Origin of the sequence: Chromobacterium vaccinii, assembly GCF_000971335.1 — a bacterium.
Taxonomy (GTDB): domain Bacteria; phylum Pseudomonadota; class Gammaproteobacteria; order Burkholderiales; family Chromobacteriaceae; genus Chromobacterium; species Chromobacterium vaccinii.
The window spans coordinates 1-95,601 of sequence record NZ_JZJL01000015.1 but is presented as its reverse complement, the minus strand read 5'-3'; the positions used below and the strand labels follow the sequence as shown (position 1 = coordinate 95,601).

58 protein-coding genes and 1 riboswitch are annotated in these 95,601 nt (G+C 64.9%); of the genes, 25 read left to right on the top strand and 33 right to left on the bottom strand.

What is annotated here, in order from left to right; all coding sequences use genetic code 11:
* The 10 genes from VL52_RS25335 to VL52_RS23255 form a co-directional block, all read right to left on the bottom strand.
* Positions 1-3,847: polyketide synthase (locus tag VL52_RS25335; protein WP_235429262.1), on the bottom strand; the 3,847-nt coding region annotated here is incomplete at its 3' end.
* The gene (locus VL52_RS09800) at positions 3,807-8,420 is read right to left on the bottom strand and encodes an SDR family NAD(P)-dependent oxidoreductase (RefSeq protein ID WP_052729239.1); all 4,614 of its coding nucleotides are present in this window, start codon (positions 8,418-8,420) and stop codon (positions 3,807-3,809) included. The genes VL52_RS09800 and VL52_RS25335, both read right to left, overlap by 41 nt.
* On the bottom strand, positions 8,417-23,905 hold the full coding sequence (locus VL52_RS24495; RefSeq protein ID WP_046156858.1) for an SDR family NAD(P)-dependent oxidoreductase: 15,489 nt from the start codon (positions 23,903-23,905) through the stop codon (positions 8,417-8,419). Before VL52_RS24495 ends, VL52_RS09800 begins: the two co-directional genes overlap by 4 nt.
* 45 nt (positions 23,906-23,950) lie before the next feature.
* On the bottom strand, positions 23,951-24,217 hold the full coding sequence (locus tag VL52_RS09790; RefSeq protein WP_070978679.1) for a hypothetical protein: 267 nt from the start codon (positions 24,215-24,217) through the stop codon (positions 23,951-23,953).
* A gap of 14 nt (positions 24,218-24,231) precedes the next feature.
* Positions 24,232-24,969, bottom strand: coding sequence for an SDR family NAD(P)-dependent oxidoreductase (locus VL52_RS09785; RefSeq protein ID WP_046156856.1), 738 nt, complete (start codon positions 24,967-24,969; stop codon positions 24,232-24,234).
* 80 nt (positions 24,970-25,049) lie between these two features.
* Positions 25,050-25,829, bottom strand: a complete 780-nt coding sequence (locus tag VL52_RS09780) for an START domain-containing protein (RefSeq protein ID WP_046156855.1) — start codon at positions 25,827-25,829, stop codon at positions 25,050-25,052.
* Between the two features lie 8 nt (positions 25,830-25,837).
* A complete protein-coding gene (locus tag VL52_RS09775; RefSeq protein ID WP_144410211.1) occupies positions 25,838-26,581 on the bottom strand; it encodes an SRPBCC family protein in 744 nt (247 codons plus the stop codon).
* 36 nt (positions 26,582-26,617) lie between these two features.
* Entirely contained in the window at positions 26,618-27,889 is a 1,272-nt protein-coding gene (locus VL52_RS09770) for an FAD-dependent oxidoreductase (protein WP_046156853.1), read from the bottom strand.
* A gap of 10 nt (positions 27,890-27,899) precedes the next feature.
* Positions 27,900-31,319 carry a beta-ketoacyl synthase N-terminal-like domain-containing protein gene (locus VL52_RS09765; protein WP_082113694.1) on the bottom strand — a complete coding sequence of 1,140 codons (3,420 nt, stop codon included), beginning with the start codon at positions 31,317-31,319 and terminating at the stop codon, positions 27,900-27,902.
* Between the two features lies 1 nt (position 31,320).
* Positions 31,321-41,952: an SDR family NAD(P)-dependent oxidoreductase gene (locus VL52_RS23255; RefSeq protein WP_144410210.1), complete on the bottom strand. Its 10,632-nt coding sequence runs from the start codon at positions 41,950-41,952 to the stop codon at positions 31,321-31,323.
* Between the two features lie 590 nt (positions 41,953-42,542).
* On the opposite strand from VL52_RS23255, the gene VL52_RS09755 reads away from it, so the two are divergent.
* The 3 genes from VL52_RS09755 to VL52_RS09745 are packed head-to-tail and all read left to right on the top strand — an operon-like array spanning position 42,543 to position 48,320.
* A complete protein-coding gene (locus VL52_RS09755) occupies positions 42,543-44,081 on the top strand; it encodes an efflux transporter outer membrane subunit (RefSeq protein ID WP_052729237.1) in 1,539 nt (512 codons plus the stop codon).
* Entirely contained in the window at positions 44,078-45,244 is a 1,167-nt protein-coding gene (locus tag VL52_RS09750) for an efflux RND transporter periplasmic adaptor subunit (protein WP_235429258.1), read from the top strand. The genes VL52_RS09755 and VL52_RS09750 overlap by 4 nt, the downstream gene beginning before the upstream one ends.
* Before the next feature lie 10 nt (positions 45,245-45,254).
* Positions 45,255-48,320: an efflux RND transporter permease subunit gene (locus tag VL52_RS09745; RefSeq protein ID WP_046156851.1), complete on the top strand. Its 3,066-nt coding sequence runs from the start codon at positions 45,255-45,257 to the stop codon at positions 48,318-48,320.
* A 100-nt stretch (positions 48,321-48,420) separates the two neighbouring features.
* Here the strand turns inward: VL52_RS09745 and VL52_RS09740 are convergent, their stop codons facing one another.
* Positions 48,421-50,103, bottom strand: a complete 1,683-nt coding sequence (locus tag VL52_RS09740; RefSeq protein ID WP_046156850.1) for a HilA/EilA family virulence transcriptional regulator — start codon at positions 50,101-50,103, stop codon at positions 48,421-48,423.
* Between VL52_RS09740 and VL52_RS25160 the strand changes: the two genes are divergently transcribed.
* Positions 50,020-50,331, top strand: coding sequence for a hypothetical protein (locus VL52_RS25160; protein ID WP_162486083.1), 312 nt, complete (start codon positions 50,020-50,022; stop codon positions 50,329-50,331). The genes VL52_RS09740 and VL52_RS25160 overlap by 84 nt on opposite strands.
* Here the strand turns inward: VL52_RS25160 and VL52_RS24490 are convergent.
* Positions 50,246-50,464 (bottom strand): hypothetical protein, encoded by a 219-nt coding sequence (locus tag VL52_RS24490; RefSeq protein ID WP_144410209.1) that lies wholly within the window; start codon positions 50,462-50,464, stop codon positions 50,246-50,248. The genes VL52_RS25160 and VL52_RS24490 overlap by 86 nt on opposite strands.
* 147 nt (positions 50,465-50,611) lie before the next feature.
* Entirely contained in the window at positions 50,612-52,066 is a 1,455-nt protein-coding gene (locus tag VL52_RS09735) for a helix-turn-helix transcriptional regulator (protein ID WP_046156849.1), read from the bottom strand.
* 694 nt (positions 52,067-52,760) lie between these two features.
* A riboswitch (yybP-ykoY riboswitch) is annotated at positions 52,761-52,926 on the top strand.
* Between VL52_RS09735 and VL52_RS09730 the strand changes: the two genes are divergently transcribed.
* Together VL52_RS09730 and VL52_RS23250 are read left to right on the top strand one after the other, a co-directional pair.
* Entirely contained in the window at positions 52,903-53,970 is a 1,068-nt protein-coding gene (locus tag VL52_RS09730; protein WP_268753695.1) for a sodium:calcium antiporter, read from the top strand. Its footprint overlaps the riboswitch before it by 24 nt.
* A 203-nt stretch (positions 53,971-54,173) precedes the next feature.
* Positions 54,174-54,791, top strand: a complete 618-nt coding sequence (locus VL52_RS23250; protein ID WP_144410208.1) for a T3SS effector IpaJ family cysteine protease — start codon at positions 54,174-54,176, stop codon at positions 54,789-54,791.
* A 68-nt stretch (positions 54,792-54,859) separates the two neighbouring features.
* Here VL52_RS23250 and ddlA read toward each other — a convergent pair whose 3' ends face one another.
* From ddlA to VL52_RS09700, 5 genes are all read right to left on the bottom strand, one after another.
* Positions 54,860-55,957, bottom strand: coding sequence for a D-alanine--D-alanine ligase (gene ddlA, locus VL52_RS09720; RefSeq protein WP_046156848.1), 1,098 nt, complete (start codon positions 55,955-55,957; stop codon positions 54,860-54,862).
* A 71-nt stretch (positions 55,958-56,028) separates the two neighbouring features.
* On the bottom strand, positions 56,029-57,600 hold the full coding sequence (locus VL52_RS09715) for a DNA recombination protein RmuC (protein WP_046156847.1): 1,572 nt from the start codon (positions 57,598-57,600) through the stop codon (positions 56,029-56,031).
* A gap of 27 nt (positions 57,601-57,627) precedes the next feature.
* On the bottom strand, positions 57,628-58,074 hold the full coding sequence (locus VL52_RS09710; RefSeq protein ID WP_144410207.1) for an AAA family ATPase: 447 nt from the start codon (positions 58,072-58,074) through the stop codon (positions 57,628-57,630).
* A 107-nt stretch (positions 58,075-58,181) separates the two neighbouring features.
* The gene (recJ, locus tag VL52_RS09705) at positions 58,182-59,870 is read right to left on the bottom strand and encodes a single-stranded-DNA-specific exonuclease RecJ (protein ID WP_046156846.1); all 1,689 of its coding nucleotides are present in this window, start codon (positions 59,868-59,870) and stop codon (positions 58,182-58,184) included.
* An 8-nt stretch (positions 59,871-59,878) separates the two neighbouring features.
* A complete protein-coding gene (locus tag VL52_RS09700) occupies positions 59,879-60,877 on the bottom strand; it encodes a hypothetical protein (protein WP_046156845.1) in 999 nt (332 codons plus the stop codon).
* Positions 60,878-61,072: 195 nt separating this feature from the next.
* Here VL52_RS09700 and VL52_RS09695 point away from each other — a divergent pair, with 195 nt between their 5' ends.
* From VL52_RS09695 to VL52_RS09665, 7 genes are all read left to right on the top strand, one after another.
* Positions 61,073-62,407: a M23 family metallopeptidase gene (locus VL52_RS09695; RefSeq protein WP_046156844.1), complete on the top strand. Its 1,335-nt coding sequence runs from the start codon at positions 61,073-61,075 to the stop codon at positions 62,405-62,407.
* A complete protein-coding gene (locus tag VL52_RS09690; RefSeq protein ID WP_046156843.1) occupies positions 62,407-63,510 on the top strand; it encodes an anhydro-N-acetylmuramic acid kinase in 1,104 nt (367 codons plus the stop codon). The genes VL52_RS09695 and VL52_RS09690 overlap by 1 nt, the downstream gene beginning before the upstream one ends.
* A gap of 58 nt (positions 63,511-63,568) precedes the next feature.
* Positions 63,569-65,869 (top strand): DNA translocase FtsK, encoded by a 2,301-nt coding sequence (locus VL52_RS09685; RefSeq protein WP_046156842.1) that lies wholly within the window; start codon positions 63,569-63,571, stop codon positions 65,867-65,869.
* A 55-nt stretch (positions 65,870-65,924) separates the two neighbouring features.
* Positions 65,925-67,013, top strand: coding sequence for a ferrochelatase (hemH, locus tag VL52_RS09680; RefSeq protein ID WP_046156864.1), 1,089 nt, complete (start codon positions 65,925-65,927; stop codon positions 67,011-67,013).
* A gap of 289 nt (positions 67,014-67,302) precedes the next feature.
* On the top strand, positions 67,303-68,505 hold the full coding sequence (locus VL52_RS09675; protein ID WP_046156841.1) for a branched-chain amino acid ABC transporter substrate-binding protein: 1,203 nt from the start codon (positions 67,303-67,305) through the stop codon (positions 68,503-68,505).
* A 332-nt stretch (positions 68,506-68,837) separates the two neighbouring features.
* Positions 68,838-69,434: a TetR/AcrR family transcriptional regulator gene (locus VL52_RS09670; protein WP_046156840.1), complete on the top strand. Its 597-nt coding sequence runs from the start codon at positions 68,838-68,840 to the stop codon at positions 69,432-69,434.
* Positions 69,431-70,486: a DUF418 domain-containing protein gene (locus tag VL52_RS09665; protein WP_046156839.1), complete on the top strand. Its 1,056-nt coding sequence runs from the start codon at positions 69,431-69,433 to the stop codon at positions 70,484-70,486. Before VL52_RS09670 ends, VL52_RS09665 begins: the two co-directional genes overlap by 4 nt.
* Before the next feature lie 59 nt (positions 70,487-70,545).
* On the opposite strand, the gene VL52_RS09660 is transcribed toward VL52_RS09665, so the two are convergent.
* The 3 genes from VL52_RS09660 to VL52_RS09650 all read right to left on the bottom strand — a co-directional run bounded on the left by VL52_RS09660 (position 70,546) and on the right by VL52_RS09650 (position 72,514).
* Positions 70,546-71,361: a crotonase/enoyl-CoA hydratase family protein gene (locus VL52_RS09660; protein WP_200895982.1), complete on the bottom strand. Its 816-nt coding sequence runs from the start codon at positions 71,359-71,361 to the stop codon at positions 70,546-70,548.
* The gene (locus VL52_RS09655) at positions 71,358-71,849 is read right to left on the bottom strand and encodes a DUF4442 domain-containing protein (RefSeq protein WP_234004395.1); all 492 of its coding nucleotides are present in this window, start codon (positions 71,847-71,849) and stop codon (positions 71,358-71,360) included. Before VL52_RS09655 ends, VL52_RS09660 begins: the two co-directional genes overlap by 4 nt.
* A gap of 74 nt (positions 71,850-71,923) precedes the next feature.
* Positions 71,924-72,514 carry a TetR/AcrR family transcriptional regulator gene (locus VL52_RS09650; protein WP_046156838.1) on the bottom strand — a complete coding sequence of 197 codons (591 nt, stop codon included), beginning with the start codon at positions 72,512-72,514 and terminating at the stop codon, positions 71,924-71,926.
* Positions 72,515-72,655: 141 nt separating this feature from the next.
* On the opposite strand from VL52_RS09650, the gene VL52_RS09645 reads away from it, so the two are divergent.
* On the top strand, positions 72,656-74,695 hold the full coding sequence (locus VL52_RS09645) for a site-specific recombinase (RefSeq protein WP_235429255.1): 2,040 nt from the start codon (positions 72,656-72,658) through the stop codon (positions 74,693-74,695).
* A gap of 37 nt (positions 74,696-74,732) precedes the next feature.
* Here VL52_RS09645 and VL52_RS09640 read toward each other — a convergent pair whose 3' ends face one another.
* From VL52_RS09640 to VL52_RS09630, 3 genes are read right to left on the bottom strand one after another with little or no spacing between them, the layout of a single operon-like run.
* Positions 74,733-76,340: a GMC family oxidoreductase gene (locus tag VL52_RS09640; protein ID WP_046156837.1), complete on the bottom strand. Its 1,608-nt coding sequence runs from the start codon at positions 76,338-76,340 to the stop codon at positions 74,733-74,735.
* Positions 76,337-76,852, bottom strand: coding sequence for a twin-arginine translocation signal domain-containing protein (locus tag VL52_RS09635; RefSeq protein ID WP_046156836.1), 516 nt, complete (start codon positions 76,850-76,852; stop codon positions 76,337-76,339). Before VL52_RS09635 ends, VL52_RS09640 begins: the two co-directional genes overlap by 4 nt.
* Positions 76,852-78,309: a coniferyl aldehyde dehydrogenase gene (locus tag VL52_RS09630; protein ID WP_046156835.1), complete on the bottom strand. Its 1,458-nt coding sequence runs from the start codon at positions 78,307-78,309 to the stop codon at positions 76,852-76,854. The genes VL52_RS09635 and VL52_RS09630 overlap by 1 nt, the downstream gene beginning before the upstream one ends.
* Before the next feature lie 852 nt (positions 78,310-79,161).
* Between VL52_RS09630 and VL52_RS09625 the strand changes: the two genes are divergently transcribed.
* The 4 genes from VL52_RS09625 (at position 79,162) to VL52_RS09615 (ending at position 82,900) form a co-directional block, all read left to right on the top strand.
* Positions 79,162-80,127, top strand: a complete 966-nt coding sequence (locus VL52_RS09625; protein WP_144410205.1) for a BON domain-containing protein — start codon at positions 79,162-79,164, stop codon at positions 80,125-80,127.
* Between the two features lie 370 nt (positions 80,128-80,497).
* Complete coding sequence (locus VL52_RS23870) at positions 80,498-80,668, top strand: CsbD family protein (protein ID WP_082107046.1); 171 nt, start codon at positions 80,498-80,500, stop codon at positions 80,666-80,668.
* A gap of 96 nt (positions 80,669-80,764) precedes the next feature.
* Positions 80,765-81,586, top strand: coding sequence for a universal stress protein (locus VL52_RS09620; protein WP_046156834.1), 822 nt, complete (start codon positions 80,765-80,767; stop codon positions 81,584-81,586).
* 33 nt (positions 81,587-81,619) lie between these two features.
* A complete protein-coding gene (locus VL52_RS09615) occupies positions 81,620-82,900 on the top strand; it encodes an NRAMP family divalent metal transporter (RefSeq protein WP_200895981.1) in 1,281 nt (426 codons plus the stop codon).
* 206 nt (positions 82,901-83,106) lie between these two features.
* Here the strand turns inward: VL52_RS09615 and VL52_RS09610 are convergent, their stop codons facing one another.
* The 7 genes from VL52_RS09610 to VL52_RS09585 all read right to left on the bottom strand — a co-directional run bounded on the left by VL52_RS09610 (position 83,107) and on the right by VL52_RS09585 (position 89,008).
* Positions 83,107-83,424: a chaperone modulator CbpM gene (locus tag VL52_RS09610; RefSeq protein WP_046156832.1), complete on the bottom strand. Its 318-nt coding sequence runs from the start codon at positions 83,422-83,424 to the stop codon at positions 83,107-83,109.
* The gene (locus VL52_RS09605; protein ID WP_046156831.1) at positions 83,421-84,368 is read right to left on the bottom strand and encodes a DnaJ C-terminal domain-containing protein; all 948 of its coding nucleotides are present in this window, start codon (positions 84,366-84,368) and stop codon (positions 83,421-83,423) included. The genes VL52_RS09610 and VL52_RS09605 overlap by 4 nt, the downstream gene beginning before the upstream one ends.
* A 109-nt stretch (positions 84,369-84,477) precedes the next feature.
* The gene (locus VL52_RS09600) at positions 84,478-84,702 is read right to left on the bottom strand and encodes a lmo0937 family membrane protein (protein WP_046156830.1); all 225 of its coding nucleotides are present in this window, start codon (positions 84,700-84,702) and stop codon (positions 84,478-84,480) included.
* A 40-nt stretch (positions 84,703-84,742) separates the two neighbouring features.
* Positions 84,743-85,576 (bottom strand): BON domain-containing protein, encoded by an 834-nt coding sequence (locus VL52_RS09595; protein ID WP_046156829.1) that lies wholly within the window; start codon positions 85,574-85,576, stop codon positions 84,743-84,745.
* Between the two features lie 156 nt (positions 85,577-85,732).
* Complete coding sequence (locus VL52_RS24485; RefSeq protein ID WP_144410204.1) at positions 85,733-85,948, bottom strand: hypothetical protein; 216 nt, start codon at positions 85,946-85,948, stop codon at positions 85,733-85,735.
* Between the two features lie 264 nt (positions 85,949-86,212).
* On the bottom strand, positions 86,213-88,303 hold the full coding sequence (locus tag VL52_RS09590) for a catalase (protein WP_046156828.1): 2,091 nt from the start codon (positions 88,301-88,303) through the stop codon (positions 86,213-86,215).
* A 306-nt stretch (positions 88,304-88,609) separates the two neighbouring features.
* The gene (locus tag VL52_RS09585) at positions 88,610-89,008 is read right to left on the bottom strand and encodes a PRC-barrel domain-containing protein (RefSeq protein ID WP_046156827.1); all 399 of its coding nucleotides are present in this window, start codon (positions 89,006-89,008) and stop codon (positions 88,610-88,612) included.
* A 257-nt stretch (positions 89,009-89,265) separates the two neighbouring features.
* Between VL52_RS09585 and VL52_RS09580 the strand changes: the two genes are divergently transcribed.
* Positions 89,266-90,117, top strand: coding sequence for an alpha/beta fold hydrolase (locus VL52_RS09580; protein WP_046156826.1), 852 nt, complete (start codon positions 89,266-89,268; stop codon positions 90,115-90,117).
* 644 nt (positions 90,118-90,761) lie between these two features.
* A complete protein-coding gene (locus VL52_RS09565; RefSeq protein WP_144410203.1) occupies positions 90,762-91,388 on the top strand; it encodes a hypothetical protein in 627 nt (208 codons plus the stop codon).
* A gap of 507 nt (positions 91,389-91,895) precedes the next feature.
* Here VL52_RS09565 and VL52_RS25195 read toward each other — a convergent pair.
* Complete coding sequence (locus tag VL52_RS25195) at positions 91,896-92,468, bottom strand: hypothetical protein (RefSeq protein WP_200895980.1); 573 nt, start codon at positions 92,466-92,468, stop codon at positions 91,896-91,898.
* Here VL52_RS25195 and VL52_RS09555 point away from each other — a divergent pair.
* The 5 genes from VL52_RS09555 (at position 92,454) to VL52_RS24475 (ending at position 94,891) form a co-directional block, all read left to right on the top strand.
* Positions 92,454-93,149: a VIT1/CCC1 transporter family protein gene (locus tag VL52_RS09555; protein WP_046156822.1), complete on the top strand. Its 696-nt coding sequence runs from the start codon at positions 92,454-92,456 to the stop codon at positions 93,147-93,149. The genes VL52_RS25195 and VL52_RS09555 overlap by 15 nt on opposite strands.
* A 180-nt stretch (positions 93,150-93,329) precedes the next feature.
* Positions 93,330-93,821 carry an SRPBCC family protein gene (locus VL52_RS09550; protein WP_046156821.1) on the top strand — a complete coding sequence of 164 codons (492 nt, stop codon included), beginning with the start codon at positions 93,330-93,332 and terminating at the stop codon, positions 93,819-93,821.
* Positions 93,822-94,051: 230 nt separating this feature from the next.
* Positions 94,052-94,243 carry a CsbD family protein gene (locus VL52_RS09545; RefSeq protein WP_200895979.1) on the top strand — a complete coding sequence of 64 codons (192 nt, stop codon included), beginning with the start codon at positions 94,052-94,054 and terminating at the stop codon, positions 94,241-94,243.
* A gap of 70 nt (positions 94,244-94,313) precedes the next feature.
* Entirely contained in the window at positions 94,314-94,631 is a 318-nt protein-coding gene (locus tag VL52_RS09540; RefSeq protein WP_046156820.1) for a BON domain-containing protein, read from the top strand.
* A 92-nt stretch (positions 94,632-94,723) separates the two neighbouring features.
* On the top strand, positions 94,724-94,891 hold the full coding sequence (locus VL52_RS24475; RefSeq protein WP_115618076.1) for a DUF3309 domain-containing protein: 168 nt from the start codon (positions 94,724-94,726) through the stop codon (positions 94,889-94,891).
* Positions 94,892-95,346: 455 nt separating this feature from the next.
* Here VL52_RS24475 and VL52_RS23860 read toward each other — a convergent pair.
* On the bottom strand, positions 95,347-95,601 hold a 255-nt coding region (locus VL52_RS23860; protein WP_144410202.1), incomplete at its 5' end, for an integrase core domain-containing protein.

Genomic DNA, 95,601 nt, shown 5'->3' with positions numbered 1-95,601 from the left:
CCAGCCTCGCCCGCCCATCCTCGCCGCGCCACGGGCGCAGGCTGTCGTTGATGTAGAACGGACTGCCGTCCAGTTGGATGTGCTCATTGCGCTGGCGATAGTGGATGGTGGGCGGCAGTTGGCGGTGGCGCAGCGCCTGCACCAGCTTGATCATGCCGGCCGCGCCGGCGGCGGTCAGGCAATGGCCGATATTGCTCTTCACCGAGCCGATCGCGCAGTAGCCGGCGCGATCGGTGAACGGCCGGAACGCCGCCTTCAGCCCGGCCACCTCGATGGGATCGCCCAGCTTGGTGCCGGTGCCGTGCGCCTCGATCAGGCCGATTTCAGCCGGGTCGATGCCGAAACGCCGGTAAACCGACTGCAGCAGCTCGCTTTGCGCGTCTTCGTTGGGCGCGGTGATCCCGTTGGATTTGCCATCCTGATTCACACCCCAGCCGCGCACCACGGCCAGGATGCGGTCGCCGTCGCGTTCGGCGTCGGACAGGCGCTTGAGCAGCAAAGCGCCAACGCCCTCGCCCGGCACGAAGCCGTTGGCCCGCTGGTCGAAAGCGTGGCAGCGTCCGTCCGGAGACAGCATGCCGGCCTGGGCAGTCATCACGTGCATGGACGGACCGCCCATCACATAGACGCCGCCGGCCAGCGCCAGATCGCAATTGCCGGCGTTCAAGCTATCGCAGGCGGTGGCGAAAGCCACCAGCGACGACGAGCAGGCGGTGTCTATCGCCAGGCTGGGGCCGCGCAGGTTCAGCATGTAGGCGATGCGGGCCGCCAGGATGGAGCTGGCCGTGCCCAGGAAGCCCTGGGCGCTCAGCCGCGCCTCGTCCGACGGCATCAGGTAGTCGCTGGCGCCGCAACCGACAAACACCCCGCAGCGGCTGCCCGACAATGCGCTCGCGCTGTAGCCGGCGTTTTCCACGCAATGCCAGCCGGCCTGCAGGAACAGGCGTTGCTGCGGGTCCATCGCCTCGGCTTCGGTCGGAGAGATGCTGAAGAACAGCGGATCGAAGCAGTCGTATCCGTCCAAGGCGCCCAGCCAGCGGCTATTGGTCTTGCCGGGCGTCGGCGCGCCTTCCCGGTAGTGTTCGGCCAGGCTCCAGCGTTCCGCCGGCACCGCGGCGACGCAGTCGCGGCCTTCCGCGATATTGCGCCAGAAAGCGTCCACGTCCGCGGCCTTGGGAAATTGGCCGGCCATGCCGATCACGGCGATGGCTTCCGGCGCTTGCCGGCCTTTGGCGGCGGCCTTCGCGCGGCCGGGCTTGCGCCAGGAAGCCAGCGTCGGCGCGGCCTCCTGCGTTGGCGCCGCCGGCTTTTTCCCGGTCGTCGAAACCGGCACGTCCCGGACCGGCCCCGGCATGGCTTCGGCCACCAGCCTGGCCATCTCGGCCAGCGTCGGGTGGCTGTAAACGCGGGTAGCCTCGATATCCACGCCGTAGCGCTCGTTGATCCTGCGCACCCAAGTGACGCCGGTGATGGAGTCCAGCCCCAGCTCGATGAACGGGGTCTCGTCGTCTATCTCGTCCGGGCCCAGATGCAGCTCCCGCGCCAGCAGCTCGCGCAGCGTCGCCGCCACATCGCCTGAACCGCCGGAACCGACGGCCACAGCCGTTGCCGCGCCACTCGACTCGCGGCCGGCGAGCAGCTCCGCAAGGTGGCCGGCCAGGGCGGCCAGGGTCGGGTGGCTGTAAACGCGGGTGGCTTCGATATCGGTGCCGAACCGGGCATTGATCTTCCGTATCCAGGTGACGCCGGTGATGGAGTCCAGCCCCAGCTCGATGAACGGCGCGTCGTCGTCGATTTCGGTTTCCCGCAGCAACAGCTCCTGCGCCAGCAGCCCCCGCATGGCGTCGACGATGTCCGCCGCGCCGACTGCCGGCAAACCGGCCACGCGAACCTCCTGTGGCGGCTCTCCCGCAAAGCGGCTTTCTATGCGCCGCAAGGTGTCGTCGTTGCGCACGAAAGTGGCCTCATGCATGGCCACCTCAAGGCGATAGGCCTCATCGCGGCCTGCCAGCAGCGGCTGCGCCAGCAAGCGCTTGAGACGAACCAGGCGCTCGCGCGGCTGGCTGGCGATGCGGGCGGCCCGCTCCAGCGCGGCGTCCAGCAAGGCGCGGCGCGGCAGCGCCGGCATGCCGCGGCTGGCCAGATCGGCGCCTGACTGTTCGCGCGCCGTCAGCAACGTTTCCCGCGCCAGATCCAGGCCCAGCCGTTCCGGGAATATCAGGGTGGAACCGGCTCCCGGCGTGAAGCCGTAGGACATATAGGGGTTGAAATAGCGGGCCTCTTCCGCCGCCCAGGCCAGGTCGGCGAACATGCCGAAAGCCCAGCCGCCGCCTATCGCGTGGCCCTGCATCGCCGACAGCACCGGCAGCGGACACGCCAGGGCCAGCTGGAAGGCCATTTCGTCAGTGAACTGCGCTTGGCCTTTCTGGATAGCCTGCAGGGTTTCACGGGTGCCGCCGGTGGCGAAATAGCCGTCATGGCCGGTCAGCACCACGGCCCGGCAAGCGGGCGCGGCGGCGGCATGAGCGAAAGCCCGTTTCAATCCGTCCACCAGCGCCGGGGTGAACATGTTTTTCGCCTCGCGCTCGCACATCGCCACCAGGGCCACGCCATCGGGGCAGATTTCCAGACTCACCGGACCGAAATCCAAATCGAAAGATTCGGCTTGCGCCGGAGCGGCGCCTGCCGGCTCAACCGGCGGCAAGGCGCTCAATTCCGCATTGCGGCGGGCCTTCCAGTCCCGCGCCAAGCCGCGCGGCCAGCCCCGCCATTGCGAGGCGAGCGCCAACGCGCGCGGCAAGGCGCCGGCGGCATCGGCGATCTCGGCCGCGCCGCACAGCTGCCCCAGCGACAAACCGCTTCGGCTGTCCGCATCCAGGCTCAATTCGCGCGCCGCCTTGCCGCCCAGCCGCAGAGCGGCCAGGCGCGCGGCTTCGTCTTCCAATGCCGGCGCGGAAGCCAGGCCCGCGAAGCCGTAGCGCCCTTCGTCGACAAACACCGCCGCGTCGCACCACAGGCACAGCCACCAAGCCAGTCCAGTCGCATCACCATCGCAGGCGACGATCAGCGGCAAGGGGCTGGCGCGCAAGGCGTCGCGCAAAACTTCCGCCTCGGCCGCCGGCCATTGCCCGGCATCGCCGGACAGCCCGGCCGGCATGCCGGACAGCACGATGGAACGGCAAGCCGGCAGCATGTCCGCCCGGGCATAGGCGGCGCGCAGTTCCGCCGCCATCGCGGCTGGACTCCACTTTTTGCCTGAAGCGGCAGGCACCACCAGCAACGCGCCCTGCCGCAGGCTCTCATCCTCAGCCGGGCTGGCCGCCGCTTCCGGCAGGCCGGCCGGCGCCAGCTCGGCGGTCAGGGCCGCCACCTTGCGCCCCAGATGGGCTTTCAGCAGGCGCAAGGCCTCGGTCGGCTTGTCCGCCAGATCGCGGGCCAGCGCCAGCGCGCGCTCCGCCGCTTCGCCACGGGCCGCGACCGGACACCCCAGCCCCATGCGCGCCAGCTGCGCGCCGCTCGCAAGAGGCCGGCGGTACAGCGTGGCTTCGGCCAGCGCCTCCCCCAGCCGCGCGCGCAGCAGACGATCTTCCGCTCCGCTCGGGAACAGGTCTGCGGCCGGATCGGCATAGCCGTACTCGGCATCCTCGGCCAACACCATGAAATCGCACAGCAAGGACAGCAGCCAGCCCGCGCCCACGGCGCCGGCAGCAGGCGAGGCTATCAGCGGAAACGGGAAGCGGGCGACGGCCTGAGGCAGACCGGATGCGATGGCCGCGTCGCAGGTTTCGCGCCCGCCGCGCCAGCTTTCATCGCCTCCGGTCAGCAGCAAGGCCTTCAGCGACGACATCCGGCCGGCCTGCTCCAGCGCGCGGAGCAGCGAGGCCAAGCCGGCTGCCAGGTCGCCGCCCGGCACATCGAGACGGAATATGCCGTCGCCCAAGTCGCGCAACCGGTCGCTTTCCCCTGCTGCGCCAGCAGCGGAAACATCGGGCAGACTCAGCCTCGCTTTGGCAGCCAGCGGCGCGGCGATAGGCTCCGCCGCCTCGGAGAGCGCGACGAGGACGGGCTTGCCGCGGCTCGCCGGCAGGGCCGAAACCATAGGAGCGGGGGGGGCGCGGCGGCTCGTCCGCGCGCGGCGCCTCTGCCTGCGTGGCCAGCTCGGGCGCGGCGGCGCGGCGGCGTAAGCCCGCCAGCCGGGCGAGAACCTGTCCGCCCGCGTCGCAAAAATCGATATCGAAAACGTCGGCCTCTGCCTGGCGCAGATATAACCAAGCCGCTTTGCCAGGCTCTCCGGACAGCCGCAACTCGGCAAGAGAGAGCGGTTCGGCGCGCAGACCGGCCATCTCGTCCAGCAACGATGCCGCCATCCGCAGGCCGCGGGGACTCAGCGTCCACTCGCCGCCCTCGTCGCCGGACTGCAGCGCCGCCAGCCGACGTCCCTCTGCGGACCACAAGCCGGACGCAGCGGCCCGCATTCCTGCCCGCAGGCGGCTCAGGTCATGCCGCTCGGCCAGCGGCTCGTCGGCCCGCTCGGCATGCAGCTGGCAATGCACGGCCTCGCCGGTATGGATCTCGACGTCGACATGCTCGTCGTCGCGCGCCAGCAAGGCGGCGCGCAAGGCATGCTCGCGTCCCGTCCGCGCCGGCTCGCCCCAGCGGATATCGCTCAGCGCCCAGCCGCCCCGGGATTCCGAGGCGGCGTCCAACGCGAATCTCGCCATCTCCAGCATCAGCAGCGCCGGCAGCCGCGTGAAGCCGCCAACGGTCTCGAGGAAAGTCTCGTCGCCGGAAAGGCGGGTTTCATAGGCTTGTTCGGCCAAGCTGGAGACGTTGGCGTGCGCCAGCGGGTGCAGGACGGAGCGGGCGGGTTGAATGGCCGCCGGAGCCTGCCAGTAACGCTCGCGGGCGAAAGGGTAGCCGGGAAGGCTGACCAGCCCCGCCCCGTCCGCGCGCAAGCGCTCCCAACCCCAATCCAGGCCTTGAGCCCACAGTTTCGCCAGCTTGTTCAGGTCTGCGGCGGCGATCGCATGCTCCGCTTCGGCTCGCGACTGGGTGTCGGCCTCGTCCAGCGTCAGCATGTCCCTCGACTTGACGCTGCCCCGGAACGTGGCGCGGCCGTCGCGGATAAAAACTTCCAGCTGCGCTTGCAGCTCCTTGCTCGAGGCCGCGACGAAGGCCGCGCGCTCGATCATCGGCTCGCGGCCGCTCTGCAGCGTCCGGACCAGGTCCCGGATATCGATGCCGCCAGCGCGCAATCGCTCCAGCAGGTCGAGCGCGCGCTGGCGGAGATGCTCCGGCGTGCGCGCCGACAAGGGGGCGATGAAGACCGACTCTGCCGCGGTTTGCGGACCGCGGGCCGGATGATATTCCTCGATGATCAGGTGTGCGTTGGAGCCCCCGGCGCCGAAGGAAGACACGCCGGCGACGCGCGGCAGTTCCCGTCCATCGCGCGTCGGGCGCGCCCAGGGGCTCAGCGTCTGATTGACGACGAAAGGCGTGGACGCGAAATCGATATGCGGATTCAGCCGGCTGGAATGCAAAGACGGCGCAATCGCGCCGTGCTTCATCTGCAGCAGAACCTTGGTGACGCCGGCGATGCCTGCCGCCGATTCGCAATGGCCGATGTTGGACTTGGCCGAACCGATGCGGCAGAAGCCGGTCTGCCTTTCGTCAGGCTCCAGCCCCTCGTGAAAGGCGCGGGTCAACGCGGCGATCTCGATCGGATCGCCCAGCTTGGTGCCCGTACCGTGTGCCTCGATGTAGCCTACATCGCGCGCGGCCACGCCGGCCTCCGTCAACGCCATGCGGATCACTTCCGCCTGGGCCTGCGGACTCGGCACCGTGTAGCCGTTGGTCTTGCCGCCGTGGTTGAGCGCGCTGCCGCGGATCAGACCGTAGATGTGGTTGCCGTCGCGCTCGGCGTCGGACAGGCGTTTGAGCACCGCCACGCCCACGCCCTCGCCCGGGATGTAGCCGTCGCCGCCCTCGCCGAAGCTCTGGCAATGGCCGTCGCCGGAAATGAACTGGCCGGCGCTCAGCATCAGGTATTTGTTGGGATGCACCGTGACATTGACGCCGCCTGCGAGCGCCAGCGCGATGCGTCCCTGCCGCAAATCCTGGCAAGCCAGATGGATGGCGGTCAGCGACGACGAGCACATGGTGTCCAGCGTCAGGCTGGGGCCATGCAGATCAAGAAAATACGAGGTCCGGTTGGCGATGCTCGCCAGGCTGCCGGACAGATTGTATTCGCCGTACATCACGCCGGCGTAGACGCCGGCCTGCCCCGCCCGTCCGTTCGCGGTCGCGGCTTGCAAGGCCGCGCGGTTCAGGCCGGCGTCCTCGATGGCCTGCCAGGCGTGCTGCAGGAATAGCCGCTCCTGCGGGTCCATGCCGGCGGCTTCTTTGGGCGAAATATTGAAAAAGCGCGGATCGAACTCGTCCACGCCTTCAATGAAACCGCCCCATTTGCTGTAATGGCGGCCGGTTTCGCCCCGGTCTTCGCTGTAGTGCTCGCGCCAGTCCCAGCGAGAGGCCGGCACTTCGACGATGCAATCGCGGCCTTCGCTCAGATTGCGCCAATACGCGGCCAGGTCCCATGCTTCGGGATAACGGCCGCTGAGGCCGACGATCGCGATGGGTTCGTTCACCGACGACGCGGGCATGGATGGCGCCGCCGACCGCTGAGGCCGGCCGCGGCGCGCCATCGCGGGCGCGGCGGACGGCATGATCGGCGCGGATGCCTCGGGCGCTTGCGCCTCAGGCGCGAACAAAGCCAGCAAGGCCGGTTTTTGCGCCTGCAGGAAATAATCGGCCAGTTCATCCAGGGTCCGGTACTCGAAGAACAGCGTCTTGGCGAGGGTCCCGAAGGTTTTTTCCAACTCGCCGGTCACATTCATCGCCAGGATGGAATCGATGCCGTACTTTTCCAGCGCCGCCCGGCCCTCGATCCGCTCAGGCGGCAGCTTGAGCGCGCCGGCAAACACGCGGCGCAGGAAATCGCGCGTGCGCGCCGCCAGATCGGCTGGCTCGGCCGTCGCGGCCAAGGTCTTCGCCATCGGCTGCGCGGCATGTCCGCGCGGCTCCAGCGCCTTGCGCATCGCAGCGGGATCGCCGTGCATCGCCATCAGCGCGCCCTGCGGCTGCGACAAACAGCGGCGCCAAGCCTGGATGCCTGCCTCCGCGCTCAATGAGCCCATGCCGGTGCGCCTGCGCAGCGCGTCCATGTCCGCTGCGTCCACATGCATGCCGCCGTCCAGCCAGTGCGGCCAGGCGATGGCCGCCGTTCGGCCGGAGCGCTCTCCAACAGCCGCCAGACGGTTGCGGTAGACCGCGAACTGCTCGAGAAAGCCATTGGCCACGGCGTAGTCGGCCTGCCCGAGATTGCCCGCCCAGGAGGCGATGGATGAGAACAAAACGAAAAAGTCCAGCGGCAGCGCGCGGGTGGCGCGGTCCAGGTTGCGGCAGCCCGCCACCTTGGGCGCCAGCACGGCGCGGAAGGAATCCGCTGTCTTCTTCAGGATGAATTCGTCCCGCAACAGGCCGGAGCTGTGGATCACGCCATCCAGCCTGCCGTGGCGGGCCAGGATGTCCGCCACCAGCGCGTCCGTTTCGGCGGGATTGGAAATGTCGGCTCGCGCGTATTCCACGCGGCCGAGAGCTTGCAGCTCGGCCAGCAGGGCCTGCTCCGGCTCGGAACGGCCGGCCAGCACGACCGCGACGTCCGCGCCTCGGCTCAGCATCTCGCGGGCGAACAGCCGCCCCAGCCCGCCCAGGCCGCCTGCTATCAAATAGACCCCGCCTTGCCGGAGCGCGTCCGGCGCAGTCGGCGCCTCGTCGATGACGCGCCAACGACGCGCCAGCCTGCCGGAACCATCCAGCCGGACTGCGACGTCCGACGATCCGCCCCATTCGGCGCGCAGCCCGCGGGCCAGAGCCGCCCCGTCGACGCCGGCGGAAACCAGAACCAGCTGGGCGGCGACCGCCGGGTTCTCCAGCCTGGCCGTTTCGAACATTCCGGCCAGGCCGATCAGCCATTCGGCCTCGTCGCCGGTCGCAACCAGCTGCAGGCGGGCGGGAGACTGGGGGCGGGCCCGCATCAGGCCCCGCAGTGCCTCGAAAACGCCCAGAGCCAGCGCTTCGTAGCCCTCGCCCTCCAGCACCCGGCAAGTCGCCGGCGCCAGTCGCGAAGACAGCGCCTCGGCGTCTTTGGGACCGAAGCCGCGCAGCAGCACCAGCCGCTCGCACGCGTCCTCCCCGACCCCGTCCGGCGCGACGACCGCTTCCCACTGCGGCGAAGCCAGCAGCGTGGCGAGCGCCTCGCCGCCCTTCCGTCGAAGCGTGGCGATCCGGAGCATGGCATCCTGTTGCGAGAGTTCGCCGCTCGCCAGCGCGCGATAGATACGTTCCAGCTCTTGCTTCATAAGTCCAACCCAGTCAGTTCAACCGCCTGGTCGGCGGAGAGTTCGTTGTTGAGGACGCGCGCGATGATGGCCGCGACGCGGGTCTGTTCGTCGCCGCCCAACGGCCTGGCGGAGAAGCCGCGCATCTCCACGCATACGACGCCATCCCTGTCGCACATATCGATATCACACTTGAATAGCCGTCCTTCCGCGCCGACCGAAACGCGGCGCAGCCAGGCGAACATCACGCGTTCGCAGCCTTTGATCACTCGCATAGCCTCCAGCGCGTACGGCAGCCATGCGCCGTTCTCTCCCGCCCTGTCCGCGATCAGCTCGATGGCGCCTTGCAACGCGCTGTCCAGCATGCCAGGCGGCAGCGGGCAGTCCGGGCCGCCGGCCGGCAGCCGCAGCTCGGCCAACGCCTCGCCGTCTCCCAGATGCAGCGCGGCGATGCCCTGAAAGCTCGCTCCGTAGGCCAAGCCCATCGCGGCGAAGCGCGGATACAGCTCGTCCGGCCCCAGTTCGCCGCGCCGCATGCCGGCGCGGAGGCTTTCCATGTCCAGCCTCCGCGGCTGGGTCTGCGCCTCCGTCACGGCCATCCCCCGGCAGTGCAGCGTTTCCAGGCCATCGGCACCCTCGCTGCGGATCTCGAACGCGATCGCGCCGTCATCGGCGGACGTGAGATCGACAATTGCCTCGACCGCGGCGTCCGCCGCCAGCGGCTGCGACCACACCGCGTGCGCCAAGCTCAGCCGCAGATGGCTTTCCTCCGGCGGCAGGGCGTCGGCCACTGCGGCGCGCGCCATTTCCAGATAGGCGGCAGCCGGCAACACCGGCTTGCCGTTGACGCGGTGGTCTGCCAGGAAGGATTCATCGCCCAGAAAGCGGCTGCGGTAACGCTGCTGATTCAAGTTGGACGCGTTGCGGTGCAGCAGCGGATGCAGCGCGCCGCCTTTTGCCTCCGTTTTGGCCGCCGGGCGGACCCAGTGGCTTTCACGGGCGAAGGGATAGGTCGGCAGCGCCAGTTTCCGAGGCGCGCCTCCTTGATGCAGCGCGCGCCAATCCAGATCCACGCCGCGCACCCAAAGGCTCAGCAACTTGGGCAGGTTGCGCCGCGCCAGCCACTCGCCGGTCAATCGGCGCATGTCCTCGTCGGCGGCGAACAGGCTCAGCGTGTCCTCGTCCAGCCCGGTCGGACTGTAGTGGACGCCGTCCATGCGCCGCCCTGCCAGATAGGCAGCCAGCTGTTCGCGCAACTGCGCGGCCGAAGCGGCGACGAAACCTGCCCGGCGCGGCATCGCGTCGCGGCCGGTCTGCAAGGTATGCGCCACGCGGGCCAGATCGGCCTCGCCATCCGCGAGCCAGGCCAGCAGCGCCTCGGCCTGCTGCCTCAGCTGCTCATCGCCGCGCGCCGACAGCACCACCGCGTGGCTGCCGCTCGCATCGGACATGGCCGGTTTCTCCTGCGGATATTCCGAAATCACCACGTGGGCGTTGGTGCCGCTGAAACCGAACGAGCTGACCGCCGCGACGCGCGGAACATCGCTGTCCCAGTCACGGCAAGCCGTGTTGACGTAGAACGGCGAAGCTGCGAAATCAATGTGCGGGTTCGGCTGCCGGTAATGCAGCGACGGCACCAGCTTGCCGTGGCGCAGGCACAGCAGCGCCTTCACCATGCCCGCCACGCCGGCAGAGAAACCGGCATGGCCGATATTGCTTTTCACCGAGCCCAGCGCGCAGGCTTGCGCCCCCGCGCCGGCGGCGCGGAACACCGCGCTCAGCGCGTCCACTTCGATGGGGTCGCCCAGCGGGGTCGCCGTGCCGTGCGCCTCCACGTAGCCGATGCGGCGCGGATCGATGCCGAAACGGCCGTACACCTGGCGCAGCAGCCTCTCCTGCGCATTGGCGCTCGGCGCGGTGATGCCGTTGGTCTTGCCGTCCTGATTGACGCCGGAGCCTTCGATCACGCCGAGGATCTCGTCGTTGTCGGCCAGCGCCCGGGACAGCGATTTGAGCAGCAGCACGCCGCAGCCCTCTGAGAACACGATGCCGCCGGCCTCGGCGTCGAAGGCAGCGCAGCGGCCGTCCTTTGACGGCATGCCCACCTGTGAGGTCAGCACGTGGCCTATCGGCGTGGTCAGCAGATTGATGCCGCCGGCGAGCGCCATCTCATTTTCGCCGTTGCGTATGCTTTCGCAGGCGAGGTGCACCGCCACCAGCGATGACGAGCAAGCGGTGTCCACCGCGATGGCCGCGCCTTTGAGGTTCAGATAGTAGGAAATCCGGGCCGCCAGTATCGCGCTGGACGTGCCCATGAAGGCCGCGCCCGCGCCGTCCCGTCCCGCATCGCGCAGCACGCGCCCATAATCGCCGGACGCGCAGCCCACATAGACGCCGCAGTCCGCGCCCGACATCGCGCCCGGCGCATAGCCGGCGCTTTCAATCGTCTTCCAGCATTCCTCCAGGAAGATGCGCTGCTGCGGGTCCATCAGCTCTGCCTCCGCCGGCGAGATGCCGAAAAACAGCGGATCGAACAGGTCGATGCCATCCAGCAGGCCGGCCCATTTGGAGTAAGAGGTGCCCGGGTGGCGCGGATCGGGGTGGAACCAGGCCGCGCGCTCGCCCCAGCGCGCTTCCGGAATCTCGCCGATGCTGTCCACGCCCTGGCTCAGATTGCGCCAGAACGCGTCGGCGTCGGGGCTGCCCGGATAACGGCAGGACATGCCGATCACGGCGATTTTCTCCGTGTATCCGGTCTGCGCCGGAACGGCCGGCAGCGCTGGAGATTCGCGGCCGCGCAAGGCCTGGGCCGATACCCGCCGCAGGCTGATCGCCTCCATCGAAGCCACAGCCTCGCCCGCCGCATCGAGCAGGACGAAATCGAACTCGAAAGCGTCGAACGCGCGCGCGCGCAGCCGCGCCAGGCAGCGGTATTCGCGGTCGTTCAGCGCCCCGGTCACGCTCACCGCGCCTATCCGGTGCGGCAGGAACTGGTCGTCGCTGGCGCCGTAGTGCCGCGCCGCCAGATGGCCCGCGTGGTTGATCACCGTGCACAAGCCGCCGTACAGCGCGAAGGGACTGGCCAAGAAACGGTAGCCATGGTCGGCGACGCGGATCTCGCCGCGCGCGGCCTCCTCCCCGAATGTCAGCGAGCGCAGCGGCGCGTAGCAGGCGCCGACGTTGGTCGGAATTTCGTCCGCGTCGAGCGTCGCCAATTCGGCGAAACCGTTGTCCTCCACCCGCATCGGCGCGGTCTCGGCCGGCGCGATGAAGCCCTGCATGTGCAGGCGGTCTCCGGCGGTTTCCAGCGAGTCGCCTGAGCGCACGAAGAACTGCAGGCCATCGCCGCTGCGGCGGAAAACAATGCGCGCGTGGCGCTCGCAGCCGGGTTTTCCCAGCAGCGGATTCGCGATGGCGATCCGCTCCAACCTGACGGCGGGCGCGTCGAAGTGGCTGCGCAGGGCGCTGAGCACCAGTTCGATATACGCGTCGGTGGGCAGCAGATGTTCGCCGAACACCACGTGCTCGCTCAGGCAGACATTGCTTTCTGGGCTGACGCGCCAGGACACTGCGCACTCGCCCGTGGCGGCGAAGTCCCCCTCGCAGTCCGCGCTGTGGAAATACAGGTCCCGCAAACTATCGTCGCGGCGCTGGCGGAAAGGAAACCCCGCCTCGGCTGGCGCATTTCCGACCGGGGCCGCCGCGCCTAACTGTCCAGCCAGATAGGCGGCCAGAGCCTTCAAGTCGGGATAGTCGTAGATGCGCGTCGCCGACAGCGATACGCCGTAGCGGCTGTTGAGCGCCTTCACCCACTCGACGCCGATGATGGAGTCCAATCCCAGCTCCATGAACGAGCGACCGGCATCGATGTCGCCCGGCTGCATCAGCAGCGCCTCAGCCAAGCTGGCTTTCAACTCCTGTTGCAATCCAGCCGTGTCGACGCGCTCCGGCGCGGAGGCGACTGCGGCTGCCACGGCATGCGCAGCAGCCGGAACGGCTTCGGGAACGCTGTCGCCAGCCAATTGCGGATGCAGGAAGGCGGCCAGCGCCTTCAGGTTCGGGTAATCGTAAATGCGCGTCGCCGACAATGCGACGCCGTGCTCGCGGCTTATCGCCTTCATCCATTCCACGCCCAGAATGGAGTCCAGGCCCAGCTCGGTGAAGGAGCGGCTGTCGTCCAACTCGTCCGGCCGCATCATCAGCACCTCGGCCAGGCTGGCCCGCAACTGGCGGCGCAACAGGTCCGGCGCGGATGCCGCAGGCGCGGCCGCAGCCTTGGCCGGAATCGGCGCAGGCATGCGGGCCGGCTCGATAGCCGCCGGAACAGGAGGCTGTTCTGTTTCCAGCCAATAGCGTTCGCGGGCGAACGGATATGGCGGCAAACCCAGTTTGCGCGGCGCGCCGTTCGGATACAGCCGCGACCAGTCCAGCGCCACGCCCTTGACCCACAATTCCGCCAGCCGGCCCAGTTCGCGCCGCGCCATCCACTTGGCGGCCATCGCCTGGAAGTCGGCGTCGCCGCCCATGCCCGACAGCGCGCCCTTGCCGCCCGCCTTGCCCCGCAAAGCGCGGCCGCCGGCCGTGTCGTCGCCATTCAGGAAGGCGCGCAGCCCCGCCGCCAGTTCGTCGGCGGAGCCGGCCAACAGCGCCAGCCGTTCGCCGAACTCGGTCCGGCCCAGCTGCAGCGTGGCGGCAAGGCAAGCCAGATCAGCGGTGTTTTCGCCCAGCCAGGCCAGCAGCCGGCACGCCTGTTCCCGCAACTGCTCCGGGGTGCGGGCCGACAGCGGCAGCAGCGCGTCGCCGCTCCAGCCGGAGTCGTTTTCCGCCTGCGCATGCTCGGCCAGCACGATGTGAGCGTTGGTGCCGCTGAAGCCGAAGGCGTTGATCGCGGCGCGGCGCGGCTGGCCGTCCCGCGCCGCCCAGTCGCGCAGCTTGTCGTTGACGTAGAAAGGCGACCCCTGCAGGGAAATATGCGGATTCAGCCTGGAGAAGTTGGCTGCCGGCGGCAACTGGCGATGCGTCAGCGCCATCAACAGCTTGAGAAAACCGGAAATGCCGGCGGCGGACAGGCAGTGCCCGATATTGCTCTTCACCGAACCCAGCGCGCAGAAGCCTTGCGCCCTGGCATCCGGCGCGAACGCGTCTTTCAGCGCCGCCACTTCGATCGGATCGCCCAGGGGCGTGCCGGTGCCGTGCGCCTCGATCAGGCCGATGCTGGACGGGTCGATGCCGAAACGCTGGTAAACGTCCCGCTGCAGCCGCGTCTGCGCCTCGGCGCTGGGCGCGGTGATGCCGTTGGTCTTGCCGTCCTGGTTGACGCCCCAGCCCTGCACCACGCCGTAGATGCGGTCGCCGTCGCGTTCCGCGTCGGCCAGACGCTTCAGCACCACCACGCCCACGCCTTCGCCGATGGCGATGCCGTCGGCGGCCTCGTCGAAAGTGCGGCAACGGCCGTTGGGCGACAGCATGCCCATCTGCGAGGTCATAATATGCATGGCCGGACCGGCCAGCACGTTGACCCCGCCGGCCAAGGCCAGATCGCTGGCGCCGGAAGCCAGGCTGTCGCAGGCGCTGGCGATGGCCACCAGCGACGACGAGCAGGCCGTGTCTATCGCCATGCTGGGTCCGCGCAGGTCCAGCAGATAGGAGATGCGCGCGGCAAGGATGGCCGGCGATGCGCCGGTGAAGCCCGGTCCGCTGAGCTGCTCGCGCTCGGACAGGCGATGGTAGTCGCCGGCGGCGCAGCCGACGAAAACGCCGCAGCGGCTGCCGGACAGCTTGCGCGGATCGTAGCCCGCATGCTCGATGCCGTGCCAGCAGGTTTCCAGGAACACCCGCTGCTGCGGGTCCATGCTGCGCGCCTCGCGCGGCGACAGGTTGAAGAAGGCCGGATCGAAGCAGTCGTAGCCGCCCAATGCGCCCATCCACTTGCTGTAGGTCTTGCCCGGAGCGGCATCGCCCGGCTGGTAATGGCGCGACATGTCCCAGCGCCCCGCCGGCACTTCCTCCACGCAGTCCCGTCCTTCGGCGAGATTGCGCCAGAACGCGTCCAGGTCGTCCGCGCCGGCGAACCGCCCGGCCATGCCCACCACGGCGATCGCATCGCCGCCGCGGCCCGCCGGCTTGCCTGACCGGCTGCGTCGGGAGCGCAGCGCTATCCGCTCAAATTGCGGCGCGTTCTCGGCCGCGGGGACTTGCGCCTCCTCGCGGTCCGGGGCGGTTTCGGCCACGTGCCGCGCCAGCTGGGCCAATGTCGGATAGCTGTAGATGCGCACGGCTTCGATGTCGGTGCCGTAATCCTCGTTGATCCGTCGTATCCAGGTGACGCCGGTGATCGAATCCAGTCCCAGCGATACGAAGGGCTCGTCGTCGACGATCTCCGCTTCGTCCATTCTCAGTTCCTGGGCCAACAGGCTGCGCAGACGCTCGGCCACTTTGCCCGCGTCGCGGGCCGGGGCCGCCGCGCCAGCGGCTTTGGCTGCCCCCGTTCCCGCGCCGAAACCGCCCTGAATCCGCGCCAGCGCGCCGGCCTGGCCGACAAAGGTGCGCTCGTGCATTTCCAGTTCCCGGGCGATGGTCTCATCCAGCTCGCGGCGCAAAGGGGCGGAACGGCGGCGCTTGCACGCCAGCAGCAAGGACCGCGGATGCCGCGCGATGCGGCCGGCCAGGGCCAGCGCCTCGGCCAGCACCTCGCCGCGCGGCAGCGCTTGTTGCGGCATGCCGCGCCGCGCCAGATCCGCGCCTGAATACTCGCGGGCCGTCATCAGCGATTCCAGAGCCAGATCGCGGCCAACCTCCAGCGGGAATACCAGGGTCGCGCCGGCTCCGGGCGTGAAGCCGTAACCCATGTAAGGGCTGTAGTAACGGCTCTCCTCGGCCAGCAGCGCGAAGTCGGCGAACATGCCCAGCGCCCAGCCGGCGCCTATCGCATGGCCCTGCATCGCGGCGATCACCGGGATCTCGCAATCCAGCGGCAGCCGGAAAATCGGGTTGTCGTTGAAGCGGACGCTGCCCTCGTGTATCGCCAGCAAGGTTTCCTGCGTGCCGCCCGATGAGAAATACTGGTCGTAGCCGGTCAGCACCACCGCCTTGTAGGCGCGGCTCGCCGCGACATGGGCGAACGCTTCCCGCAGCCCGTCGCTGACCGCGTCGGAGAACATATTCTTGGCCGCTCGGTCCTCCAGGCGCACTTCCAGCACGCCATTCGGATGGGCGACCGCCTTCACCGCGCCGGACGACAGCGCGACCGGGCCGGCCACGGCCGCTTCGTCTTCGCCCGCCGGCTCATACGCCTGGGGCGGCTGCGCGCCGGCCAAGCGCCAGGCGCTCAGTTCCTCGCGGGACAGCATTGCCATATTCGCCGCCAGCGCCAGCGCGCCTTGCGCGACCTTGCCCGGCTCGCATACCTGCGTCGCGCCGAAACGCCCAAGCAGCTCGGCGCCGCCGTATTCGCCGCCGTCCAGCAGCAGACGGTAGGCCGGCTCATCGTCGAAATGTCGCCGCAAGGCCGCTTGCGCGGCGTCGCTCAGCAAGCCCCCCATCGCATAGCGGCCATCGGTTCGATAGACGCAAACATCCGCGCCGAGCGCGGCCAGCCAGGCGGCGCCGCGCGCGCCGGCGTCCAGCGCGGCCACCAGCGGCCGCTCCAGCCGGCCAAGCTCGGCCATCAGCGCCTGCGAGGCGGCGGCGTCTTCCGGCGCGCCGTCCAGCGGCAGGAAACCCGGATGCTCGCTCATCAGCGCCAGGCTGCGGCAATCGTCGTCGGCGTTGACCAGATCGACCAGCCTCTCCAGTTCGCCGGTCAAGGCCTGGATATCGATGCCGCCGTCCAATACGCGTATGCACGCCTCCAGCACGCCGGCCGGATGGCCGCGCAACTGCAGGCATTCGAAATCGGCCGCCGGCAGGCGCGCTTCCGGCGCGCGTTTCCGGCGCGCCGCCGGCGTCGCGGTGTCCAGCCCAAGCGCGGGCTCGGCCAGAGGCCGGGCCAGATGGCGTTTCAGCAGGCGCAACGACTGGGTCGGCTTGCGGGCCAGTTCTCCGGCCAGGCTGCGCGCATGCTCTTCCACTTCAGCCGCAGGCAGCACCGGGCAGGTCCAGCCCTTGCGCCGCAGCCGCTCGCCTGCCTGCCGCGGCTCCAGGTACAGCAGATCGGCAGCGCGCGCGCGTCCGAATCGGGCCTCGAGCAAGCCGCGCGCATGGCCGGGATGCAGCCCGGCTTCGAAATCGATGAAGCCGTAGCGCGACGCCTCGGCGCAGACCATGAAATCGCACAGCGCGCCCAGCAGGAAACCCGCGCCCATCGCTTCGCCGCGCATCGCGGCGATCACCGGCGCCGGGAAGTCCAGCAATGCCTGGTACAGGCCGGCCCGCAGCGCTTCGGCATGCGCGTCTGCGCCGCCTTGCAGAAAGATCGTTCCGGAACCGCTCAAAATCAGCGCCTTCGCATCCGCATCGGCCGCCGCGGCGTCCAGCGCGGCGCGCAACTGAGCGGCGCAGACAGCAGACAACGCATTCGGCGCGCCGATTCGCAGCTCATATACGCCGTCGCCATGCCGGTACAAATCGACCAAGGGCTCGGGTTGAGCCAAAGAAGCGGCCGGCGCGGCGGCTGCGCCCAGCGCGACAGCCGGCTTCGTCGCCGCCATTGATCCGGCAGCCAGCGCCGCGGCGATAGGTTCGCCCAGCGGGATGCCCAACGGCTTGCGGGGCGATCCGGCCGGACCAGAGGGCAGCGCGAGCGCCACCTTGAGCGGCGCGTCGGCGAGCGCCGCTTCCGCCGCAGGCGCCAAGGCCGCGCCGCCGTGCGGGTACGCGAGGCCTTTCAGTTGCGCCAGCACCGCGCCGTCATCATCGCAAAGATCGATGTCCAGCGCGGCGCGCGCCCCCTGCGCCGGCCGCAGCCAGGCATGAGTCGCCTGCTCGACAGCGCCTGGAAAACGCGCGCCGGCCAGCCAGGCCGGCTGCATGACCGCGCCGGCGGCCCGCAATGCCTGATCCAACCGGGCGATGCGCAAGGCGTGGCCATTGCCGCCTTCCATCGGCGGCAATGGCAGCAAGCGCCCTGCCGCTGCGGCGCGCAGCGCGGCCAGATCCAGCCTTGCGGCCTGCTCCGCGGGGCGGAAGGCCAGCCGGCCCTGGCAATGGACGGCTTCGTCCCCATCCGCGCGGTGGATTTCGAAACGGGCGGAATTGCCGTTCCGCTCGAACAGGGAAATCGCCAGCTCGCGGCCTTCAACGCCGACGCCGGGAACAGCCCAGGCCACCTCGGACAGCTCCAGGCACTCCGCCCCCTCCTGATTCATCACCGCTTCGAACGCGGCGCGGGCCATTTCCAGGCAGCCCGCCGCGCCCAATGCGCGCTGTCCCGACTCTCCGGCCAGGAAAGGCTCTTCGCCGGAAAAGGCCGATACATAGCGCGGCCCGTCGAAGCCGGAACGGTTCTCTCCCAGCAGCGGATGGCTATCCTGAACGACGACCCGGCCCTTGGGCACATCCACCCAATGGCGTTGCCGCGCGAACGGGTACGCAGGCAGGCTGACCGGCGGCGGAAACACCGGCTCCAGCGCGCGCCAATCGGTCTCGGCGCCGGCAGTCCACAACTCCAGCGCGCGCGCGCATTGGGTCTCGCTCATCTCCGGCGACAGCGCGGCCTGCGGCTCGGCCGCGGTTGCGGCGCGGCCGCGGAACACGCCGGCCTCCAGGCGGCCGTGATCGACGAAGGCGCGCAGCTTGGCGGCCAGGTCGGCGGCGTCGGCGGCCAGCACGCCCAGACGCTCGGCCATGGGCTCGCGGCCGAGCCGCAGCGTGGAGGCGATAGCCGGGAAGTCCGCGCCGCCGGCTTCCCGGTCCAGCATCGCCAGCAGATCGATGGCCTTCCGCCGCAGCTGATCGGCGGTGCGGGCGGACAAGGGCACCGGCTGCGCGCGAATCGCCTCTGCCGGCGCGCGGACTGCGGGCACATGCTCCTCCACCACCAAATGGGCGTTGGAGCCGCCCGCGCCGAAGGAGGAGATGCCCGCGACGCGCGGCAGCGCGCGGCCGCCCGCCTCCGGCGCGTCCCAGACGCTCAGCGTCTGGTTGACGACGAAAGGCGTGGACGCGAAATCGATATGCGGATTCAGACGGCTGGAATGCAGCGACGGCGCGATGCTCAGGTGCCGCATCTGCAGCAGCACCTTGGTCAGGCCGGCGATGCCGGCCGCGGCTTCGCAATGGCCGATGTTGGACTTCACCGAGCCGATCCGGCAGAAGCCGGTGTCCCCTGTGCTTTCGCCGAACGCCTTGGCCAGAGCGGCGATCTCGATCGGGTCGCCCAGCTTGGTGCCGGTGCCGTGCGCCTCGATGTAGCCGATATTCCTGGCGTCGACGCCAGCCTCCTCAATCGCCTGGCGTATCGCGGCGGCCTGGGCCTGCGGATTGGGCACGGTGTAGCCATTGGTCTTGCCACCGTGGCTGAGCGCGCTGCCGCGGATCACGCCATAGATGCGGTCGCCGTCGCGCTCGGCGTCGGACAGGCGCTTGAGCACCACCGCGCCGACGCCTTCGCCCGGGATGTAGCCGTCGCCGCCCTCGCCGAAGCTCTGGCAATGGCCGTCGCCGGAAATGAACTGGCCGGCGCTCAGCATCAGATATTTGTTGGGGTGTACCGTGACATTGACGCCGCCGGCGATGGCCAGGCCGATGCGGCCCAGCCGCAGATCCTGGCAGGCCAGATGGATGGCGGTCAAAGAGGACGAGCACATGGTGTCCACCACCATGCTGGGGCCGCGCAGGTCGAGGAAATAGGATACGCGATTGGCGATGCTGGCCGGATTGCTGGCAAAGCCCATGCGCTGGCCAAGCAGACTGGATTCGGCGCCCAACAGCTGGTATTCACCGTACATCACGCCGGCGTAGACGCCCGCCTGCGCCGGCTTGCCGCCGGCCGGCGCGCGCAGCCGCGCGCGGGTATAGCCGGCGTCTTCCACTGCCATCCAGGCGTGTTCGAGGAACAGCCGCTCCTGCGGGTCCATCTTGTCCGCCTCGGGCGGCGCGATATTGAAGAAGCGCGCGTCGAACTCGTCCACGCCCTCGATGAAGCCGCCCCACTTGCTGTAGTGCGCGCCCGGCTTGCTCCTGTCCTCGCTGTAGTACTCGCGCCAGTCCCAGCGTTCGCGCGGCACCTCGGTGATGCAGTCGCGCCCCTCGCGCAAGGCCTCCCAGAGCGCGCCGACATCGCGCGCGCCGGGATAGCGCCCGCTGAGGCCGATGATGGCGATGGGCTCCTCCCCGCTGGAGCGGCGCGCGCGCGCGCCTTGCCCCCGCAGGCTGCGCGCATTGGAAAACGCCAGCTCAGGGGTGGGCGCTGCCGCGGAGCCCCCCTCTGCCTTGCCGCCCAGCAGCCGCGTCAGCCTGCCGGCATGGGCGCGGGCGAAGTAGCCTGCCAAGTCGCGCAGGTTCAAATATTCGAAAAACAGCGTCTTGGGCAACTGGCCGAACGACTTCTCCAGATGCCGCGTCAGGTCCAGCGCCAGGATGGAGTCCATGCCGTAAGCATCCAGCGGCGCGGCCGGATCCACCGTGTCCAGCTTCAGCAAGGCGCTCAATTGGCCGCACAACCAGGCTTCCGCCTGGCGCGCCAGCTCCGGCGCGGACGCGCTGTCCGCGGCAACCGCCGCGGTTTCCATGGGCGCGGCGTGTTCGCCCAAGACGCGGCGCATCGCGGCGAGGTCGCCTTCCATCGCCAGAGCCTGGTCGAAACCGCCCGCCAGCGCCCGGGCGAACAGACGCATGCCGGTTTGCGTGGCCATCGGCCGGATGCCCATGGCGTCGGCCAGCCGCTGGCTTTCCTGTCCGGATACCGCCATGCCGCCCTCGCGCCACAAGGGCCACAGCATGGCCAGCGCGCGGCCGCGGCAAACGCCGGCCTCGACCAGTCGGTTGCGATAAGCGGCGAGACGGTCAAGGAAGCCGTTGGCCGCCGCATAGTCGGCCTGCCCCAGGTTGCCGAGGGCGGACGTCAGCGACGAGAACAGCGCCAGGAAGTCCAGGTCCAGATCCAGCGTCGCCCGGTGCAGATTGAAAGCGCCGGCCACCTTGGGCGCCAGCACCGCGCGGAAGCTTTCATCCGTTTTTTTCAGGACAAAGCCATCGTCTATCATGCCGGCGCTGTGCAGCACGCCGTTGAGCCGGCCGTAGTCGCGCGCGACGGCAGCGATCACCTCCCGCGTCCGCTCCGCGTCGGCAGGGTCCATCCGGCGATATTCCACCGAGCAGCCCGCTTCGGCCAGCTCCGCCAGCAAGCGGCTCTTGTCCTCAGAAGCAGCCACTTCCTCCTCACCCGCGCGGCCGGTCAGCACGATGCGGGCTCTTTCGGCCTTCCGGGCGATCTCGCGGGCGAACAGCATGCCCAGGCCGCCCAGGCCGCCGGTGATCAGATAAACCCCGCCGGCCTTGAAAGGCGCGTCCTCCGATCCGGCCTGCGGCGCATCGTTCAGCACCTCCCAAATGGCCGCCATGCGCTCGCCGCCCGCATGGCGGATGAGCGTTTGCTCCGGCGATCCGGCGTCGGCAGCCAGCCGCGCCGCCAACGCTGCCTCGCCGCCGGCGAGATCGGTGAAAATCAATTGGCCGCGCAGCAAAGGATTTTCCAGCGCGGCGGTCTTCAGCATGCCGGCCATGCCGGCCATCAGGCTCGGTTCGTCGCCATCGGGCATGACGAACTGCAGCAGCGTTTCCCGCTCCGGCTTGCCGGCCAGGCGTTGGCGCAGCAGGCCGAAGCAAGCCAGCGACAGGCTGGCGTAGCGCTCGGCGGCATCGCCGCCCGGCATCGGCAGCGCCAGGGTTTCGCAACCCAGCGCGCCGGCATCCACATCCGGCAGACCGCACAGAACCGCGATTCTCTCGCCGGAAAAAGCCGTTTCGCCGGCTTCGCGGCGGGCCCAGGTTTCGGTGGCCAACAAGGCGCCTAGCCGGCCGCCGTCCAGCGCGCGGGCGGCGAAGCCGCGCAGCGACGCGCAGACATTGCCGTCAGCGTCGGCCAGATCGATGTCCAGGCTGCCCGACTCGTTCACGCGCGCCCACGCCAGTGTTTCCTCCGCCGGGCAGGCCGACCAGACCCGGACGAGGTCCAGCGCGAACGGCACGACGGGCGCGCTCGGCGGCGCATCCAAATCGAACAGCAGCGTGGAGGCGGCCTGCAGCGCGCCGTCCAGCAAGCTGGGATGCAGCAGGAATTCGCCCGCGCCGTCGCGCGCGGACGCCGGCAGCGACAAGCGCGCCAGAGCGGCGTTTTCGCCGCGGCGCAGCGCGCGTATCGCCCGGTGCGCCGGCCCATAGGCGAGCCCCATCGCATCGAAGGCGGCGTAAACCGCGTCGGCGCCGTGCGCCTCCCCGTCCAGAGAGGCCTCCAATTCCGCGGCGTCCAGCTTGGCCGGCGGCGCTCCCGCAGCCGCCTCCGCGCGGCCCTGGCAGTGCGCGGCGTCATCTTCGCCGTAAGCTTCGAAAGCGATGCCGCCGCCGTCCGGCAACAGCGCGATATTGACTCGGCGCGGCTGGTCGACCACGGCCGGCCTCAGCCACGCGATGTCGCGCAGGGTCCAGCCGCCGTCGGCGAGGCCGGTCCGCTCGGCCGCCGCGCGCGCCATTTCCAGATAGGCCACGCCGGGCAACACCCGACTGGCCTCTCCCTCCGCCTCCGCGCGCACCCGGTGGTCGCGCAGGAAGAACTCTTCGCCGCTGAACAGCGAACTGTAACGATGCTCGTCCAGATCCGAGGTGTTGGCGTGCAGCAACGGATGCAGCAGCGCGCCTCCGCCGGCGCGGGCCTCGGCTTCCAGCCAATAGCGCTCGCGGGCGAAAACATAGGTGGGCAGACTGACGCGCAGGCGCTTGCCTTTGCCGCGCGCGGCGCTCCAGTCGACGTCGCCTCCAGCCATCCAGGCGGCCAGTTCGCCTGGCGCGCCGGCGGCGGCCAGCGGCTCATGGCCGTCGGCATAGGCCTGCAACTGCTCCCGCAGCTGCTCGGCAGTGTCCGCGACGAAGGCCGCGCGGCAAGCCATGTGCTGGCGGCCGGTCTGCAGCGTATAGGCCAGATCGCCCAGGTCCGGGGCCTCGCGGCCGAGGAAGTCAGCCAACCGCCCCGCGTAGGCGCGCAGGCTTTCCGCCGTCCGCGCCGAGATGGGCGCCACGACCGTGCCCGAAGCCTTGCGGACGCGGCGGGACGGCTGATGCTGCTCCAGCACCACGAAAGCGTTGGTGCCGCCCACGCCCAATCCGTTGACGGCGGCGCGGCGCGGCCCATCCTGCTTCGGCCAGCCTCGCGCCTCGGCGTCGACGTAGAACGGCGTGTTTTCGAAGCGTATCCGCGGATTGGGCTTGGCGTAGTTGACGACAGGCGGAATCACGCCCCGCTGGACAGCCAGCGCGGCCTTGATCAGGCCGACCACGCCGGCGGCGGCTTCCAGATGGCCCAGATTGGCCTTCGCCGCGCCCAGCGCGCAATAGCCCTTGCGCTCGGTATCGCGCTTGAAGGCGCTGGACAGCGCCTTGACCTCCTCCGGATCGCCCATCGCGGTGCCGGTGCCGTGGGTTTCCACCAGGCCTATGCTGTCGGCGCTCACTCCGGCGTTGTCCAGCGCGGCGCGGATGCAGGATATCTGCCCGCTGGCGCTGCTGGCGGCGTAGCTCATCTTGGCCTTGCCGTCGTTGCCGATCGCCGAGCCTTTGATCACCGAGTAAATGTGGTCGCCGTCGCGCACCGCTTCGTCCAGCCGCTTGAGCAACACCAGCCCCAGGCCGCTGCCGAACACCACGCCGTCGGCGTCGGCGTCGAAAGCGCGGATGCGTCCGGTTTTCGAGAAGATATAGCCCTCGCGGTAGCGGTAGCCGTGCTCCAGCGGCACCCGCACGCTGACGCCGCCGGCCAGCGCCATCGAACACTCGCCGTTGAGCAGGCTCATCCGCGCCTGGTGGACCGCCACCAGCGAGGTCGAGCAGGCGGTCTGCACCGTCATGCTCGGTCCGGTCAGATTGAGCTTGTACGAGAGATAGGTGGAGAGAAAGTCCTTGTCGTTGCTGATATGGGTCGCGCCCGCCGAAATTTTCTCGATGCGATCATGGAGATTGACGAAGTTGGCGAAGTAACTGGTGACCACGCCGCCGGCGCCGGCGAACACGCCGATATTCTGCGGCCCCGCTCCGGCGTAGCCCGCGTCTTCCAACGTCTCCCACGCGCATTGCAACAGCAGCCGGACCTGCGGATCCATCAACTCCGCCTCCCGCGGGGCGATCTTGAAAAAGCCCGGATCGAAGCGATCCGCGTCGGCTAGCGGCGCGCAGGCCTTCACATAACTAGGGTCGGCCAGTTCCGCCTCGCTCACGCCTGCGCGGCGCAGCGTTTCGTCCGACAGGTCGCGGATGCCTTGATGCCCCGCGCACAGCTTGGTCCACAGTTCGGACACATTGTCCGCGCCCGGAAAACGACCGGCCATGCCGATCACCGCAACATCTCTAGCCTTGTTCATGTGCTCTTCATCTCTCGAGAAAACGGGCGGTGCGCGACCGCCGGGTTACGCTTGCGCCGCCAGGCAGTCCGAGTAAACGCGACAGAGATCGCCGACGGTGCGGATGTCGGTGATGCGCACGTTCTCGTCCAGGAACGGGTCCACGCCCAGTTCCACCTCCACCCGGAACAACAGCATGGCGATGCTCACCGAGGTAAAGCCCATCTCGTCCACCAGCTCGGTGTCGTCTCCATAGGCCGGCAGGCTCAGCAGGTTTTCCTCCGCCACCAGGCGCAGCGTCTTTTCAATCACTTGTCTAACGTCGTGTTGCATCTGGATATCTCCCGTCAAGTCGTCAAACCGCCATCCACGATCAGCGTCTGCCCCGTGACGAATCCTGCCTCGTCCGACAACAGAAACCGGACGACGGAGGCGGCGTCGTCCACCGTCGTCAATCTGCCCAGCGGCGTTTGCCGCACGAGCTGCTCCTTTTGCCTCGCCACCATGCCGGACACCATTTCCGTCTCCATCAGCCCGGGCGCCACCGCGTTGACTCGGATGCGCATCGGCCCCAGCTCCCGCGCCAGGCTGCGGGTCAACCCGTCCAGCGCGGCCTTGGTGGCGCTGTAGGCCGCCACGCCTTCGAAGCCACGGACGCCGGCCACCGAGGACACGTTGACGATGGCCCCGCCGCCGCCCACCATCATCTGCTTGGCGCACAGCTGGGCCAGCCGGATCGCGCCGCCCAGGTTCACCTCCAGCAAGCGGGCGATGTCGTCCGGCCGGCTCATCGCCAACAGTCCTTCGTGGTAGACGCCGGCGTTGTTGACCAGGCCGCGCAGCGGGCCCAGCTTCTCCCGCGCGCGCCCGAGGAAACGGGACAGCGCCGGCGCGTCGGTCACGTCGGCGGCCTCCCAATGGAAATCGCCGGCGGCGCTATCCCGCAGCCGGCTCAACTCCGCCGTGTCGTTGCGGCTGAACGTCGCCACCCGGTAGCCGCCGGCCAGCAGGCTTTCGCAAATTTTCAGACCCAGGCTGCGGCTACCGCCGCTGACCACTACGGCCGGTTTGACTGTTTCTTGCATCGCCACTCCTCCAGTCATTTGTCATAATCATGGCGCGCAAGCGCCCGCTCGGGCGCGCCTTGGCGCGCCCCCCGCCGCGCTCAATGCTTGGCCAGCGTCCGGTCGGACAGGAAGTCGAACCTCGCCTTGCGGTATTTCTCTTGATTCAGTTGGCGGGGAATATCCTTGGTCAGCATCTGCCTCACCACCATCGGCGCCATCAAGTTCTGCGCCCACTGCGGGAAGCCGCCGCCCATGTCCATGTCGTACAGCACCTCCACCTTGACCGCGCCATCCTGCTGCGGGGTGTAACGGAATACGTTGTGCATGTGCTCCAGCCGCACCCGGTTCTCGTTGGGCGGCAGTTTGTTGGGCGCCGCGATGTTCTCCAGCGTGACCACGCCGGTGGCCGGGTCCTGCCTCAGTTGGCCCAGCAGCAGCATTTCTCGCGGGGTGAACGGCGGAAACAGCTCCACCGACCACAATGTGACGATGCTCCCGCTGCGCGGGTCCCATGGCTGGACGATGCGATAGCCCAGGCAACCCTGCACCCACTCGGCGCAGTTGTTCTGGATGCTTTCATCCAGGAAAGGCGCGATGTGGTTGCTGAGGCTGAACTGCTTCATCGTGGTGATGCCGCGCACGCGCAGCGCCGACGAACCCGGGGTCTTCATGGTGTAGACCTGCACGCCGTCGGCGTCGGACTGCAACTCCCAGCGATTGGAGCCGGACAGCATCCACAGCCAGTTGCCCAGCACGGACAGCAGCGCCAGCGCCGGCACGGCGTAGATCAGCGCCTTGCCCAGCCGGCGCAGGCGGGAACCGCGCTTGGCGGGCGCCGGCATCGCGGCCGGCGACAAAGTGTTTTCGAGCTTGCTCATCTACATCCTCACGTTTTCGGAGTGTCCAGTTCGCGGATGCCGGGGACCCGCGCGTTGCGATACTTCTCCATATTCATCAGCCCTTGCATGCCGTGGAGAATCTGGTAGGTGCTTTCGATCAGCGCCGGGTTGACCAGCGGGTACGGCAATCCGCCCACGTCTGTGTCCTGGGTGAACTCGATGTCCAGCCAGCCGCCCGGCTGCGGCGTGATGGTCCAGTGGTTGCTCAGATGGGCGATGCGCACGCAGCACTCGTCGCGCGGGATGCGGTTGGGCGCGGCGATGATGTTGAGCTCCAGCCGCTTGCTGACCGGGTCTTGCCAGTGTTCCTGCAGCAGCACGTACTGGCGGGTTTTCAACAAGGGCATGTCGAACTTGAACTGCACATACGCGGCGTAGCGGTCCGGCGTCGTCGGCAGGCGCTCTATCACCGAGCCGTCGTAGCAATAGGCTTCGGCGCAGCTGCTCAGATCCTCCAGCAGCTTCACCATGCCGGAGAGGCTGGATTTGACGCGGGCGTGCGCCTTCACCAGCACCAGGCCGCTGCCCGGCGTCTTCAAGGTCCACACCTGGACCCCGTCCTGATCCCGCGATGGTTCCCAGCGGTTGGAGCCCGAATACACCCAGGCGAAATGGGCGGCCACGGCCAGCGCCAGCAGAACCAGCCCCGCCCGCGACAGGCGCTTGCGCCATCGCCGTTGCGGCTTGGCCTGGGCCGGGGCGGCCGTCGCCATCTGATTGCTTGATGTCATTGCTCGATTCCGAAGGTTGGTGGATGAAAGCCGCGTTCAGGTCGCGGCCAGCAGGTGCCGGGACAGATGGCGCGCCAGGCAGATCAGTGAAACCGTCGGCGTGCCGCGCATGTCGTCGGGAATGACGGAGCCGTCGCAAACGTGCAGGCCGCGCAGCGAGGTTTCCAGCTTGCCATCGACGTGCTCGCCGATGCGGATCAAACCGCCGATGCGTCCAGCGGCGCGCAATCCGACGTCGAAAATATGCTTGGCGCCCGCCCGTTCCAGCAGGCGGACCGCCTCGCGCCGCCCCCGGTCCAGCCGGACCTGGTCGCCGTGGTCGAAGCTCTTGCGCAAGCGCCCGTCCGCCTCCAGGCGGCCGCCCAGGCCATCCTTGACCTTGACGCCGACGCCCACGCAATCGCTGTAGGAGAACAGGTGCCGGAAACGCAGCGCCGCCAGCATCATCGGCCGGTGCAGCACGCGGGCCACATTGGCGTCGCCCAGCTCGATGCCGTCGTCCAGATGGCAGCTCATGCTGCCGACGAAGCCCTCCTCGCCGCCCCCCAGTCCCGGCACCAGGCCGTAAACCCCGTAACCGGGATTGCAGAAGAAACCCCGCGCGCCGACGCCGTCCACGCCGCAGTCCCGCAGCATTGTCGGGGTGGCCAGCTCGCCGGCCGCCAGCACCACTTTCTTGGCGTAAGCCTGCCGCAGCTCGGAGCCGAAGCCCTTGCGCCGCCGGTATTCCACGCCTATCGCCCGGCCGCCTTCCCGCAGCACGCGCACCACCATGGCGCGCGAGATCAGCGTCGCGCCGGCCGCCAGCGCGTCCTCGACGTAGTCCAGCGCCTTCCATTTGGCTTCGTAGCGGTAGCCGGCGTCGCACCGCGACGCGTCTATCAGCATCTCGTTCTTGCGCCAGTCATGCCCCAGCTCGATGGCGCTGGCCCGCAGCCGGCGCGCTTTGGCCGTCAGCAGCCTGTCCGGCAGCGCGGCGATCGGCAATTCGCTGCGCACCGCTTCCAGGTCATCCGCCAGCTCGATGCCGTGCGCGCGGAACAGCTCCAGCGGCGGCATATTGGCGACGGCGAAATACATCGAAGTGGAGCCGCCGGTGGTCAATGCCCTGACCGTGGCCAGCTTGCGTTCGCCCAGCCGGACTTCGTCGGCGATGCCGGCGATGCCGGCCAGGCTTTCTCTGGCCGGCGCGGAGCCGCCCCTCTCCAGCATCAGCACCTTGCGTCCCTGCCGGCTCATTTCCCGGGCGATGGTGGCGCCGCATACGCCGGAGCCGACGACGATGACGTCGAATTCTTCATGCTTCATGGATGCCCCCCTAGCCGCTGACGGCCAGCTCGCCCTGCGCGGCGGGCTTGCGGGCCGGCTTCGCGTCGCGCTGCCGCATGCGCTTGGCCACCTCGGCCACCGCCGCAGGATCGGTCACGATGGAAAAATGATCGGCGGCGATCTCAAACACGCTGAACCGCTCCGCCGCCAGCTCGCTCCAGCCATAATCCTCAGGCGCGCCGGTGAAGCCGCCGCCTGCCCGCAGCAGCGTCAGCCTCGCGCCGTCCGGCAGCGGCTGCGGCCGGTAGGCCCGGCAAGCTCCCTCGCTGGCCACCGCGATGTCCAGCGTCGCCTGGAAAGCGTCGAATGGAATCCGGACGCCCTTTTCGCCCAGCAGGGCGTGCAGCCTGACGCCGCGCTCGCCGGCCGGCAGCGCTTCCAGTTCGCCGGCATCCACGGATATCTCGGCGCCCAGCGTCCGGGAGAAATGGCGGAACACTTCGGCCATCATGGCCGCCATGCCGTAGCCGCGCAGATCGGGGCGCAGGGTGTCGAGCAGAATCACCGACGACACCTGCCGCCCCATCGCCAGCAGCTGGCGCGCCATTTCATAGGCCACCACCCCGCCGTTGGAATAACCCAGCAGCCGGCACGGTCCCTGCAAGCCGGCGTCGCCCAGCAGGCGGATATTGGCTGCGGCCGCCTCCTCCACGCTGGATGCGCCGCCGGCGGGCTCCACGCAGTAGAACGGCTGGCTATCGCCCAGCTCGCGGCTCAGCAGTTGCAGGGACAGCGCGCCGCCGCCCGCGCCGGGCAAGGCGACGATGGGCTCCCGGCTGCCGCCGGCGCGCATCGGCACCAGCCGTTCGCCGCCATTCTCGGTCCGCGGCTCGCGCTCCGCCGCGAGGGCGGCGATGCGGCTGGCCAACGCCGCGATGCCCGGGTAGCGGAAAATGTCGGCCGGCGATAAGGCCACGCCCATCTCCGCGTCCACCCGCTGCATCATCTCCATGATCTCCACCGAGCCCAGCCCCAGCTCGATCAATGGTTTGTCGGTCGCCACGTCGCCGACGGCCAGACCCAGCTTCACGGCGGCTTCGCGCCTCAACAGCACGATGGCGCGGCCGGCGGCGTCCAGTCCGGCGCAATCGTCCGGCGCCTGAGCCTCGGCGGCCTGCGGCGCCAAAGGAAGGGCCGCGTCATCCTCATCCTCGCCCAGCCAGTGCCGCGTCCCGGCGAAGGGATAGCCCGGCGCCGACACCGGCTGAACGCGGCGGCCGCGCCACAACGCGCGCCAAGGCATCTCCACGCCATGCACCCACAACCGCGCCACATGCCCCCATCGGCCGCCATCCCGCGCCTGTTCCAGCTGCATGGCGGCGATGTCGCCGCCGATCAGGCCCGCCAGCGGATTGCGCCGCTCGGCATCGGCGGCGGCGTAGTAGATGCCGCGCGCCTCCAAGCCGGACGGCTCTGTGCTCTTCGCCGCCGATGCCAGCTTGTCGCGCAGCTCGGCTATCGAGCCGGCGTCCACCGCCAGCCGCGCGTCCATCGGCTCGCGCCCCAGCTGCGAGGTGTAGGCCAGGTCGGCCAGTCGGGCATGCGCGCCCTCCGCGTCCAGGAAAGAAAGGTAAGCGTCCAGATAGGCGGCGAGCCGCTCCGGCGTCCTGGCCGACAGCACGAACAGCTGCTCGCCGGCATCTTCCTCGCGCTCGCGGGCTTCCAGGCACTCTTCCAGCAAAATGTGGACATTGCTGCCGCTGTCGGCGAAGGAGTTGACGCCGGCGCGGATCGGCTGGTCGCCGTCGCGGATATCGTCCAGGACGATTTCGCGGTCAGCGATGTAAAGCGGATGGTCCTCGCTGGCGATATCGATGAAGCTGCTGAGCTTGCGCATCGAAATGGTGGCCGGAAAGCGGCCGTGGCGCAGCGACAGCGCCAGCTTGATCACGTTGACCACGCCGCTGGCGGCTTCCACGTTGCCGATATTGCCCTTGACGCTGCCCAGCGCGCAGCGCTTGCCCGCCATGGCCTGTCCCAACGCGTTTTTGACGCCCTCGAACTCGAAGGAGTCGGCCCATTTGCGCGCATAGCCATCCACCTCGATGTAGCGCACCGAGTCCGGCTCCACGCCGGCCTTGCGGTAGCAATCGGCCAGCGCGGCGGTGATGGACTCGTGCTTCACTTCGGACAGGCTGCGCGCCCCGCCGCGGTGGTTCTGATGGCAGGACTTGATCAGGCAATAGGCGCGGTCGCCGTCGCGACGCGCGTCGGCCAGCCGCTTCAGCACGATCACGCCCACGCCCTCGCCCCGGGTGAAGCCGCTGGCGTCGTTGTCGAACACGCCGCTGCTGCCATCAGGCGACAGCAGTCCATACTGCGAGGACGCCACGTAATCGCCCGCGCCCAGATTGAGCGAAACGCCGCCGACGATGGCCAGGTCGCACTCGCCGTTGAGCAGCGAGTAATAAGCGCGGTTGATCGCCACCGCCGACGACGCGCAATTGACATTGATCGCCTCGCTCGGGCCGCGGAGATCGAAGACGTGCGAGAGGCGGTTGGCCAGGTAATAAGTGGGGCTGGACGAGGTGAACACCGGGCCGTCCGCCAGTGCGCGGAAATCCATGCCGCGCAGCAGCTGCTCGTATTCCGAGTACTGGTAGCCGACGAAAACCCCGCAACGGGAACCCGCCAGCGAGCGGATATCGACCCCGGCATCCTCCACCGCGCGGTAGGCTTGTTGCAGCAGCAGGCGCAGCTGAGGGTCCATCGCCCGCGCCTCGGCCGGCGGAATATTGAAGAAAGCCGCGTCGAAGCAATCGACGCCGTCCACCAGCGCGCCCCATTTGGACAGGGTCTTGCCGGGCGACGGCGCGTCGGCGTAATGCGCTTCCCAACGCCAGCGGGACTCAGGCACCGGGCGGACGCTGTTCTTGCCCGCCATCAGATTGCGCCAGAACGCGCCGGCGTCCGGCGCGTCGGGCAGCAAGCAGCTCAGGCCCACCAAGGCGATGTCGCCGCCAGCCGGAGCCGGGGCGGATTCCTCCCCGGCCAGGCCGTAATGGCGGATCAGCGCGTCGGCATGGCCGGAAACCAGCGCGTCGGCGACGGCTTCGGCCGATGCGCCGGCCGCGCCCTCCAGACGGATGCCGTAGCGGCGGCTGACGAAGTCCGCCAGATCGGCGCCGGACGGCGCGGACCGGACCGCATCCGGCTCGCTTTGCGGAGCGTTGGCGTCCAACAGCGCCGCCAGTTCGCGCAGCGTGCCGACGCCGGCGAACTGGGCCGGCGCCAACGCCAGGCCGAACTCGCGGGCGATGCCCTCTATCAGCTCCATCATGATGATGGAGTCGATGCCCAGCTCGGGCAGCGCCGCATCGGCGTCCACCTTCGCCGCCGGCAATTTCAACGTGGTCTCGATCAGGCCGGTCAGGCGGTCGAGCGCGCTCATTCGTGACGGATGCGACATATCAGACTTCCTTTGCAAGAAAACCACGCAAATCGGCGAGCACCAGCTGCCGCAGCTTGTCGGCGGCCAGACTGCGCGCGGGCGCGGACGGCCGCGAGGCCCCGTCCGCCTCGTTGCCGGACAGCAGCCGTCTCAGCCGCGGCGTCTGTCCTTCCATCACCAGCGTCTGCCCGCCGCCGGCCGCCAGGCAGTCATGCCAGGCCGCCAAGCCGGTTTCGCTGCGCATCGGCAACATGCCTGTCGCTTCCAGCATGCGGACCCGGGCCTTGGCCGGCAGTCCCATGCCGCCCTCTTCCCACAGCGGCCAGTTGATCGACAGCGTCAGCCCGCTGCGCAGCCCGGCCGCCGCTTGTCCGTTGCGCCAATGGGCGAATTGATTGAGGAAACCGTTGGCCGCCGCGTAGTCGGCCTGGCCGGCGTTGCCGAAAACGGCGCTGGCCGACGAGAACAGCGCCAGAAAATCCAGATCCAGCTCGCTGGTCGCGGCATCCAGGTTCGCCGCGCCGTCCACCTTGGGCGCCAGCACCCGCTCGAAATCCGCTCGGGTTTTGCCGGCGATCAGCCCGTCCCGGGTCATGCCTGCGCTGTGGATCACGCCATTGAGCGCGCCGAAACGGTTCAGCGTTTCAGCGATGGCGGCCTCGACCTGGGCAGGATCCGCCGGGTCCATCCGCAGGTAGGCCAGGCGAGCCGGCGGGACGGAAGCCTCCGCGGCCAGGCGTTTCAGCTCGGCCAACCTCTCTCCATCCTCGCCGCCGCGGCCGGTCAGCACCACGATGGCGTCAACGGCCCGCGCCAGGATGTCGCGGGCGAAGATGCGCCCCAGTCCGCCCAAACCGCCGGTGATCAGGTAGACGCCGCCGGCGCGCAAGGCCGGCGCGGCCTGCTTGGGCGCATCCGCCTCATGCCAGCGCTTGACGCCGGCCTCGCGGCCGGCGAACCGCAGCACGGCTTCGTCCGGCGCGGCGGCCGCCAACTTCAGCCTCTCGACCAAAACGGCCTCGGAGCAGGCATCGCCCAACAGCACCAGTTGCGCCGCCAGGCCGCCATGTTCCAGCCGGGCGCTGCGGACCAGGCCTTCCAAGCCGGCCAGCAACGCGCCGTCTCCGCTTTCCGCGACAACGATCTGGAACAGAATCCGCCCAGCCGGTTTGGCTCGCAGCAGGCGCTGCAGCCTTTCGAAGCAATCCACGGCGACTGCGCGGTAGCGCTCGGCCAAGCCGGCGTCGGACGGCATCGCCGCGTGCGAAGCGTCGTCGCAACCCAATTTGCCGGCCAGGCTGGCGGCATGGATCGCGGGCAGGCCGCACAACAGCAGCTCGCGGCGGCTGAAATCGCCCGCGGCCTTTCGGGCGGCCGCGGCAAGCGGCGTCCATGCGGGACGCGCCAGCACGCGCCCCACCTGCGCCCCGCGCAATACCGATACCGGCGCGCCGCGCTCGAGCGGGGCAGGCTCTATCCAATAGCGCTCTCGGGCGAACGGATAGCCAGGCAGATTCAGCCGGCGGCGATCCGCGCCGGCATGCAGTCCCGCCCACTCGACGCGGCGGCCCGCCACCCAGGCTTCGGCCAGGCGGCGCAAGTCGTCGCCGCCGCCGGGACGCAGCGCATCCTCTTCGGCCAGCTTGCGCGCCGCGCGGCCGCTCAGCAGGCCATCGGCCTCCCGCCCTCCCGCATACGCCTCCAGGCCGGCGATCCACTCCTCGCGGGTCGAGGCGGCCAGCGCCAGCCGTTCGTCCATTTCTTCGCGGCCCAATTGCAGCGTGTAGGCCAGATCGGCCAAATCGACATCATGCCGGCGCAGGTAGACGGCCAGATTCGCCGCGCTGGCGCGCAGCCGCTCATCGTTCTTGGCCGACAGCACCAGCAACTGCGGGCCCGCCGCCGCCGGACGGCGAGCTGACGGGACGTGCTCCTCAAGCACCACGTGGGCATTGGCGCCCCCCCAGCCAAAGGCGCTGACACCGGCCCGCCGCGGCAGCGCCTCGCCGCTTGCATTCCGCGGCGCGGCCCAAGGCGTGGTCTTGTCGACGATGTAGAACGGGCTGCCGGCCAGATCGATGTAGGGATTGAGCGCGTCGAAATGCAGCAGCGCCGGTATTTGCCGGTTGCGCATCGCCAGCAGCGCTTTGAGCATGCCGGCCATGCCGGCCGCCGGCTCCAGGTGGCCGATATTGGTTTTCACCGAGCTCAAGCCGCAGTGCGGCGCGGCCGGCGCCGCGCGGCCGTGTTTCGCGTACAGATCGGCGAAGGATTTCTTCAGCGCCTGGATCTCTATGGGATCGCCCAGGCTGGTGCCGGTGCCGTGGCATTCGATATAGCCGACGGTGGCGGGATCGATGCCGGCCTGATCGTAGGCGTCAGTCAGCAGTTCGATCTGCGCCTTGGGGTTGGGCGCGGTCAGATTGCTGACGCGGCCGCCGTGGTTTTCCGATGTGGATCTGACCACCGCGTAGATCGGGTCGCCGTCGGCCAGCGCCTTGTCCAGCGGCTTGATCAGCATCGCGCCCACGCCCTCGCCGCGCACATAGCCGTCGGCGGACTTGTCGAAAGTCTTGCACTTGCCCTCCGGACTCAGCATGCCGGCTGCGCTCAGCGAGATATGGGCGGTGGGCGTCAGCATCACCTGCACGCCCGCGACGATGGCCATCTCGCTGCTGCCGGTGTGGATGGACTCGATCGCCCGGTGCAAGGCCACCAGCGAACTGGAGCAGGCGGTGTCCAACGGCGCGCTCGGTCCGCGCAGGTTGAACAGGAAGGAGATGCGGTTGGCCAGGATGGAATGGGAATTGCCGGAGGCCGAATAGCCGTCCAGCGAAGCGCCGCTGTCGGCCAGCACATCCACGTAATCCTGCGAGGAGGCGCCGACGAACAGGCCGGTGCGGGTGCCGGACAGATCGGACATCTTGTGGCCGGCATCCTCTACCGCCGCCCACACGGTCTGGATCAGCAAGCGCTGCTGCGGGTCCATCATCTCGGCTTCGCGCGGGGTGATGCCGAAGAACAGCGGATCGAACTTGTCCACTTCTTTCATGAAGCCGCCCCAGCGCGAGTAGGACTTGTTGGCGTCCTTGACCGGCTCGCCGTGCACGTGTTCCCAGATCCAGCGGTCGCGCGGGATTTCCGTGACCAGGTTGCGCTCTCGACTGAGGCTGTCCCAAAAGGCTTGCAGGTTTTCCGACTGCGGCATCACCCCGGCGATGCCGACAATGGCGATGGGTTGCCGGGCGAAACGGTTGCCGCCGGCAGGTCTGTCCGCGGCGGGCGCGCGCCAGCCTTTGTCGATGCCGCTGAGCAACGCCGCAGGCTTGGCCGCGACGGGCTGCGAGGCCGCCGCCGCGCCGCCGTGTATGCGGCGCGCGGCGGCGGCGTGTTCGCCGCACAGCGCGTCCGCCACTCCGGCCGGCGTCGGATGCTCGAAGAACAGCACCGGGTTGACTTCCAGTCCATACGCCTCGTTGAGCGCGTTGGCGAAAGCGGTCAGGCCGATGGAGTCGAACCCCAGGTCCAGCAGCATGGCGTCGGTCGAATAGTCGTCGTCGCCCAGCTTCAACAGCCCGGTCACGATCGACTTCAGTTTCTCAGCGACCGCCGCCCGCAGCGCGCCGCCTCCCGTATCCGCCCCGCCGGCCTGGGTCGGCGCCGCCGCCCGCGGCGACAGGCCCCAGGCCTTTTCCAGCTTGTCGCGCACGCCGCTGACCACCGCGACCTGATGGCGCGGCGACGCCAGCGCCGTCTCGAAAGCCGCCAGGCCATCCTGAGTCGCCAGCGGCTCCATGCCCAGGTTGTGGCGGAACATTTTCTCGGTCTGCTCGTCCAGCCGCATGCCGCCCTCGGCCCACAACGGCCAATTCAGGCTCAGGCTGCGCCCCTGCCGCCGGCCGGCTTGCCGCTGCGCGTCGCGCCAGGCGGCGAAGGCATCCAGATAGTGGTTGGCGAACGCGTAATCGCACTGGCCGGCGTTGCCGCCTATCGCCGCCAGCGAAGAGAACATCGCGAAGAAGTCCAGCTCGCCGTCGCCGACGGCGCGGTCCAGATGGAAGGCGCCCAGAACCTTGGGCGCGAGCACCGCGTCCATGTCTTCCCGCGTTTTCTTGCGCATCAGCGAATCACGCAGCACCCCCGCGCCGTGCAGGATGCCGTCCAGCCGGCCGAATCGGGCCCGGGCAGCCTCCACCGCCGCGCGCGCGCCATCCTCGGTCGCCACATCGGCCTGCAGATATGACGCCTCGCCCCCCTTGGCGCGCAGCGCTTCCAGCATGGCTTCCAACTCTGGAGTCGGCGCGGAACGGCCTGTCAGCGTCAGCCTGGCGCGGCAGCGCTCCGCCAGATGTCCGGCGAAGATCAGACCCAGCCCGCCGGCGCCGCCGGTGATCAGATAGGAGCCGCCCTGCCGCAATGCCGGACGGCCGGCATCCGCCGCATCCAGCGACAAGCGGCGCAGAACGCGCGCCTGCCGGCCGCCGCCGGCGTAACGCACGGCCTTGTCCGCCGCCGTGGCGGCGCTGAATTCCGCCATCGCCGCCGCTAACGTTTCGTCGGCGTCGAACGCGTCCGGCAATTGCAGCGTCTTGCAGGACAACTTGGGGTTTTCCAGCTCCAGCGAACGGGCGAAGCCATGAATCCCCTCATTGTGCGGCTGCGTTCCATCGCCCTTATGCAGATACAGCAGTTGCGCGGCGGCGGGCTTGCGCTCGATCAGCGCCTGGCACAGCCACAGCATGCCGCCCACGCCGCGGTCCAGGGCCTGCCGCAACCCGGCTTCATCGCCAGCCTCTCCCGCCGGCCAAGCGTAGCAAATCCTTTCCAAAGGCCAGCCGGCCTCCGCCAGCGCGGCCAACGCGCGGGCAATGTCCTGCGGCCGGGACGCATCCACCTCGTAGACATGATCCCCGGCTTCGGCGTAGCGGTCGGCGCGCAGAACCAGCGCGGCATTCAGTCCGCGGCGGATGCATGCCTCGAACAGCGCCCGATCGGTGTCGAACAGCACCAGCCGGCCGGGGACGGCATCCGCGCGCTCCGCGTCCAGCGGTGCGGCCTGCCACTCGCAGCCGTAATGCAGCATCTCGAACGCTTCGGCCGGCGCGGCCCGGACGACGGGTTTGTCGTGCACACTGGCCAAGGGCACGCCGACGGTTTCATGGATGCGCACCAGCACGCGGCCATCCTCGTCGACGATGGCCACCTCGTCGCGCGCGACGCCTGACGCGCCGCGGCTGCCGTAAACCACGTGGCTGTAGCAAACGCGCGACAGCGGGCGGCGCATCTCCACCTCGCCCAACGAGTACGGCACCCTCGCCTCTCCGGATGCGCCCAGCAAGGCCGCCACGCCGGCCTGCATCGCCGCGTCCAGCAAGCTGGGATGCAGCGGCAGGCTGTCGAAGTCGGCGGCGCAGACTGCGGGCAGCTCCAAGCGGCCCAGCGCCTCGCTGTCGCCGCAGCGCACCTCGGAAAGCACGCGGAAGCCGGGGCCGTAGGCCATGCCGGCGGCGGCGAAAGCCGCGTACACCTCGCCGGCGGCCAGCGTCCGGCCGCAGCGGGCGCGGATGGCGTCTAGATCTATCCTTTCCTCGGGCGCGTCGCCGCCGTCGGCGTAGAACAAGCGGCCCTGGGCATGCAGCTGGCGCGACTCGCCGCCGCGCACTTCGAAGGCCACCGCCTCGCCGTCAGGCTTCAACTCGACGAAAGCCTCGCGGCTGCCGCCGTCTTCCAATGCCAGCGGGCTGACCCAGGTGACGTTGCGCAGCCGCGCCACCGGACGGCCCGCGGCCAATTCGCCGGCTTTGCGCGCCAGCTCCAGATAAGCGGTGCCGGGCAAGGTGGGAATGCCGGACACCACGTGGTCGGCGAGGAAGTACTCGCCGGCGCGGAAGGTCTTGCGGAAGAGCTGGCGCTCGAAGGTGGACTCGTTGCTGTCCAGCAGCGGATGCAGCGCGGCTTGCGGCGCGCCGGCCGCCGCGGATTTGTCGCGGGAAATCCAGTGCCGCTTGTCGGCGAAAGGATAGGTCGGCAGCGACACCCGGCGGCCCTCGCTTTCGATGCCGCGGCAATCCGGCAGCAGGCCCTCCAGCCACAATTGCGCCAGTTTGCGCGGGTCCCGGCTTGCGGACAGCAGGCCCACCAGCTGCTCGGTCTCCCTTCGGCTCAACAGGCGAGCGACGCCCTCGGCGCTGCGCGCGTTGCCGCTCAGCGCGTCCGGGTCGGCTCGCCCGGAGGTGAAAGCCTCCAGCTTGTCCGCCAGAGACGCCGCGCTGTCAGCCAGCACCGCCAGCCGATGATCGAAGGATTTGCGGCCGCGCTGCAGCGTGTAGGCGATGTCGGACAGGTTGAGCCCGGCATCGCCGCGGCGCAGGTGCGCGGCCAGCCGCCCGGCCATCTGCCGCAGCTGTTCCTCGCTGCGGGCAGACAGAGGGAATACCCTCAGGCCGGCGCTTTCCGGCCGCGTCGGCTCATCGGGATACTGCTCCAGCACCACGTGGGCGTTGGCGCCGCCCGCGCCGAAGGAGCTGACCCCGGCGCGCAGCGGCGCGCCGTCTTTGGGCAGCCACGGCGCCAGCTCGCGCTGCACCTGGAATGGCGACGCGGCGAAATCGATGTGCGCGTTCAGCGTCTCGGCGTGCAGCGACGGCGCGAGCTGGCGGTGCTTGATCTGCAGCAGCGCCTTGCTGACGCCCGCCACGCCCGCGGCGGCCTCCAGATGGCCGATATTGGTTTTCACCGAACCTATCGCGCAGCTCTGGGCCGCCTGGCCGGCGAAGGCATGGCCGAGGCCGGCGATCTCCACCGGATCGCCCAGTTCCGTGCCGGTGCCGTGCGCCTCGATGTAGCCGATGGAGGATGCGTCGACGCGCGCGCGGCTCAGCGCCTCGGCGATCAATTCGCCCTGAGCCTTGGGATTCGGCACGGTGTAGCCGCCGGAGCGCCCGCCGTGGTTGACGGCGGAGGCGCGGATCACGCCGTAGACCTGATCGCGGTCAAGCAATGCCTGATCCAGCGGTTTGAGCAACAGCGCGCCCACCCCTTCGCCGGCCACATAGCCGTTGGCTCCGGCGCCGAAGGTGCGGCATACGCCGTCGGGGGACAAGGCGCCGCCGGCCTGGTTGATGTCGAATTTGTGCTGGTGCGCATCCAAATTGACGCCGCCGACGATGGCGCTGGCGCAATCGCCGTTGCGTATCGCCTCGCAAGCCAGATGCAGGGCGGTCAGGCTGGACGAGCAGGCGGTGTCCACCGACAGGCTGGGCCCGTTCAGGTTCATCCAGTAGGACACGCGGTTGGCAATGCTCCACTGGAAGGAATTGGGGTGGACCTCGGCGCCGGCCAGCTTGGCTTCCACGCCGGCCACCTGGTACATCGCCCACACCGCGCCGACGAAGACGCCCACTTTGCGGCCGCCGTCCGGCCCGCCGAGGATTTCCGGATAATAGCCGGCGTCTTCCACCGCCTCCCAGGCCACCTCCAGGAACAACCGTTCCTGAGGATCCAGCATTTCTGCTTCGCGCGGCGAAATGTTGAAGAACAGCGAATCGAAACGGTCGATGCCGTCGATGAAGCCGCCGTGGTAGGCGCGGTTGAAAACGCGGCTGGCGCGCAGGGCCAGCCGCTCTGCCGGCATCTCGGTCACGCAGTCGCGGCCCTCGCGCAGATTGTCCCAGAACTCGGCCAGCGTACCGGCCTGCGGATAGCGTCCGGCCATGCCCACCACGGCGATATCGCCCGCGGCGCGCGTGGCGACCGGTGCGGACGCCATCGCCGATGAGGCCTCCGCGCGCGCTTCGGGCGCAGACGCCGCCGATTCCGCGCCAGGGCGGAGGCGGTGGTAGCGGATCAGGCCATGCTCGGCATGCATGTCGCCGGCGGCGGCCTGCTTGCCGCCGACCGGCTCGACCTCGGGAATATTCGCCCGCTCGCGGAAGGCCTGGGCCAGCCGCGCGGCCAGTTCATCGATTTCCGCCGCTTTCAGCCCCAGGGGCACAGCCAGCCTGACCATGCCGCCCAGCGGCCCGTTCTGTCGCATGCCGGCGCTGTGCGCGCCGGCGCGGATGCCCGTGCTCAAATACAACCAGGCTAGGAAGGATGGCAGCGGATGGGCGAAGCCGGAAAACTCAGGCATGCGCGCGACATCGACGACCACGCAATGGCCGCCGGCCGGCGACATGATCGGCGCGCCGGCGTTTTTCAGCGCCTGCCACAGTTTTTCGGACGACTCCACGCGGCGCGCGGCCTGAGCGGATGCCCAATCGCTTTCCGCCAGCGCGTGCCCGACGAGTTTTTTGTCGAGCACATCCAATCCGCCGCCATCGCGCCGCTGCTGCTCCTGCAGTCGCCGAAACAGGCCTGCGTCCCTCACCGCGACCACCCCGCCGCGGTTGACGCCAAAGTCCTTGGCCAGCGAGGCTGTGACAATATCGGCGCAGTCCAGTATTTCGCGCGCCAGCTCCCAAACATCGCGCCCGGTCTGGCCAGTTTCTCGCCGAATCAGCAATAACGCGTTTTCCAGCACCCGGGTGGCGTCGATCACCAGCGCGATGCCATGCGCCGACAGCAGCTCCTTGACCTTCTTCAAGTGGGACAGCGCGGCGGGCTGGCCGCCGCAGGCGTTGTTGCACACCTCCACGCAGACGAAGGCGATGTCCCCGGCATGGTCAGCCGTCTGCGCGCGTAGCGCGTCCCAATCGAGATTGCCCTTGAACGGCTCGTCCGCATCCGGCTGCAGCGCCGCCGGGTGCGGCAGCTCGCAGGGTTCGTAGCCCTGGTCTATCTGGTGGAACAGTCCCGACGGAAACAGCAGGTTCTCCAACACGCGGCCGCGTTTCGGCCATGCCTTGCACAACAAGCTCTCCGCGGCGCGGCCGGACTCGGCCGGCAAACAATACTCGAAGCCCAGCAGCCGCTTCAGTTCGGCTTCGATATTGGCCGGTTGCTGCAACTTGGCGCGAAGATAATCAATGCGGCGGCTCACCGCCGGGGTTTCCAGCTGCGCCCACGAGTCGGTCCGCAGATCGAATTCCACCTGCGCCGCCGCCAGATTGTGCGGATTGAAGCCGCAAGCCTCCAGGGCGCGGACCCGCTCGCCATCCAGCCGCGCCGCGCCCTGCGGCGCTGTGCCGGCCGCCACCTCGGCCTCCGTTGCGGCAGGCCGGATGGCCGGCGGATCCATCGCGATGACAGGCTGGGCCATCGCCTCGCTTGCGCCGGACGCAGACAGATTATGATTCTCGTCGTCCGGGGTCTGGGCCCGTTCCGGATCGGCGATCATCAAGATAATGTCGATCACATTGTCGGCGCGGCCGCTGTCAGCCGGACGGCTCAGGTAGATGGTGCGGTTTTCCGGACGGAACTTGTTCTTGAATTGCAGATTGCCTTCGTCGTTGAAGATGCCCTGGCGGTGCAAGTCGTCCAGGATGCGATCTACCTCCGGATCGGCGTTGCCGCTGCCCTCCAGCCGGCAGCCGTAGGTGCCGCCCAGGCTGAGCATGTCGCAGCCTTCTTGCGCCAGAGCGCCGATGATATTGACTATCGCGAATTCCAGGCCGCCCAGCGGCATGTCCTTCGGATAGAACTCCAGATCCATCAGGTAGCCTTTATGTTCGGCTGCGCTCATCGCCGAGATCAGGATCACGTTTTGCAGCGCGCCGTCCAAATAGGTCAGGAACAAGCGATGCTGCGCATCCAGGCGGCCGGCCAGGATTTCCTCGCGCACGATGCGGATCAGCGGATTGACCATGGGCTTGGCTTCGCACCAGCGATCAATGACAGCCGCGATCTCGCCATCCACCTTGGCGTCCGTTCCACAGCGGTACTCGACCGTGCGCCCCTCGCCGGCCTTCTCGAATTTGGATACCTGATAGCGCAGCCGGCGCATCGCGCCGCCTTCCAAAGTGAACGAACCGATGTCCAGCACCCGCTGCACCACGCCGAAAGGCGTGGAGGAGAACGCCGTCTCGCCCACCGTCTCCACCGGCGCGTCGGTCAGCATGTTCAGCTGGTAGCCTCGCGATTCGCAGTAGCGATGGAATTCGGCGGCAAGATCCGCGAAATGCTCCGCCGGGCCGGTGTAGGCGTAGGCCATCACCAGCTCCTTGTAGCGGCCGTAATGAAAATAGCCGCGGCGGGCCGCGCCGATGAACAGATTGGGAGCGATGTTGCGGGTGCCGCGGGATACGCTGCCTTCGTTCTTGTGTTCGGCGAACAGCTTTTCCATCCGCGCCTGCAATTCCGGATGCGCGGACAGATTCTTTTCCAGCATGCGTATGCTGTCGGCCGGCATCGCCGGCGCCGCCGCGCTTGCGGTCGGGAACGCGCTCGCAGCGGCAGGCTGCGCAGCGACAGAAGCGCCGCATTTTTCAGCCAGCGCCGCCGCGTGACGGCTGACGAAATAAGCGGCCAGCAATTCGATATTGAAGTGCTCGAACAGCAGGGTTTTCGGCAAGGTGCCGAAATCGCACTCCAGCCGTTTGATGACTTTCAGAATGCGAAAGGAATCCAGGCCCAACTCGCCGAATGGCGCGGCAATATCGAATGAAGCCGAGGAGCCTGCCGCCGCCTCCGCCGATTCCGCGATCGCGGCCTGCAAATAGGACTGGGCCAGCTCCTGCAAATGTTCATTATTGAACTTTTCAATCTCAGCCATTTCGACGGACACCCCAATGTTCAGGAATGCGAAGCGCGCTCAGCGTTCGCATCGCAGCGATGGCGACAAATTGTCACGGCCGTTCCCCGATAAAACCGGGTCCGGCCGGCGTCGATCCATTCAGCCGCTTGCCATGCGCATGGGTTTTACTGACGCAATTGGCGCGACGGATCGATTGCCGGCGACTATAGCAAAGCGGCATCCCCCGCCATCCGGATAGGCGAACCAGGGGAATCAAATGCGAATGCGCGATATTTCGCCTCCATCCGCCGCGCTTCCCATTGCCCGGAGTGAAAAAACAAAGCCGGGATATATTGAGCCGCATGCCGGGAGTGGCGTTTCCAACGGTCGAAACCATGCCGGCCATCGAATCGGCTTCGTCTGCGGGATTTCGCCGGAAGCCGGAAGCGGAAATCCGTCCTTGTTTCGCCCCTGCGGTTTGTCCTTCAGCCTGTCAGCCATCGCCCAACCGGCGCCGGCTCGGAGGAGAGGCCGGACAAGATCAGCGGCCTGCCCTGGCAAATCCTCACGCCCGTCCGCGCTTGCGGCGGAAGCCGGCTTCACGCATAGCAACATCATGAGGTGACTGAATGATCGAAGGTTTTCGGCCGCGCGCCGACAGAACGATCCCGTCGCGCGCGCCGCGGTTGATTTGCGCCGCGGCCCTCGCCGCCGCACTGTCGGCATGCGCCGTCGGTCCGGAATACCGCCGTCCCGCCACGCCGCAGGCAGACCGCTACACCGAAACAGCCTTGCCCGCGCAGACTGTCGACAGCCCGGGGCCGGGAGGCCTGGCTCAACGGTTTTCCGCTGGCGAGGACATTCCCGCCGACTGGTGGAAACTGTTCCGCAGCGAAGCGCTGGACGGCTTGATCCGCGACGCGCTGGCGCGCAGCCCCAATATCGCCGCGGCGCAGGCGGCGTTGCGCCAGGCTGGAGAAATCTATCAGTCCGAACGCGGCGGCCAGTCCTTGCCCAGAGTGGATGGTCAACTGGGCGCCCAGCGGCAAAAGATCAACGGCATCCCGTTCGGCCAACCCGACTTCGCCAGCGCGCTGAACCTGTACAACGCCTCGGTCAACGTCAGCTACCGCTTCGATCTGTTCGGCGGGACCCGCCGCGAATTGGAAAAGCTGCAGGCAAGCGTGGATTACCAAGGCTTCCAGCTGCGCGCGGCCTACCTGGCGCTGAGCGCCAATCTGGTCACCTCCGCCGTGCAGGAAGCCTCGCTGCGGGCGCAGATCGAGGCCACCGAACGCATCGCGGCCGACCAGGCCAGCCAGCTGGACGTGCTGCGCCGGCAATTCGACGCCGGCGGCGCGGCGCGCACCGACGTGCTGTCGCAGCAAACCCAGCTGGCGCAGACCGAAGCTTCGCTGGCGCCGCTGCGCCAATCCCTGGCTCAAACCCGGCATCGGCTGGCCTCTTTGTCCGGGCGCCTGCCTGGAGAAGGCGGACTTCCGGCTTTCCACCTGGACATGTTCACGCTGCCGGACAGCCTGCCCGTCAGCGTGCCGTCCGAACTGGCGCGTCGGCGTCCCGACATTCTGGCCTCGGAGGCTTTGTTGCGTCAGGCCAGCGCCCAGGTGGGCGTGGCCGCCGCCGCGCTCTATCCGCAACTGACCTTGTCCGCCGGCTACGGCAGTCAGGCGGGGTCGGGATCGCAGTTGCTCACCCCGGCGGCGGCCGTGTGGAACTTCGGCGCGGGACTCGCCCAGCCGCTGTTCCACGGCGGGGAACTGCGCTCGCGCAAGCGCGCAGCCGAAGCCGCCTACGAACAAGCCGAGGCCCAATACCGCGAAACCGTGCTGTCAGCCTTCCAGAACGTAGCCGACGCGCTGCGCGCGCTGGACAACGACGCGGCAGGCCTGCGCGCCCAAACCCAGGCCTGGTCCTCAGCCCGCGACACCCTTGAGCTTGCGCGCAAGCAATACGGCCTGGGCGCCATCGGCTATCTGTCGCTGCTGGATGCTCAACGCCAATACCAACAGACCACCATCGCGCTGGCCCAGGCCCGGGCCGCTCGCTATGCCGACACCGCCGCGCTGTTCCAGGCGCTGGGCGGCGGCTGGCGTCAGGACGAAACCGAGAAAACGGCCGCACCGCCGCAACAGGAGAATACCCGATGACCACAACCACCCTGCCGACTCCGCGCCCGCTGCGGAAGCGGATGATCGTGATGCTGATCTGTCTGGCGCTGCTGTTCGGCGCGCTGGTCGGATTCAATTTTCTCAAGGGTTATATGATCGCCAAATTCGTCGGCGAGATGTCGGCGCAACCGGTCACGGTCAGCACGGCCCGCGCCAGCTACCAGACCTGGCAGCCGCAAATCCACGCGGTGGGCAGCATCCGCGCCGCCCAGGGCGTGGACGTCACCACGGAAGTGGCAGGCCTGATCCGTCAGGTACGTTTCAAGTCCGGGGACGAGGTGAAAGCCGGACAAGTGCTGCTGGAGCTGAACGACGCCGACGACATCGCGCTGCTGCAATCCCACAAGGCCGCCGCCGAACTGGCGAAGACGGCCTATGACCGCGACCGCACCCAATACGAGATCAAGGCCATCCCCAAGGCCACGCTGGATGCGTCGGCGGCCGACCTGAAAAGCAAGCAGGCGCTGGCCCGGCAGCAACAGGCGCTGGTGGACAAGAAAACGATACGCGCAGCCTTCGCCGGCAAACTGGGCATACGCACCGTCAATCCGGGCCAATACTTGAAGCCCGGCGACGCCATCGTCACGCTGCAGGCGCTGGACCCGTTGTTCGTCGACTTCAGCGTGCCGCAAGAACAATTAGGCCAGCTCTCGCCCGGCCAGACCGTCAACGTGGAAACCAACGCGCGCGCCGGGCAATGGTTCGGCGGCAAGGTCACCTCCATCAGCCCCAAGGTGGACGATGCCACCCGCTCGGTACGGGTGGAGGCCCAGCTCGCCAACCACCAGCAGAAGCTGCTGCCTGGCATGTACGCCAATATCCGCATCGATGCCGGCGCCCGTCAGCGCCACCTGACCCTCTCCCAGGCCGCGCTGTCCTACAACGCCTACGGCGTCACAGCCTTCATCGTCAAGCCGGGAACCAAGGCCGGCGAAGACGGTAAGACGCTGCCGGTGGCCGAGCAAGTGTTTGTCACCACGGGTTCCACCCGCGGCGACCAAGTGGCCATCCTGAAAGGCATCCAGGCCGGCGACCAGGTGGTGACCAGCGGCCAGCTCAAGCTCAAGAACGGCACCGCGCTGGTCGTCGACAACCAAGTCCAGCCCGCCAGCGAAGCCAATCCGGCTCCGCAGGAACAATAAGGACGGCCAGATGAAATTCACCGATATCTTCATCCGCCGGCCGGTGCTGGCCATTACCCTCAACCTGCTGATCCTGGTGCTTGGGCTGCATGCGTTCTCCTCGCTGAAAATCAGCGAATACCCGAAGACCGAAAATGCGATCGTCACCATCAGCACCGCCTATTACGGCGCCAGCGCAGACACAGTGGCCGGCTTCATCACCCAGCCGCTGGAAAGCGCCGTCGCCCAGGCCCAGGGCGTGGACTACATCTCGTCCACCAGCTCCAGCGGCATGTCCACTATCGTCGCCACGCTGCGGCTGAACTACGACCCCAACAAAGCGCTGACCGAGATCAACACCCAGGTCCAGTCGATGAAGAACCAGCTGCCGCAGCAAGCGCAGCAGCCTACGCTGAACGTGCAGATAGGCCAGACCACCGATGCGATGTATCTGGGTTTTTACAGCGACGAGCTGCCGGGCAACCACATCACCGACTACCTGCTGCGCGTGGTCAAACCCAAGCTGGACTCCATCGAAGGCGTGCAGAAAACCCAGATGCTGGGCGACCGCCAGTTCGCGCTGAGGGCCTGGCTGGACTCCACCCGGCTGGCCGCCCACAACGTCACCGCTAACGAAGTCTACGCCGCGCTGGCCAGCAACAACTATTTGACGACGCTGGGCGCGACCAAGGGCCAGATGGTCAGCGTCAATCTGAACGCCGGCACCGAGCTGCACTCGGTGGATGAATTCAAGAAACTGGTGATCAAGCAGGAGAACGGCGCGCTGGTGCGTCTGTCCGACGTGGCCAATGTAGTGCTGGGCGCCGACAACTACGACTCCAGCGTGTCTTTCGACGGCAAGCGTTCGGTATTCCTCGGCGTCAAGGTCGCCCCGGGCGCCAACGCGCTGGACGTGGCCAAACGCGTGCGCGCGGCCTTCCCCGAACTGCAGAAAGAGATGCCCACCGGCCTGAAGAGCAGCATCGTCTTCGACGCCACCGACGCCATCAACATCTCGGTCAACGAAGTGGTGAAGACGTTGATCGAAGCGTTCATCATCGTGTCGGCGGTGGTTTTCCTGTTTCTGGGCAATATGCGCGCAGTGATCGTGCCGGTGATCGCCATTCCGCTGTCGCTGATCGGCACCTTCATCATCATGCAGATGCTGGGTTACACCATCAATCTGCTGACCCTGCTGGCGCTGGTGCTGGCCATCGGCCTGGTGGTGGACGACGCCATCATCGTCATCGAAAACGTGGACCGCCACATGCGCGAAGACGGTCTGTCGGCGCTGGAGGCCTCGCTGCTGGCCGCGCGGCAGCTGGCCGGCCCGGTCGTCGCCATGACGGCGGTGCTGATCGCCGCCTACATGCCCATCGGCTTTCAGGGCGGCCTCACCGGCGCGTTATTCACCGAATTCGCCTTCACGCTGGCCGGAGCGGTGACGATATCGGGCGTGATCGCGCTGACGCTGTCGCCGATGATGAGCGCAGGCCTGATGCGCGCCGGCCACCAGCCCGGCCGGCTGGCCCGCTTCATGGACCGGAGAATGGAGCGCATTCAGCACCGCTACGAGCGCATGCTGAAAAGCGCGCTGGACACCTGGCAGGTATGGGTGGCGATGGGCGGCCTGATCTTGTGCGGCCTGATCTATCTGTTCATGACCGCGATGTCGGAACTGGCGCCTCAGGAAGATCAAGGCATCGTGCTGGCGCATGTCCAGGGCCCGCCCAACGCCACCATCCAGCAGATGCAGACCTATGCCGACCAGGTGTATGAAATCGCCAGAAAGCGGCCTGAGTACGCGCAGATGTTCCAGATGACCGGCACGCCGACCGTCAATCAGAGCATAGGCGGCATGCTGCTGAAACCCTGGGACGAGCGCAAGCTGAGCGCCACCAAGCTTCAGCAGGAAATGCAGAAGGAGTGGTCGGCCGTGGCGGGCGCGCGGGTCGCCGCGTTCCAGCTCCCCTCCCTTCCCGGCGCCCAGGGGCTGCCGATGCAATTCGTGATCCGCACCGCCGAGCCGGTGGACAAGCTGAACGGCGTGGCGCAGGCCGTGCTGACCAAGGCTCAGGCGAGCGGGAGGTTTTTCTTCGTCGACTCAGACCTCAAGGTGGACCGGCCGCAATCCTCGCTGGTCATAGACCGCGACAAAGTCGCCATGCTGGGCATGACCCAGAGCGATGTCGGCCAGGCGCTGGGCGCGGCGTTGGGCGGCGCCTACGTCAATTACTTCTCCATCGACGGCCGCTCCTACAAGGTGATTCCGCAAATGAAGCAAAGCGACCGGCTGAATCCGTCCCAGGTTCTGGATTACAAGCTGCGCACGCCGGGCGGCGGCATCGTCCCGGCCTCCTCTGTCGCCCATCTGCAGCAGGAAGTGGCGCCCGCCGCCATTTACCGCTTCCAGCAACAGAACTCAGCCACACTGTCCGGAGTGCCCTTGATCGGCCTTTCACAGGGCGAGGCGCTGGACTTCATGCGCAAGACGCTGGCTGAAGTGGCGCCCAGCGGCTACTCGGTGGACTACTCCGGGCCATCCCGCCAGTACATGCAGGAAACCGGCGGGTTTGTCATCGTGCTGCTTCTGGCGGCAATCATCGTCTATCTGGTGCTGGCCGCGCAGTTTGAAAGCTTCCGAGACCCGATGGTCATCCTGGTATCGGTGCCGATGGCCTTGTTCGGCGCGATGGTCTTCATCAACGTCGGCCTCGCCACGCTCAACATCTACACCCAGGTGGGACTGGTCACGCTGATGGGGTTGATCAGCAAGCACGGCATTCTGATCGTGCAATACGCGAACGAGCTGCAACGCGCGGGGCGGAGCAAACGAGAAGCACTGGAAGAGGCGGCGGGCATCCGGCTGCGCCCCATCCTGATGACAACGGCCGCGATGGCGCTGGGCGTGCTGCCCCTGGTGCTGGCCTCCGGCGCCGGCGCGGCGGGGCGCAACGCGATGGGCATCGTCATCTTCGCCGGCCTGTCCATCGGCACCTTGTTCACACTGTTCGTGGTGCCGGCCACCTACCTGCTGCTAGGCGCCGACCGCCAAGGCGCAAAGAAGGACTCGAGCCAGGCGGCCCTGGCATCGTAAACGGCATAAAAACAGCTGGGCCGGCAAAACCGGCCCAGCTTGATGACGGGAACTGACGACAATGACGGACACAGCCTGCCGCCGGAATGAATCGCGGAAACTACACCGCCATGTTGCGGCCGGAAAACAGCGGCTGCAAACGCGGGTCGAAACGCCAAACCCTGAGCCACACATAATCCTCCTTCTCCAGCGTCTGCCAATAGAGCTGAGCCGCTTCCACGCCATCGATTTCCAGAACCAGCGGCAACAGGCTGGTACGCACATGCCGGCTGTCGATGCCGCGCAGGTAGCTACGAATGGCGGGAATGGCCGACGGCCCCTCCACTCTGCTGCGGATATACAGATTATGCGCGGCGAGCATGCCCACCTCGTTGCCGGAATCTCGGACGCGGCGAGCCAGTTCCGCCGCGGCGGCGAGGTCGCCCTTCACCGCCAGCAAAAGGCCAAGATTGCTTTGCAGCACCGGATGGTCCTGGCCATGCTGATTCAACTGCCGCATTCCCAATGCGATGGCCTCTTCCAAATCGTGTTGGCAGTAGGAGATCCACACCTTGAGAATGCTGGCGGCGATGCGCGACGGATCTCGCCCCAGACAGCAGTCCAACTCATGCTGGGCCTGTTCCAGCTTGCCGCACAGAAACAGGTGCCAGGCATAGTGGTAATAGATATCGATCGAATCCGGCGCCAGCAGCCTTGCCTGCCGGAACAGCGTCTCCGCGATGACCGACTGGCCGCGCAAGCTGCTGATTCTCGCCAGCAGGCTGAGCGCCTGAGGATGATCGGCCTTAAGCTCAACCGCCTTGCTGACCAGCTGCCAGGCCCGCTCGATCGCCTGCTCCTGATCGAACAGGCCCAGTTGGGCCATGGACAGGTAGCACTCGGCCAGACAGCAATAAGGTTGGATTTCACGCGAACTGGCGCTGACCTGTTGGCAAAACAGGGCCAATGCTCTTTTCAGGCTGGCCGGCGTGTATTGCTGAAGATCGTTCCGGCCGTTCAAATAGGCGATCGCGGCTTCCATCGACCGGAATTCGGCCACCTCGCCCGGCGTGCCCTGCAGCGCCGGAACGCATTGCACCACCAGTCGCCCCAAGTGGGCGCGGAGCGCGGCGGCAGGCAGGTCCTGCGGCAACTGCACATTGTCATGCAACAGCACCCGGTGTCCTTCGGTCCGTACCAGCTCCAGGTTCAAACGACAGCTTTCGTCATGCCGATGGATCTGGCCGGCGAGATAGTAATCGGGGGCCAATCGATCAACCATGGACATGATCTTGTCCATGTCCTGGCAGTCCCGGGTCAGGCTTGCCGGCAGGACCGAAAGATGGGACGGCGCATAGCCTGAAAGATGCTGCACCAGCTCGGTATGAAGGACCTCTGCCTCCAGCGGCGCATCGGAGCGAAAAGGCAAGATAGCGAGGGTGTAGCGCCTAGCCTGCTGAGGCGGCGCGGAGACGAAAGCCACATGCCGGCAGAATCGGTAACCCTTGCCGTAGACGGTTTCGATGTAGCGGTTGGTTTTGTTCTCGCAAAGAATACGCCGCAAAGCGTAGATGCAGCGGCATAAGGACTCCTGCGCGACATCCCCATCCAGCCAGACTTTCTCCAGCAGTTCGTTCTTGCTTATCAGCGCGCCCGAGGCCTGCAGCAACGCAGTAAGAACCGCCAGTTCCTTCGGTGGGATATCGACTTGCAGATTACGATGCAGCAACACGCCGTCCGCTTGCAATACAAAGTCGCCAAAGATAAATTGCTGGCTCGCAAGGTGGTCTTGCTTTTGAGACATATTCTTTCAACCCTCTTTGCGAATGCAATTCTATTGCTGAGACACCATCGGCACCGCCAGTCCTTCGCAGCCTCATTCAAACGCTTGATCTATTTCGGCGCAATGCGAACCCAGCCATCGCCATTCAAGCGACAATTCCCTCTCAAAAGAAAATCGAGGAATAAAGAAAAAGCGATGTCGCCGCCGGCCCTGAAAATGGAAGGCCGGCGGCCAAGCCAGGCAATTTGATGGTATGGAAAGAACGTTTCATTTGACCCAGCTCAAATGCCAAGGCTATCCAATCTGGAACGGCATATGAAAAGAACTGGTCGGCATAATATAAAGTCGCATAATTACTAATGGCAAGAGTTTTTTCATGCATTATCCAAAATGCCAAATATCGATGTCATTTTCGAAAGGACAGCCATCACCGAAACAACAACCCCAAAAAATAACCTGTCATTTAGGTCAGTATCGACTTGTCAATTCAGACTCAGCATGTTACATAAACGCTCTCCAAAAAATAGCTTCACTTCCGATTCAATGTTTGGGATGGCGCTTCATTGAATTGCCGTTTGTACGCATTCAGCAGGGTGGATCGATTCGGCACGCCCCACTTGTTGCCCACCTCCCTCACCTTCTGCCCCACCTTTGAATCATCGCTTTGCAGCTCCCGCCGTATTCTGACCATCCGCTCCTGGCGAATGATTTCAGATGGCGTGGAGCCCAGATTGCTGCGGAAAGTATTTTGCAGAGCGCGAACCGTGACGCCGATTTCCACGGCGATCTCGCGTATGGAAAGGTCACTGCGCTCCAAATTGTCCAGCAGGTATTGGTAAGCGCGGCGATATTTGGCCGGCAGCCTCGCCGTAATGTCATTGCTGACCCCCTGGCCATGGTTCTTGGGACCGTTCTGCGCCACCACTCCCGCCCCCTCCCGAATGCAATGCGCCGCGGCCATCGCATACTTGCTGTACAACTGGCGTGCGCGATCGGTATAGCCTTGGGCCTGATTGACCTTGGACAGACAGTACAAGGTTTCCAGTTGGCGATGGCCGCTTCCGGCGCGCGCGTCGGCGTTCAATGGCCGCAACACCATTTCCGCCAACTGCGGGTAATCGCCAACCAAGCTGGCCAGCGCGATTTCCTGCCGCAGGGAATTCTGGTACGCTTTAAGACTATTTGAGTCAGCCCAATCTAGATGCGCCAGCAACCTGTCTCGCTCCTCTTTGTTGCCATTGGCCAAGCGATTCAATGATTCCTTGAAGTCCAGCCGCGCCCTCAGCACCGGCAACTCGATATCGTTGCTGCCGCGCGCGCACTGCGGAATGCCCTCCGGCGCGTCACGCAAGGCCATGAAATCGTTCAGCCTTCCGGAATGCCAATAGATGTGATCGGATAGCTGGGGGGCATGGCGCAGCATGCGCTGCACCGCCAAGTCCGCGTACATCGCCCGAATCAGGCCGTGCCAGTTCGAACGCTCCTCATCGGAAGCCGGCAGTTCCTCCGCCTTGGCGGCGATATCGTTCAACATATCCTCGGCATCGTTCAGATGCCCCAGCTCGAACAAGATGCTCATGATGCCGAACATCCCCTCGACCCTGCGGCGGGGATCGATGTCCGGCTCGTTGACCAACCGAGTGAAGCACCCGATAGCCGTGCTGAAACGGCGGCGAAACAATTGCTGCCATCCCATATTGCGGGAGGAAAGTGCCCGCATCTCCTCTTTTGAGGCTCGCATCGCCCGGCAGGCTTGCCGGTACGATTCTTCGGCATCGCACTCCAAACCCATAGCCAATTGCAGGTCCGCGTGCAGTTGCAGCCAGTACGAGGCATCCTGCCCACCCTCGCCATCCTGGACGTGGCGCACCAAGTCCATGGAGGCCGAAAGAAATCTGGCATTGCGTAATTTGACCCACATGCCTTCCGGCAAGGATGGGGAGGACAGCGCGGAAACAAGCGGAAAATAGAAGTCGTAGAACATGCTGGTCTTCCATATTGAGGCGTCGTTGCACACATCGACTGCAAATCAGATTGCAAGCGAAATAGAAATACTAACTATTCCATTTCGTGTTAGTCGAACCACTCAACTCAATGCCACATCACGCAGCCCGCACTCCAGGCTGCGCTCAACCAGATTCACGCCCAGGATAAGCGCGATAACTCATGGAAACGATGAACAACACCCAAACCAGCCGGGCAGTCATTCACGCCTAGCTGGAATATATGAACAAACCAGCAATGGGTCTTGATGAGAAATTGATCAATTATCCGACTGGAAAATAATTGCATGATCATTTGCAAAAAAAAGGTAAAAAAACTAACTATGTAAATGCACTGATTTGTATTGGATGGAAATCTGAGCGCGAACATGGCCAGAAACCCCTTGCAAACCCACTCCATTCTCATTTTTCGCAAATGCCGCTCGCACAATCTGCATGCAATATGACAATGAGAATTCAGCTTTGTCGCTGTGGTGTCTTGGTGACAATAGCCTCCAGCCGCAAGAGCGTCTGCCGCCCCGGATGAAAAAACGGTGGCGCCGAAAAGAAAGCGCCATGCTGATCCGCTACCCCCAACGCATGCCAATCAAAAGCAGAGGCAAAATCGCCAAAATCATGTAACAATCCACGAACAATCACATCAAGGATTACTTGATGAAAGCTGGTAGCATCTCCCTCTCAGTCATTGGGGAGTAGCCATTTCCGGCCGGTCCGGAAAGCCCGCGTCAACAAGCTTGAGATCGCATGTCTCATGGTGTGGGCAGTTTGCCTTTGTGCTGTTTTCAGCAAGGCAAGCCAGGCAAGACCTTTGGCCGCGATGCGTTTGCCAGCCGGGCAAGCCGCATCGCGCGCCATCGGTATTCGCTTGCCCGGCCGGATCGCTTTCATGCTTGTCACGCTTGTTCTGTTTTTTCTGTCCGCCAGCGCGATCTATGTCGCCTGCGAGTATTTCGTCAATGGCGTCGAATGGCTTGGCTGCCGCTTGAATTTGGGCGCCACCGCCATAGGCTCGGTGCTTGCGGCATTCGGGACCGCGCTGCCGGAATGCGCGGTAACGCTGATGGCCGTGGCATTCGGCAACACGCCTGAACAGAAAAGCCTTGGCGTCGGCGCGGCAATGGGCGGGCCGTTGGTTCTGGCCACCCTAGCCTACGCCGTTGTCGGGCTAGCCCTTCTCTTGAACCGAAAACGATTGGGACGCTCTTCCGGACAAACGCAGGCTGACCATGCCGGGCTCAGCCGGGATCAGGCTGTTTTCTTTGCCGTGTTCGCGCTGAAGGTTGGATTGGGCTTGTTTGCTTTTGCCATCAAGCCCTGGCTTGGCTTGGCGTTTTTGGCTGCTTACGTCGTCTATGTCTGGCGTGAAATACGAGATGCGGAAACCGCGGCGGACGAGGAAGACCTAGAGCCGTTGAAAATCCGCCCTTCCGCCGGCGAAACCTCGCTGGCCTGGCCCTGTCTCCAGACTCTGCTGGCTTTGAGCGTCATCGGCCTGGCTTCCCATACCTTTGTCGGCCAGCTTGAAGCCATTGGCCTGGCCATGGGCTGGTCCCCGCATCTGACTGCCTTGTTGCTCAGCCCGGTTGCGACCGAGCTGCCGGAAATCATGAACGCATTGATCTGGGTGCGCCAAGGGAAGGAGCGGCTGGCGCTGGCCAATATTTCCGGCGCGATGATGATTCAAGCCACCATTCCCAGCGCGCTGGGGCTGATGTTCACCCCTTGGCTGTTTGATGGCCCCTTGCTTGCCGCGGGCGCGATCACGGCGCTGGCTGTCGCTTTTCTCTGGTTGAATTTTCGGCGCGGCGCGGTGGATGGCCGTGCTCTGATGGTAGCTGGCGGCCTGTATGGGATTTTCGCGTGGGCGGTCATCGGCTGTTTTTGATTTGACCCGCAGTCTGCGTTCATGATCGCTTTCTGCAAGCACAAGGCAAAGCATTATGAAATCCTGTGACTTCCACTTAATTACATCAACTACGCCCAAAGACTATGCTTGTCACCCCCAACACGGCGACTCAGACGGCCGCCCCTCAGCAGAACAATGCTCCTCAACCTACCGCGGTTCCCGGTCAAACTTCCAGAATGCAGATGTATACCAACTCGTGCGGTGCTGTCGCCTTGCTATGCACGGCAAAGGAGCTTGGCGTTACCAGCATTCCATTACTAAAAGGGTCGACATCCGAGAAGTTCAACATAGATACGCTGGAGGTAGGTGCTCGATGCGAAGGCGACATTTACGCCATGACCAGCAAAGCAGACCCGAACAATCTCGCAACGGCAGGCTATTCCATGCCTGACGGCATCGTGACAGCCGGCCGGTTGCTTGGTCTGGAGATGCGCGTAGTGGAAGAAGCTGGATTTTTTTCTAGCGCGCTTAGCTGGATATACCCTGATGCGAGAAAAGGCCTGGAAGGAATGAATTGCCCGATAGAAAACGAAGCCCCACAACCTGCAGAGGGGCAAGTCAAAATTGAGGCGCTAGCAGTCAGCGTGGTCGGCGTGCCGGTTGGACTCCACTGGGTGCTGTCCCGCAATGATGGCAGCTATATGGACCCAGCAAATGGTGTGAACAGCGCGAACTTTTCAGACATGGTCAGCCATATGAAGGCAGCCAGCACCCGGTTTGCCAGCTACAGCCCAACCGGCATATCCATCATCGCCACACGCGCTGTCGATCCGCAAACTGTCAATCCACAAAATCAATAGCCCCCACTCCCCGACAAGCAGCAGCGCCGCAACGACACGGCGCTAGCTGAGAAACGTCTTGCCTAGACTCACATATGGCTGCGGATCAGGCTATCGTCCAGACGGCCTTTCTCCAAAGCCAGGCCGATCAACGCCGTGATCAGGTCGCGATACGACATGCCCGCAGCCTGCCAGAGTTTGGGATACATGCTGATGTTGGTGAAGCCCGGCAGCGTGTTCAACTCATTGATCACCACCTCGCCACCAGGCGTCAGGAATACATCCACCCGCGCCATGCCGCTGCACTCCAGCGCTTGGAAGGCCTGAATGGCAATGTCGCGAATGCGCTGGCACGCATCGTCCGGAATGTCGGCTGGCACAGCCACGCGAGCGCCGCTTTCGTTCAGATACTTGGTGTCGTAGGCATAGAATTCATCGTTGAGCACGATCTCGCCGCAACCGCTGGCCTGGGGATATTCGTTGCCAAGCACTGCGCATTCGATTTCCCTGCCGATCACCGCCTGCTCCACCAGAACCTTGTGGTCGTAGCGCAGCGCCTCATCCAATGCGGCTCGCAAATCCTCGGCGCGCTTCACTTTGCTCACGCCCACGGAAGAACCCTGGTTGGCAGGCTTGACGAACAGCGGCAATCCCAATTGCTCGACGATGGCAGCAAGATCAGCCTGCGCAGCCTTGGCGCGAGTCAATGTGACAAAGGGTGCCACTTGCAGTCCAGCGTCCCGCAGCAGCCGCTTGGCCACATCTTTGTCCATGCAGATGGCCGACCCCAGCACACCGGCGCCGACGAAAGGGATATTGGCCATCCGGAGCAGGCCTTGGAAACAGCCATCCTCCCCCAACGAGCCGTGGACGATGGGGAAAGCTACGTCGAGCTTCGCCAGCGGCGATGCGTCGGCAGCCGCGCGCAATTGGCCTGATTGCTCGCCCAGCACCACGGCCAGGTTTTCACCTGTCTCCCGCAGCGCGATGCGTGCTGGGTCGTCCGCATTCAACAGGTAATTGGACGAATGGTTGACATGCCAACGCCCCCGCTTGTCCACGCCTATCAGCGACACTTCGTAATGCTCGCCGTCTATCGCTTCCAGGATATTCCTGGCCGATTGCAGAGAAACCTCGTGCTCAGACGACTGTCCGCCGAAAAGCAAGCCTACCCGGATTTTGCCCATGACCGTCTTCAACGTGAAAAACAAGAAGGCGGCATGATAATGTATTTTCGATGCCGCCGCTCTGCCCGAGATCACTCCTCGACCGGTTCTTCGTCGGCGTCCTCGCCGCTCTCCAGCCGCAACTGGGCCGATAGCTGCTTGTTGTTGCGTATGCCAAGCTTGCGCAGCTTCTCCGCGCTGGCCATCAGGTTGCCGCGCCCACTGGACAACTGCTTCATCGCGTCGGAGAAAGTGTCGCGGCTGGTATCCAGCTGCTTGCCCAGCTTCTCCATATTGGCGACGAAGCCGGCGAACTTGTCGTACATCGCCCCGCCCTGCCGCGCGATCTCCTGCGCGTTCTGGTTCTGGTATTCGTAGCGCCAGATGCTGGCGACGGTGCGCAGCGTGGCCAACAGCGTGCTGGGGCCGACAATCATGATGCGGCGTTCGAAAGCCTCGTTGAACAGGCTCATGTCGTGTTGCACCGCCAGCAGATAGGCCGGCTCCACCGGGATGAACATGAACACGAAATCCAGCGTGTTCAGCTTGTACAGATCCTGGTAACGCTTTTCCGACAGCGAACGGATGTGGGCGCGGATGGCGGCGATATGGCCTTTCAGCTCGGCCTCGCGCGCGGCGTCGTCTTCCGCCGCCGTGTAGCGGACATAGGCATTCAGCGACACCTTGGAATCCACCACCAGCTGCTTGCCTTCCGGCAGGTCTATCACCACGTCCGGCTGATAGCGCTTGCCGCCGTCGTCGGTTTCCAGCGTGTCGGACACCTGCACCCGGTACTCGCGGTCCTTGGTCAGGCCGGAGGTTTCCAGCACTTTTTCCAACACCATTTCGCCCCAGGTGCCCTGCGCCTTGCTGCTGGCGCCGGTCAGGGCATTGGTCAGCGCGACGGCGTCGTCGCCCAGGCGGGTGTTCAGCTCCTGCAGTCGCTTGAGCTCGGTCTCCAGCGTCAGCCGCTCCTTGCTGTCCTTGTCGTAGGTGTCCTGCACCAGCTTGCCGAAATTCTGGATGCGCTCGTGCAGCGGATTCAGCAGCGTGCCCAGATTTTGCTGGTTCTGTTCGGTGAAGCGCTTGGATTTTTCCTCGAGGATGTCGCCGGCCAGCGCCTTGAACTGGTCGGAAAGCGTCTGGCGCGCCTCCATCAGCAGGGCCAGTTTTTCCTGGCTCTGGCGGCGCTCATTGTCCAGCTGCGTGGCCAGCTCCTGCTCGCGCGCGCTCAGGCGCACGATGTCCTCCCCTTGCTTCTGGCTGCGTTGCTGCAAGGCGTCCAGCAAGCGCCCCTGCTCCTCGCTGGCCGCCAGTTGCGACGACAGCCGGCGCAACTCCAGCTGCAATCCATCCAGCTGTTGGCCGCGCTCCTGCAGTTGCCCTTCCAGCTCCGGCACGCGCTGGGCGCGGGCGACATAAGCGCCCAGTTGGGTCTGGCTGTCGGCCAATTGCTGGCTTTGCGCCTGCAAGGCCCTGCTCGCTTCCAGCTCACGGCCTCTCGCGTCTTCCAACTGCGGCCGCAGCGCATCCAGCTGCGCCTGCAATCCAGCAGTCTGTTGCCGCAGCGCGTCCAATTCCCTGGCGCTTCTTCCGCGCGCGGCCCAAGCCGCGGCGCCGCCGCCCAACAGGCCCAGCAACAGGCCGATCACCAACATTTCCATCGAAACACCCCATGCGCGCGAGCCGCGCTACTTGCCCATCTGATTGATTACAAAAGCCGCCCGCTGTTCCAGCGAACCGCGCGGCACTTCCGCCAGCCGGTATCCCAAGCGGGCGTAGACCCGCTCCATCGCCTCGCAGGTGCGCTCGGCCTCTTCCAGGCTCTGCCGGCGCTCGCCGTCCTGCGCGAAAATCTCCGGCCAGGGACGCAGCAAAAAAATCTTGTCGTAACGAAACACGCCGGCCGCCTTTTCCAGATGGGCGGGAACCGGAACCCCCGACAACTCGAAATAGCCGATGACGTCCGGGATGCCGCGATCCAGAAACACCGGCCCTGCCTCCCGCTCCGCCAGGCGGACATTCCTCATGTCCCAGCTCAGCATCAGCTCCGCGAACGCGCGCGGGTCGGTCCAGGGCAGCGCGTTCCCGCCTATCCGCTGCTGGTCCTGGATGATGGCCCGTCCGGCTTCATCCAGCGCCGGCTAGCCCATGGCTTGCAGCGTCGCCAGCAATGACGTCTTGCCCGCGCCGGGCCCGCCGGTCAGGACCAGCAATTTGGCCGGCGCGATCCCGTCCTTGCCGTTCAAGCGGCCGCCCAATGCTGCAGATAGACCTGCAGCTCCTTGCGCCCCTGCCATTCATTGGCGATCAACTGGTACACCGCCTGGATGCGGTCCGGCAGCCAGTCGGCGTGGTTGAACAGCATCGCGTCGAATTCGCAGCCTTCGCGTGCCAGGCGCAGCTTCAGGTGCTTGTCGCCCACCAGTTTCTGGTTGACCACCATGAACTGGTCGTGGAAGTACGGCACCGGGAAGCCCTGCCCCCATACCTCGGCCGCCAGCGTCTCGGCCAGCTGCAGATTGACGTCCCGCGCCGGCAGGCTGCCGTCGGTTTCTATCATCCGGGTCAGTTGCTTCTCATCCATCAGCTCGCGCGCCACCGCCTCGAATGCCTGCTGAAACTCCGCGAAGCGGCTTTCATCCAGGCTCAGGCCGGCCGCCATCGCGTGGCCGCCAAACTTCAGGATCAGGCCCGGGTGGCGCTTGTAGACCAGGTCCAGCGCGTCGCGCAGGTGGAAACCGGGAATCGAGCGGCCGGAGCCCTTGATCTCGCCCTCGTCGCCGGGCGCGAATACGATGACGGGGCGGTGGAAGCGCTCTTTCAACCGGGAAGCCACAATCCCCACTACGCCCTGGTGCCAGTCGTCGCGGTACAGGGTCAGCGTGTAGCGGTTGCCGGCGTCGATGCCGGACAATGCCGCCAGCGCCTCGTCCTGCATGCCGGCTTCGATGCCGCGCCGCTCGCGGTTGAGCTTGTCCAGCTCCTGCGCCAGCCGCACCGCCTGCTCTTCATTGCTGGCCAACAGGCAGGCGATGCCCAGGCTCATGTCGTCCAGCCGGCCGGCCGCGTTGAGCCGCGGGCCCAGCGTAAAGCCAAGATCGAAGGTATTGGCTTTGTAATGGGCGCGGCCGGCGACGCGGAACAAGGCGGCGATGCCCGGCGCCATCCGCCCGGCCCGCATCCGTTTCAAGCCGTTCTCTACCAGGGTGCGGTTGTTGCGGTCCAGCCGCACCACATCGGCCACCGTGCCCAGCGCCACCAGGTCCAGCAGCACGCCCAGATTGGGCTGGGTCTGCTCGTCGAACACGCCGCGCCGGCGCATCTCCACCCGCAAGGCCATCAGCACGTAGAACATCACGCCGACGCCGGCCAGATTCTTGGACGGAAATTCGCAGCCGGGCTGGTTCGGGTTGACGATCAAGGCATCCGGCAAGGTGTCGCCCGGCAGGTGGTGGTCGGTCACCAGCACCTCGATGCCGCGAGCCCTGGCGGCATCCACCCCGGCCACGCTGGCGATGCCGTTGTCGACAGTGACGATGATGTCAGGCCGCTTCTGCGCCGCCAGCTCGACGATCTCCGGCGTCAGGCCATAGCCGTATTCGAAGCGATTGGGCACGATGAAGCCGATGGTGGCGCCCAGCATCGACAAGCCCTTCACCGCCACCGCGCAGGCGGTCGCGCCGTCGGCGTCGTAATCGGCCACCACCAGCAGGCGCTGTTTGGCGGCGATGGCGTCGGCCAGCCGGCAGGCCATCGCTTCGGCGTTCTTCAGGTTTTGATACGGCAGCAGGCCTTTCAGGCCGTAATCCAGCTCTTCGCTGTCGGCGATGCCGCGGGCGGCGTACAGCCGCGCCTGCAGCGCGGTCAGCCCTTGGCCAAGCAGCTTATGCTGCAGTTCGGCGGGCACTTCTCGAGTGACGATTTGCGACATATCTTCTTCTAGTACAGCGCCGCCAGCGGCAGCGCGCGTTTCCAGAACTTCCACAGATCGGACGGTTTGAGCGTCAGCTCGAAACCGGCCGGGCCGGTGGCGATCAGCGTCAGTTGCTCCAGCTTGCGCTGGCGCAGCGCGGACAGCATGGGCGCGAACCAGTCGCCTTCCAGCCTCTCCAGCGTTTCGCGCCAGCCCCAAGCGTCGCGATACTGCGCGGCGGCCTGCAGCGCGTCCAGCGCCAGCAGGCAATCATCGCCAGGTTCCAGGCCGCCAAAGGCGAACGGCGCGGCGTCGATGCCCATGCCCGAGCGCTCCGCCAGCAAGCGCAGCGCCTCGTCATCGGCCAGCAGTCTGGCCGCGGGCGCGCTCCACGCGCCGGGTTCGCCCTCGCCCCACAGCCACACGCTGTTGACGGCCAGCTCGCCTCGCATTTCGCGCTCGTCATTGATCGGCTGGGTATACAGCAGCATCTGCAGCTCGTTCAGCATCCGGCTCCAGGCCAGGCCATCGTCGCCTTGCGGCAGATGGCGGTTGATGTCCTCTCCCACCACATCCCACAGCGGCGTGAAGCGCGCGCGCAGCGGTTTGTCGGATCGCAACAGCCAGCGCCCCGGCGTCGCAGGGTGGAAGCTCAATCCGTCTTCGCCGAAGTGTCGGCTCAAGGCATCCGTCAGCTTGACGGCTTCGTCCTGGCTCACCTGCATCACACCCACATCGGCCAGCAGCGCCCGGTCGCGATCCACCCTCAAATGCACCGGATCGGCGAACAGCCAGTCGCCACTTTCGGCGTCCAGGCCGGCTTCGGCGGCGGCTATCCGCGCCAAACCGGCCGGCGCCGCGCCCCATAGCCGGCCCAGGCATTCGGCGTGGCTCTGCTCGCGCCGCTGCAGCATGCCCTTGCCCAGCAATTGTTGCAACGCCGGCACACTCAGCCCCTTGCCTACCTCCGCGCCGTCATGGGCGTCCAGCCAGCATAGGCCGGGTAACAACAGGGTTAATTTCATATTCTTGCCAGATGGGTTGGGAATGGCGGCCATTTTGGCCGCTGGTCATTTGGCTCGAGCATCATTCTGCGGCACACTGACGTCTTTTGCCGGAACTATCGCGCGAGCCGCCTACCAAACATGATTTTGGCGCATGCATGCGCTGGAATCGGATCAATATTTTGCATAGGCAGGCGGCGCCTGCCCGGAAAAGTGATGGATTATCGCAAACTGCTACACATCCCGCAAAAGTGCGCCAGCCGGCTGGTCAACCACCACCTGAGCTGGCTCGGCATCGCCGCCTGCCTGCCGCTGCTGGGCACGGCCACCGCCTTCGCCGTGGCCAACGGCGCCAAGGAAACCCTGCCCGAGCAGGTTAGGCAGCAACAAGTGATCGAACGGCTGGCGCTGCCGGAATTCCATTTCGCCGACAGCCAGACCCGCTACTGGCGCGACGAAGCGGTCAAGCGCGGCGACACCGTGGCCCGGGTGCTGAACCGCCTGGGCGTGCGCGACAACGAAGCCCGCGCCTTCCTGTATACCAGCCCGGTGGCCAAGGATCTGCTCAAGCTGAAAGTCGGCGCCACGCTGACGGTGCAGACCAACGACGCCGGCGAGCTGTTCGGCCTGCGCTTCCTGCAGGATGACGACAACGGCGAGCAACTGTTGGTGGCGCTGGAGAAGCGCGACGGCAAGTGGCAGGCCAGCGCCGATCCGGTGGCCGCCGAGAGCGTGGAAACCGTGCGCTCGATCACGCTGAAGCGAGGCGCCGCCGCCGAGCTGGCCGCCGCCCGCGTGCCGGCCGACATCCGCAACCAGTTGTCCGAAGTGTTCTCCGACCAGTTCGAACTCTCCAGTCTGAAGCCGGGCGACCGCATCAATCTGGTCTACGAAACCATGGTCTACGCCGGCAGCTCCATCGCCAGCGGCAACCTGCTGGCGGTGTCTATCGAACGCGCCGGCAAGCTGCACCAAGCGTTCTATTTCGCCCATGACAGCGAAAGCGGCGCCTACTACGACAGCGAAGGCAAGCCGGTCAAGAAGGGCTTCAGCCGCCAGCCGGTGGCCAGCGCCCGCATCAGCTCGGGTTTCGGCCTGCGCATGCATCCCATCCTGCGTTCCCTGCGCATGCATTCCGGCATCGACTACGCCGCCAGCGCCGGCACGCCCATCGTGGCGCCGGCCGACGGCGAGCTGGTCAAAGTGGCGCGCGAGAACGGCTACGGCAACGTGGTGATGATACGCCACAACGCCAAGCTGACCACGCTGTACGCCCATATGCGCGCCTTCGGCAAGGGCATCCAGGCCGGCGGCAAGGTAAAGGCCGGCGATGTGATAGGCTATGTTGGAAGCACGGGCCGCTCCACCGGCGCCCACCTGCACTTCGAGGTGCGGGTCAACGACCAGCCAGTGGACCCGGCCACCAACGCCCTGCCCACCCCGGGCCTGAGCAAGACCCAGCTCGCGCAATTCGACGCCAAGAAACAGGTGCTGAGCGCGCGGCTTGATCTGCTGCAGAACATCCCGGTCAACGTTGCCCAGATCGATTGATGACTGACCTATACATTGGAATGATGTCCGGCACCAGCCTGGACGGCGTAGACGCCGTGATGGTGCGCTTCGACGACGCCGGCCGGCCCCGGCCGCTGGCCGATCATGTCGTCCCCTACCCCGCGGAGGTGAAGTCCGCAGTGCTGGCGCTGCAGCCGCGCGGCCACGACGAGTTGCACCGCGCGGAAACGCTGGCCAACCGATTGGCCGAGATCTACGCCCAGGCCGCGGGCGAATTGCTGGCAAAGTCGGGCCGCCATCCAAACGACATCCGCGCCATCGCCTGCCACGGCCAGACCGTGCGCCACGCGCCGCACGACGGCTACACGGTTCAGATCGGCAATATGGCCAAGCTGGCCGAACTGTCCGGCATCGACGTGATCGCCGACTTCCGCAGCCGCGACGTCGCCGCCGGCGGCCATGGCGCGCCGCTGGTGCCCGCTTTTCAGCAAAGCGCTTTCTCCAGCCCGGACGAAAAACGGGTGATCCTCAATATCGGCGGCATCAGCAACATCGCCCGGCTGCATGCCGGCCAAGAGGCGATAGGCTTCGACTGCGGACCCGGCAATATGCTGATGGATGCATGGTGCCTGCGCCACACCGGCCAGCCCTTCGACGACGACGGCCGCTGGGCCGCCGGCGGAGCGGTCCACGCGCCATTGCTGGCCGCGATGCTGGCCGAGCCTTATCTGACGCAGCCGCCGCCCAAAAGCACCGGGCGCGACCTGTTCGATGACGAATGGCTGGCCGGAAAGCTGGCCGCGCTATCGTCCGCGCCTTCTGCCCAAGATGTGCAAGCCACCTTGCTGGCCTTCAGCGCCCGCGGCATCGCCGACTCCATCCTTGAGCACTGCCCCGGCAACCAGGCGGTCTACGCCTGCGGCGGCGGCGCCCGCAACGGCGCGCTGATGGCCGAGATAGCCCGCCTGCTGCCTGGGCAGCAAGTGGGCGCGATCGAAGCGCTGGGACTGCCCGCTCATCTGATCGAGGCGATCGCCTTCGCTTGGCTGGGCTGGCGTTTCGACCATCGCCAAGCCGGCAACCTGCCCTCCGTCACCGGCGCGCAGGGCCCCCGCGTGCTGGGCGCGCTGTATCCTCGGTAAGGTGAAAAGCTTCGCATCAGGCTATAATCATCAGCTGTCATAGCCAAATATGAAAAAAATGCGATTTTTCAAGCGCAAAGCCGTAGTCAAGAACAACCAGACGCCGCTGCCGCCTCAACTGGTCTCCCTGCTTCGCGAAGCATGGTGGCTGCTGATGGCGGTGGCGGCTGTCTACCTTGTGCTGGTGCTTGCCAGCTACTCCCCGCTCGACTCCTCTTGGTCGCACAGCTCCTCCGACCCCACCGTCCGCAATTACGGCGGCGCGTTCGGGGCCTGGCTGTCGGACATGCTGCTGTACGTGTTCGGCTTTTCCACCTGGTGGCTGGTGGTGTTCTGCCTGGTGGCGATAGGCTGGGGCTACCGCCGCATCGAAAGCCTGGGCTTCAAGTTCAACCCCATCACCGCCGCCGCCGTCGGCGGCTTCGTGCTGTTGCTGGTATCCAGCTCCAGCTTCGAAGCCATCGTGCTGGACGGCAAGGCCTTGAAGCTGCCGCTGGACGCCGGCGGCATGTTCGGCCACTTCATCGGCAAGGGCATCGCCCACGGCCTGGGCCTGTCCGGCTCCTACCTGCTGTTGGGCGTGCTGTCCGCCATCGGCTTCTCGCTGTTCACCGGCCTGTCCTGGCTCAATCTGATGGAGCGCATCGGCACGTGGCTGGAGGAAGGCGTGATTGGCCTGTGGCAAAGCTGGCAGGCGAAGAAAGACCGCGAGATCGGCAAGGAAACCGCGCAGAAGCGCGAGGAAAAGGTGTCGGTCGCCAAGAAGAAGATCGAGGAAACCGCGCCGGTGCGCATTGAGCCGCCGGTGCTGGAAGTGCCGGTGTCGGCCAAGGCGCAGAAGCCGGTTCAGCAGTCGCTGTTCGCCGATCCCAAAGACGCCGCCCTGCCTGGCCTGAGCCTGCTGGACACGCCCAAGGAGCTGCTGGAAACGGTGTCGCAGGAAACGGTGGAATACACGTCCAGGCTGATCGAGCGCAAGCTGGCCGACTTCGGCGTGGACGTCAAGGTGATCGCCGCCTATCCCGGCCCGGTGATCACCCGTTACGAGATCGAACCCGCGGTCGGCGTCAAGGGCGCCCAGATCGTCAACCTGATGAAGGACCTGGCGCGCGCGCTGTCGCTGGTTTCCATCCGCGTGGTGGAAACCATTCCGGGCAAAACCTACATGGGCCTGGAGCTGCCCAATCCCAAGCGCCAGATCGTGAAGCTGACCGAGATCATCGGCTCGGACGGCTACCAGAACATGGCCTCGCGCCTGACCATGGCGCTGGGCAAGGACATCGCCGGCCAGCCGGTGTCGGCCGACCTGGCCAAGATGCCGCACGTGCTGGTGGCCGGCACCACCGGCTCCGGCAAATCGGTGGCGATCAACGCGATGATCCTGTCGCTGCTGTACAAGGCGACGCCGCAGGAAGTGCGGCTGATCATGGTGGACCCGAAAATGCTGGAACTGTCGGTGTATGAAGGCATTCCGCACCTGCTGGCCCCGGTGGTCACCGACATGAAGCAGGCCGCCAACGCGCTGAACTGGTGCGTGGGCGAGATGGAGCGCCGCTACAAGCTGATGTCCAAGCTCGGCGTGCGCAACCTGGCCGGCTTCAACCAGAAGATCAAGGACGCCGACAAAGCCGGCGAGAAGATCCCCAATCCGTTCAGCCTGACGCCGGAAACGCCGGAGCCGCTCGACACTCTGCCGCTGGTGGTGGTGGTGATAGACGAGCTGGCCGACCTGATGATGGTGGCCGGCAAGAAGATCGAGGAGCTGATCGCCCGCCTGGCGCAGAAGGCCCGCGCCGCCGGCATCCACCTGATCCTGGCCACCCAGCGGCCGTCGGTGGACGTGATCACCGGCCTGATCAAGGCCAATATCCCGACCCGGATCGCCTTCCAGGTGTCCAGCAAGATAGACAGCCGCACCATCCTGGACCAGATGGGCGCGGAGGCGCTGCTGGGCCAGGGCGACATGCTTTATCTGCCGCCGGGCACCGGCTACCCCAACCGCGTCCATGGCGCCTTCGTCTCCGACGAGGAAGTGCACCACGTGGTGGAATTCCTGAAAACCACCGGCGAGCCGAACTACGTCGAAGGCATCCTCACCGGACAGGCCGACGGCGACGACAACGCCAGCTCCGGAGGCCTGGACGGCGAATCGGACGGCGAATCCGATCCGCTGTACGACGAAGCCGTCGCCATCGTGGTGAAAACCCGCAAGGCGTCGATTTCCTCCGTCCAGCGCCACCTGCGCATCGGCTACAACCGTGCGGCCCGGCTGATCGAGCAGATGGAGGCCGCCGGCCTGGTGTCCTCGATGGAAAGCAACGGCAACCGCACCGTGCTGGCGCCTGCCAGAGAAGACTGAGACCTCCACGGGCGCCGTTGCCGCGGCGCCCGCTTTCCCATAATAAAGGATGGCCATGCCCCGCTATCTGCCCGAACCCTCGTTCCGCCACGACTACATGCCCAAGACCGGCGTGCTGCTGATCAACCTGGGCACGCCCGACGCGCCCACCGCCCAGGCGCTGCGGCCCTACCTCAAGCAGTTCCTGTCCGATCCGCGCGTGATCGAGATTCCGCGCCTGCCCTGGTGGCTGATCCTCAACGGCATCATCCTGAACACCCGCCCCAAGCAATCGGCCCGCAAATACGCCAGCATCTGGACCAAGGAAGGCTCGCCGCTGCTGACCCACACCCGCAGCCAGGCCAAACTGCTGAAGGGGCAACTGGGCGAAATGGGCCTGCGCGACCTGGTGGTCGACTACGCGATGCGCTACGGCAATCCGTCCATCGAAAGCGTGATCGGCAAGATGCGGGAACAAGGCGTGGAGCGGCTGCTACTGCTGCCGCTATATCCGCAATACGCCGCCTCCTCCAGCGGCACCGCCCTGGACGAAGCCTTCCGCGCGTTGACCCGGCTGCGCAATATGCCGGACGTGCGCACGGTGCGGCACTTCCACGATGATCCCGGCTATATCGCCGCGCTGGCGGCCCAGATACGCCAGCATTGGCAATACGGCCAACAGCCGGACAAGCTGGTGATGAGTTTCCACGGCGTGCCGCGCTTCACCCGCGACAAGGGCGACCCCTACCATTGCGAATGCCAGAAAACCGGGCGGCTGCTGGCGGAGGCGCTGCAGCTGCGGGCGGATCAATACGTCATCAGTTTTCAGAGCCGCTTCGGCCGCACCGAATGGCTGAAACCGTATACCAGCGAAGTGCTGGCGGAGCTGGGCAAAGCTAACACCGCCAAGGTGGACGTCGTCTGCCCCGGTTTTGTCGGCGACTGCCTGGAAACGCTGGAAGAAATCGCGATGGAGGGCAAGGAAACCTTCTTGAGCAGCGGCGGTGGCGAATTCCGCTACATCTCCTGCCTGAACGAAGACCCGCAATGGATAACCTCTCTTGCGACGATCGTCAGGAACAATCTGGCCGGATGGACAGAAATCCCGACAGAAGATAGCCGCCAAAGAACGACTCGCGCGCATGACATGGGGGCATCCACCTGACATCAACATCAGTCGCGCCGATTTCCACCACCCCGAACAAACCTTTTAAAATCAGCCGGATAAGCTGAAAACACGGGCGTATGACCGAATGGCCATACGCCCGTTTTCAACTTGTTTGCCGCAAAATGCCAAGTTTGGTCCTATATTCATTGAGTGCGCTTCCGGCCAGATTGACACCCTCGCAAACTGGTCACCATAATCAGTCGCAACCAACAGCCTCTTAATGGTGTTGTTGGTTTACCAAAGAGATCATCAAAGTCTACGCAGATAAGATTCAGGGGAACTCTCAATGAACAAATACGCTCGCTACAGCCTGATCGCCACCGCCGTCATCGCCATGAGCGCCTGCAGCAAGCAGGAACAACCGGCGACGGGCAGCCAGCCCGCCTCCGCTCCCAGCCAAGCCGCAGCCGGCGGCGAAACCGTGGTCAAGATCGGCCAAGTCTCACCGATGTCCGGCCCGATCTCCCACCTGGGCAAGGACAACGAATACGGTGCCAAGCTCGCCATCGAAGACCTGAACGCCAAGGGCGTGGAAATCGGCGGCAAGAAGGTCAAGTTCGAACTGGTATCCGAGGATGACCAGGGCGATCCGAAAATCGGCACCCAGGTCGCCCAGCGCCTGGTGGACGCCGGCGTGGTCGGCGTGGTCGGCCACCTGAACTCCGGCACCACCATCCCGGCCTCCAAGATCTACTCCGACGCCGGCCTCCCGCAGATTTCCCCATCCGCCACCAACCCGGACTACACCAAGCAAGGCTTCAAGACCACCTTCCGCGTGATCGCCAACGACGTTCAGCAGGGCAAGGCGCTGGGCGAATTCGCAGCCGGCACCCTGAACGCCAAGAAAATCGCGATCATCGACGACCGCACCGCCTACGGCCAGGGTCTGGCCGACCAGTTCGAAGGCGCGGTCAAGTCCAAGGGCGCCCAAGTGGTGAAGCGCGAGTTCACCAACAACACCGCCACCGACTTCAACGCCATCCTCACTTCGATCAAGGCCTCCAACCCGGATCTGGTGTTCTACGGCGGCATGGACGCTCAAGCCGGCCCGCTGGCCAAGCAAATGCAGCGCCTGGGCCTGAAGGCCAAGCTGATGGGCGGCGACGGCTGGCAGACTCCGGAATTCGTCAAGCTGGCCGGCGACGCGTCCGAAGGCCAATATGCGTCCAGCTGCGGCATCTCGCGCGACAAGATGCCTGGCTTCAAGGCCTTCGACGAGAAGTTCAAGAAGGAATTCAACACCGACGTGCAGATCTACGCGCCTTTCGAATACGACGCGGTGATGGTGCTGGTGGACGCGATGAAGCGCGCCAAGTCCTACGACCCCAAAGCCTACCTGCCTGAAGTCGGCAAAACCGACTATCTGGGGGTGACCGGCAAGATCGCCTTCGACGACAAGGGCGACATCAAGAACGGCGCCGTCACCGTCTACCAAGTGAAGAACGGCAAGTGGGAAGTGGTATCCACCGTCGGCGGCGAGGCTAAATAAACACAGCTCCCGGCTTCGCAACGTAAGAGAGGCGCTTCGGCGCCTCTTTTCATTTGCCTCGCCAGACAACCGAAACTGACGATCAATATTGCAAGAATAAGTCCCCACCGCATTTGGCGCGGCCTTCTTCGCTCCCTCTGCATGAAAAACTCTGGCCAGATGCTGCTGTCGTCGGGATGTCCTCACCTCAAGCACACATCGCAGACGCTCTGACGCCTGTTTTGTTTTTCCGCCACATGCAACCGCCAATCCTCACTATTTTTAATGCAAAAAATTGAATGAACGTTCGTTCATTATATGATTGAAAGTCACCTTTCCACAGAGGAAACCGCATGACGCCCAAGCGCCAGCAGCAAACCGAAAACCGCCGCGGACAGATCGTCGAGGCGGCGCTTGCCTGCTTCATCGCTTCAGGCTTCCACCAGACCGGCATGCGCGACATCGCTGACGCCGCCGGCGTCAGCCTGGGCAATATGTACAACCACTTCCCGAACAAACAGGCCTTGATCGCGGAGATCGCCGCGATGGAAGCGCTGGAAAAACAGAACTTGATCGACACGCTGGCGGCGGACCCAGCCAGTCCCGCCGTCCGGGATTTCGCCGAACGCTATCTGCGGCTGTGCGAGCGACCGGAAGACGTCAGCCTGACCGCCGAAGTGCTGGCGGAAGCGGCGCGCGACGCCGAACTGGCCCGACTGTTCGCAGCCAACCGCCGTCGCCTGGCCAGCGCCTTGGCCGATGCCTTGCGCCGCGGCGCCGAACAGGGAGACATAGACAATGGCCTGCCCTTTGCCGCCTGCGCCCACTGGCTGCTGGACGCGCTGGAAGGCTGCGCCGTCAATCGCGTCCTGCTGGGCGCCCAACTGGACGACGCTGACATCTCCGCCTTGATCGACAAGCTGTTGTCGCCCGCGGGTGGAAAACGATGAGCCTGCGCCCCAACCGTCTGGACGGCCTGGACCTGGCCCGTTGCCTGGCCCTGATCGGCATGGTGCTGGTCAACTTCCGCCTGGCGATCGCGCCCTTCCCGTCCCGCCAGGACCCGCTGCCGCCCTGGCTCTCGCTGCTGGAGGGACGCTCCGCCGCCACCTTTGTCACCCTGGCCGGCATTGGCCTGGGCCTGGCCACCGCGCGACTGGCTCGCGTCCAGGCCATAAGCCAGACCTGCCGCCGCGCCGTGTTCCTGCTGGCGATCGGGCTGCTCAACTTCACCTTGTTCCCCGCCGACATCATCCATTACTACGCCTTCTATTTCTTCGCCGCCTGCCTGCTGCTGAAACTGCCTGAGCGATGGCTGCTGGCAGCGCTGTGCCTGACCTTGGCGGCGGCCTTCACCATGCAGCTAACGCTGGACTATGGGCATGGCTGGAACTGGGACACCCTCAGCTACGAAGGCTTCTGGACGCCTCTTGGCTTCGCGCGCAACCTGCTGCTCAATGGCTGGCATCCCGTGTTGCCTTGGCTGGGCTTTGCGATATGGGGGCTATGGCTGTCGCGGCAATCCTTGGCCCGCTCTGACACGCAATGGAAACTGATGGCGGGCGGCGCGCTTCTGGCGCTGGCCAGCGGCCTGCTGTCGGCCTGGATGCAAGATTTGTCGCCCGCTCGGCTTTCGCCGTTTCTGGGAACGAAGCCATTGCCGCCCGGGCCGCTGTACATGCTGAATGCAGGCGGCATCGCCAGCGCGGCAATAGGCGGCTGCCTGGCGCTGGCGTCGCGCCCGGCCTTGGCTGCCCGGCTCGCGCCGCTGCTGGCTGCGGGCCGGCAAACGCTGACGTTGTACATCGCCCACATCCTGATCGGGATGGGCGTTCTGGAGGAAATGGGATGGCTGGACAGCGGCGAGCTCGAGCGGGTGCCTGCGGCGGCGGCGCTGTATTGCTCCGCCGCCGTGGCCTTCGCCTGGCTATGGTCCAAGCGCTTCCGCCATGGCCCGCTGGAATGGCTGATGCGGCGCCTCTGCGACCAGCCGGCACCTTGAAAACGATTCCCTTCCGGCAGGAAACCATTCTGCCGGAAGGCGAGGACTTCTTTCCGGCCTCAGTCCCGGAAGCTGACCTGCTGCTTCATCATCGCGGCCATGCCGGCCTTCTGGATATCTTCCGAGATCAGCATCGCCGCGTTCCAGCCGGCGACGAACTGCAGCCCGTCCGCCACGCTGTGGTCGCGGCTGTAGTTCATCACTTCCTTGCTGCCGCGCACGGCCAGCGGCGACTTGCTCGCGATCAGCTTCGCGCTCTGCAGCGCAGCGGCCAATACGGCGTCGGCATCCGCCAGCACCCGATTGACCAGGCCGACCTCCAGCGCCTCCTCGGCCACCATGTCGCGGCCGGTCAGCGCCAGCTCGCGGGCCACGCCCTCGCCCACCACGCGCGGCAGGCGCTGCAGCGAGCCGACGTCGGCCACCATGCCCAGATCCACCTCGCGCACGCCGAACACCGCGCTTTCCGCGGCGAAGCGGAAATCCGCTGCCAGGGCTATGTCCAGGCCGCCGCCCAGGCAGGCGCCGTGTATCGCGGCGATCACCGGCTTGCGGCAGCGCTCCAGGCTGGTCACGCAGTCCTGCAGGTCCAGGATCAAGCGGCGCAGCTTGTCGCGCTTGCGGCCTTCGCACTCGTCCTGGATGCTGGATTGCAACCCCACCAGCATCGTCAGGTCAATGCCGGAACAGAAATGTTTGCCGCTGCCGGCCAGCACCACGGCGCGGACGCCGGACTCGCCATCGGCCCAATCCAGCGCGGCGCGCAGATCCTGCCACATCTGCAGGTTCAGCGCATTGGCCTTGTCGGGACGGTTGAAACGCAGCAGAGCGACCTTATCGTCCAACTCCGCTGACAGGGTTTGCAGATTGATCATGCCGCTTTAGCCTCCGGACGTTTCTTGGGAACCCAGGCCCACAGCATCTCACAGACGATGGGGGATTCGCCGGACTCGTCGGTCACCAGCACCTCCACCAGCACCTCACCCTTTTCCTGCTCGTACATGGTCTGGATCTGCTGCGGCGTCAGCGTCGCAACGGCCTTCATATCGCCCTGCGAACGCTTGACGTAATTGACTTTCATCGACTTGAGCAGCATCAGCTTGTCGTCCGGCATGTTCATGCCCACCACGAAACCGGTGGATGTCTCGGCCAGCAGCGCCATCGCCGCCGCGTGCACGCCGCGAATGTGGTTCTGCACCTTCTTGCGGTTGCGGATCGATACCGTCAGCCTGTCATGGCCAACCTCTTCGAACCGCAGCCCGGCGGTGGACAGGAAGGGAACGATCTTGCCGAACATCATCGACAGCACCGGCCGGCGCCAACCCACCGGCAAGCGGCCCACCTTGTCGGCGATCCGGCTCATGCTGTTCTTTCTGTACTCCATGCTACCCCCTTTGTTGTTCTCGTGTTGTCTGCGCCCGGCTTGCCGCCGGCCGCTTATTCTTGCGCCTCGGGCATGCCCAGCGTGGTCCTGACCTGGCTCTTCAAAAGCGGCAGCGCGCCATCGTCGATGCGCGCCAGCTGCAGCCCGCCCTGCAGCGCGGAAAACAGCATCATGCCGACGGCCTCGGGCGTCCCGGCGTATGTCATCCGCTCGGAGTCCCGCCCCAGCCTGACGATGGCCACCGCCCATTGCCGCATCTCGTCGATGAAGGCCGAGGCCTCTTGCCGCATGTCTTCCGGCAGGGTCTGGAACTCGGTGCTGAGGATGCCGCTGGGGCAGATCTGTTTGTGCTGCAGGTAATATTGGTCCGACAAGCCGAAATACGCCTCCAGCCGGCGGGCGGCGTCCCACTCTCCCTGTTGCTCGATGAAACGCTGGAAACGGCGGCGGTAACGCTGGATCAGCGCCACGCCCAGATCGCTTTTCTTGGGAAAGTGGTAGTGGATGGCCGCGTTGCGCACGCCCAACGCGCTGCTGATGTGCTGGTAGCTGAAGCCGTTGAAGCCGCGCGTCAGCAGCAGCTCCTCGGCCAGGTCGAGTATGCGCTTGCGGGTGTCGTTCTTGCTGTCGGAACCATTATGCATCAGGCCACTCTACTTACTGGTCAGTAAGGTGTCAATTGGCCCGCCGGCGGGGCATCTTGCCCTCTTCGGCCGCGCATGCCCTAAAATACAGGCGACACTCTTTCCCATTCGCGCGCCAGCGCGCGACCACTCTGGTAGAACATGACCGAACACACCGTTCCCGATCTGGAATCCTCTTTGCGCCAGTTGTGCGAAACACCCGGCCAGACCGAAGCGCTGGCGGGGCTGATCGCCGCGCTGCGCCCCGGCGACCGCCAGCCGGCCCAACAAGCCACCGTCAATCTGCAGGCTTTGTCCTTCCTGCTCGAGCATCACGCCGAATTCCGCGAAGCCCTGCGCCAGGCACTGTGCACCTTGCTGGCGGAAAGCCGGCAAATCCCGCTGTACACCGACGCCGGCATCCTGGCCAACGACGGTTTCGGCACCACGCTGCTGCACCGCTTGGGCGAACGCGCGCTGCCCATGCCCTACAATCCCGATTCGCTGCGCGACCGCTTCGGCCTGCTGTTCTGCGACAAGCAGGACTATCTGTGGCTGGAAACCGTGCCCGACGCCACCTGGCACGCGCTGTGGCGGGCAATGGCCTGGCAGGAAGCGCCACGGCAGGACAGCGAGCGCCAGACCCGGCTTCAGTTGCTGGAGTCGGTGCAGGTGCTGTCCGCCCGCATCACCGCCATCGGCCTGGAGCCTGAGCTGGTGCGCGTCTGCCCCGAGGTGGGGCGCTTCGCATCCCCCTTCATGCATCTGAACGCCGAGGTGCAGCGCTATGTCGACGGCTACCGCCAGGCGCTGACCGACGGCGTCGAGCCGCCCGAGGACGAAAAACAGGTGCTGGTGCTCCTCGATCAGTGCGAGGCCATCCTGGGCAAAGTGCGCAAAAACGCGGCCCGTTACGGCATCTCGGTCAACCTGACCTATCACGGCCTGCGGCTGGCGCAGAGCATCGCCCGGCTGCGCGCGCTGCTGGAACTGCTGTCGCCCGGACACAACCCAGCCGAGCGCCCGCAGCTGTTCCAGCTGCTGGTGGATTTCGCCCGCGCGGAGAACCGCAAGTACAGTCTGCGGGATCTGTTCAAGTCCAACACCGAGCTGCTGGCCCTGCAGGTGACCGAGCACGCCGGCCGCCAGGGCGAGCACTACATCGCAGAAGACCGCAAGGAATGGTCGCAGATGGGCAAGGCGGCGATGGGCGCCGGCCTGCTCGTCGGCTTCATGGCGCTAATCAAGCTGATGCTGGCGCGCGGCCACTTGCCGCTGCTGTGGGAAGGCATCGCCTTCGGCCTCAATTACGCGATCGGCTTCATCGTCGTGCAGATCCTGCACTTCACCATCGCCACCAAGCAGCCGGCGATGACGGCTGCCCGGCTGGCTGCCGTGCTGCAAGCCCAATACGGCCGCAAGAAGCAGCTGGAAGAGCTGTCGGAGCTGATCGTCAAGGTGGTGCGCACGCAATTCGTCGCCATCATGGGCAACGTGCTGCTGGCCATTCCCACCGCGGCGCTGATCGCGCTGGCCTGGAACGCGCTGTTCGGCGCGCCGGTGGTGGACGCGGCCAAGGCGCAAAAGCTGCTGCACGAGATCGATCCGGTGCACAGCCTGGCGCTGCCGCACGCCGCCATCGCCGGGGTGTTCCTGTTCTTGTCGGGCCTGATCGCCGGCTACTACGACAACAAGGCGATCTACCGCCGCATACCGGAACGCATCGCCAATCACCGCCTGCTCAAGCGACTGCTGGGCGAAAACCGCGCCTGGCGGCTGGGCAGCTACATCGAGCACAATCTGGGGGCGCTGGCCGGCAATTTCTACTTCGGCATGTTCCTGGGCCTCACCGGCACCGTGGGCACGATACTGGGCCTGCCGCTGGACATCCGCCACATCACGTTCTCGTCGGCCAACCTGGCCTTCGCCAGCGTGTCGCTGGATTTCCAGGTGCCGCTGTCCGCCGTGCTGCTGGGTTGCGCCGGGGTGGCATTGATCGGCCTCGTCAACCTGGGGGTCAGCTTCTTCCTGGCGCTGTGGGTGGCGCTGCGCTCGCGCAAGCTGTCCGGTTCGCTGCTGCTGCCCTTGATCCCGATGCTGGCCAAGCGTTTCCTGCGCCGGCCGCTGAGCTTCTTCGTGCCGCCCCCCCTCCTGCCCGCTCCCGCCGCGGAAACGCCGCCGCTGGACGAAACCCGCGGATAAAGCAAGCTGCCGGCGGACGCAAACGCGCCCGCCGGACTCATCCCTTGGCCAGCTCCCTCGCCAAACGATCGGCGGCTCGCCAGGAAAAAGCGTAAATGGACAGCTGGGGATTGGCGCCGACGCTGGTCGGAAAAATCGAACCGTCCAGCACCGCGAGGTTTTGCCATTCCCAGTGATTGCCCCAGTCGTCCAGCACCGATCGGCCGGGATCATCGCCCATCGCCATGCCGCCCATCACGTGGGCGCTGACCAGCCTGGCCTGCAGCGCCTGCAAGGGCAAGCCTTCTATCATCTCCCTGGCCCGCCTCCAGCTCGACACCGGTTGCGCGCGCTCATGCAGCGGCATCGCCAGGCTGGCGCCGGCGGCGAACTGCAGCTCGGCCATCGCCAGCCAGCTGCGCCGCACGCCATCCCAGATCACGTCGTTGAGCGGGTAATCCAGCACCGGCGAACCATCGCCGCGCAGCTTCACCTCCCCGCCCCGGCTATCCGGATGAAAACCGTCGCGCAGCAAGGCCAATGTCGCGTGCAGATGCGGCAGTTGTTGCAAAAGCTGCAGTTGTTCGATGCCGAAGCCCGGAAAGGTGACGCTGGCGAGCAAGGGGTGGATGGGCGGCACTTCCAGCTTGAAGCCCAGCGGCCCGTCCAGCGGCTGGGTATGCATGTAGTGGTCGGAGTAAACCGTTTGCGGCGCGCCATTGTAAGGCTCCACCATTTCCGGCATCAGCGCCGCGCTCAGCGCCACCGGATGCAAAAAGGTGCGCTTGCCGGTCTGGCCGGCGGCATCCGCCAGGCCGCTGCGCAGCATGATGGCCGGCGTGCCGATGGCGCCCGCGGCCAGCACCACCTGCCGCGCCCGCACGCTGAAGCGGCGGCCGGTCGGCGTGTTGCCGTCGGCGCCGAGCAGGCTGCCCTGAATGGACGCGATGCGCTTGCCGCCCGGGTCCGCCAGCAGCTTGTCCACGCGCGCCCGGCACAGCAGTCTGGCTCCATGGGACAAGGCATCGGGAATGCAGGTGACCAGCATCGACTGCTTGGCGTTGGTGGGGCAGCCCATGCCGCAATAGCCCAGGTTCCAGCAGCCCTTCACATTGCGCGCGATCCGGGCGTGCCGCAGGCCCAGCGCCTGGCAGCCGCGCTCCAGCACCAGATTGTTGCCGTTGGGCTCGGCCTGCCACGGCCCGATGCCCAGCCGCTGCTCCGCCTTGTCGAACCATGGGCGCATGCCTTCGGCCGACAAGGTCGCCAACCCGTGGCTTTCCTGCCACCACAGCAAGGTGTCCGGCGGCGTCCGGAAGCTGCTGGTCCAGTTGACCGTGGTGCCGCCCCCGACCGTCCGCCCCTGCAAGACGGTGATGCCCTTGTCCAGCGTCTGCCGGCTGGCGGACTCCTGGTACAGCTCCGGATAGGCCTTGGCCTCCAGCAAGCGAAAGTCGCTGGAGCTGTATAATCCACCCTCCTCCAGCAGCAACACCTTCAACCCAGCCCGGCTGAGCACCTCCGCCGCGATGCCGCCTCCGGCGCCGCTGCCGATGATCGCCACATCGGCCTCCAGCGACAGGTCCTTGTCTTGCCTGGCTCCATCGAACACCTTCCAGCCGCTTGCCAATCCCGCCCGGACAGGATCGGGTATCTTGCCGGTCAAGGCAGCATCTCCATCACCGCCGCAGGCTGCCGGTAGCCCAGCGCGGCCCAGCTGGCCGGATTGCCGTACCAACCGGCATGAATCAGCCGGTGCAGGCCTTGGTAGGCGCTGCATTGCAAGGCAAAGCGGCTCTCGCGCCAACGCTGCAGGAATTGCGCCAATTCCTGCGAGGAGGCCAGTTGCCAGGGAGAGCGCACGCCGGCCAGCCAGCGCCGCGCCCAGCGGTTGCCCAGGAGATCGAACAGCTGGCGCACTTCGCGCTGCGTCGCGGACGGCAGACCCGCCACGGCCCGATCCACTCCCGCCGCCACGCTGGAGGCGGGAACACCGGGCAAACCCAGCAGCACCGGCGCCAGCGCGGCGACGATCTGCGCGTCCAGCGGCGTCAGCCATTCCAGTTTTCCGCCTGCCGAGGGACGAGGATCGGCCGCCGGCGCCGCCCAATAGCCCGCCAGCAACAGGGCGGCGCTTCCCAGCGCGCCCGCCTGCAGAAATTGGCGACGACTGGCCATCAACGCAGCATCAGTTTCAGCAGCCATTCCACCGCCGCGCCGTAGGGCGGACGCGTCAGCCAGGCGCCGGACAAACGGCTCTGGCGGAATACCGGCTTGAGTTTGGAAAAGGTCAGGAAGCCTTCGCGGCCGTGGTAATGGCCCATGCCGGATGGCCCTACGCCGCCGAATGGCAGATCTTCCTGCACCACGTGCAACAGCGTGTCATTGATGCTGACTCCGCCGGAAATCGTCTCCTGCAGCACCCGGTCGATGCGCAATGGGTCGTCATCGAACAGATACAGCGCCAGCGGCCTCGGCCGGGCGTTCACATAAGCCAGCGCCTCGTCGAACTTGTCGTAGGCCACCACCGGCAGGATCGGGCCGAAGATTTCCTCCTGCATCAGCGCGCAATCCTCCGGGCAACGCTGCACCAGGGTCAACGGCAGCTTGCGGACCGCGGCCAGCTCCTCGCCGGCCGGGTTGATCTCGTCGATGCGGGCGCCGGCCTCGCGCGCGCCCTCCAGCCAGCCCCGCAAACGCTGGTAATGCCTGTCGTTGACGATGGCGCTGTAATCGGGATTGCTCGCCAGGGTGGGATAAGCGCGCTTGGCGGCCTCACGCACCTCGTCCAGCAGCAACGCGCAATCCTTGTCGTTGACCAGCACGTAATCCGGCGCCACGCAGGTCTGGCCGGCGTTCATCATCTTGCCGGCGACAATGGCCTCCGCCGCGCGCTTGAGATTGGCGCCGCGCGCCACCAGCGCCGGCGATTTGCCGCCCAGCTCCAGCGTCACCGGGGTCAGGTTTTCCGCCGCGGCGCGCATCACGTGGCGGCCCACCGTGGTGGAGCCGGTGAACAACAGATGGTCGAACGGCAGCCGGACGAAAGCCTGGGCCAGCTCCGGCCCGCCATTCACCACAGCCAGCAGATCGTCGCCGAAATGCTGGCGAGCCAGCCTCTGCAGCAGCTCCCCGGTGGCGGGCGTGTATTCCGACATCTTCACCATTACCCGGTTGCCGGCCGCCAGCGCCGCGATGATCGGGCCGAAAGCCAGGAACAGCGGGTAATTCCACGGCACCACCACGCCCACCACGCCCAGCGGCTGGGGATGCACGCTGGCGCTGGCAGGCGCGAACCAGAACGAAACGCCGCGCCGGCGCGGCTTCATCCAATTTTTCAGATGGCGGCGGGCATGGCGCACTCCCTCCAGAGACGGGAACAGTTCGGCCAGGCGGGTTTCCACGCTGCTGCGCTGGCCGAAGTCGAGATTGACCGCATCCACCAGCGCCTGGCGGTTTTCCTGGATCAGACGCTCCAGCGCTTTCAGCCAGGAGCAGCGCATTTCGAGTGTGGGGGACCGCTCGGCCTGGGCCTGGATTGTGAGCCGGTTGAAGGCCTCAAGTAGCGCCTTCTCCTCCGGCAAAGACACTTTACTGACATCTGCACCATCGCGAACCTCGCGGACGCTTAACATGAATTTCCCTTTATTATTTGATTTCAGCGACTTGGGACCGCCAGCAAACCCTTGTAGCGCACCGAGCCAAGGCCCGCCGATACATACAAGTACAAGCCGTACGGCAAGGAGTCGCGTCGCAGGATTGGGGACGGCGGCGCTTAACCGAACCTGCCGCCGCAGACCTTGTCGGCCAGCCTTCCTCTCGCGATTGCCGCCGGCAGGACTGTTCGCCAGAGTTGAACTTCCTTCAGTCAAGCCACTCCCCAATGTCATCATACTTGGACACAGCCTTCAAGTACCCGCCAGCCCCGCTCCACTGGCATTTCCGCCCGGCCAGAAGTTAGCCCAGAGGCAGACAGGATTGGCATGCTGCGTGACCTGCCCGCGGCTACCAAACTGCCGGTCCAACAGGTCAAGCGAGCGGCACAATGCAAGATTCAGACTATCCGCTCGGTAGCGCACCGACAACCGCTCCCTCGAACCGCCACAGTATGAGTGTCGGCCGCTTGGCCATTCCGCTTGGCGCCGCGCACTGTAAAGGCAGGTCCGCCATGAACAAGCTCAATCCATCGTCCAGTCATCTCCATGCAGTCAAACAGGTCGGCCAAAGGCAGAAAACCTCAGCGGCGAACCTGAAACCCGAGATGGAAACCCCGAGCCCGCCACGCCCGGCTGGCGCCCCGGACCCGCGCCCCCAAATCACCAAGGCGCCGGCCTCGTACGAAACGTCGGTCAGTGAAAATAGCAGTTGCTATCCTCTGCCAAAGTACTGAGTCGGGAGCAAAGCTTCCCAGGTTTGGACGGATAACCCGCGGGCACACATCCGTCGCACCTTTGGCATATGCCGCATTTCTCTATCGGGAGGCGCAGATGGAACGCTGTCGCAGAAATACCCTTCCTCTTGCCAAGATATCCCTGTTGGTTTGGAGCCTGGGCAGCAATATCGCCATTGCCGCCCTCCCCCCGCAGAACCTCGCGGACGCCAGGCAAGAGGCTCAGATCGCCAAGACATATGCCTTGAATCCCTATTTTCGTTTCTGCAGGCTCAAGGTGTCTGTTTCTCGGGGGACGGCCCACATATCCGGCGATGTAGAAAACGATATCAATCGCGATCTGGCATTGGACATTGCGCGTGGCGTGAACGGCATCAATATTGTCAAAAGCAACATCGTGATCAGCGACCATCTCAATACGCAACCCCTGGCTCCTGCAAGCACCGCAATCGACGACGCCACCATCACCCTCACAATCAGATCCAAGCTGTATTGGAGCCAGACAACCGATGGTTTGCCTATCGCGGTGGAAACCGAACAGGGCCGAGTCATCCTGAGAGGCAACGTCGACAAGGCTGCCGCCAGAGTTTTTGCCGGCACTTTGGCGCTCAGCACTCGCGGCGTGGCCGCGGTGGACAACCGGCTGGTTGTCAATGGCAAGGCCGCTGCGATCCGGGAGTACGAGACAGAACCAAACGGCGGCATCAATGCCTCGCTTTCCGATAACTGGATCACGGCTCGAGTCAAAACCGCCTTCCTGTACTCCGTCGGCATTTTCAAAGAAAATATTGAAGTCAGCACGCTGAGTGGAACTGTCATTTTAAGCGGCACCGTCGACACCGAAGCGGAATGGAACTTGGCCATTGAACTGGCGCGGCATACCCGCGGCGTTGAGCATGTTCATGCTGAGGAATTGACATTTCAGCAATCGACAGCCCCGCGCATGGCTAATCACCCAAACAAAAAGAACACCAGCATCCTCCATGTCGACTTAAAACCCGCCGCTCGCACTCCGGCATCTTTAACTGGGCCATCTTTCTGTTGCCAAGTTAATATTCAATAGCCCCCTAAATTAACTCGCAATTGAATCAGTCAAAAATTTTCGCCGGGCCACGCAAGCAAGGCATCTCATGCAGACAGCATTCTCCGCACGACAATGATGCAGCCACCGGAGCAATGGTTTTAATCATGGCTCTGAATGCTGCCAATCCATCGGCAATCGAATTTCACTCGCCAGCCATTCGTCCCTGATTCAGCCTTGGCAGTACATAACAATCTACTGAGAAATCAAAATCGGCCACATCATCCCCACCGAAAATATGTGCGCTGCCGCACATACTTTTTCTTGGCAACAGCCTATTCTCCTGCCGTGCTGCAGAGAAACGCTTATCGCGCGCAGCCATGCAATCTAGTTTAACCGACTGGAGAAAACCATGAACAAGGATCAGATCAAGGGAAAACTCAAGGAAGTTGCCGGCACCGTAAAGGAAGCCGCAGGCAAGGTCGTGCACAACAAGGGCCTTGAAGAAAGAGGCCGCCAGGAGAAAATCCTTGGCAAAGCCCAATCTGACGTGGGCAAGCTGAAAGAAGACCTCAAGAAATAATCGGCCGCATACTCTCTACGTTTCAGACCTCCATGACTGGAACAACAAGTCCAGAATGCGAGGGATATAATCCTTTTTGATTCAGGAATCCCAGCCATGCTGCGCGATCTATTGGTACATGTGGACGGAAGCTTGGCGGGTCGGACCCGGGTGCAGCTTGCGGTCAAGCTGGCTGCCTGCACCGGAGCCAAGCTCAGCGGAATTCACGTCACGCCGCCAATAGAGGTTCCCTCGCGCGTCAGACCCACCGGCATCGCGGACATGACTGCCTATTTTTCCGCCATGCAGACAGTGGAGTCTCAAGCGGCGGCGGATACATTCGAGGGCGCCGTCCTGGGACATCTGGCCGATGCAGGCTGGTCCGAGGTTCAGGGCGATGTCGCGCAAAGCATTTGCGACCATGCCCGCTACACCGATCTGGTCATCCTTGGTCAATACGAATGGCAAGGCACGCCGGCAAGCCACCCGCTGCCGATAGCCCACACCGTCGTGGTGCGTTGCGGCCGGCCGGTTCTGGTGGTGCCTGCCGAGACATCAATCAAAGCGTTCGATCATATTGCGCTGGCCTGGGATGGCAGCCGAGAAGCGGTGCGGGCACTCCACGACGCCCTGCCGCTTTTATGCCGAGCACGCTCGGTCGAGATCATCAAAATCCTGTCCTCGACCACTTCCTGCAACGCAGACGACGAACGTCTACGGGAACATCTAGGCAGACACAGGCTAGCCCACCGGGCAGATAGCCTGCTAATAACCAGCGCCCAAGACCATGACACTTTGCGGCATCAGATAGAACAAGGCGCATATGATTTTCTTGTCATGGGCGGCTACTCGCACCCGATGTGGATGGAATTCATTTTTGGCGGCGCCACGCAATCGCTGCTGCTTTCGGCAAAAATTCCGGTGCTTGTTTCCCATTAGGCTTAAGGCGCCATGACAAACAGGAAAGCGGCGTTGACAAAAACTTTGCGGCTCTTCTGGCGCCGAATCAAGGCGCATCCGCTGGCACGGATCGGCCCGGGGTTGATCACCGGCGTGGCGGACGACGACCCAAGCGGCATCGCCACCTACTCCCAGGCAGGCGCGCAATACGGCCTCAACATGCTTTGGACCATGCCGCTTGCCTTTCCACTGATGGCAGCCGTGCAATCGATGTGCGCCAATATCGGCCGCGTCACCGGCAAAGGCCTTGCAGCCAACATCAAGGATGCCTTTCCGCCCATGGTGCTGCGGGTAGTGGTGCTGCTGCTGTTGATCGCCAACATTCTGAACATTGCGGCCGACGTCGCCGCGATGGGAGAGGTTTCGGAACTGATCACCGGCCTGAACCGCCATCTGATGACCGCCGGCTTCGTATTTGGCATCCTGCTGCAACAGATGTTCATTCCCTACCATCGCTACGTTTTTTTCCTCAAGTGGCTTACCCTCTCGCTGCTGGCCTACACGGCCATCCTGTTCACCGTTCATGTGCCATGGGGAGAGGTCGCCCTACGCACAGTCTGGCCCCGGTTCAAACCCGACGCCAATGCCGCGGCGGTGGTGGTGGCTGTGTTCGGCACCACCATCAGCCCTTACCTGTTTTTCTGGCAGGCATCGGAAGAGGTTGAGGAAATGCTCGCCATCAAGGGCAGCATCGCGCTGATCCGGGACAAGCGGGCCGCTGCGCCGGAGCTGCGCCGCATACGCTGGGACACTTGGAGCGGCATGCTCTACTCCGACATCACCGCTTACTTCATCATGTTGGCTACGGCCGTCACGTTGCATACTGCAGGCATCACCCATATCAATACCGCCAGCCAAGCCGCCAACGCCTTGCGTCCGCTAGCTGGCGATGCCGCCTACCTGCTGTTTGCCTTGGGCATTATCGGCGTGGGTCTGATTGGCGTGCCGGTTCTGGCCGGCTCTGGAGCGTACGCGGTATCCGAAGTGATGGGCTGGAAGGAAGGGCTGGAGCGCAAGGTGCGCGACGCGCATGGCTTCTACAGCATCATTGCCGTCAGCATGCTGCTGGGGCTGGGCATCCAGTATTCACCGATCAGCCCAATGCGGGCGCTATTCTGGAGCGCCGTCATCAACGGTGTGGTTGCCGTGCCGCTGATGGTGGTGATCATCATCATAGTTTCCAAAAAATCGGTGATGGGTTCCTTCACTGCCAGCAAGCCCCTGACCATCCTGGCCTGGATCGCAACGCTGGTGATGGGCGCGGCGGTGGTTCGCATGCTGATGCCCGGCTAGGGCCGATTGGCGCTGCGTATCCCGGCGAAGCCGTTCAATGCAAAAGGACTCTGATGCCGAGCGTTGTGGCCTCAACGCCAACCCGGCGCCGCCGCAGTGAACGGCTTGGCGAGGAAGCTCCCGTGGCCGATGCCACCGATGCTTCGCTTGTCCCCAAAAGAATCCTCTCCCGGATAGCGCTGGGCCTCCGGATCATGTGAGCCAACTCACCGGATGCCGGCGCGGTCCAGCCGGGCCCGCAAGGTCGCCAGCTCATCCAGCAGATCCAGAGCCAACGCCACCCCGGCTGGATTGATCTCCAGATCGCGTGACAGACGCCAGGCCGTCCGCGCCCGCCGCAGCGCATCGCCGCGAAAACGCCAACTTTGCGGAGAGTCTCCCCACGGATTCAACACGCCTTCCAATACCCAGCTGATGATAAGCGTCTCTTCGGCATGGCTGGCCTGGCAGAGCTCAAGCAGCGTCAGCTCCACCTGTTCTTCCACCACAAAAACCTGGGGCAATGCGAGAGGATCCTGATTCATGACGCCTGTCCTTTCAGCGCATCGCGCGGGTTGAAGTCGAAGGCATCCGCCATCGCCTGGTAGGCCGCGCGATCACGCTCATCAACAACAGGAGGCAAGGCGATTTTCAACGCCACATATAAATCGCCGGGCGTTGCGCCGGGTATGCCGCGACCCTTCATCCGCAACTGCTTGCCCGCCGCCGCGCCCGGCGGAATCTTCAACTGGACCGGGCCTTCGGGCGTTGGCGTTTCCACCACGGCGCCCAGCGCCGCCTCCCAGGGCGACACCGGCAACTCCAGAAACACATCCCGGCCCTCCGCCCGAAACAGCGGATGGCGCTTGAATTCTATCTCCAGGTACAAGTCTCCCGCGAGGCCACCGCCCAGAGCCGGCCCTCCCTGGCCCGCCAGACGAAGATGCTGGCCCGCGCGTATGCCTTTGGGAATCGCGACGGCCAGCGTGCGCGTCTGCAGCGCGACGCGGCCTTGGGCATCCTGCACCGGCATGCGCAACTCCATGCTGCGCTCGCAGCCGCGGTAAGCGTCCTCCAGATCGATCAACACCTTGGCGTGATGATCCTGACCGGCGCCATGAGCATGACGATGCGGCCCGCCGCGCGCGCCCCGGCCAAACAGGGCCTCGAACACATCGCCAGGATCGGCGCCGGCCCCTGAGCCAAAGTCGCCTCCGCTGAATTCGAAACCAGCGTCCCAACCCGGCGGTGGCTGGAAATCCTGCCCGTCTTTCCATTCGCGGCCCATTAGATCGTAGGCCGCCCGTTTCTCGGGATCCTTCAGCACCGCATAGGCCTCGCCCAACTCCTTGAAACGCGCCTCTGCATCCGGCGCCTTGCTCACATCCGGATGGAATTTCCGCGCCAGCTTGCGATACGCCCGTTTGACGTCTTCCTGAGCGGAATCGCGCGGGATGTCCAGGATTGCGTAATAATCATGGAACTTCATGGCCGCGGACTCGCGATGCGGGGCCGTCCAGGCCAGTCACCCTTGCCCGACTCGGCAAAGCACAATACGGCATAACCTGCTCCTTCATGCGCCACGCGTCCATTCCAACCTATAGCGGCCTGCCCTGGATAAAGCGCACCAGTATCGCCACGATTGCCAGCAACAAAAGGATGTGAATCAATCCGCCCATCGTGAAGGCCGTCAACAAGCCCAAGGCCCACAAGATCAACAGCAAGACAATGATCATTTCCAACATGGCACTCTCCCCGGCGGGCATCCCAACAACGATCGGCATCGGCGCCGGATCAGGTCCGCGCGCCAGAATGCCCGCCATCCATCCAAATCCTTGAGCTTGGCCAACATGAAAGCCCAAGCTATTGGTCCGTGGCGCTGAAAACCAGATTGGCCGCCTTGACACTTTTAACGCCACGGACATTCTGCGCCAGCTCAATGGCAAGCGCCCGCTCCGCCCCCGTCTCCACCATGCCTCGCAAGGTCACCACGCCATGAAGCGTACTGACGGCAATATTGGATCCGGCGACATTGTTGGAATAGAGAAAGGTTGACTTGACCTTTGTCGTGATCCAGCTATCGGACAGCTCGGTGCGTACGCTCTCCTGGGTATCATCAATCGCGGCTGCCGACGTCTTTCCATTGACCTGCAGCTGATTGTCGACCGATTCCACGCCGCGCGTGCTCAAAGCCAATTGGCCGGCGAAATTCCGGGATGACAGGCTGTCTGCCGTCCCCCGCAATACGACATGCCCCCGCTCCGTTTTCACCGTGATCGGCAGCCTTTCCGTACGCTGGCTCCAGTACAGCTTGGACTTGATCGAAGCGGTAATGGTGCTATCGTCAATTGCCTCACCGGTATAGGCCGAGGCTTGAGGGTCCTGATTGCTCTGGATCACAATCTGGTTTTCCACCCGAGTCACCCCGCTGACGCCCAACGCGATCTCCTTTGCCAGATCGCGGTTGACATCGTCCTCGACGTTGCCGGACAAGGTAGCGGTGCCTTGCGCCACTACCACCTTGAGGTTGTTGTGGCGCAAATAGGGGTTCAAGGCATATATCGTCGCGATTTGGGCTTCCTGCCTCGCATCGAGAACCTCCTGCGAACGGGCGTCGGCTCGCGCCTGACCGCATCCCACAATTATCGCCAGAGGGATGGCGGCGCTCAGCGCAAGATTTCTGGAAGAGAGTTTCATGTGCTTCTCCATGGTGGTGTGACTCAGCCCACAGGCATGGATTGAAGACCGAATCAGGCGTGGGGGCTTTGATCATTTCACCGCAGTACCGCTGATTTGCTGCCTTCTACAATGCGCATGCCGCGTCAGACGCTCATCCCGAGCGTCGCTCAATCATCAGTCAGCTAACGGTCCATCAGCCTCATGGGCCTGTAAATCATGCACCAGCGGTTCGTCATTCGGGTCGCTTGCCAGCGGGTCGGAATAAAGAGGATCCTCGGGACGCGGTGTCGATCTGCGTTCGGGTAAATGCTTGCCTGGTAAGGGATTGTTATCTTGCTCGGCCTTTCGAGAAAGGTCGCTGTCGGTATCCTGCTGCTCAAGAGGGTTCATGATCATGCTCCGATGAGGCCGGCCTCCCGCGATATTGCAAAACGTCGGCATCCACAGCATGCCGATGCAGCCGAGCCTTGTCGGTACGCTATCCAACAAAGAGTTGACGTGGGTAGGTGTTCAGGCTTGCAAGCACTGAAACTGCCGCGCGATCCAAGGCCGGCCCTGTGGCCATGTCGAACATGGCCATCCCATAACGAGTCGGCGCGCCAATATCCACGATGACAGGCACTTCGGCCCCATCCCAATCGCTGCGCGCGTGTTTCAAGCCAAAAAGCGCAGCGTCTTTTCACGCGCCCATTGCCGCGTCTTCGCCATCGCGATGAAGCCCGGAATATTGTCGATAGCGACGACACCAGCATCCAGCTCCACTCCAGCCATCCGCAGCAAGCGCAGGCCGCCGCCATCGACCGCCAACGCCTTGAGATGAGCCATGGCATCTCGGACAAAATCCAAGGCGGCAACATCCTGCGCCAACCTCTCCGCAGCGTCCTCCGCCAGCACAATGGCCACGGCATCGAAAATCGCCGATGGCGTACCGGCCAATTGACCATCCACCTTCAACAAAAAATCGTTCGAAAGCGGAACCAGTCCGACCGTAACCGCGACGATCCTGATGCTGGCCCCGGCCTCCCTCACTGCCAGGCTGAGTGCGTCGACTGCGGCGGCATCGCTCCCGCTCGCCACCAACATCCCGACACACCGCCCCTCCAGGCTGCGCTTCATCTTGCCTATGATCTGCAAGGCAGAGGACGGCGCATAGTCGCGAACCGGTTCCGCCAACGGCGGCACCGGCAATTCCATAAAGCCCAGGCCATCGGCCACGCGCCGCGCCAATTCCTCATCAATGTGGCGCAAATGCCCAACCATCGCCTGGCGCACATGCAAGTGCTCGACTTTGGAAAGCTCAAACACCAGAGCCGAAGCGATATGAGCCTGCTCATAATCGGTCTGACTGAGATAGAACAGCCGTGCCTGGCTGTAGTGGTCGGCAAAACTGCTGGCGCGAAGTCTGCCTTTGTCGCCACACTCACTGATTTCTGCGGACTGAAACCCGGTGGAGAACACCTCGCGCGCCGAGTCGCTCTCCAGCGTGCTGGGCTCATACGCCACCCGACCGCGCGGCACCGACATTTGCATATGGCCATCGCGCTGCTGATTGGCAAACGGGCAGTGCGGCATATTGACCGGAAGCTGATGAAAATTGACCGATCCCAGCCGCGACAGCTGAGTATCCAGATAGGAAAACAGCCGTCCCTGCAATAAGGGATCATTAGAAAAGTCGATTCCGGGCACCAGATGCGATGGACAGAAGGCAATCTGTTCGGTTTCGGCGAAAAAATTGTCAGGCCAGCGATCGAGCACCAGCCGGCCAATCGGCAGCAGCGGCACCAGCTCTTCAGGAATCAGCTTGGTGGCGTCGAGGTGATCGAAGGGAAATTGGTCGGCCTGCTCCTGGGTGAACAACTGCACGGAGAATTCCCACTCGGGGAAACCGCCGGCGCGGATGGCCTCGAACAAGTCGCGGCGATGGAAATCGGGGTCGGCCCCAGCGATCTTGCAGGCTTCGTCCCAGAGGGTCGATTGCAGTCCTAGCGCGGGCCGCCAATGAAACTTGACGAAAGTGGACTGGCCTTCCGCATTGATCAGCCGAAAACTGTGGATGCCAAAGCCTTCTATCATGCGCAGCGAGCGCGGCAGCGTGCGGTCGGACATGATCCACATCACCATGTGCATGGACTCTGGCGTCAGCGAGATGAAATCCCAGAAAGTGTCGTGCGCGGTGGCCGCTTGCGGAAAGCCGCGATCCGGCTCCATCTTGATCGCATGGACCAGGTCGGGAAATTTGATCGCGTCTTGAATGAAGAAAACCGGAATATTGTTGCCGACCAGATCCCAATTGCCTTGCCGTGTGTAGAACTTGATGGCGAAGCCGCGTACATCCCGCGGCGTGTCCGCCGAACCAGAGCCGCCGGCCACGGTGGAAATACGGGCGAATAGCGGCGTCCGCTCCCCGAGTTCGGTCAGGATCTTCGCCGTGGTATGGGCTTTAAGCGAGTGGGTCAATTCAAAGTAGCCATGGGCCCCGGTGCCGCGGGCATGAACGATGCGTTCGGGAATGCGCTCATGATCGAAATGGTTGATCTTCTCGCGGAGGATGAAGTCTTCCAGCAATGATGGGCCATGCAGATTGGCGCGCAATGAGTTCTGGTTGTCTGAAACAGACAACCCCTGATTGGTCTTGAGCGCGGGGTGCGTCCCTTGCGCGTATTGGTGGAGCTCCCCGCCGTCGCCGGCGTATCCATCTGAAATGGCGCCCAGCGAGGCTCGCTCTGTGGATTTCCGCTTGCTCATGTTCAATCACCTGGCAGCTGCAGTTCGCCGCGTTTAACGGCATTAACAGGCCTCAGAGCCTGTTCAAGGTCTCGCGAGCCAAGGCGAAAACGGCTGAAGAAGCGGAATGTACATAGAGGATGCATGCACATTCTGAAGCTGTTTTTAACGACATATCGCCGACGCGCAGCAGACATTGAATAAGACTCTTAGAGCCGCTGCTAACAAAACCCAGCGAAGTGTCTGAGGCAAGGCGCGCCGACGCAGGCAGTACAAGTAGTACGACAAGTCGGCGCAACGCGGCATCAGGGGTTTTGTTAGCGAGACTTAGTCCAGCCCGCCGCCATAATCGCCATCGCTTACGGGGAGACCCTGATCTGGCGATCGCCTCCGGCTACCCTCCGGAATGGGCCTGAGTTTCATTTTCTCCACATTCAGCACGAAGCGTTTGTGAGCCGGGTCGAACATGAAGGCGCGCCATGGCGCATTGAAAAGCGTCTCGTTGATGCTGGGATGGCCGATGGACAGCACCACACGAGCGACTCGGCCGCTTTGCATGTCGAGCATGATCTCCTTGACCACGCCGACAAACTCATTCTTCTGGCTATAGACATCGCTGCCGAGAAGGGCATCGGCGCCTACCAGTCCTGGCGCGGCCTCGGCCAAGGAGCCGAACTTTTCCCTCGGCCGGTACATGCCATAAATATCCCGCTCTGTGTAATCCATGCTCGCCTCCTTGCCGCGGCCTTCCAGAAAACGGAACCCTCGGTTTCAGGGCAACCTTAGCCAGACGAGTGGATGCCGTCTGTTCGGTAACACACCCAGAGCGGCGCGACGCACTACTCTCCCCGGCCATCCCGCTGGCCAACTGCGTGCGGCAACGCACAGACCGGCGGGTAAGGCCGAGACTAAAACAATAAAGGCCGAGACCTGATTGCGATCGGCATACCTGCCCGCCCCCGCCACCATCCGAAGGGAAGATCATGAACCACATCATCACCAAAGACGGCGTCAGGCTGCATGTCAAAGTCTGGGGAGCCGGCCGCCCTGTCGTCATGGCGCATGGCTGGCCCTTGTCCGCCGACAGTTTCGATGACCTGGCGATGGCCATCGCCGATGCGGGGATGCGCGCCATCCGATATGACCGCCGGGGATTCGGCCACTCAGACCAGCCTTGGAGCGGCTACGATTACGACACGCTGGCCGACGATATGGCCGCCGTCATCGAGCAGACCTTTGCCCAAGACGCCGCGCTGCTGGGCTTTTCGATGGGCGGCGGCGAAGTGGCCCGCTACCTGTCTCGCCATGGCGGCCAGCAGGTGACGCAGGCGGTACTGATCTCCTCCATCCTGCCTTTCATCCTCAAGACCGACACGAATCCCGACGGGGTGGAGCAGTATGTATTCGACCAAATAGAAGCCGACCTCAAAACCGACCGCGCGCAGTTCTGGACCGGCTTTTTCAAGGATTTCTTCGGCATCGGCCTGACTTCCCATCCGGCAAGCAAAGAGGCCATCGAGTGGTCGCGCGTCGTCGCCATGCAGGCTGGCCTGAAGCCAACCCTGGCCTGCGTCCACGCTTTTTCCAGCACTGACTTCCGGCCGGACCTCGCCAGCTTCACCATGCCCACGCTGGTGATCCATGGCAACGCCGATAAGATCGTCCCCATAGAAAAGAGCAGCCGCAAGACGGCCAAGTCGATCGCCCAGGCAACCATGATCGAATACGATGGCGCGCCGCATGGCCTCCTGGTCAGCCACAAGGACAGGTTGATCAAGGATGTGGTCGGTTTTCTCATCGAGGGGCCAAGATGGCAGGACCGCTTCAAGAATTAAGCGTCCGCAAGCAGAGCGTGGATGACCCCGAATCTAAACGCTCTCGGCATGCCTGCGTCGCAATTCATGCAAGCAAGCGCTGCGGGGTGCCGCCCAGCGCTTGCTGCCTTCCTGAGTGGGAATCTATGGCCTGCAAGATATCTGCCTCTCCAATCAGGATACGGAAACCCAGCCAACCGCCAGTGTGCAGGCCTTCAAGAAAAAGATTCTCGCAATCGATGCCGTTGGCTTCGCTACGCCAGATCCATCCGGCTTGCTGAAAACGCCATCGATTGCGCCCCAGGCCTTTTGGCGATAGCGCCTGGGCAGACAAGCCGGCGGCAGTCGATGCGAGCTGCCTCTGGATGGTTCGGTTCCACTCGGGCCCGGCACCGCCTTAGGCAGGTCTTTGTCACGCTAAACATACGGGCGTTGATTCAACCGGAGCTCATGATCAGCCATGCTGCCCTGGCATTCAATCTGCAAAGCCAGTTGTTGGTAGATGCAATCAGCCGGCAGCGAATGCAGGAGCTGCTGGAAAATCTGGCAGTCTGGGCCCGAAAGCTGCAAGCGGATAGTTGAAACAACCACCTGGCATGCCTACCCCTGCGTTTTTACAGGCAACCCGACATGGCGCGGCGCTCCCCACGCATCAGGAGAACATCATGCTCCCCCCCGTTGATCCAAAAGCATCCGCTACCAAGGAGGCCAAAGCATCGTTCCCGCCCTATGCGCTCAACAGGGACCACACGGTATCGGTAATCTACCCCAGCCACGAAGAGGCTGAGGGAGTTCGCCAGCGCCTGATCGCTAGCGGCATCGCCATCAACCAGATGCATATCCTGCATCAAGCGCCGCAGGCCATCACCGACGATGGCCGCGATGAGGTGCTCAAAAACATTCTGGTGGATGGCGCCATCGCCACGGCGGTAGGCGCCGGAGCGGGCGTTGCCGGCACATTGATTCTGATGGCCGAGGGCATCACCCTGTTTATCAGCAGTCCGGCGGTCGCCCCCCTTGTGATGCTGGGCTGGTTCGCCAGCTTGGGCGGCATGCTTGGCTCCATCAGCGGTGTGACCGCGCCCTGTTCCCCCAAAGCCGGCGCCGCGCGCAAGGAGGGCAGGTTTTCCGAATTAGTGATGGATGCCATTCAGACCGGCAATACGGTGTTGATTGTGCACACCCACAATATGATAGAACAGGGAAGAGCCAAAACGATCATTGGCGAATCGCTGCAAGACCGAGACAAGATCCTGACGGGACATCGCGCCGACTCCACGGACAGCGATTAGTCGCGGGTTTCGGAGATCAAGCAACAGACATACGGGGGACGGGTATGCGAAATCCAACGCCCCCGGAGCGCATAGGCAGCCATCCTGCGCGCTGAAGCCCCGTTACTCCCATCCAACCACTACCGCGCCTAACGCAAGGATATCACCTCAGCGCAGCCGGCTGAGGCCAACATCTTTGTTAGCTAACGCACCGACACCCGCCTCTCAAACCATCAAAGTGAGTCTGCCCACCCTGCAATTTTGCAGCGCGCTGGTCCCCAAGGAGATTTCCATGGATAAGTACAATCAACAGAACACCCCCCCAAGAGCGCCGACCCGAACAAGAAGCCGGCGGTAGGCGCCCCCCTGCCGGGGTGCAACACCCCGACGCAAACCACAGGCCACCCAAATCCGGCGAGCGACGCCGCTCCCCGCGACCCGGCCAAGCCGGCGGCCAGTCACGAGGCTCCGCCTCGTGAAGGCTACACCCCGCCAAAGGCCTAAACTCGCAGCCGAAACCACTACGGCTTAGATAGCTGGCTTGGGCGTTGATCCCGAATCAGGGTGGCGCACCACTGGCTTCAACCGCGGCGGGTTCCATGGCGGCGAATGAAAGAAGCGATCGCTCCGCGCAAAGCGGAGCGATCCGGCCCCAATCACCAAGTGATGGAAAGGCATCTCCAGCACTTCACTAACCGTCATCCGCTGTCGCGCCGCGCAGGCCAGCAGATGGCCCAGAGGTTCGGCCGCAGGGCCAAAGACTTCAGCGCCAAGCAGCATGCCGCGGCCAAGCCCAGCGCCCCCTTCAGCGATGCCATACTCCTCCTTGATCAACAACACCGAAAACAAACGCTCCAGATGGTAAACAACCGGTTCCGGCGGCAAGCCTAGCCGATCTGCCGCTATCGTGCAGGAAGGACGGTATCTTCCCGCCAGCGCACCTCCCCAGCCGAAAAGGGGCATCCGGATGCCTGGAGAACATGCGCAAGAACGAATGCGCCTGCCACCGCCTACAACATAAGCAAGGCGGATTTCACGCAACGCGTCGCGGCGAAACGACAGGACGCGCGCCACAGGAGCTTGAGCATGCATGTAGGCCATAGGGAGCGACACCTCTCAGACAGGATAGGCTGGCTGCGGGCAACCGTGCTAGGCGCAAACGATGGCATTGTCTCCACCGCCAGCCTGATCGTGGGGGTGGCCGCCGCGCATGGGAACCACAGCAATATTCTGGTTGCCGGCGTCGCCGGCCTGGTGGCCGGGGCGATGTCGATGGCCACCGGAGAATATGTATCCGTCCACTCGCAGAAAGACACAGAGCAAGTGGCGCTCGAACAAGAGCGCAAGGAATTGCAGACCAATAATGCGGCGGAACACAAGGAATTAGCCGCCATCTATGTGCGCCGTGGGCTGGATCCTGCGCTTGCCAGGCAGGTCGCAGAGCAATTGATGGCGCATGACGCGTTGGGCGCGCATGCCCGCGACGAGCTCGGCATTTTTGCGACGCAGCGCGCTCGGCCGTTGCAGGCGGCGCTGGCTTCTGCCGCCAGCTTCACGATGGGGGCGGCGCTTCCGATCGCGGTGGCGGTATTGTCCAGCGGCACCAGCCTGATTCCCATCGTATCAGCCGCGTCCTTGGCGTTTCTGGCGCTGCTGGGCGCAGTGGCGGCGCGGGCGGGCGGCGCGCCGGTCGCAGCCGGCGCCATGCGCGTCACCTTTTGGGGAGCGCTGGCGATGGGCATGACCGCTGGGGTCGGGTCCATGCTTGGCGTCGCTCCATGATTTCAGGGGAGTTTAGGGAGGCTCCTAGATAGCCGGTTTGCCGTGCCCATGGTCGTAAACGACGCAGCCGGACCGGGATTCACCGCAGCAAATTTGGCTGGATGCCAGTCTCGGCCTCTCGCTGCAGGTGAATGGAAATCGACATGGTGTGTTTTCTCCCCATGAACGGCGGGAGGCCAGATGGCTGAGTACCGGTTTTCCACCATATGGCGGATCCACGCGCCGCTGCCTGCGGTGTGGGATGCGATTTTCCATGCGGATGCCTGGCCTTCATGGTGGAAAAGCGCAAAACAGGTTGCCGAAATCGAAAGCGGCGACGCGCATGGCGTCGGCATGCTGCACCGCTATACCTGGAAAGGAGCCTTGCCATACCGGTTGAGCTTCAATATGCGGGTAACCCGTATCGAGCCCTTCCGAGTTTTGGAAGGAAAAGCCAGCGGCGCAGTGGAAGGAAAGGGAATATGGCATTTTTCCAACCATGAAGCCTGCACCGTCGTACGGTACGACTGGCACATCCATACCACTATCTGGTGGATGAATTGGCTAGCGCCACTGGCTTGCCGCCTGTTCCGCTGGAACCACGACGAGGTAATGCGGCAAGGCGCCAGGGGGTTGGCGCAGAGGCTGGGCGTAAATGTTGAAATGGATGGTCGGACATTCCCGCCGCATTAACAGGCCCGCCCCGACGGTAAAGCCACCGCGCCCTACCCACAAAATGCTTATCGGGTCTGCAAACCGGATCCGGATGCCGCTCATCGGGACCCCATCCATCGAGAATATCCAGGCATTTCCAAATATGTGTGACAACGAACAGACCTGGCGCAGCCGATGACTTACTGTGCGAGTGTACGGCAGTCGCCGTGCGTCGACATTAAGTCGGCTGGACTTTTCAGGAGAGAATCATGGGCATCAATAAAGATCAGGTAAAAGGGCGCATTGAAGAAGCTAAAGGCAAAGTGAAGGAAGTCGTCGGCAAGGCCGTCGGCAATAAGGAACTGGAAGTGAAAGGCAACATCCAGAAAAACGTCGGCGCGGTTCAGGCATCGGTAGGCGATGCGAAAGAGGATATCGCAAAGACGCTAAAAACGCCTTAACCGCCAAGCGGAACTGGCATGTGGCTTCGTTCAATGCCCGTTCGACCGAAACCAAGCAAATGGAGAAATCATGGATATCAAATTCAGCCGCACCTTATTTTTGTTGGGAGTGTTGCTTGGCCCCGTAGTTGCTTATGCCTACGACACCTCGACGGACACGCCAGGACAATATTTGGATGATGCCGCCATCACAGTCAAGGTCAAAACAGCATTCGCCGAAGACAAGTGGGTTAAAGGACTGGCCATCAATGTCCGGACTGATCATGGCGTCGTTGATCTGAACGGCACCGTCAACAGCAAAAATGAATCCGACCGCGCCACAGAACTGGCGACACAGGTCAAATCGGTCAGGGCGGTTCACAACAACCTGACCATCATGTCGCGCTAGCGACTAACCGGTGGCCGCCAGCACAAGACAATGGCAAATCTGTGCGCGCCAAAGTTGACGGTCAAAGTTTCGCTTCTTACTGGGAGAAAAATATGGACTTACTCATTATTGCAATTTTGCTCTTGCTGCTGTTTGGTGGAGGCGGCGGCTTATATTGGGGTCTGGGCATGGGCTGGGGCATTGGCCCTATCGGACTGATCGTTACCGTACTGATCATCTCTTTCTTGCTGTTTGGCTATCGTGGAAGAAGGGGCAACTGAAAATGATGAGCGTCTTGGGGGCGTGGCATGAGATACGGAAGGATATTTCGCTCCGCCCCTGAAGCGTTGAATCTATTGATTCTACAGGTCCAACAGCGCCTTGCCCCATGTCCCGGACAAGCCGGCCGCCATGAGGCACGGACGTGTGAAGGCTTGCATCCCGCCCAAGGTCTGAACGCGCTGCCACTGCCGCCATTACTCCCCTCGCTGGCTTGAAACTTAATCCTGAGTCAAATGAGAAAAGCGATCGTTCCACGTTGCGCCGACCGATCTGGCCATTCCCCGTTACCCCTCCAGAGCGGCGGTGCCCTGAAAGACTCATCTTCAGACTCACCTCACGCGTAAAGCCGCGAGCCGCCAACAAAACCTCATAGAGAACCTGGGACAAGATGCGCCGAAGCCGGCAGTACAAGTGGTGGGCAATATGGTCTGTCCCGGTCCCCGTGGACAGCGGGTTAAGCACTAAGCTCTGAACGGCGGCGTTCGAATTCAACCGGGGTCAGATACCCCAGGGTTGAATGACGTCGTTGGTGATTGTAAAAGCGGATGTAATCAAACACATCCGTACGCGCCTCCTCGTAGCTCCGGTAGTGGGTCAGATAAACACGTTCCGACTTCAATGAACGGAAGAAGCTCTCCATTGCTGCATTATCCCAGCAGTTCCCGGTGCGGGAGTGGCTCGGTACCATTCCGTGCCGTTTCAGCAATGT

Bases quoted from the DNA above. Each gene is read 5' to 3' on its own strand.
- VL52_RS09800 (WP_052729239.1), bottom strand. From the start codon at position 8,420: ATGAAGCAAGAGCTGGAACGTATCTATCGCGCGCTGGCGAGCGGCGAA.
- VL52_RS24495 (WP_046156858.1), bottom strand. From the start codon at position 23,905: ATGAACAAGGCTAGAGATGTTGCGGTGATCGGCATGGCCGGTCGTTTT.
- VL52_RS09790 (WP_070978679.1), bottom strand. From the start codon at position 24,217: ATGCAACACGACGTTAGACAAGTGATTGAAAAGACGCTGCGCCTGGTG.
- VL52_RS09785 (WP_046156856.1), bottom strand. From the start codon at position 24,969: ATGCAAGAAACAGTCAAACCGGCCGTAGTGGTCAGCGGCGGTAGCCGC.
- VL52_RS09780 (WP_046156855.1), bottom strand. From the start codon at position 25,829: ATGAGCAAGCTCGAAAACACTTTGTCGCCGGCCGCGATGCCGGCGCCC.
- VL52_RS09775 (WP_144410211.1), bottom strand. From the start codon at position 26,581: ATGACATCAAGCAATCAGATGGCGACGGCCGCCCCGGCCCAGGCCAAG.
- VL52_RS09770 (WP_046156853.1), bottom strand. From the start codon at position 27,889: ATGAAGCATGAAGAATTCGACGTCATCGTCGTCGGCTCCGGCGTATGC.
- VL52_RS09765 (WP_082113694.1), bottom strand. From the start codon at position 31,319: ATGTCGCATCCGTCACGAATGAGCGCGCTCGACCGCCTGACCGGCCTG.
- VL52_RS23255 (WP_144410210.1), bottom strand. From the start codon at position 41,952: ATGGCTGAGATTGAAAAGTTCAATAATGAACATTTGCAGGAGCTGGCC.
- VL52_RS09755 (WP_052729237.1), top strand. From the start codon at position 42,543: ATGATCGAAGGTTTTCGGCCGCGCGCCGACAGAACGATCCCGTCGCGC.
- VL52_RS09750 (WP_235429258.1), top strand. From the start codon at position 44,078: ATGACCACAACCACCCTGCCGACTCCGCGCCCGCTGCGGAAGCGGATG.
- VL52_RS09745 (WP_046156851.1), top strand. From the start codon at position 45,255: ATGAAATTCACCGATATCTTCATCCGCCGGCCGGTGCTGGCCATTACC.
- VL52_RS25160 (WP_162486083.1), top strand. From the start codon at position 50,020: ATGCAGCAACACGCCGTCCGCTTGCAATACAAAGTCGCCAAAGATAAA.
- VL52_RS09740 (WP_046156850.1), bottom strand. From the start codon at position 50,103: ATGTCTCAAAAGCAAGACCACCTTGCGAGCCAGCAATTTATCTTTGGC.
- VL52_RS24490 (WP_144410209.1), bottom strand. From the start codon at position 50,464: ATGCATGAAAAAACTCTTGCCATTAGTAATTATGCGACTTTATATTAT.
- VL52_RS09735 (WP_046156849.1), bottom strand. From the start codon at position 52,066: ATGTTCTACGACTTCTATTTTCCGCTTGTTTCCGCGCTGTCCTCCCCA.
- VL52_RS09730 (WP_268753695.1), top strand. From the start codon at position 52,903: ATGCGTTTGCCAGCCGGGCAAGCCGCATCGCGCGCCATCGGTATTCGC.
- VL52_RS23250 (WP_144410208.1), top strand. From the start codon at position 54,174: ATGTATACCAACTCGTGCGGTGCTGTCGCCTTGCTATGCACGGCAAAG.
- ddlA (WP_046156848.1), bottom strand. From the start codon at position 55,957: ATGGGCAAAATCCGGGTAGGCTTGCTTTTCGGCGGACAGTCGTCTGAG.
- VL52_RS09715 (WP_046156847.1), bottom strand. From the start codon at position 57,600: ATGGAAATGTTGGTGATCGGCCTGTTGCTGGGCCTGTTGGGCGGCGGC.
- recJ (WP_046156846.1), bottom strand. From the start codon at position 59,870: ATGTCGCAAATCGTCACTCGAGAAGTGCCCGCCGAACTGCAGCATAAG.
- VL52_RS09700 (WP_046156845.1), bottom strand. From the start codon at position 60,877: ATGAAATTAACCCTGTTGTTACCCGGCCTATGCTGGCTGGACGCCCAT.
- VL52_RS09695 (WP_046156844.1), top strand. From the start codon at position 61,073: ATGGATTATCGCAAACTGCTACACATCCCGCAAAAGTGCGCCAGCCGG.
- VL52_RS09690 (WP_046156843.1), top strand. From the start codon at position 62,407: ATGACTGACCTATACATTGGAATGATGTCCGGCACCAGCCTGGACGGC.
- VL52_RS09685 (WP_046156842.1), top strand. From the start codon at position 63,569: ATGCGATTTTTCAAGCGCAAAGCCGTAGTCAAGAACAACCAGACGCCG.
- hemH (WP_046156864.1), top strand. From the start codon at position 65,925: ATGCCCCGCTATCTGCCCGAACCCTCGTTCCGCCACGACTACATGCCC.
- VL52_RS09675 (WP_046156841.1), top strand. From the start codon at position 67,303: ATGAACAAATACGCTCGCTACAGCCTGATCGCCACCGCCGTCATCGCC.
- VL52_RS09670 (WP_046156840.1), top strand. From the start codon at position 68,838: ATGACGCCCAAGCGCCAGCAGCAAACCGAAAACCGCCGCGGACAGATC.
- VL52_RS09665 (WP_046156839.1), top strand. From the start codon at position 69,431: ATGAGCCTGCGCCCCAACCGTCTGGACGGCCTGGACCTGGCCCGTTGC.
- VL52_RS09660 (WP_200895982.1), bottom strand. From the start codon at position 71,361: ATGATCAATCTGCAAACCCTGTCAGCGGAGTTGGACGATAAGGTCGCT.
- VL52_RS09655 (WP_234004395.1), bottom strand. From the start codon at position 71,849: ATGAGCCGGATCGCCGACAAGGTGGGCCGCTTGCCGGTGGGTTGGCGC.
- VL52_RS09650 (WP_046156838.1), bottom strand. From the start codon at position 72,514: ATGCATAATGGTTCCGACAGCAAGAACGACACCCGCAAGCGCATACTC.
- VL52_RS09645 (WP_235429255.1), top strand. From the start codon at position 72,656: ATGACCGAACACACCGTTCCCGATCTGGAATCCTCTTTGCGCCAGTTG.
- VL52_RS09635 (WP_046156836.1), bottom strand. From the start codon at position 76,852: ATGGCCAGTCGTCGCCAATTTCTGCAGGCGGGCGCGCTGGGAAGCGCC.
- VL52_RS09630 (WP_046156835.1), bottom strand. From the start codon at position 78,309: ATGTTAAGCGTCCGCGAGGTTCGCGATGGTGCAGATGTCAGTAAAGTG.
- VL52_RS09625 (WP_144410205.1), top strand. From the start codon at position 79,162: ATGGAACGCTGTCGCAGAAATACCCTTCCTCTTGCCAAGATATCCCTG.
- VL52_RS23870 (WP_082107046.1), top strand. From the start codon at position 80,498: ATGAACAAGGATCAGATCAAGGGAAAACTCAAGGAAGTTGCCGGCACC.
- VL52_RS09620 (WP_046156834.1), top strand. From the start codon at position 80,765: ATGCTGCGCGATCTATTGGTACATGTGGACGGAAGCTTGGCGGGTCGG.
- VL52_RS09610 (WP_046156832.1), bottom strand. From the start codon at position 83,424: ATGAATCAGGATCCTCTCGCATTGCCCCAGGTTTTTGTGGTGGAAGAA.
- VL52_RS09605 (WP_046156831.1), bottom strand. From the start codon at position 84,368: ATGAAGTTCCATGATTATTACGCAATCCTGGACATCCCGCGCGATTCC.
- VL52_RS09600 (WP_046156830.1), bottom strand. From the start codon at position 84,702: ATGGCGGGCATTCTGGCGCGCGGACCTGATCCGGCGCCGATGCCGATC.
- VL52_RS09595 (WP_046156829.1), bottom strand. From the start codon at position 85,576: ATGAAACTCTCTTCCAGAAATCTTGCGCTGAGCGCCGCCATCCCTCTG.
- VL52_RS24485 (WP_144410204.1), bottom strand. From the start codon at position 85,948: ATGAACCCTCTTGAGCAGCAGGATACCGACAGCGACCTTTCTCGAAAG.
- VL52_RS09590 (WP_046156828.1), bottom strand. From the start codon at position 88,303: ATGAGCAAGCGGAAATCCACAGAGCGAGCCTCGCTGGGCGCCATTTCA.
- VL52_RS09585 (WP_046156827.1), bottom strand. From the start codon at position 89,008: ATGGATTACACAGAGCGGGATATTTATGGCATGTACCGGCCGAGGGAA.
- VL52_RS09580 (WP_046156826.1), top strand. From the start codon at position 89,266: ATGAACCACATCATCACCAAAGACGGCGTCAGGCTGCATGTCAAAGTC.
- VL52_RS09565 (WP_144410203.1), top strand. From the start codon at position 90,762: ATGCTCCCCCCCGTTGATCCAAAAGCATCCGCTACCAAGGAGGCCAAA.
- VL52_RS09555 (WP_046156822.1), top strand. From the start codon at position 92,454: ATGCATGTAGGCCATAGGGAGCGACACCTCTCAGACAGGATAGGCTGG.
- VL52_RS25195 (WP_200895980.1), bottom strand. From the start codon at position 92,468: ATGGCCTACATGCATGCTCAAGCTCCTGTGGCGCGCGTCCTGTCGTTT.
- VL52_RS09550 (WP_046156821.1), top strand. From the start codon at position 93,330: ATGGCTGAGTACCGGTTTTCCACCATATGGCGGATCCACGCGCCGCTG.
- VL52_RS09545 (WP_200895979.1), top strand. From the start codon at position 94,052: ATGGGCATCAATAAAGATCAGGTAAAAGGGCGCATTGAAGAAGCTAAA.
- VL52_RS09540 (WP_046156820.1), top strand. From the start codon at position 94,314: ATGGATATCAAATTCAGCCGCACCTTATTTTTGTTGGGAGTGTTGCTT.
- VL52_RS24475 (WP_115618076.1), top strand. From the start codon at position 94,724: ATGGACTTACTCATTATTGCAATTTTGCTCTTGCTGCTGTTTGGTGGA.